Source organism: Paenibacillus pinisoli (assembly GCF_003605435.1).
GTDB lineage: Bacteria > Bacillota > Bacilli > Paenibacillales > Paenibacillaceae > Pristimantibacillus > Pristimantibacillus pinisoli.
Map to the genome: position 1 here is coordinate 345,315 of NZ_QXQB01000004.1, position 115,343 is coordinate 460,657.

A 115,343-nucleotide genomic window follows, 5' to 3' on the forward strand; every position below is an offset into this window, starting at 1 on the left:
TTGGATGCGCGAAGGTCCGTTCCGGCGATGTCTATGAATTTCATGCCTTGATTCCTCCCGAAATTGAGTATAATAGGGTACATCACTACGATAACCGCTAGAGTGGACTCTATGTCAACAGCCTTTTATTAGAATGCCTCAATGGCCTGCAGGAATACCATCGCCGTATGTTGACAAGCAACATTAATCTGCAATGAAGAAACGGAGACGACGGGCATGTATTATACAATCTCGCAAGTCGCACAAAAAACGGATTTATCGATTCATACGATACGTTACTACGACAAGGAAGGGCTGCTTCCCTTTGTAGACCGCCAGAACGGAACCAGAGTGTTCAGCGAGCAGGATATCGACTGGCTCGATCTGCTTTGCTGCTTGAAGAATACAGGCATGCCGATCAAGGATATCCGCACTCTTATTCAGCACTGCATGGACAATGACGCGGTGCTTCAGAAGGGAGTCGACATTCTCGTCGAGCACCGGAAGAAGGTCGTAGACCAGCTGGGGGAGGTGCAGCGCAGTCTGGATACGCTGGATTACAAAATTCAGCATCTGCCCCGCATGTTCCGCGAGAGGTTCTCTTCAGAAGCGGCAGCGCCACGCAGCTAAGCGGCCATTATCGGGTATGGAGGAGAATTTATGGAGGTTAAACGAATCGTAGCCAATATCGCTGTCGCTGCTGCAGATCCGGCAGCCGCCAAGCGCTTTTATGGGGAGGTGCTGGGCCTTGATAGGCTGATGGACCACGGATGGATCACGACTTACGGACAGGACGGGCACATGCAGGTTCAGATCAGCGTAGCTTCCGAAGGGGGGAACGGCACGCCGGTCCCCGACCTGTCCATTGAGGTGGATGATGTCGATGAAGCCTATTCGCGCTGTGTTCAGGCAGGAATTAGCATCGAATATGGCCCGGCAGACGAGCCGTGGGGCGTAAGACGCTTCTATGTGCGGGATCCCTTCGGCAAGCTGGTCAACATCCTTGCGCACTTATGAGCCGAACTTGTTCTTATAATGGGACAGCGCCACGAGCGGCCAGATATACCGGTAGCTGTGGTAGTGGATATAGAAGTATCCCGGCAATCCCGCGCCCGTCGGATAATCCGTCTTCCAGTTGCGTTCATGCAAAAATGCGATCAGCCGCTCGACGCCGCGATTGATGGCGGGAGTCGCCTCAGGCGATACGGCGATCAGCGCATCAAGCGCCCAAGCGGTCTGGGACGGCGTGCTGGCGCCGATGGAGATATAATGCGGACTAGAGTCGCTGCGGCAGGATTCGCCCCAGCCTCCATCCCCTTGTTGCATTCGGAGGAGCCATTCGGCTCCATTTTTTAAAGCGTCATGGGTGGGCGGCAGACCGGCGGCAGCGAGTCCTGTGAGCGCCGCCCATGTGCCGTACAGATAGCAAACGCCCCATCTGCCGTACCACGAGCCGTTTTTCCCCTGATTCCGAATGAGCCAATCGACGCCTCTTTTCACAAACCTTTCATTAGATTGAATTCCTGCAAAATTTCCTAAAAACTCCAGCGTCCGTCCGGTCAAATCCGCTTCGGAAGGATCGATTGCCGCCGACTTGGCCCCCTCGATGGCAAGCCAGGTCAGCATCTGATTGTTGGTCTCCTTCTCGAAGGCCGGCCAGCCGCCGTCCCTGTTCTGCATGGAGAGAGCCCATCGAAAGCCGCGATGCCATGCTTCGGCATATACGGGTTCATCCACCGCTAGCCGGTGGATGGCACGGAGCGCGGCAGACGTATCGTCAACATCCGGATTCATCGTATTTGTCTCGGAGAACCCCCAGCCGCCGGGAGGCGTATTCGGATTATGCTTGCTCCAATCTCCTTTGCGCGTATGCTGTCTCGACAGCAGGAAGGCGCTGGCGCTCAGGATGGAATCATGGCGGTGGGAGACGCCTGCCTCCTGAAGCGCGTAGCTGATCAATGCGGTATCCCATACGTCGGAGGGGGAATTTTGTATCGTTGTTATGCCCTCCGTATGGAAGCGCATATCGGCCAGTCCCTGGCAAGCTTTCCGGACAACAGGATGCTCCTTGCCGTAATCCAGAGCCAGCAGGGCAAAGATCATAAAGATCGTGCTGGTGGCATAGCTGTACAGGGTGCCGTCGCCTTCAATCCTCTCCAGCATGAACGCCTCCGCCTTGCTAGTGGCGGCATCGGCGAGAGAGCGGGGCGAGCCGATCAATCTCGCCATGCCTGCCCGGATATGCTTTTGCATCTCGATATAGGAAGGAAAAGAGGATTCATCCTCGGCGTCCCGATTGGCATAGAGCGGCGACAGATCAGGCGTCCGTTCAGTGCGAAGCGAGTACTTGCGGGAGCCCATGACCAGCATCGGCACAAGATGCACGCGCGCATAGCCGGAGAAAGAGAATAAGCTAAGCGGCAGCTCGCTTGGCACAAGCATAATCTCCATCGGGATGGCAGCTATCGAGCGCGGCCATTCCCGCTGCCCCGTCGCCGCAAGGATCGTCTTGGTCAAGGTGCTGCGGACCATGCCGATGCCGCCGCGCGACAATATGTAGGCCTTGGCCCGCTGCATATGCTCGTCGCCAGCCGAGCTGTAGCCGGAAATAAGCAGGGCGTAATAGGCCTCGATCGAAGCGGATAAGCTGCCTTTCTCTTCATCATGGTACAGCCGCCAGCAGCCGTCGGGCTGCTGGCTTGCGGCGATCCGGTCATGCAGCTGGCGCAGCAGCTCCTCGTCTTCATGCTCCAGCAGCCGAAAGAGGATCAGGACATAGGCATCGATAATCGTGCCATTCTCAAAGCAAAAGCGCCAGGAGCCGTCCTCCTTCTGTTCACCGATCAGCCAATCGGCAAGCTGGCCGATGCTTTGATCGACCCGGTTGTGCAATTCATTCACAGTCCGTACCTCCAGCCGTTTTTCTACATTCTATGAGCGGCGAAGGACGGAAATGTGAGCAACCCTTACCGCGAACGGGCAGGATGGCTGCGGATCAAGTCGAGGAACCGGGCGGCAGCTGCCGATAACGGCTCGTTCTTGCGCGTGCATACGGCGATGGAATTGATGGGCTGCACGCCATCGACATAAACCCGGCTCAGCTCGCCGCGCTCTACCTTGTCCCGGACGGCAAGGGAGGATACGAAGTTCGCCCCGTAGCCCGCAATGACAGCCGTAATGGCTTCATGAAGGCCGTTGAATTGCAGCGCAACTCTTGGCGCTGGCGCATTGCAGGTCCGGCACAGGGCAAATAGCCGCTCCCGGGTCGAGCTTCCGGTCTCGCGCATAACGAACGGTTCCTTCATCATCTCCGTTAACGTCACATGGCGGCTGGCATACCGATGCCCCGGCGCCACAACGAACCACAGCTCGTCCTCGAACAGCTGCTCTGTGGCGATCGAATCGGGATATTCCTCCGGGATGCCGCCGTAGATGGCGATATCGGCTTCCATTTGCTGCAGCTTATGCAGCGCCCCGCTGGAATCGGTCGTGTGGATTGTCATCTCGACCCCTTCGTATGCCTGCTTGTACTTGGCTATCCAGGCCGGAAGAAGGAAGTGTGCAGGCAGATAGGTGGCTGCGACCCGGATTTGCCCGATAGCGCCTTCTCTGTAATCCCGGGCAAACTGCTCGATCTGGGATTCCACTGCAAACAGTCTGCTTGCCAGTACAGCCAGTTGTTCTCCGGCCTCGGTTAAGGCGATGCCCCGTCCCTCCGGGCGCAGCAGCCGCAGCGCCAGATCCTTCTCGAAGCGTTTGATCTGCGATGTAATCGCAGGCTGGCTTATATTTAACAGCTCCGAAGCGCGAGTGACGCTGCCGGTAGAGGCTATGGTATGGAAAAGGCGCAGCGCGTGCAGATTCATGGTTCATTCCCCTTTCAATTCATATACCGAATATATAGGTTAGACAGAAACATATATTATATTTATGATAATAAACCTTTTACAATATAGCTAGAAGTTCATTCTTGTAAAAGGGAGCTGGGAGCATGAGCAATCAACAGGAGTTATGGACGAGAGTCGACGGGTATGTGGAGGAGAAGCTGATTCCAGCTGACGCTGCGCTTGCTGCGGCGCTTGAGGCCAACCGCGAAGCGGGTTTGCCGCCTATCGACGTGTCGCCGGCGCAGGGGAAGTTGCTGCAATTGCTGGCAAGAATTCAAGGGGCAAAGCGCATTCTGGAGATCGGGACGCTTGGCGGCTACAGCACGATCTGGCTGGCTGGAGCGCTGCCTGCGGGAGGAAAGCTGGTTACCCTGGAATATGAACCGCTTCATGCCCGGGTAGCGGAGCAAAATATTGAGCGGGCGGGATTCGGAGACGTTGTGGAGATTCGAGTGGGTCTTGCGCTGGATCAGTTGGAGGCGCTGGCGGAGGAAGGAGCGGAGCCATTCGATCTGATCTTCATCGATGCGGATAAGCCGAATAACCCGCATTATCTCGACTGGGCGCTTCGCTTGTCCCGTCCCGGCACAGTCATAATTGGAGACAATGTGGTAAGGAACGGCGCGGTGATTGACGGCCAGGACGAGGATGCGCGGGTGATTGGCACACGCCAATTTTTTGATAAGCTGGCGTCCGCGCCGCGAGTGGCTTGCACCGCTATTCAGACGGTAGGAAGCAAAGGTTATGACGGCTTTATGATTGGAATTGTAGAAGCTTGAAAGTTTGGGCTTGCAAATTGCGGAAAGCAGAAGTAGAATATCGTTAAATGAAAGTGATCACTTGCATTTCATTACTGCGGGAAGGAGGGGTCTTATCGTTAACGGCAAGCTTGGCACCGCCGAGAAGCTGATGAGAGCGATCATTGATCTTGTGGCGGAGCAAGGCTACAACGGTGTGTCAACGAAGGAAATCGCAGCTTATGCCGGCGTGAATGAGGTGACGCTGTTCCGTCATTTTGGCAGCAAGCTGAATTTACTTGAGAAGGCGTTTCATCGTAATCACTATGCGGAAGAGATGGAGAAGCTGTTCCAGCAGAAGCTGACGTATAGCCTGCACGATGATCTGCTGGCGATCAGCAGGCGTTATCATGAGCTGATGAACCGCAACCGGAAGATTATGCAGATTGCCTTCAAGGAGAAACCGATCATTAAACAGTTCGAGGATTCGACGCACAGGCACCCGCAGAAGCTGCAGGAGCTGCTGATCGAATACTTCAATGAGATGAAGAGGCGCGGGAAGCTCTCGGAATGCAATTCCGAGCTGCAGGCCAAAGCGTTCATGTGGATGAATCACGGGGCGTTCATGAGCCTGCTGCAAGGGGAAGACTCCTCCCTCGGCTTGTCATCGGTAGATGAGTTTATCGATGAAAGCGTCAATACCTTTACTAGGGCTTTAACTCCCTAGTTTTTTTATGAAAGTAATGTAAGTAAGTACTTGCATTCAATATTCTTGAGTGCAAAATGATGATTCCAATGAGGAGAGATGTATAATGAGTGCGGAAGTTCAATCCGCCCATACGGCAAAGCTGCTTCGGGTGATACTGGTAACGCTGATGCTGTCGTCTATGAGCGCTATGATGTTTAATATCGTGCTGCCCCAGTTAAGTCTTGAATTTAACCTGAGCCTGGCGCAGGTTAGCTGGATGTCGGCGGCTTATTCGCTGATTTACGCTGTCGGCACTGTGACGTACGGCAAGTTGTCGGACCGCTTCAAGTTGAAAGATATATTGACGTTCGGCCTTCTGGTATTTGCGGCAGGCTCGATCGTCGGCCTTTTCTCTCAAAGCTTCGGCATGGCCCTGCTGGCCAGATGCCTGCAATCGGTCGGCGCGGCATCCATTCCGGCTGTCGCCATGCTTATTCCGATTCGGTATATCTCACAGGAGAGAAGAGGCGCAGCGCTAGGGATGGCTGCGGCCGGACTGGCGCTGGGCAGCGCGCTCGGTCCGGTCTTGTCGGCGCTGATGACGAGCTTTGCGGATTGGAGATGGCTGTTCAGCTTCCCGATCGCCCTGCTTGCGCTGATTCCATTCTATCGTGCTTATTTGCCCGATGATCGCGGCGCGAAGACAGCGTTCGACTGGCTGGGCGGCATCTTGCTGGGTGCGGCCGCTGGACTGGTGCTTTTTGGTTTCACGAATGCCTCCTGGCTCGCTCTGGGACTGGGACTAATCTTCCTTGTTTTGTTCATCTGGCGCATTCGCAGCGCCGCAGAGCCGTTCATTAGACCGGAGCTGTTCCGCAACCGCAAGTATTCATTTATGATATTCATTGCTGTAATGGTGAACGGCATTGGCGTGTCGTTCTACTTCCTGACGCCGGTGCTGCTGTCCCGCGTTCAGGAGCTTCCTCCGTATTGGATCGGGATGGTCATGGTGCCGGCGGCAATCGTATCCGCAATACTGGGCCGAAAGGCTGGCAAGCTGGCTGACCGCAAGGGCAATGCTTTCTTGTACACAATCGCTTCCAGTCTCATCATGGTTTGCTTTGTCCTGCTGTCGTCCTTCGCTGCTGCTCCGGGCTGGTGGATTGCCGCCATACTTATATTGGGCAACGTCGGACAGTCCTTTATGATGATTACGATGTCGAACACGGTATCCAGAACGCTGCCGAAGGAGCAGGCCGGGGTAGGGATGGGCCTGTTCTCCATGTGCGGCTTTATTACGCACGGCATGGCTTCCGGTCTGTATGGAATTATTGCCGAATGGAAGGCCGCGGCGTCCGTCAATCCCATCCATCAGGATAGCGGCAGCGCGGTATTCAGCAATCTCTACCTTGTGCTGGCCTTGCTTCATGCGGGCGTACTCATCTTTTATCTCGCTCAATTCGGATCACGCCGCAAGCTTTCGACCATGGCAGCCAGCCCGGGCAGCGGCGCGAAGCCTTGATGCAGCGGAGAAAGCGCGCAATGCGGTGACTTCAATGGCAGCGGGAACATGCCCGTAGTTGCATTGACATCTGATGACAGTGTGAGCATGCTCACATCTCATTGACGCCAAGAGGCCGTTGGTATAATGTGGGGCTTAGAGTATGACAATCACATGAACCATGGCCGGGAGAGTATTCTGGGAATGACGGGGATAAGAAATAAACGAAAAAAACGCTGGGCATGGGCGGCGCTTGCAGCCATTATAGCTGCAGCCGTCTTGTTCCATCCCACTTGGACGCCTGCCATTAAAAGCGATAACAGCATAAGTGTCTTGGAGAGCATCGACATCAATGGAGCCAGGCATACGGTGATGATTCGCGGCGAGAATCGAAACAATCCGATCCTTTTATTTGTACATGGCGGACCCGGCAGCTCGGAAATTCCGTATGTGCGGAAGTATCAGAATATGCTGGAGAAACAATTTACAATTGTTCATTATGACCAGCGGGGCAGCGGCAAATCTTATCATTTTTTTGAGGATTATTCGGTTTTGACAGCCGATCAGCTTGTGGACGATCTACTGGCTCTGACGGAGCAAATGAAAACGCGGCTGAAGCAAGATACGGTTATTTTGGCCGGGCATTCCTTCGGCACTTACATCGGAATGAAGGCGGCTGCCAAGTCGCCGGAGTCCTTCTCTGCCTATATCGGCATTGGCCAGGTCGGAGACCATCATGCCAGCGAGCAGGACAGCTTTGCCTATGTGCTGAAGGAGGCGAAGGCTGCACGAGCAGAAGCCGATATCCGCCAGCTGGAGCGGCTTCGGCCGCTTATAGAGAGCGGGGAGGAGATGACTCCGCGCAGCTTGATTCGCAAATACGGGGGTGCGTCAAGGCAAATCGACGACAACCGTGATTATTATGAGGGATTCTTGCTGAATCCGGAGTACAACGGGCTTGACGTGCTTCGTTATGTGCGAGGCGTTGCCGAGACGCAAGCAGGTTTGCTGGCGGAGGAGTCGGCGCGGCCTTTGCCGGAAATCGTAAGGGAACTCGCTATTCCTTGTTATTTTGTGATGGGCGCGCACGATTATATGACTTCCGTAAAAGCGGCTCAGGCTTACTTCGAGCTTCTGGAGGCTCCGAAGAAGGAATTCATCGTGTTCGAGCATTCCGCGCATTACCCGCAATTTGAGGAGAAAGAGCGGTTTGCCGAGTGGATGGCGGCTACTTTTGGGAGAACAGAGCGAACTAAAGGTTGATGGAAAGTGGGGGATGACAAGGATGGACAAGGAGCGCCGCGTTCGGCTGTTCGATAAGCAAGCGGATATGTATGACAGACGAAGGGGGGATTCGAGCCAGGAGCGGTTCCGGCGCGGGCTGCTGAGCCATGCGGAAGGAGATGTGCTGGAGCTTGCAGTCGGTGCCGGGGCGAATTTTCCTTATTATCCTTCCGGGGTACGGGTGACGGCTGCCGACTTTAGCGGCATGATGCTGGAGAAAGCCAAGGCTGCCGCGGGACGATATAACATCGATGTTTCTTTCCTGCAAGCGGATATCGATGAGCTCCAGTTTCCCGAGCATGGCTTCGATACGGTAATATCGACGTTGTCGCTATGCAGCTATGTGAATCCTCAACAGGTTGTTGCAAAAATGAAACGGTGGTGCAAGCCGGGCGGACAAATCCTGTTGATGGAACTTGGGATCAGCAGCAACGGTGTCCTTGCAGCGCTTCAAAAAACGCTGAATCCGCTATTGTACCGGTTGCACGGCTGCCATCATACACGCAATATGGAGGAACTGGTCAAGGGGGCGGGCCTGCATATCGTCCATATGGAGAGGCATTGGCTGAAGATGCTGTATCTGATCCATGCACGACCATCTGGGTAATTATGTCATAATATTTTGGGCAAAATAGAAGAAATCATGAACTTTTCGTTGTGCTAGACTTGGACATATGAAATGCAGCCCATTCATGAGGAGGAGCTCCCAGTGCAAAAGATTACGACGTTTCTGTGGTACAACCAAGAGGCGGAGGAAGCGATGAACTTCTATACGTCGATATTCGCGAATTCGGGCATTGTATCTGTGATGCGCAATGGGGAAAAGGTCGTCTCCGGCACGTTCCAGTTGGAAGGCCAGACATTTATAGCGCTGAACGGAGGCCCGCACTACACCTTTACACCGGCCATCTCTTTGTATGTCAGCTGTGAGACGCAGGAAGAGGTGGACGAGCTGTGGGAGAAGCTGGTGGAAGGCGGCGAGGAATCCCGCTGCGGCTGGCTGAAGGACCGTTTCGGATTATCGTGGCAAATCATCCCGAAGGCGCTGGAGAAATACCTGCATGGCGGCGGCGATGCAGCCCGCGCGCAGCGGGTCATGAATGCAATGCTGGGCATGAACCGGATCATCATCGAGGATTTGAAGCGTGCGTATGAAGGGGAAGGATAGCGGCTCCGGAGCGCGTTGTTTTTTGGCAAAAGGGTATGGAGAGGATCTACGGTAGCGTGGTACCTGCTAAGATGTACGGAAATGATCGGGTCCATGTCAGACTAGACAATTTATATTTTGAGTCGAAAAGACCAGCAGGGGCATGCGGCGCCCTGCTGGTCTTTGTTTGGGTTGCCCTTTCGGGTTCTTTTTACATCATAATCGTTATAGGCGGGCTTGCTTAAGGAATGACCTTCCAGACATCCGATGTTGCGCTTGGCGTCTGGCCTAATGTCCACCATTTTGCTTCGTAATTGACGCCGTTATGCGTTACCTTGTCGCCGCCCCAGTAGACCGTTGTCGAGCTCCATGCCGGATAAGTGGTTGGAGCGGACGGCGTTGTGACGGATACTGCATTGCTGGCAGCTGAGACATTGCCGGCGGCATCGATAGCTTTGACGGTAAAGGTATAGGCGGTGTTAGCGCTTAAGCCGGTTACCGTATATTCCAGTGTCGAGCCGGATACTGTCGCTACCAGCGTCGAGCCGCGGAAAATTTGATAACCCGTTACGCCATAGTTATCCGTGGAAGCGCTCCACATGAGAGGCACGGTCGTGGAAGTAGCGCTGCCCATGACATGAAGTCCCGAAGGCGCTGTCGGCGCCTGCGTATCGGGGCCTGTATTCGTATTGGTCGTCACGCCCACGGCATTGCTGGCAGCTGATTCATTGCCTGCCGCATCGACGGCTTTGACGGTAAAGGTATAAGCGGTATTCGCCGTTAAGCCGGTGACATTGTAGCTCAAGGTTGAGCCGGATACTGTACCGGCCAGCGTGGAGCCGCGGTAGATGCGATAGCCTGTAACGCCGACATTATCGGTCGATGCGCTCCAGGATAGGGATACGCTTGTTGCTGTTTTGGATGGAGAAGTCAGATTAGCTGGCGCAGTAGGAGCTTGCGTGTCGGATGGGCCGCTGAAGTTGGCGTCAATGACGTTGTAGAAGGCGTTGCCTGTGTCAGCAATTTCCCATACGGCGAGGATAACATGATAGCCGGAGCGGGCTGGAACGTTACAAGTGTTGGAGTAAGAATACGGAGGCTGGCCGCTGTACGGAACGTTGCAGAATGGCGTGAGGTCGAATTGATCGCGGGTCAGAGCCGCATTCGGATTCCAGTTTGTTTTTGTAATATAGTACTTCCAGCTGCTCGTGGAGTGAGCTGCAGTCAGCGTCCAGTGGAAGGTGACGGAGCCGGAGCTCATGTTGACCTTCGACCAGCGGGTGGCAGACTGCTCATCAAGCTTAGGGAAAGCGCCGCCTGCACTGGCTATTTTGCCGTCAGCAGGTCCGGCTGCCGGGAAGCCTTTGGGCGCTTCGAGGCTTTGCGGCTCGTACACGATTGCGCCGCAGTCGGTGTTCTGCCCTGTTTTGCAAAGGTAGCCGCGGCTTGCGGGTCCGTCGATATACCCGTGTGCGGATACTTGCTGGGAGAACAGGATAAAGCTTAGCACTGCCGCCAGCATCATGCCGCCAGCCAAAATCAGGCCTTTCATAGTGAAGCTGTTCAATCTTAACGTTTTGATCAAATCGAACTACCTCCTTTAGATGGGTGGGCTTCTTTCTTTTTGATAGGGCCTCCTTTCGTCTGAATCATTCTATTGAGGAATTTTAAAGAATATGAGGGCCATTTGAATAAATAAGTCAAAAGCTTGAACCCAAAATGCAATGAACCGTCACATATGTGCATGAAAACTAAATATCCACACAGAAATGGTTCTTATTTGTCTAAAATTATTAATTATGTATGAAATGTAATTTAATAGTTAATCTGTGGTGACGGGCGTAGGCGGCGCGAATTGTGCGGCATGGCGGCAGAGGGCGTGTGTTGGGGGGAATGTGCATTGTGAGCCGATAGGCTCGGCTTGCAGGGCGCGGATCGCGCGGAAACGGAACTGTAAGCCGAGAAACTCGGCCAGCAGGGCGCGATCGCGCGGAAGTGGAGCTGCAAGCCGAGAAACTCGGCTAGCAGGGCGCGATCGCGCGGAAACGGAACTGTAAGCCGAGAAACTCGGCCAGCAGAGCGCGGATCGCGCGGAAGTGGAGCTGCAAGCCGAGAAACTCGGCTAGCATGGCGCGGATCGCGCGGAAGTGGAACTGCAAGCCGAGAAACTCGGCTAGCAGGGCGCGGATCGCGCGGAAGTGGAGCTGTAAGCCGAGAAACTCGGCGAGCAGGGCGCGATCGCGCGGAAGTGGAACTGTAAGCCGAGAAACTCGGCTAGCAGGGCGCGGATCGCGCGGAAACGGAACTGTAAGCCGCGAAACTCGGCTAGCAGGGCGCGGATCGCGTGGAAGTGGAGCTGCAAGCCGCGAAACTCGGCTTAGCGAGCCCGCGCCGCGCGAACGGCGCCGCCGCAGCCATCGGCTTGCAGTCCCTCCTTAAGCTGCGAGCTTCTGAGCAGCTTTCTTCCGGCTGTACGAGAAGCTCAGCAGTGCGGATGCCAGGCCGAGCAGGATGAAGGAGGAGGCGAGCCATGGATGGTAGCGGAACGTAGCGGATTCGCTGGCCAGCAAGCCGCCGGCGCTGGCACCGCCAGCCAGGCCGAGATGGACGATCGAGGTGTTCAGGCTGAGCACGAGGTTGGCAGAGCCCGGCGCAAGCCGGATCATGTGGCTTTGGATCGCCGGTCCAGAGGCGAACAGCGTAATGATGAAGATGCCAATCAGGAGGAACGCCGGAACGGGACGATGCCCAGCAAGCGGAAGCAGAGCAAGTGCGGCTGCATTCGCCGCTAGTACTAGCCTCAGCACAGCCTGCGTCCCCCATCGGTCAACCGCGCTTCCGCTCATACGGGAGCCGATGGCGCCAAGGATGCCCAGCACCAGCATGACGATAGCGATATCGCCCATACGCAGCCCAAGCAATTGTTGCAGGTAAGGCGTCATATAGCTCATCCAGACGGAGCCTCCAAACTCCCGAAACAGGGAGATCAGAAACGCCGTTGCAATCACGGCGCTTCCCAGCAGCTTGAGCTGCTGCTTGAACGGAATTGCGGCGTCACCTTCGATTTCGGGGAGCAGCCGCAAGATGATTATTCCAACCAGCAGGCTGAGCAGTCCGAGCATAACGAAGATCATCTGCCAGCCCCGCCAATCCGCAATCGCAATACCGATCGGCACGCCCAATATCATAGCGCTGCTGAAGCCGAGAATGATCGTGCCCACCGCACGGCCGATCCGCTCAGGAGCAACAAGCTTGGAGACCGCGCCGAGCGCAACAACCAGATAGACGCCTGAGCTGGCGCCAAGCAATATGCGGGCAGCCATAATTGCAATAATGCTGGTGCTTATAGCGGATAGGAGCGAACCTGCGATAAACGAAGCAAGCGAGACAGCTATGACGGTTCTGCGATTCATCCGCGCCGTGAGTGCAATCAAGATCGGCGTACTAATAGCAAAAGAAAGCGAGTAAACGGTGATCAACTGGCCCGCCATGGCGAGCGACACTCCTGTATCCGCGGCGATACGGGGCAGGATGCCCGAGATGACCAGCTCGGAGGTAGCGGTTAGAAACACGCCCAAGGCCAGCACAGTAATGATAAGCGTTTGTTTATTCATGGAATGTCATCCTTTCATATCTCATTGCATGTAGTATAATAAGGCAACTTTAAAAATGTAAGAACGCAAATGAAATGGACATTATCCAAATAAATAGACTTACTTATAAAAAGTAAGTATAGGGAGATGCGAATAATGGATGATAAGAAGCATGAGGAGAGCTACCCGAGCATTTGCTCCGTGCTTGAAATTCTGGGGGCCAAATGGTCATTTCTAGTCATCGCGGCGCTTTCCAAAGGGACCATGAGATTTCAGCAGCTGCATCGCGAGGTGGCGGTGGTTCGCACCCAATCGCTTACGAATGTGCTGCGCCACTTGGAGCAAAGCGGCATCGTCCATCGCGAGGTGATCCCGACGGTGCCGGTATCGGTGCATTATTCCTTGACGGAGAAAGGAAGAGACTTTCAGGATGCTCTGAAGGAGATGGAGCGCTGGGCAGAGCGTTGGGGGAACAAGGAGGGAGGACAATGATTCCATTATCTGCATAAGCGAAGCTTGATTAGGAAAATATACCAAGTGCTACTCATGATGCCGGAGGTGTGTACACTTGGACGTTTCCTTCTCTAGAACGCAAATCATATTTATGATGATACTGACAGTCGGCATCTCCAACCATGTGCTCATCATTCCGCATTTGCTGCAAAATGTAGGGCGCGACGCCTGGGTCAGCGTAACGCTGGGCTATGTTGTGCTTATCCTCTGGGGCTTGATGCTGCTGCGGATATTAAAGTCCATGAAGAGTCTTTCCTTCGCGGAGTGGCTGAAGCAGCAGGCCGGGGCATGGGGCTATGCCATTATCGGGGGAAGCATGCTGCTGTATTTCCTGGTGGCCGGAATGATGATTATTTATGACACGACCAAAAATGTCAGTATTTACTTTTTGCCGGGAACGCCGTATTTGATTGTTATTGCCTTCTTTGCCTACATTGCGTTCAGCTCGGCGCGGACGGGCCTGAAGCCGCTTGTGTATATGTCCGCAGTGCTTCTGCCCCTGGTGTGGCTGCTTGGGATGGGCGTATCGTGGATGACGATGGACAGCAAGGATTACGGTATGCTTTTTCCGCTTATGACAGAAGGGGTGGACTCCTACTTGAACGGAGGGAGCATCGTTGTAGGCGGCAGCGTTGATCTGCTGATTCTGTTGCTGGTTCAATATAAGATGAACAAGCCCGTCAATTTTCTGACGATGTTCATATTGCTGACGATTTTGCTTGGTTTAATACTAGGCCCTACTATCGGCTCCATTACAGCTTTCGGCCCGTATGAAGCAAGCAATTTGCGATTCCCCGCATTCGAGCAGTGGCGGCTGGTCAGCCTTGGGGAATATATATCGCATGTCGACTTTTTGGCCGCATTCCAGCTGTTGGCCGGAAGCCTGGTCAGAACCGGCGTATGCATCTATGTGCTCTCCGAAATAGTCGTGATAAAAAAGCCCAAGCCCAGGCAGTGGGCGCTGCTCTTCGGCACGTTCATTATGGCGATGCCTGCATTGCTTAATATAAGCGATATATGGGTGCAGGATATCATCCATAAATATTTCTACAACGCGGCGATGATCTGGGGATTTTCGGTCACGCTTATGCTGTTTGCGCTAACGTATGTGACCCGCAAGAAAGCGGGTGAAGCAGCATGATAAAGGCGGATCAGGAAAAGAATTTTTTTGCGGAATATGAAGATGCGCTGAAGGAAGGCAAGCTAAGCGAGGAGCTGCTGAAGCAGGCGTTCTCCCGGCACATGGATATCGCGTTCCCGTCCGTTCCGGGTAATGAGGGCGAAGGCCCGAAGCTGGTCGCGCTGTTCTGCGAAGGGATGATCGACAAGACGCAGCTTAATGATTTTTTCATCCCCGTCTGCCGCTTCGCGAGGGAAGCGACTGCCGATACGGTTACCGGCACGAATACGACAATGGAATTGCCGATTATGAATACGGCCAGCAAGATGGTTCCGATGGTGGAGGCGCTGCTTACGGGCAGTCTGGTCATCTATCGGGAAGGAGAAAAGCATTTCTGGGTGATCCATCTCGGCAGCGTGCCGCATCGCCAGCTTCAGGAATCCAATACGGAAATATCGATCAAAGGCCCGAAGGATGCCTTCACGGAAGAGATCTTTACGAATATGTCGCTGATCCGCAAGCGCATGCATACCGGTCTGCTGCTTACAGAAGAATTTACGCTCGGCAGCTTGAGCAAAACAAAAACCGCGCTTGTTTATTTGGAGGACAGAATCAACCCTGCGATCCTGGCGGAGGTGCGCAAACGGCTGTCGACCTTGCGTACGGAAAGCATCGTCAGCAGCGGTCAATTGGAGCAATGGCTGACGGACCGCAGCTTTTCGCTTATACCGCTTATCGATTACATTGGTCGACCGGACTTTGTTATTGAGGCACTGCTGCGGGGAAGGTTTGCCGTTATAGTAGACGGATCGCCTATGGTGCTGATTGGACCGGCCAACTTTTTTGAGCTGCTGAAAACGCCGGAGGATGTACATTTTCCATTCTACAACGTCGTAGTCCAGCGGTTTCTGCGTATCGTCGGTATAGCTTTAAGCATTTGTCTTCCAGGCTTCTGGATAGCGATTGCATCGGTCAATGTAGATCAAATGCCATATTCTCTTGTGGCGACGGTCGTTGTTTCGCGCGAGGGTGTGCCACTGCCGATGTTTTTGGAAACCTTCCTGCTGCTGTTTCTGTTCGAGCTGCTGAGGGAAGCCGGCGTGCGCTTGCCGAGGGCGGTCGGACAGACTATCGGCATCGTAGGCGGCCTTATTATCGGGGATTCCCTTATCCGTGCAGGCTTGTCCTCGCCAACTCTTCTTGTGGTTATAGCAATCTCATCCGTCGCGACGTATTCACTCGTCAATCAATCCCTTTCCGGAAGCGTCAGCCTCTTCCGTGCAGCAATACTGGTGGTGTCGTCCTACCTCGGCATCTACGGCTTCTTTATGTCGGTGTTCGCGATACTCATCTACTTCTGCCGCTTGGAATCGTTCGGCCTGTCGTTTATGGCGCCGATCTCAACCTTGAAGTTCAAGGAATGGCTGTCTGCGCTCACGATCAATCCATTCAAGAGGCGAGATTTCTCCGCCGGTATGCTTGAAGATGTCAAGCCAAAGGGGGAGCAGTGAATGCGTATCCGTACCAGAATGATTTGGCTGGGACTCGTTGCAATAATGGCGGCAGGCGGGTGCACTTCGGATGTGAAAAACATTGAGAGAATTAATTATGCCTCTGCCATCGGAATTGACTATAGAGACGGCAAGTATTACAGCTACGTCCAGTTTATCGACATGCATTCCGAAGCCAAAACCTCAGAGGGGACCAAGGAGAGAGCTAAAATTTGGCTGGGGCAAGCAAAAGGCGACAATTTCGAGGATGCTGTTTTTCAACTATACCGGAGTGCTCAGGAACGAATATATTGGGGTCATACCACTGCGATCGTTTTCAGCGAATCGGTGCTTAAGGATGGATTCAAAAGCATCTACGACAGCATTACGAGGTATTATGAGTTCCGCTTTACGCCGTGGGTATATATTGCCAGGGGTTCGGTGAAGGATATTTTGCAGACTGGCGCTTTCTACGACCAGTCTCCGCTTAACACGATACTTCACGAACCGATGGGGATTTACTCGCAAACATCACTGATTGCTTCGGTGAAGCTGCACCGGATGATTAGGGAGATGCGGGAGCCGGGCTATACATCCCATATCCCTACTATCTCTTTAGAAAAGGAGAGCTGGTCGCAAAACGGCAAGAAAAAAACGATGATGATTATCGACGGAGCCGTATTTGTGAAAGACGGCCTAGTCAAGGGATATATTCCGGCTAAGCAATTGTCCGGCCTGCGCTGGCTGGAGCATACGACGATTCGTGCCGGAGTATCCGTACCCAGGGAGGATCACCCTGCTGTACAGATGGTGGTGGATAAGCCGAAAGCAAAAATTGTGCAGGTTGAAGGCGGAACATACCCCAAATTCGATATTCGCGTAAAGGGAGACGCCTATGTCGTCAATGAATCGAATAATAGCCTCTCGAATTTGGGTAAGCTGACGCATGCTACCGAAGATACGATCAGGAGGGAGATTGAAGAGCTGTACGAAACGGGGGTAAAAAAGAATCTCGATATTTTGAACCTGGAATACAATTTGTTCAGGCATCACTATCGGGAATGGCATGCGTCCGATCATTGGGACAAACGCCTGCTGACTGGTGAGGCGCTGCGCAATGTGGATGTGCGCATCGATGTGACACATGCCAGCGCGGCGAAAAACCGGAAGCGAGGGTAGCCATTCTCCAGCTGCGGATTAGTTGACAAAGAAATGGCGGTGCCAGGATTTCACATCCTGAGCACCGCCATTTTGACGTATACAGATTACAAGCTGTCTCCTAAGCGGGACGCTAATGTAACGATTATTTACTATGCGTTATCTTGATCTTGGTCCAGCCAAGCCAGAAGCAGCACAACAGCCTCCGCACGGGTAGTCATATCATTCGGAGCAAAGCGGTTGCTGCCTTTGCCCTGCATAAGGCCGGCTTCTACAGCTGCAGCGATGTAGCCGCGCGCCCAATCCTGGATGCTGTCGCTGTCGGAGAACGACAGGTTCGCGTCTTGAATTGGCTCAAGACCCGCGATGCGGACGATTAGCGCTGTCATCTCGGAGCGGGAGATCGCTTTGCCCGGACGGAAGGTGCCGTCGTCATAGCCAGTAATAAGGCCTGCGGCAACCGCCTTCTTCACGGAATCCATCGCCCAGTCCGGAATAGCGCTGCTGTCCTTGAAGGCTGGAGCGGCAGAGCCGGCAGCCTCTCCTTCGAATGCGCGCATCAGAAGCGTAATGAATTGCGCTCTTGTGACTTGCGCTTGCGGACGGAAGGTGCCGTCCTCGTAGCCCATAACGATTCCGCGCTTTACAGCCTCTTCGATGGAAGCCTTAGCCCAATGGCTGCCGATATCGCTGAAGTCGATGCCTGGCTCCGGCTTAGGCTCCGGATCTGTGCCACCTCCGTCGCCATCGCCGTCGCCGCCAGGCTGGCCTGGGTTGCCCGGGCTGCCCGGATCAACCGAACCGCGATAGGCTTGAACCTTCACGGCAGTCGACAATGCGCCTACGGTAATCGTAATGGTTGCTTCGCCAGCCTTCAGCGCCTTCATATTGCCGCTCGGGTCCACCGACACGATGGAGCTGTCGCTGCTTTGATAGTCAATGCCTGCGGTCAGCGCGGACTTGTCTCCGTTGCTGAACAGTCCGTTAACCGTGAGCTTGCCTTTTGCGCCAATGCTCAGTCTGGCCGGATGAATCGCTTCCAGACTTGTAATCAGCGGAGCGTTCAGCGAGACGATGTTCATATTCGCATAATATGCGTTCAATATTTGCGAATACGTCCAGCCTTCCTTGCCCAGCATCTGCGCGCCGTATTGGCTCATGCCGACGCCATGTCCGTTGCCGCCGCCGTAGAAGGTGACGGTTTCGATATCTCCGCTTTCTGCGGCTTTGATATCAAAGGTGAAGAAAGCGGAATACAGAATGCTTGGGTTTTTGACCGTCCCGGCAGCGTCATAGTCCGCCGAGCCGCCTTTTGCCCTGAAGGCCAGAATGTCTTCCGCGCTGCCTGTATCGGCTTTGGTCGGCCTGATAGTAAAGCGGATGTTGTATTCCTTAATAATTTTATAAGTGCCGGTTGTGCCTTCAATGATCAGTTCTGTAATATTGCCGCCAGCGCCGCGTTTCGCGACCGACATGCCGAGCAATTCGCCAATGCCGTCCTCAGGGATCGGCAGGCTTGCGAAGCTGCCGTTTGCCGTCTTCGTCAGGATGAAGAGGGGGTCGCCTGCATAGCGAAGCTTGATGTTTTTGTTGATCGTTGCCGCCAGCTCATCAGCAGTGAGAGCTACTTTCCAGCGGAAGAACAGCGACTCCGAGTCGTAGCCAGTGAGCGACAAGTCCTTATAGAACGCATTAACCGCTGCTTCGTCCGATGTATCGATATTCAGCATTTCATTGCTGTTCGGGCCAAACGTATAGCTTCTGGCAGTCAGGTAAGGAATGGCTGTGCCAGGGAACTTATTCGTACCGGTATCTGCCCATACTTCATGCTTCGATGCGCCGTAGCCGCCGGAAGTAGAGTAGAAGCGGGCATCGACCAGCATGCCGTCGCTCAGCATGATCAGGCCGGCTGTAGCGTCAACAGCTTGGCGCGTCAGCTCGTTCTCGGCGCTGTTGTTGAATACTTGGCTCAGCGTGCTGTCGTCGATATGGAAGCCCTGATCGGCAAAACGGCTTACCATATAGTCTGTAAGGGCGTACGTTCTGGCGGCGATGGATTGCGCCTTGAGCGCCTCCAGTCCGAATGTTGCCGGCATCTCGCTTGGCACGACCTGATACAAGTATTGCTCTATATTCAACTCGTTCACAATTCTCAGCTTATCTCCTTCAGGAGAGCGGAACACTTCCAGCACGCCGCGGTACTTCGGCTTGCCTTGCGCTCTCGTCAAGGACGAGATTTCAACCAGGGAACTGTCAGCCGGCGGCAAAATGTAAATGCGGTTTTCGGTTGACAGCAGAACCTTACCGCTTTGTTCCACGACGGTTTTGCCGTCTGCGATAGTGAACACGATAGGGGCGTTCGCTGCTGCTGTTACGTTTTTGCCTCCGATTTTGTCCGTGATGGAGACAGGCGCTGTCGCCAGCATCTCAATCCGGTTATGATTCAGCTGCGTCATATCCGTAATGTCAGCGATGCTGTTGCGGATGCCGACGCGCATCGTATCCCGCGGCGTCTCGCCGTTCAATGTGATTTTGCTGATCTCGCCTTTGCCGTTCAGGGAGAACATTACATTCTCGGCGCCGACCAATACCTCGCTCAGCAAGCGGGTAACCGTGCGCGCCGGGAACTTTTGTTCAATGACGACATTGCTCGCGAGCTTCAGTACGCCGGAGCGCTCCAGCTCGATGGTGCCATTCTTCGAATCCTTGGCCATGACTTTCTCTATCAATGTGTCGTCAGGCACATTAGCTAATGTCATTGCGTTGCTGACCGGACTTTCATTATGCAGCCGGTCTAGCGCAGTAATGGCATAAGTATAAGTCTGGCCTTCATGGATGCTGCTGTCGATATAAATCTGCTCGGTTGCTCCAGCTTGCTTACGGTGCGTTCCTATCAATTGGGCTGGATCATTGGTATCCGGTGCGATCGTGCCTTCCAATCTGTAGATCGCATAATACGTTGTATCCTGGCTGCCCACGGGATCCGTGAAGCGAAGCTCGGCAGCTCCTTCATTAGACAGCTTGGCAGTACTCAGCTTCGGCGCTTCCGGAGCGGCACCATTCAACCAAGGCATGATCGGCGGCAGGGCAGGGTAGCGGTACAGGTCATTGATCATGGCGTCCTGCATGCCTAAGTGATTGGCAATGACATCCTTCGCGCTGAAGAACATGCTGCCATGAACATCTTCCGCAAAGCTGCGGTTGAACTTGATCTGGTTGACCATTTCCATCGGATCATCCCAAGTCGGCACGCGGTAGATCGCATGGCCGATGTAGAGATGCGCGTCGGCATCAGCCGTAACGCCGCGCCACCATTCTACGACTTTCTCATAGGCGGCAGGACCGTTGCCGAAGTGCCAGTAATCCTGAGGTGCGATGTAATCGAGCCAGCCTTTGTCTACCCAGCCCTTCGTATCGGCATAAAGCGCGTCATAGCTCTGCAGGCCGTTCGTATCGGAGCCGGCAGGGTCAGTAGACTTGTTGCGCCAGATCCCGAACGGGCTAATGCCGAATTGGACGTAAGGCTTGCTCTCTTTAATGGCTGTCGCAAGGCCTTGGATCAACGTATCGACATTGTTTCTGCGCCATGCGGCTTTGTCCGCGAAGCCTTGGCCGTAAGCTGCATACTGGGCGGCATCCGGGAAGTCAACTCCCGTTACCGGGTAAGGGTAGAAGTAGTCGTCGAAGTGCACCGCGTCAATATCGTAGCTGTCGACGACTTCCATGACGCTGTCGATGACGAATTGCTTCGCTTCAGGCACGCCCGGGTTGAAGTACAGCTTGCCGCCGTACGATACGACCCAATCCGGATTTTTCTTCGCAGGATGATCGTCTACCAGCTTGTTGATATCGTCATGCATGCTAATCCGATACGGATTGAACCATGCATGGAACTCCATGTTCCGCTTATGCGCTTCTTCCAGCATGAAGGCCAGCGGATCATAGCCGGGGTCTTTGCCTTGCTGGCCAGTGAGCCATTCAGACCATGGCGCGTACTTCGAAGGATAGAAGGCATCCGCTGTCGGCTTGATCTGTACAATCACGGCATTGATGCCGGTCGCCGCAAGCTCATCCAGCAGCGCGATGAAGTCGCTCTTCTGCTTAGCTTCTGTCGTCACGCCTTTGCTCGGCCAGTCGATGTTCTCCACAGAAGCGATCCAAGCTGCGCGCAGCTCGCGCTTGTGCAATTGCTGAGGGGAGTTGACGATAAGCAGATGCTCGGTCACCTTATCCTCGAAAGTAGCGCGAATGCGGGTCGTGCCGGCTTTCTTGGCAGTGACCTTGCCGCTCGCGTCCACAGAAGCAATTGAAGTATTGCTGCTTGTGAAGACGGCGTTCTCCGTGACGTTCACTTCCTCATCCAGCAAGGTGTAAGTTGCCCATACATTCGCTTGTGCTTGATTTCCTTCAGTAAGAGGAATGAGTCCTGCAATGCGGATGCTTTGAAGCACAGGCACAGGCTTTGTAATGACGACATTGATGGATGCCGTATGGCCTTCAAGCACTGCCGTAATAGTGACAGCGCCTTCATTTTTGGCAGTGAGCAAGCCTGTGCCCGATACTTCTGCTATGTTAGCGTCACTGCTTGCATACGTGATATTTTCGGATACGCGCACAGGCTCTGTCTGACTGCCGTAGAATGCAAAAGCGCGCAATTGCTCCCTCTCACCCGTGTTCAGGGTTGTGCGGCCTTCCAGTTCAAGGCTTGACAGTACGGCGCCGCTGTCTGATACGGTCAGCTCGTATGTAGCTATGTTCGAACCGTTGGTTGCTGTGATGGTCGTGGTTCCTTTGGCAGCCGCCTGAACAAGCCCCGCTGCGGTCACGCTCGCCACCTCTGGGGAGCTGCTGTGGAATGCCGCGCTGCTTGTAACATCAGCACGCGTACTGCTTCCGTTCGAAGTGGCTAGAACGGCGGCCTGCAAGCTGTCGCCAGGCTTCATTTCGGCAAGTCCCGCAATCTCGATAAAGGCAGGGTTGCCGCTAGTGTAGATAGCGGAGACTTGGTCGATGTAGACGGTGCCTTTGTTTTTGTTCAAGTTGCTCGTCTCTGCAATATAGATTTGCCTGAAACTGATTGGCTGGCTAAGCCCTTGCGGCACGGAAGCGGTTACATATCGCCACCCGGTCCAGTTAAAACCGCCAGTTGATGTAAAGTCTGACGTATAAGTCTTGCCGTCGTTGTCTGCAAATTGCGCGCGGAGCCAATGCTTGCCCGCATCGCCGTATACCCAGGCGCCGATTCTCGCGGGATATCCGTCCAGCACCCGCTCTCCGTTTTTGTTGAAATTCAGATATGCGGCAGACGTGCCATCTGTTCCTGTGAAATCGTATTCAAGTTTCCCGGAAGCTTGCCCGTACATTACAGGCCCGGGACGGACACTTAGCTCCAGCTTGGTGGAGCCTGGCACCGTGCGTATTTCCGTGACACGCAAATCGGATATATCTTCAAAATCTTCAATCACGATGTGATCAGCGGCAGCTGCTGCAAGCGGGAGCATGGCCGCCGGCCCGGAAGCCTCATTTCCTTCATCTGGTGCAAGTTCGGATGTGATGTCCGGATCGGCAGGCGTTTGCTCCTCGGCGGCATAAGCCAGGCCGGAGAACAAGGCTCCCCAAAGCATCATCATGACAATCAGAATGGCTACGTTTCGGTTGGTTTTCCTGTGAAGGTACAAGCCAACACTTCCTTTCTCTCAATGTGGATAACGTCAAGCTGTTCATGAAGCCACTTTCCCAAATCGCTAGATTCATATTTTTTCCAAAGCAAAACCAGGATGAATCGCTGCCCCCTTTCCAGATAATAGAATACATCTTTCGAAATAAAATTTCAAAATATATTTTAATTTTAGTATAAAATTTCTGATTTTAAATGTACATCATGCAAAAAGGCCTGTTTTATCGGGCTGTTCGTATGTCGAATCCACAAAATCCTACAAAAATTTCTGAGAGTTTTGAACTAGAAGCGGTGCGGGATTGGAGAGGGCGGAGGGGAGTGCGCAGTCTAAAATGAAAAAAACCTCCAAAGTCCGCAATCAGCGGCTTTGAAGGTTGGAATTTAGAAAAACGGTTAGTTTGCCAATAAGTCATGGTTTTTTCAGCAGCAAATAAGCGAAGTATGGCACGCCGATCAGCGAGACGACGACGCCGGCCGGAATACCGTCGGGGTCGATCAGATTGCGGCCAATGGTGTCGGCGATAAGCAGCAGCAGGCCGCCCATCAGGATGGAGATCGGGATGAACAATTGGTTGCGCGGCCCGACAAGCGCTTTCGCGATATGCGGCGCCATGAGCCCGACGAAGGCGATGCCGCCTGTCACGGAGACGGCGGATGCCGCAAGCGCTACGGCAGCCAGCAGCAGCAGAATGCGTTCCTTCTCCACGTTAAGCCCTACGCCGATTGAGACCGGTTCGCTTAAGCTGAGCAGGTTCAGACGGTACGCCTTGTACAGCGTAAACGGAATAAGCACGATGAGCCAAGGGAGCAGCGCCCAGATGAACGGCCAGTCAGCACCCCATATATTGCCCGCGATCCACTTGGCGATGAAATCAACCTTCTCCCGTTCAGCGGAGGAGATAAGCACGATCATCACGCCGGACAACGCCATCGAGAAGCCGACGCCGACGAGAATGAGCCGGATTGGATTGAGGCCCTCCGATCTGCGGAACGAGAATAGATAGATGAGCGTTGCGGTTAGGAGCGCTCCTGCGAACGCAGCGATCGGCAGCATGTAGACGAAATTGCCCGGATCAATGGGAACGAACAGGAAGAATAGCGCTACCGCTACACCTGCGCCGGAGTTGATGCCAATAATGCCGGGATCGGCGAGATCGTTTCTGGTTATGGATTGCAGTATCGAGCCGGACAGCGCCAGCGCCATGCCTGCAAGCACCGTAATGATGATCCTTGGCATTCTGATATCGAGCAGGACGAATTTCTCCTTGAATGAGCCGTCGCCAAGCAGAGTCGGTATAATCCGGTCATACGAGACGGAAGAGTAACCGAGTCCGAGTCCAATAAAGCCTACTGCTAAAATAAGGGCGAACGTAATAGCGATGATGATGATGGTTTTGCGAATAACTGCTTGCTGGATCATGAGATCGATTTCCCTCCTTTATGTACAACGAACAGGAAGAAGGGCAGTCCGAGCACAGCGACGATGGCAACTACAGGCGTCTCATACGGAGCATTGATCAGCCTTCCGATCGTATCGGCCAGCATCATGAATGAAGCGCCGAAAATCGCCGACATCGGCACAATATAGCGGTAGTCGGTTCCGACAACACGGCGGACAATATGAGGGATCATAAGGCCAATGAACGCAACATTGCCGACCAATGCGACCGAAGCTCCAGTAAGCAAAATGACGACAAAGAACATCAGCGCTCTAACTTGCGTCAGCTTCTGGCCCAAGCCGACAGCGACTTCCTCGCTCAAGCTCAGAATCGTAAGCTGCTTGGATAATATGATGGCGATCAGGATGCCAACCAGAACAACGGGACTAACCAGCATGAGCTGCTTCCAGTTCGTGCCGATCAAGCCGCCGGCTGTCCACATGGATACGTTTTTGGATAGCTTGAACGTAAGCGAGACGCCTTCGGTCAATGCGATCAGAAAGGTCGAGATCGCTGCGCCGGCAAGCACGACGCGAAGCGGCGACAGCTTGCCCTTGCCGGAGGCGCTCAGCACAATGACAAGGATGGAGCCGATGGCCGAGCCGATAAAGCAGGCGATCATCATGCCCATGTAGCTCAGATTCGGCATGAAGGCCAGCGTAATGGCGAGCGCCGCCGTCGCGCCCGAGGTCAGGCCGAGCAGGCCGGGATCGGCGAGCGGATTGCGCGTAACGCCTTGCATGACGGCACCGGATACTCCGAAGGCAGCGCCGACAAGCGCCGCTCCGACTTCCCGGGGCAAGCGGATTTCCTGAATGATCAGGATATCCTTGTTGAGATCCGTAAAGGTGATGGCTCGCCATATATCAGCGATACTAATATTAGCGGCACCGAGTGTGATGGAAAGAACAAACATGCCGGCAAGTAGAACAATGCCGGCAAGCCATTTATATACCATTGGAAGTGCTGTTTTTTTAGTCATGGGTATACGCTCTCTATCTGTGGTTTATTCGCCAAGAAACTTCTGCTTGAAGAAGGTCAGCTGATCTTCAAGGGTGAGCGGGTCATTGAAGTAGAATTGATTGCCGTCTACCTCGAACACTTGATTGTTTTTGACAGCAGGGATGTTCTTGTACGATTCCGTTGACTGGAACGAGGTGTCTGCGTCAGCGAATTTGCTGAAGATGACGTAATCGCCCATATAATCCGGCAATACTTCGGTGGAGATGGCATAGTAGCCGTCCTTCAGCGCGTCTTGTGTGACCTTCTCAGGCATTGCAAGCTTCATTTCCTGATACAGGATCTCGGTTCCGCGGCCCCAATTGTCGCCGTATACATACAGCTGCTTGTCGAAGCTCTCAACAACGGATACTGTTGCATTTTCGCCGATCTTCGCTTTAATGTCAACGCCGGCTTGGCCTGCGCGGGCTTTGAAGTCGTCAATCCATTCCTTAGCTTCTTTCTCTTTGTTCAGAAGCTTGCCGATCTCCAGATGCTGGGTCAGGTAATCGACCTTGCCATACGTGTAAGTAACGGTCGGGGCGATTTCCTTCAGCTTGTCTACGTTCTTGATGTTGGACAGGCCAATAATCAGGTCCGGCTCAAGCTCGATAATTTTCTCCAGGCTTTCGTCGGATACTTCCGCTGCATCCTTAATGTATTCGTCATAACGCGGGTTCAGCTTTGACCAAGAATCGACGCCTACCAGATTGACGCCTAGCGCCATGACATTGCCGGCAAAGGAAGAAAGAACGACTACGCGCTGCGGGTTCGCCGGAACTTCCACTTCACCGTTCTCGGATTGATATTTAATGGTGCCTGTTGCACTGCCTGCGTTCTCGCCTGCATCAGCTGCAGGAGACGGGGAAGGCTGCGAGCCGGCATTGCCTGAATTGCCAGGTGCGTTATTGTTCCCTCCGCAAGCGCTGATGAGCAGCATCAGTATAATAGCGATGGGCAATAAAGTCTTTTTCATGGTGATTCTCTCCCTTTTCAATCGATAATGATTATCAACGTCACTTGCACATTTTACGTCTTGTTGATCGTGATTGTCAATTCATTTTTTCATTCATTTTCGTTCCGCTAAGGATATGGAAAATGCTGTGCGCGTTTGATACAATAGAAATCTATTGTTAACTTAAAATTATATAATTATAGTTAACAATTGGTTTGGCAATCATTTAGTTTCAGAAGGAGAATGAACTGCGCATGCTGAAAAAAACATGGGACGAGCTGGCTGACAAGGCACTGGCGGGGAGCTGTTTAACAACGGAAGAGGCACTGTCGGTGCTGCAATCGGACGATGAGGAGCTGCTGCCGCTCATGCAAGCGGCCTTTAAGGTGAGGAAGCATTATTATGGCAAAAAAGTGAAGCTGAACATGATCATGAATGCGAAAAGCGGACTGTGCCCGGAGGATTGCGGCTATTGCTCGCAATCTATTGTATCGACTGCGCCGATCCCCAAATATGTCATGCTGGATAAGGAGACGCTGCTGGCGGGAGCGCGCGAGGCTTTGGCCAGGCAAGCCGGCACTTATTGCATTGTTGCGTCGGGACGCGGGCCTACGGAGCGCGAGCTTGAGCAGGTGATTGCGGCTGTAGAGGAGATTCGTGCGACGATGCCGCTCAAGATTTGCGCTTGCCTTGGCCTGCTGAAGACGAGCCAGGGGGAGCGGCTGGCGCAAGCGGGCGTCCATCGTTATAACCATAATCTGAATACAAGCAGCGGCCATTATGCATCTATTACGACAACACATACTTACGAGGATCGGATCGGCACTGTTCAAAAAGCGAAGGAAAGCGGCATGTCTCCATGCTCGGGCGTCATCATCGGAATGGGCGAGTCAGATGAAGATATTGTGGAGATGGCCATGACGCTTCGCAGCCTCGATGTGGATTCTATACCCGTCAACTTTTTGAATGCGATACCCGGCACTCCACTCCAGCATGCAGTACCGATTGATCCGCTTAAAGCGCTGAAGACGCTTGCCCTGTTCCGATTGCTCTGCCCTTCGAAGGAACTCAGGGCGGCAGGAGGCCGGGAGATCAGACTGCGGTCGCTGCAGCCGCTGGCGTTGTATGCGGTCAATTCCTTGTTCGTTGGCGATTACTTGACGACCGAAGGCCAGGATGTAACGGTCGATCACCAGATGATTGCGGATATGGGCTTCGAGATTGAGCGCTACGCAGTTCCGGTATAAAATCGACTCGTGATTGCAGCCTTGATAAGGGTATGCCAAAAAGCATGGCGAATGTCGCCATGCTTTTTTTGGTAGGATCCGATTCTAACCTGTCTAACTCTCTATGTCTATTGGTAATGGCCTTATTTTTCTTCTGCTTGCAGCTGTTTGATTTCTTCTTTATATTGCTTGAGCAATTCGGCTAACGCCTCGCGGATTGCGGCCGCATCCTTGTCTTCCACTGCTTTCGCGAGCTTGCCGTGGGCTTCGAAGATTGGCGATGGCTTTGCGGCGGCAGTCGTGGCAGCTGTAATCGTCAGCTCACTTGCATCCAGTTCCTTTACGACTTCGAACTGGATGTCCTGAACAGCAGTGCCGCTCACGGTCAAAGCAGGTTTAGTGCTAGTTCCTGTTTCCTTGAACTGAACAGCGCTTGCCTCTTTTATTTCAAATGTGCCTTCTTTGATGCTCGCTGGAGCAACGGCCTTCGCAGCCGATAGCATTGCGACTGCAGAAATGCCAGCTTTCCCTTCTGAAAGCTCAACGCCATCAGCCTCAACGAAGGAAATGCTGAATTTATCTTTCAACAGCTCGTGATACAACTTCATAGCAGCTTCCCAGTCCTCAGCGGTATCCGGCGCATATTGCCTCGCAAGCTCGATCGGGTCAGGCAGCATGATCGCCTGCACCGCTTGAAGCGCTTCTCCTTCGATAAGCTTGCCTTCTATTTTGGCGGCAGGTCCAGTCGATAGCAGTTCCGCTGTTTTCGGATTTGCAAATACGGACGTGCTCGCGAATGCGGACAGCAGCAGGGTGGATGCGGCAACGCTCTTGAATAGTTTCATTTTGTTCATGGTCACACTCTCCTTGGATGTATGTTTGTTTGCCTTACATGTCCAAGTGTATAAGCCAGGAGTGGCAGTTCATTGGTGGAATTGTGGAAAAACAATGGCAAGCCCCCGGCATCGGAGCAGCCTTGCTATAATGATGGAAGATGAGTCAGGGAGGCAATAGCAATGAATGCATACCGAATCGCGGTCGTTGATGACGATCTTCATATAAGAAATCTGGTGGAAGCCTATTTGGTTCGTGAAAATTATGAAACGATCGGACTGGGAACCGCCGAGGAAGCCCTAGAGCTGTGGCGGAGCGATCCGCCGGATATGTGGGTGCTCGATATTATGCTGCCTGGGATGGACGGCTACGAGTTTTGCCGCACAATCCGGCGTGAAGCCGAGGTGCCGATTATTATGATTTCCGCCCGCGACAATGAGGTCGACAAGATTATGGGCCTTGAGCTTGGCGGCGACGATTATATGGTGAAGCCATTCAGTCCTAGAGAGCTGGTCGCGAGGGTGAAGAGACAGCTGCAGCGCTGGTACAAGCTGAAAGCCGAAGATGAGGCTGCAAGCCATGACCACGCTTCCGCCGATATCGTCGTAGGCGAGCTGCGCTTGTCTATAGAGGAGAGGCGGGTATTTTGGGAAGGGGCAGAGGTGGAGATAACGCTCAAGGAATTTGCTTTGCTCCAAACGCTGAGCCAGCATCCCAACCGCGCGTTCTCCCGTGATGATCTGCTCGCGATTGTATGGGGAGATGATTATTTCGGCAGCGACAGAGCGGTCGATCATTTGGTGAAGCGTGTCCGCAAGAAGATCATGCAGCTGCCGGTCGAAGCGGTATGGGGCCATGGCTACAGGCTCAGACATGAAGGGGGAGAGCGGGGATGAAGCTGATTCACCAGATCAATCTGGCTTTCGGCGCGCTGCTGCTTATTGTGCTGTCGTTAACGGGAGTGATCATTCATTATGTGTTGATGGATCATTTTGTAGGCAAGCAGAAGGATGACATGCAGGCGCTTGGCGTTGCTCTGCAAAAAACAATAAGCGCTGATTCCCCCGCCATGATTCCAAGCGCCGTTGCTGCCGCATCCGGCGTCCCGCTCTCTGTAAGCGGAGTGGCAGCGGTCATTACCGATGCCGAAGGCAATGTATTGCCGGGTTACGAGACGAGCTTCACGGCGACGGCTCCGAGCACATTAGTAGAGGCAGGAAGCATTACAAGCGCGACATCCATGCAAAACATATTGGACGGCAAAGACAGCCGGTATCTGGTCGATATCCAGCCGCTTCCTCAAGGCAAGCTGACGCTTATTACTCCAATGAGCCAAATCAAGGAGATCGAGCGCGCGCTGCTTGAGCGGTTTCTCATTGTCTTATGCGCCGCCGGCTTATTGGTATATGCGGCAAGCTTATTCATTACGAAGAAGCTGATTGAGCCATTGATGAAGCTGAAGGGCGAGCTGAAGAAGGTGAAGAGCCGTCAATTCTCCGAGGTCAGGCTGATCCAAGCCGGAGGAGAGATCGGAGCGGTGGCGGAGACTGTCCATGATCTTGCAGTCGAGCTTGACCGCTACAATCGCGTGCAGAAGCAATTCATTCAGAACGCGTCCCATGAGCTTAAGACGCCTCTTATGTCCATCGCAGGTTATGCAGAGGGGATTAAGGATGGCGTGTTCGAGGGAGAAGGTGCGCGCAAAGGACTGGAAATTATAATGAGCGAAAGCGGCAGGCTGTCGAAGCTCGTAACGGAGATGACGCTGCTTGCTAAGCTCGATAGCGAAGAGGATATATTCAAGGCCGAACCCGTAACGGTGCAGGAGATGGTGAAGGAGACGATTGAACGCATCAATCCGCTGCTGATGGCAAGGGATATGAAGCTTGAGGTTGATTATATAGGAGAGAGCATTAAAGAAAAGCGAATTGTGGCAGATAAGGATAAGCTGCTGCAAGCGTTATTGAATGTGGTGTCTAATGCCGTACGGCATGCCAAGTCAATCATTCGGGTCCAAGTTAGCGCTGAGGCGGATCAAATCCGGATAAGCATCGAGGATGACGGCGGTGGCATAGCGGAATCCTTGATTCCGCAGCTCTTCCATCGATTCGTAAGAGGGAAGGACGGAGATACCGGCCTCGGGCTTGCGATATCGCGAGCGATTGTGGAGCGCTGCGGAGGGGTAATATCGGCAGGAAACGCCGGGACGGGCGGAGCGATAATCTCCATTCGATTGCCGTCAGCAGCATAAGCGAAAATCTCCACTCGATAGCCCTCCACGGTATTCTTGAAACAAATAAGAAATATAGGCCTAAAGTATTGACAGATGCTTCTATCATTTTTATGGTGAAAGTAACAAATTCGACATAAGAAGTGATCCCATGCAAAAAAGACCAGCCCGAACGATGACCGAATATTCGCAAGCCGCTTCCCATGTACCGATGACGAACATTGTCGTTCCGCCTGTGTCCCCGGGCGATACGCTTCGGGAGCGGCTGCTTGAACGACTGGATGAAAGCGTTAGCCGCAAGCTGACGCTTATTTCTGCTCCGGCAGGTTATGGCAAGTCTACGCTTGTCCGTACCTGGATTCATGCCCGCAGCGTGAAAGCGGCATGGGTATCGCTCGATTCAGGAGATATGAGCGCCAGCCGCTTCTGGAGATCCGTTGCGGCCGCTTTGCTTATCGTGTATCCGGATATGCGACAAGCGCTGAATGACCGAATGCCCGAGGAGGATTCGGTCATTGATTCTTTGCTTACGGCTATCCTGGAGCTTATGTCCCTGCTTTCCGAGCCGTGCATTCTTGTGCTGGACGATTACCATTCCATCGCGAATCCCCTTATCCATAACAGCATGTCAGCCTTTCTGGAGCATATCCCTTCTTCCATTCGATTGATTATGATTAGCCGCACGATGCCTCCGCTTCCTATGTCGCGATTGCGCGTAAGCAAGCAGCTGTCCCAGCTGAACATCGAAGATTTGCGCTTTACCACTGGCGAAGCGAAGGCGCTTGGGCGTCTGACGCTTGCCGAGCCGTTAACCTCAGAGGAGCTTGCCTTGCTGGAGAAGAAGACGGAGGGCTGGGCTGCAGGGCTTCTGCTTGCCTTCATGTCGCTGCAGAACCGCCAGGACGCATCAGTCTTTATACAAGCCTTCTCCGGCAGCCAGCGGTACATCTTCGATTATTTGGCGGATGAGGTTTTAAGCCGCTTGGATGACCGCTTGCTGCGGTTTTTGCTGCTCACCTCCATTGTTGACCGCTTCTCAGCCGAATTGGCGAATGCGATTACAGAAGAACAGGACGCCCATGCCCTGTTGGATGCGCTGGAGCAGAGCCATCTCTTTTTAATCCCGCTTGACGACAACCGTATATGGTATAGATATCATCATTTATTTATGGAAGCATTAAGAAGCCGCCTGCGGCTGAAGCAAGATGCAGGAACGATAGGTCTTCTCCATCGCCGCGCATCTCGCTGGCTTGACAGCAATCAGTCCTATGAGGATGCGATTCGCCATGCCCTGCTGGCTGGAGATTTCGATTGGGCGGCAGAGCGGATAGAGCGCCATCTTCCGCTGCTCCTTAAGAACGGACAGGAGTTGGAAATGATGGCATGGCTGTCGCAAATTCCGCTTGCGTCCATCGTCGCGCGTCCCGATCTGTTTTACTATCAGGCAGGGACGCTGGCTCTGACCGGAAGGGTACAAGAGGCGGATTCACTTCTGAATGGCGCTTTGGCGGCGCTCGGTGAGCAACTGAAGTCTCTGACTGATGAGGCATCGCGCGAGATGGCGATGCGCATGGGGATGTACCGGGCGTCGATTGCTTTCTACAAAGGCGATATCGATGCTTTTCTAGAGCTGCTTGACCGCCATCGTGAAGGGCTCCGCAAGTTTGCTTCAATTGTAAAAGTGGTCAATCTCGGAGAAGCGCTGCTTTATCGGGGCCCGATCGGTTTCGGAGGCAGGCTGGACAAGATGGCGGCGCTTTCCGCTAAAGTGTCGGGTTCTGATGAGCGAAGAGAAGCCATCCATTATGCGCTGCAAGGCCATGGCTTCGTCTTTCTCGCCGATCTGTATTATGAGCGCAATGAGCTTGATAAGGTTCAGCCGCCACTTGAGATGGCATTATCCATGCAGGTAACGCCATCTGGTCTTGGCGTATGGGTTCCGGCCATTATACTGCTGTCTAAGCTGATGGAAGCCAGAGGAGACTGGAATGGGGCAGAGAGCTGTCTGCTGGATGCGATGAGGGAGCTTGATCAGCTGCATACGCCGCATTGGCTCATGCTCCTTGAGGCGCGGCTGGTACGGTTGAAGCTGTCGCAGGGCAATACGGAGGAAGGTGCTGGCTGGATCGAACGCTATCCCGTTCTTTCCCATGAGACCGCTTCGGTAGACCGGGAATATGTTCATATTACGCTCGCTCGAACATGGCTGCTTCAAGGTCTTGCGGATATGGCCGTCCGCAAGCTGAAGCAAGCGGAGAAGGCCGCGTTCCAAGCTGACCGGCTAGGAAGCAGGATTGAGATCGGCTTGCTGCTGGCCATTGCTTACGATCTACAAGGCATGCAGCCCAGCTCAGTCGAAGCGCTGGACCAAGCGATCCGGCTAGCGGAGCCTGAAGGCTATGTTCGTCTTTTCTTGGATGAGGGACCCGCGATACGGCAATTGCTGCTGGAGCGCTTATCGGCGAACCTGTCCAGCGGCACTTGCCAATATATTGAGAAGCTGCTGGAAGCATTTGAAGGAGAGAGGGGAGCGCGGCTTGCTCCCCCTCGTGTCGAAGCCCGATTAGTAATCGAACCTCTGACCCCGAGAGAACTGGATGTTCTGAAATGTTTGGCAGACGGACTTTCCAATTCGGAGATTGCGGCAAGCTTGTTTTTGTCGCCAGGGACAGTCAAGCGCTATACCCACAATATTTATCAGAAGCTGAATGTGAAAAACAGAGTCCAGGCCATCACAAGAGGAAAAGAGATGCGATGGATCTTTTGAACGAGTCTCGTGTGAAACCTTAAAGCACCATGATAGGGTGCATGCTTATATATACAGTGTAATTTTGCTCAACCTTTAGACTTGCATCAATGTTGTAGAATGGAGGGGATTGATTAGAAGATAGCTTGGAGAGGGGTAATGCAATGAACGGAACGATTCAAATTCGAGGCGCCAGGGAGAACAATCTGAAGAACATCTCGCTCGACATCCCGAAGCATAAGCTGGTTGTGGTCACGGGGCCGTCCGGCTCCGGAAAGTCAACGCTTGCGATGGATACGCTGCAGCGGGAATGCCAGCGGCAATATATGGAGTCAATGGGCATGGTGTCGGATAGCGTAAGCAAGCCCAAAGTGGATTCCATTCAAGGATTGTCTCCCTCGATTAGCGTCGGGCAGCATCTGACGAACCGCAACCCCCGCTCCACGATCGGAACGGTAACCGATATTTATACGCTGATGCGTATCCTGTACGCCAAGCTGGGCGAGCGGCCTTGCCCGGCATGCGGCGCGCAAGTCGCTCCTGCTGTAGGTGAAGAGCCAGCTAAGCTAGTGTCGGATGAGGAAGATACAGGGTATAACGAGAAGGTCGCATGTTCATCATGCGGACATCAGCTCGATAAGCTGACCATGTCCCACTTTTCTTTCAATAAGCCCGAAGGCGCTTGCGAGGAGTGCAGCGGGCTTGGCCATGTGGCGACGCTGAACACGGATAGGGTGTTCGACAGCGAGAAGAGCGTACGGGACGGCGGGGTACGCTTCTGGTCGGGCATGTATATTGATTACAATGTTAGCATTCTGAAGGCTGCAGCCTCTCATTACCGCCTGCCATTTGATGAGAACGCCCCTCTTGCAAGCTATGATCCTGCGATGCTGGACCTGCTCTACTATGGTGCGGAAAGCGAGGCATTCACCAGCCGTATGCCGGACATGAAACCTCCGAAGTCGGTTACGCAAGGCAAATTCGAAGGCGTAGTCACCGGCATATGGAGACGTTACAACGAGAAGGGCGGCGAATCCGGCGAAGCAGCCCTCTTCCGACAGAATAGTTGCGGCAGCTGCGGCGGCGCAAAGCTGAAGAAGGAAAGCCGGCAAGTAACCGTGAACGGAAAGGCCATTCATGAAGTGTCTGCGCAGGCGCTGGGCGATTCGCTGGACTGGCTGGAATCTGTGAAGGCTGGCCTATCGGAGGATGAGGAGCAGCTGGTCGGTCCGCTTGTCTACGATATGTCTATTCGCTTGAAACGGATTATCGACACGGGACTTACTTACATGTCGCTGGACCGTCCAATTGTAACATTGTCGGGTGGAGAAGCGCAGCGGCTGCGTCTAGCTTCCATCCTAGGCTCGGGCCTGACGGGCGTGCTCTACATTCTGGACGAGCCTACCGTCGGCCTTCATGCCCGGGATACAAGCGGCTTGATCGAGGTGATGAAGCAGCTGCGCGATCTTGGCAATACAGTGCTTGTCATTGAGCATGACGAGGATGTCATGAGGGCCGCCGATCATATTGTCGATATTGGTCCAGGCGCGGGCACGCAGGGCGGAGAGGTCGTCGGACAAGGCAGCTTGCAACAATTGATCGGACAGCCGGAGTCCATCACTGGCGCTATCTTCCGGGATCGGAACGCACGGGCTCCGCGGCATAATAGACGCAGCGGCAATGGCCATCACTTGACGATACACGAAGCTCATTTGCGCAATTTGAAAGGATTTACGGCTGCATTCCCGCTGGGCTGTCTCATATCCGTAACTGGCGTCTCCGGCTCCGGCAAATCCACTCTTCTCTTCGATTTGCTTGCCGCCTCGGGACCGGATCAGCCGACGCCGGAGGGCTGCGGCCGGATTACGGGCTGGGAAGAAGCAGGTTCACTCATTATGGTCGATCAGACTCCGCTGTCCCGGATGCAGCGCTCCAATATTGCGACGTATACGGATGTCTACACACATCTGCGCAATTGGTACGCAAGCTTCCCGGAGGCGAAGGCAGCGGGCCTGACGGCGAAGCACTTCTCCTTCAACACGGCCGGCGGCCGCTGCGAGGAATGCCAGGGGCTTGGCGTGGTGCCGATCCATATGCATTTCTTGCCTGAGATCGAGGTTCGCTGTCCGGCATGCCGCGGCAGACGATTCAAGGATGAGGTGCTGGCGGTCACATACGAGGGCTACAGTATCTCAGACTTGTTGGATATGTCGATTGAAGAGAGCGTATCCCTGCTCGGCAGCCAGAAAAAAATGAAAGAGACGCTGCAGCTCCTAACCGAGGTAGGGCTTGGCTACTTGCAATGGGGCCAGTCTCTCAGCACCCTGTCCGGCGGGGAAGGACAACGCATCAAGCTGGCGAAGCAGTTGAGCAAGAAAACATCGCAGCATACCGTCTATTTGCTGGATGAGCCGTCTACCGGACTGCACCCAGGCGATGTCGAGCAGCTGAAAGTATTGCTGAACAAGCTGGTGGATGCAGGAAACACCGTAATTGTTGTCGAGCATAATCTGGAGCTTATCAGCGACTCCGATTGGATCATTGATATCGGGCCGGAAGGCGGAGAGGGCGGCGGAGAGCTTGTTGCCGAAGGTACACCGGAACAGGTAGCCGCATGCAGCCGCTCCCATACCGGTCGTTACTTGAAGGAGCTTTTGTAACAGCCATGCTGCGTTTAATCGCATTCGTCTTTTGCCGAAGAAACTTGTTTAGGTCTAGAAGAAGCTCGACGCCATAAGTTAAGCGGCAATATACAAGCCCCAAACCCTCAAAATCTGTTTGGCATCATCAATGCCACAGTGTCCTGAGAGGCTTGGGGCTTTTTGTTGTTTGCATCCAACCATTCACATCTAATGTTCTGTGCATCAGATCTAACGTGCATGCATGACATTTCATCAGTGTTTTCATTTCCATTGCGAATTAATAGTTGTTTAATATATAATTGTTTATGCAACTATATGATTCGGCTTGATCAATGAGACAGTCATGGATGGAGGTGTATGGATATGGAACGTAATAAGGAAAAAGGGAAGTTTGAACAACAGCAAGATCAAGAATTGCCTCTTGGTTCTGTCGGCTTCATGATGGGCGTGACGTACCGCAAGCTTACCGCGTTGCTACAGCAGAGGCTGAAAGATTATGAAATTACCCCTGAGCAATGGTCGGTACTGTATACAATTGTCCGTTCGCAAGGGCTGATTCAGAAGGAAATTGCTGACCGCACGCATAAGGACAAACCAGCGACTACGCGCATTCTTGATCATTTGGAGTCCAAGGGGCTGATCTTCAAGGAAGTCGGCAAGCAGGATCGACGTTCCTTCCTTGTGTATTGCACAGATAAGGGGCGTAAGGTGATCGAGGCGACAATTCCGATCGAGGCGGGCATGACGGATGTCGTGAAGGCAGTCCTTTCCGAGAACGAGCTTGTCCATTTGATGGATATGCTGATGAGGATTCAAGCGCATGCCAGCGAGATGCTGGAGCAGGAGTCGCGCGAATAAAATAAACATCTATAACTGATAAATAAGGAATGGAGTTTTAACATGCAGCAAGAGTCACAACATGAACCGTTATGGACCAAGTCCTTTATTTCGATTACCGTTTGTTCTTTTTTATTGTTTCTGAATCTGCAAATGCTTCTGTCATCCTTTCCCGCCTACGTGCAAAATGATCTTCATGCCGGCAATGTCGCCGTCAGTCTGGTGACTAGCGTATTTGCGCTTACTGCGATCGCAGCCCGTTTTATGACCGCGGCACTTATGAGGCGTATGTCCAAGGATTATTTATTGCTGGCAGGGTTGCTGCTTGCAGCCGTCACAACGCTTCTGTACCCGTCGGCTCATGCGGTGAGCTCGCTGCTCGTGATGCGAATTGGCTATGGGGTTGGCTTTGGCATGGCCAGCACGATACTTCCAACTTTGGTGTCGCAGCTTATTCCTCCCCGCAGAATGGGTGAAGGAATTGGCTATTTTGGCTTGTCAACAAGCCTGGCCATGTCGGTAGGACCGATGGTTGGCATGAATCTCATGTCGGGCTTCGGCTTTGGAACGCTTGCTTCTGTCGGGACTGCTGTTGTGCTGCTTGTTCTTCCGATCTTGCTTATTTCCGGAATCGTAAGAATGAGGAGAGACGGTCGCTATGTAAAGAATGCTGCAGCAAAGGTAAGCGCGGATGGGGGCAGCAAAACAGGCTTTAACCATAAGCTCTGGATGCCGGCTTTGCTGAACGTCTTGTTGTCGATTACGTACAGCGGGCTGCTGAGTTTTATCGTATTATTCGGGGAGTTTGCAGGCTTGAAGCAGGTCGGTTTGTTCTTTTTGTTCAACGCGATTACGATTGTCATTATTCGCCCTATATCGGGACGCCTGTTCGACCGTAAAGGTCCCGCAGCGGTGCTCATTCCGGCTGGCCTATCCGTTGCCATAAGCATGCTGCTGCTGTCTTATACTCATTCGATGAGTATGCTCATTATAGCTGCCTTGTTGTATGGGCTTGGCTTCGGGGCGATCCAGCCGACATTGCAGGCTTGGATGCTTCGCACCTCATCGAAAGACCAGTACGGCGCGGCGAACAGTATGTTTTACAATTCGACGGATTTTGGTGTAGCAATTGGAGCTTTGCTCTTGGGCGCCATAGCGACTATGACCGACTACGCTTCAATGTACCGTTATTCGGCTGGAGTTATGCTTCTATTCGTTGTTTTATTTTTGGTGATTTATGCGGGCTCAAAAACAACCATGCTTCGTAACAACCAAACATCAGTTTAAGTTATATATAGGGGTTTGCCTAAAGGGCTCACTATCCCTTCTGCTCAGGAAGCACCGGAATTACTTGATGTTGCTGATATCCTAATTTATCCATTTATCTCATATACCCAAATACCTAACTGATTCAGCTGTTGTGCCAGATGTCTGATACACTCGATATAACCGATATAAAAGATTAAACTGATTCGGTTGATGCTTGATTTCCCTGATGTAACTGATTCAGCTAATGCTTGATACTTGTATATCAGATGTAACTGTTGTGCCTGATAGTCCTGATTTAAATGACATACCGATAAGCCATCCTTAAAAGGTTTTACCCGATGGATGCTTACCTCATCATATTTGTATTAAAGGCTTGTACTCTCTTGTGAAAGAGAGTATGAGCCTTTTATCATCGCCGAACATGCCTTTGGAGCAACAATTATGAATCATTGATTCGTAAATTTTTGAATCGTTTGAATCTGGATTTTTGATTTTAGTTCACCTCATTTGGAAGTTATAAGCTTGACCCGTATTCTTATTTCCTAATCTTGTGATCCTGGATACCTGAGCAGAGGGGATAGTGAGCCCTTGTACAGAAAAAGATTATTGATTCAATATTTACATACATACTGTATGTATGTTAAATTACAGATAGAAGTTAGCGACTACAATCATAGAGGAGAGTGCCAATTATGCGTGTTAACAGTCTATATGCTGTGATCCAAACTGAAAAGCTTCAGGAGAGTATCCGTTTTTACAGTGATTATTTTGAATTTCAAATTGTGTTTGAGTCTGACTGGTACGCCAGCCTGAAGCTGGAGGAGGGAGGCTTGCCGTTCGAGCTTGCCCTCTTGGATTATTCCCATGAAACGATTCCTGCCGGGTTCCGGCGTCCGGCTGGCGGCATGATTCTGAATTTTGAGGTAGATGATGTTGATAGCGAATATGAACGTCTTGTCGTTGCGGGAAAGCTGCCCCTGGAGCGCGAGCTTCGGGATGAGGATTTTGGTCAAAGGCATTTTATCATTAGCGATCCGAATGGTATTCTTATAGATATCATTAAGATAATCCCGCCATCCGAGGAGCAAAGCGGTTTGTATCAGGAGCAGGTGTGGTAAGGAAAGGGTTTGGAACCGGTTATGAGAAGGACAAAGGAGGATGCGAACGAAACGCTGCGGACACTGATTGACGTTGCGAAGAAGCACTTTGCCGAGCACGGGTACGCGAATGCGGCACTCGAGTCTATCGCGGCTGAAGCGGATGTGACACGCGGCGCGTTGTATCACCATTTTCGAAACAAACATGGGCTGTTTCTTGCCGTATTGGAATCGGTCCAACAAGAGGTAGGGGAGCGGGTAGAGCAAGAAGCTTCCCGCAGCGAAGACCTTAGAGAGCAGTTGCTGCTTGGCTGCCATGCTTTTCTGGCTGCGGCGGTTGAGCCGGATAACAAGCGTATCATGTTGATTGACGGCCCTTCCGTGTTAGGCTGGGATACGTGGCGAATGCTGGATGGGAAAAATTCGATGAGCCATCTGCGCGAGCAGCTCACTCTTATGCAGGAGCAAGGCATGTTTGCGGAGGCATCCGTGGATGCGCTGGCGTCCTTTATCTCCGGCGGATTGAACGAATCGGCGCTTCGAATGGCGGAGATGCCGGATACTGCCGCTGCGATGGAGCAGACGATGAAGCTTATGGCCCAATTGGTGGGTGCCTGGCCCGGCACTTAATAAATCATAGCAATCGATAAGAAACGGCAATCCATATTTCGGGTTATAATGATATTAGTGAAATGGAAGTCCCACTAATATATGAGGTGATTGCAAATGGCGTTGGTGTCCAAGCAAATTTTCGTTAATTTACCGGTGAAAAATCTGGATGCGTCGAAAGCGTTTTTTGGCAGAATAGGTTTCGATTTTAACCTCAACTTTACAGATGACAAAGCTGCCTGCATGGTTGTAGGAGAAAATATTTTTGTTATGCTTCTTCAAGAGGAGTTTTTCAAGGGCTTCACCACTAAGGACGTTGCGAATGCGGCGGCTACCACAGAGGTACTGGTCGGAATTTCTGCCGATAGCAAGGAAGAGGTACAAGCTATTGTGGATCGTGCTTTTGCCGCAGGAGCTAATCCGAGCATCGATCCTGTGGATCACGGCTTTATGTACCAAGCGGGGTTCCAAGACTTGGACGGACACATGTGGGAAGTTATATACATGGATCCAAGCGCTTTGGAGCAGCCGGCTGAGTAAGCCCTTGAAGCGAACGGCATAAGATCCGCACGGATGAAGGCCGCTGCATGAGACCAGGAAACTGGCTCTTGCAGCGGTTCTTTTTAGGTTTTGGCGGCGGCATTTTGAATCGTCGCTCTCAGCACAGTCTCGACTTTAGTCAGATGCTCGCCGATAAGCCGGTTGGCGAGCTCGGCGTTGCCTCCCTTAATCGCTTCAAAGATAGAGCGGTGCTCGTCAAGCAGCCGTTCAGCCGTTGATTTCTCTTGGTAGAACCACAGCTCCCGCGTCTTGCCGATCGTCTCGCTCAGCCGCTGCGTCAGCGACTCCATAAGCTGAATGAGCAGGGAGTTGCGTGAAGCGGCCGCAATGGCGGTATGAAACTCTACGTCGGCTCTTTCTCCTTCTACGGTGTCGCCTTGAAGAAGAGCATGCTCCATCTTGTCCAATATCGCTTGCAGTTTGGCCAGATCCTCGTCAGTGCGGCGTTCGGCCGCGTAGGAGGAAGTGCCGGCTTCCAGCAGCTTGCGTACTTCGAGTATTTCCAGAATGGAGCTGGCTTCCTGGAATAGTGAGCTGCCCTGGGCGTTTTCGCTCGGCAGTACTTTTTTCACAAACGTTCCGCCGCCATGGCGAATGTCAAGCCAGCCGGTAGCTTTGAGCGCGCTTAATGCTTCGCGAAGCGTGGAGCGGCCAACTCCGAACTGCTGAGACAGCTCCACAACCGACGGCAGCTTAGCGCCCGGCTCCCATTCGCCGCTCGAGATTCTCTCCAGGATGAGACGGCTGACGATTTCGTGCCCCTTCTCCGTTTCTATCTTCATATTGCGCATTCCCGAATCCTCCATGAAATATTGACTATATTTCTATCTAAGCATAAGCTATAATGAAAGGAAAGTCATCAGATGACCTGATCAATTATATCGTTGACCATGAATTTGGAGGTTTATATGCTAAAAGCCGAAATTACAGCCAAGCTTCGCGCTATCGTAGGAGAGAAGCATTATCGAGACGACCAGGAAGCGCTGGTCGCCCATTCGTATGACGGAACGCCAATGCTGCAATCGCTGCCGGACGGCGTTATTTATCCATCCTCTACTGAAGAAATATCTCAAATTATGAAGGTGCTGAGCGAATACCGGGTTCCGGTGGTGAGCAGAGGCTCGGGCTCGAACCTGTGCGGCGGCACAGTTCCGTCCGAAGGCGGAGTCGTCATGGTTATGCACAGAATGAACCGTATTCTTGAAGTCGACATGGAGAATTTGACGGCTACTGTGCAGCCAGGCCTCATTACGGCAGAGATGATTGCCCATATTGAAGAGCTCGGCTTGTTCTATCCGCCGGATCCGAGCAGCATGAAGATCAGTACAATCGGCGGCAATATTGCCGAATGCTCAGGAGGCCTTCGCGGCTTGAAGTACGGCACGACCAAAGATTATGTCATTGGTTTGGAAGCTGTACTTGCGAATGGCAGTATTATTCGTACGGGCGGCAAGCTTATGAAGGATGTGGCTGGTTATGATCTGACCAAGCTGCTTGTCGGCTCGGAGGGAACGTTGGCAATTATTACGGAAGCGACCTTGAAGCTCATTCCGCCGCCGAAGGCAAAGAAAACGATGCTAGCCATGTACAAGGACATTTACGGAGCTGCCCGTACGGTATCGAAAATAATCGAGTCCAAGATTATACCGGCTACGCTTGAATTTATGGACAACCCGACCATACGCGTGGTGGATGACTTTGCGAAGCTGGGACTTCCGCTTGATATGGAAGCGGTATTGCTGATTGAGCAGGATGGCGATCCGGAGACAGTAGAGCGCGATATTGCGCGCATCCGGGAAATATGCGAGCTGGAGAAGGCGGACCGTCTTGAAGTAGCGGAGAGCCGCGAGGAGGCGGACCGTCTGCTTACTGCGAGACGCAGCGCGTTCACGGCACTGGCGCGTCTTCGTCCGACTACGATGCTGGAGGATGCGACCGTGCCGCGTTCGAAGATTGCCGATATGGTGCTTCGCATTAACGAGATCGCGAAGAAATATAACGTCACTATCGCAACGTTCGGCCACGCGGGAGACGGGAATTTGCATCCGACGGCGACGACAGATGCCAGAGATAAGGAAGAGGTGCATCGCGTCGAAGAAGCGTTTGCGGAAATCTTCGAAGCTTCGATTGAACTGGGCGGTACGATTACAGGCGAACATGGCGTAGGTATTGTCAAGGCTCCGTATCTGGAATGGAAGGTAGGCGCTCCTGGCATTGAAGTCATGCGCGGCATTAAAGCGGCCTTCGATCCGCATAACTTGCTCAATCCAGGCAAAGTATTCGCGAAAGAATCAAGAAAAAGGGTGGTCCTGCAGCATGGGTGAGACTAACATGATGAATAAACCGGACATCAAGCATACAAATCCGCTGGCGCAAACGCTGCTCAACAAGCTGGATTACGACCAGCTTACGAATTGCATGCGCTGCGGCTTCTGTCTGCCGGCTTGTCCTACGTTCCGCGAGACAGGCGTAGAGCCGGAATCGCCGCGCGGCCGGATTGCTCTGATGAAGGCGGTAGCGGACGGGCTCATGGATCCGGACCAGGTGTTCCAGGATCAGATGAACCATTGTCTCGGCTGCAGAGCTTGCGAGCCAGTCTGTCCTGCGGATGTGAAATACGGTCAATTGATCGAGCAGGCAAGAGATGCGATCGAGGATCATGCGACGCACAGCGTTCCGGTCACAGGACTAAGAAAGCTAATGTTCAAAGGCGTCTTCCCGAAAAGAGGAAGCTTGAAGCTGCTGGGCGGCTCGCTTGCCTTCTATCAGAAGTCGGGCCTGCGCAAGCTGGCTAGAGGAACGGGCATGATGCGTCTGTTCCCCGATCATCTGCGCGAGATGGAATCCATTCTGCCGGACTCGACTTCGCGAGGCGTTATCGAGCAGGTCGGGACATTCTATCCTGCCAAGGGCACGCCGCTTGCCCGCGTCGCCCTGTTCCGCGGATGCATTATGGATGTGATGTTCGCCGGCACGAATGTGAATACCGTCGAGCTGCTGTCGGAAGCTGGCTTCGAGGTTGTCATTCCGAAGGAGCAGGTCTGCTGCGGAGCGCTGCATGCGCATAGCGGCGAGATGGATCAAGCGAGATCGCTGGCGAAAATCAACATTGACGTATTCAAAGACGCGGGAATCGATTACGTTGTATCCAATGCTGGAGGCTGTGGAGCGCTGCTGGTCGAATATGACCATTTGATGCATGAGGACAGCGATCCTGAAGTTCGCGAGAATGCCAAGTGGTTCGCCAAGCGCGTCATTGATGTAAGCAAGCTGGTCGTGGAGAAAGGCCGCATCCCTCGGTTTGCCGAGAAAATGAGCGAACAAGCCGATGTTACGGTTACGTATCAGGATTCCTGCCATCTTCGCAATGTCATGAAAAGCTCGGGAGCGCCGCGTCAACTGATGCGCAGCGTGGAAGGCGCATGCTACGTCGAGATGAAGGAATCGGACCGCTGCTGCGGCTCCGCTGGCATCTACAATGTAACGCAGCCCGAGATGGCCGGACAGCTGCTGGAGCACAAGATGGAGCATGCAGCTACGACGAACGCGCGATATATGCTGACAAGCAACCCAGGCTGCTTGCTGCAGATGAAGCTGGGTATCGAGAAGCACAAGCCTCCATTCCAGATGGAAGCCATGCATATTGTAGATTATCTGCATGAAAGACTGGTTCCGGCAGAAGACCGCAATCACAACAAGTCATAATTAAATAATTGATACGTTCGATGAAGAAGCCGCCAGCAATAGGCGGCTTCTTTTTTATGAGTGAACGAAACCCTATAAAGGATAATGCTGGTATGGATCGGGCGAAAATGGCGAATAGTATGATCATCCATTCCGGAAGGAGCGAGAAGATCATGAACCGCAATGAATCTGATGAGCAGCAGCAGGATCAGTCGGAGCTATCCTCGCCCCCAACCTTGCAGCATGTCCTGGCCAACTTTTCGGACTGCTTCGATTTGACTCATCGGGTTTTTCCGAAGATTGGTGTAGATCTGGTATACTTCAGCCATCTATTGGGGAGTGAGGAGTTTACCAGAGATGTCATTATACCGCTCGACAAAGTGGATCCTGTCGATGTTGGCGTGCTGTTAGAACGCTCGCAGTTCTATTCCTCGACCGATTCCAAAACCGTCATTATAGGAATTCTGGAGGGAAAAGTAGCCCTGTTTCATGAAGGACAGGTTTATCTTGTTGATGTTTATAAACCGGATGCGAGAGCCATCTCCCAGTCAGAGACGGAGACGGTGATCAACGGTCCGCATGATTCCTTCGTAGAGGCGGCGAAACAAAATCTATCTCTTATCCGCAGAAGGGTAAAGAGTCCTCATCTGAAGGTTATAAAGCTGGAGGTCGGGGAAGTGACCAAAAACGATGTATATATCCTATACATCGATGGCATTGCCAATCTGAACTATGTACATGAGCTGGTCGGGCGGATACAGAACATCGAAATTGATGCCGTCCATGACGGCAATATGCTCATTCAATATATAGACGATTTCCCCAATTCGATATTTCCGCTTTTTCCAACGACAGAGCGTACGGATGCGGCTGTATCCAGGCTGGTTGGCGGCAGAATAATCGGGATTTTGGACGGAAGTCCGTCTGTCTTTTCGGCCCCGGCTTCCTTCTTTGAATTTTTTTCATCGCCGGACGATTATTATCAGCGCTGGGCACTGGGCTCTGCCATTCGTATTTTAAGGCTGGTCGCTTTTCTTATTACGGTTACTTTTACCGCCATGTATGTATCAGTGACCACTTTTCATTATGAAATGATTCCGGAGGATCTGCTATTAACCCTTACGGAATCCCGGGCACGAGTGCCATTTCCGCCGTTGTATGAGGCTTTGCTAATGGAGGTAACGATCGAGCTGCTTCGGGAGGCTGGGGCCAGATTGCCTACGAAGATCGGGCAGACCATCGGTATCGTAGGCGGTATTGTCATCGGGCAGGCAGCCGTCCAAGCAGGCTTGACCAGCAATATATTAATTATCGCAGTCGCTTCTTCAGCGATTGCGTCATTTGTTATACCGAGCTACGTGATGAGCGCATCCATTCGTCTTATCCGCTTCGGCTTAATTATTTTGGCCGGCATGATGGGGAATCTGGGGCTTATGATGGGTTTTGCCTTGATTGTTATTCATCTATCGGGGCTGACAAGCCTCAATACGTCGTATCTAACCCCGCTTGCTCCGTTTAAGCCGCAGGATTGGCGGGACGTATTTATTCGCGCACCCTTCTGGGCGATTAAGGAAAGACCTACGCAATCGGGTACACCTAACAAGTTGAAAAATAGAATGAGAAAGTAAGTGAGGGAACAAAGTGAAGGAGAAACTGAATCCTTTTCATATCGCGCTGCTCATCTATATGATTCAATCCGGTGTTGTCATATTCAGCTTCCCGCGATTGATGGCGCGGAGCTTCGGTTATAATGGCTGGGCTGCTGTATTGATTTTTACAGCCATTTCCTCGTTTGTGATTTTTCTGATCTCGTTGGTATATCGATTGGGCGAAGGGAAATCCATATTCGATATTCTTGAGCAAGCGATCCCTAAGTTTATGTTATACCCGATCTATGTCTTCTTATTATCGTTATGGGCGATTTTGGGGTGTATGGTTGCCAAGCAATATGTCATTATCTTTCAAATGATTGCGTTCCCCTCGACCCACCCCATGTTTTTCAAAGCTTTGATTGATGTTTTATCATTCATATTGGTGATAGGCGGCGTCTATACGATATCCAAGGCTTCGACAACCTTTTTTTGGATGATAGCATGGATGCTCTTTCTGCTGTTCTTTTATTTCCAGGATTTTGAATGGGCAAGGCTTACTCCATTTTTCTTTCGGGGCGGTACCGATATGATGTGGGGCAGTCTCGATATTTACGCTGCTTTTCTTGGCTTCGAGCTGGCCTTGCTGTTATTTCCGTATGTTGAAAAAAAGGGGAAGTTCATGAAGGCAGTCTATATAGGCAACCTAATTACATCCTTGACCTACCTCACGTTCACCTTCATTTGTTTTGGGTTTTACAGCTTCGGACAATTGACTAGAATGAAATATCCGCTCTTGGAATTGCTTTCTTTTATCAGACTGCCATTCGTTGAACGGATTGAGAATTTGTTGTTCAGCTTCTTTCTATTTCCCGCCTTGATTACCATTGTGATGTACATATGGGCCGCCGTAGAGGTAGCGAAACGAATGGTACCGAAGGCAAATGCAAAATGGCATGCGGCCGTCCTATTCGTCCTTTCTTTTGCCGTGTCTTGGATACCTGACGTAATTGGTGAAGTAGAGCAATGGCTGCAATATCTAGGCTATGTAGAAGCTTCGGTTTCACTCGCTTTGCCGCTCTTGTTGATTATCGTTTTGTGGGTGAAAAAGGGAGCGATGAGACGTGAATAAGAGAACCGGGTTTTTCACTATACTCATTTTGGCGGTTCTGCTTAGCGGCTGCGGCGATCAACGCATCATAGAGAGACTGGGCTTTCTTCATACGGCAAGCTTTGATCTGATGCCAGCGGAGAATGAGCATTCAGAAGATCAATTAATGGTTTCGCTTACGTATCCGATTATTGATGCACAGTTAAGAAAGGTGAGATACGAGGTATTTACTGAAATTGCAAAAACAAGCAAAGAAGCTAAAATGAAAATTTCTAGAAAAAGTGAATTGAGATTGGTAAGCGGTCAGATGCGCAGCACGTTATATGGATTAAGCTTGTCGCGGAAAGGGTTATGGGATCATCTTGATACGCTGGTCAGAGACCCTGCCATCTCTCAGCGAATCAAGATCTCTGTCGTGAACGGCAATGCCAATGAGCTATTAAAAAAGAAGTATCCCTCTCATCCTGCAACAGGACAGTATATCGATCGGCTGCTGGATAAGGAAGCACGCACCAATAATGTGCCGGAAATTACGTTGTACGAATTTGCAAGGGATTATTTTGACGATGGAATTGACGCCATTGCTCCAATCATTAAGGATATAGGGGAGGATGTAGCGATCGATGGCATTGCATTATTTGACGGGGATCAGTATAAAACCAAGCTTGATGTTGATCAATCGATCTACTTTGCTTTTTTAAGGGACTCTTTTAAACGCGGAGATTTAAGCATTGATCTGGGGGATGTCGGATTAAGCGGGGAATATGTATTTAGTACATTAAGCAATAAAAGAAAAGTGAAAGTATCACGCGACAGTTCAGGTTCGTTCATAGTGGACATCGCAATGGAGATCAGAGGCTCGGTTTTGGAGTATACAGGTGCGTTTAAGCTTAGTGATCAGATCGAACGAGGAAAGCTTGAAAAATTGGTGTCGCAGCACATTAGCCGCAAGCTTGATACGATCATCAAAAAGCTGCAAAAAAACAATGTGGACTGCATCGGAGTCGGAAAATATGTGCGCAACAGCATGAGTTATTCCAATTGGTCGAAGCTGGACTGGAAAAGTTTATATCCCCAGGTGGTCATCCGTCCTGCCGTTCAAGTTACGATAAAGGACTATGGGAAATTTGAGAGATGAATGGAAAGTAGGCAGTATGAACTAAAAATTGTTCATAAATTTGTGTCGAATTATTTATTATTTTGTCGAAAATCTCCGATGAATGAATTATGTATGGCATCATTGGGGGGGACTACTATGAAAATTGCGGGTTGGAAATGGTTGAAAAGTTTAAGGGGTTCTGTTCGGTTCAAATTTATTGCCTTGCTGCTATGCTTAACCGTGATTCCGGTTTTGATTGTGGCCTGGATATTAACAAGCTTATTTTCCGACATCATAGAGAAGGATCTTAAGCAGCAGCAAATGATTGTAGCGACATCGAATGCAACAGCGCTTAGCGATTTGTTGGAGGGCAAAGTATCTGCTGTGGAAAGCATGGTGGATACCTATAAAGAGCAGTTTCTGAAGGGCAACGAGGAAAGCGTGGTGCCCTTGCTTCAGTCCATGAAGGCGATGAATCCTGACGTTAATTCCTATACGTATGCTTCGGCTTCGGGAATGTCCATCAGCGACAAGAAGGAAGCATTGGATTTATCGAAATTCGACAACTTTAACCGGATCAAAGAAGAGAAGACCGTGGGCATATCGGACATTCTCCATGACGGGATTTCTGACGAAAACATCATTATTATCGATGTGCCTATCGTTGATGATGGGCAGCAATTCCGCGGTCTGGTTCAAATGATCGTTAATCCGAGCCACATTCTGGATAATCTTAACCGGAATAAAATGAGCGAATCCAGCTATGCGTATCTGCTGGCTAAGAACGGCACTTATTTGGCCCACCCATCCGAAGATAAAATCGGCGAAGACTTCAGGGAGTATGCCGACGAGGCCAAAATCAAGGTTTACACCGAGCAGGTTTTCACTCGGGAATCCGGCACGGTTACCTATAGAGAGCTTGACGGTTTGAATAAGCTGGCTTCTTATGCTTCGGTTGAGATGACGGGGTGGCGAGTCATCGTATCAGGCGATGAACAGGAGCTTCTGACGAGCGCAATAGATGCAACGAACACAGGAATTATCGTAATTATAATTTGTTCGCTGGCTGTAGCGGTTATTTCGTATATCATAGCGGGACTTATTCTGCGGCCGATTTTTGCAATGTCCAAGCTTATGACGAAAGCAGCTTCGGGTGATCTGACCGAGAGGCTGCAGGTGAAAGGTGAAGATGAGCTTGCCCAGCTAAGAATCAATATGAACGGGATGCTGGATTCGTTCAAGATGACATTAATGAAGCTGACAGAAGCGATAGAGCATACAGCGGTATCCTCCGAAGAGCTGACGGCGACATCGGTTAATTCGGCCGCTGCAGCAGAGAAGACAGCAGCTGCAGTTGCGAGTGTGACCACTGGCGCGAAGTCGCAGCATCAGGGATCGGAGCAATCCTCTGTGGCGATGGAGGAGATGGCGATCGGCATTCAGAAGATTGCCGAGTCTTCCGGGCTTGTCAGCGAGCATGCTCAAATGATGCATGCCGACGTAATCGAAGGCGATCGCATTGTCCAGCTTGCCGTCGGTCAAATTACGCAAGCGAGCGGCGCAGTAGGCCGGTCGGCTGAGATGGTGCGGGAGCTGGAGGCGAAGACGGCGGAGATTAACGGCATTGTAGCCTATATTTCAGAAATCGCCGGCCAGACGAGTTTACTCGCGCTTAATGCATCGATCGAAGCGGCACGCGCAGGCGAGCATGGCAGAGGTTTTGCTGTCGTTGCTGAAGAAGTGAAGAAGCTTGCGGTGCAGACGACGGAGGCGACGGTTACCATCGGCTCGATTCTGCATGAGATTCAGAAGTCGACAGCTTCTACTTCAACAGCTATTGCGGGAGGCATCAGTGAGGTTCATAAGAGCGTGTTGATGTTTGATCAGGTTGGCCAGGCGTTTGACAGCATTATGAAAACTGTAAATGGCGTTTCCGCTCAAATACAAGAAGTATCCGCAGCGACGGAAGAGCTGTCCGCCAGCACCGAAGAAGTGTCGGCTTCTATGCAGGAGATTGTCGGCATATCCGAGCACGCTCTGCAAGAGCTGAACCGGATCACGGAGGATACGAATCAGCAGCGCGACTCCATGAAGGATATATCCGCTTCATCAGAATCGCTAAGCCGCATGGCTGCCGATCTGCAGGAGCTTGTAGCCCTATTCAAATTAAAGTCATAACATAGCTTGCTCATAAAAAAGGACCTCGCCCGGTCATCAAACTTGGGTGAGGTCCTTTCGTATGCCGTTAGGCATTAAGCTTTACAGGCTGGCCTTCTTGAATGGATTGATATCCCGCAAGCGCAACTGCTGCGGACCGCAATCCGTCCAAACCTGTTATCGGCACAGGAGTGCCGCTGCGGATTGCTTCCACGAAGGATCGTATAAGGTGCAGGTCCATATTGTCGCCCCAGTAATTCCATTGACCGAGTCCGTCCTGCTGGCTGTAGACTTCGTTAACCTGGGCCAGGGAATCGACCGACAATACGCCTTTCGTGCCAATAATCTCCATAGTGACGTCCCCCCAAGTCGGGAACGGGGGCTTGCGTGACCAGCTGGTATCCACGACTCCAAAAGTGCCGTTTTCGAATTTCACATGGATCATGCCGGCATCGTCAACCTTAAGCTGATCGTTGAACAAGGTAGAGGCATATGCGTACACTTGAGCAGGCTCAGAACCCGTGAACCAACGCATAAGGTCCATGACATGGACTGTATGATCCAGCAGTGCGCCGCCTCCGGACAGACTGCGGTCAACGAACCAGCCGGAAGGGGCTGTGCCGCGGTTCGTACCCTTGATCGCGACAATCTCTCCGATCTCGCCGCGGTCTACAGTTTGCTTGGCCTGCACGACCGCCGCCAGATAGCGGCAAGGGAATGCCGTCATAAGCTGGACTTTATTGCGCTCGCAGGCTTCAACCATTTGGTTCATCTCATCGATAGAAATGCCGAGCGGCTTCTCGCAAAGCACATGAATGCCTTTGCTCGCGGCTGCAATAGTGATCTCTGCATGCAGCGCATTTTCGGAGCAAATCACAACAGCATCCATAGGCTGCTCCAGCAGTACGTGATAGTCGTTATAGTAAGCAATATTATGCTTGCCCGTTGCTTCCGCCACTCTTGCGGGTACAGGATCTGCGATTCCAACAATAGTAACTTCCGGGATAGACAACAAAGCATCCAGATAGGAAAAGGCATGCTCATGGGCGAAGCTGATCATGCCGACTTTCAGTTGGCTCATTGCGCGTTGCCTCCTTTCAAGTAAACAGCTTTGCCGGTAACGGCGCTTTCCCTTGCATACAGGGCTAGTTCAAGCGCTTTATAGGCATCTTCTGCCGTAACAAGGGCTTCGCTTCCGTCCTCAATACAGCGAATGAAGTGCTCTAGCTGCAGCTCGTAAGGACTTCTGTATCCGGGGCTGCCCGGAATGACGACAGTACCGGTCGTATCGCTGTTTGTCCCTTGCTTGACGAGCTGGAGGGAGCTGCTTTTCAGGCTATTGGCTCGGATAATACCGGCGCTTCCGGCAATCTCTGCCTTAGTATGGAACGGGCCGGGGTAACCCCAGTTCGCTTCCACATTGGCAATGGCGCCGTTTTCAAAACGCAGGGTAACCAGCGCGTAGTCAAGTCCTTCCTTGGCAGCGCTTAAAGCATATAAGCTTTCAACTTCGCCGAAGCAAGAGCGGAGGAAGTCCAGATCATGGATCATCAGGTCGACGATGACTCCGCCGCTTAAGCTCTCGTCCGCAAACCAGCTTCCCGGATGCCCGCCAATCCGGCTTGCATGCGCGACCCCGGGACGGCCCAGCTTGCCGCTGTCCAGCGTTTGCTTGAGATGGTTGTAATCGGGGAAGAAACGGACAACATGTCCCACAAACAGGCGCACGCCGTTCTCTTCACAGATTGCCATCATCTCTTGAGCGTCTTCCAGCGTCAAAGCGATAGGCTTCTCGCAAATAATATGCTTTCTTGCTTTTGCTGCTTGAAGTGTATATTCTTTGTGTAAATAGGTAGGCAGCGCGATGCTGATCGCATCAAATTCCGCATTGTTCAGCATATCGCTGAATGAATAATATGGTATGGCTCCTGTTTGGGCGGCCATTGCATCAGCCAGCTGACTGTTTGCATCGCAAACGGCAGTTAATTGAGCGTTCGCAAGGCTGGCGTATACGCTGGCATGAATAGCGCCCATGCCTCCGCAACCTAGGACTGCAACTTTCATCGGGGGTCACCTTCCTTTATTAGTGGTTAGCTATGTCCTAATCATATAGGGGAGCAGCGGTCTGCGTATATGCGATTATTTAATGTTTTTATATCCATTTTCAACATTTCAAAGATTTGGGAGCGAGATAGACTTGGATATCATAAAAGAGCCGATCCATTATCAGAACCAGCAGCTTTGTCTGAAAGTATGGACGTTTTTGGTGGAAAGCCTTGCGGGCGCAGAGATGCCTAGCTGGCACTACCATAAGGAAGTGGAGTTTATACTGGTGCTGGCAGGTGTGCATGAGATGGATACGTTAAGCCGAACCTATCGTTTGGAGCCGGGTGATGTCATCGTAATTGGAACCAATCAGCTTCATCGCGCCGTTGGCCATCCTGGACATGAAGTAGAATATATCGTGCTGCATGTGGATTTGGAGCCGTACTTCGACCCTGCGACGATCAATTATTTGAGCTGCTTTATGGAGATTCTCCAGCCGCTTGACGGACTGAATGAGTTGTTTAGATCCAACAAGGAGGCCAGGGAGGCGGTAGGCAAGGCAATCTCATGTATTCATGAAGAAGTTATGGCAAGACGTCATGGCTACGAGGTAGCGGTCAGCATGCACATCAAGGCGTTGATGCTAGCCATGTTGAGACATGATGTGAATGGCATATTGACTCCGGGCGGGAAGCTGGATGCCCATGTTCTAAAGCCGGTCATTGCCTATATAGACGAGCATCTTGGCGGCAAAATAAGTATGCAGGAGTTAAGCTCGTTAGCCGGGATGAGTTATGTTTATTTTTCAAAATATTTCAAATCGCATATGGGCTTGGCGTTTACCGAATATGTCAATCGCAGGCGAATTGCGAAAGCTACGCGCCTTTTAGCCTTGACCAACCGAAAAATAACGGACATCGCACATTCTGTCGGGCTCGAAAATATGGCGCATTTCTACGAAATGTTCAAACGGTTCAATGGCTGTACGCCAAAACAATTCAAAGGGAAAATGACGTTGCCTGCTGAAGCAGAATAGCGGAGCTTCCCCTTATTTCCAGCTTGTTCGCAATAGGATAATCGCTAGTTGAGAAAAGCATCAATAAACGTAAATAATTCACGATCCGCTGATAATGCAATGCATGTAAACGCTTCTATCGGGCTTTTTAGGCTTTTTCCGCCGAAACATGTCTGGAATGCGCTTTTACAAAACATAAAGAAAGGAGTAGCATAATGCTCATAAATGAATAAGCGTAACGCTTAATGGACCGTAAGGTCCGGCGGGGGAACCAAAGCGATCATAATGGATCGCAGGGGTGAATCCATAGTTATGGTAGGGGGCTCTCGACTCCCGAATCCGTCAGCTAACCTCGTAAGCGTTGATCGGGAGATAAGTGCGCGCGCTTGTGTTCGTCATGACCACAGAGAGCCTGTTTCTCTGTGGTTTTTTGCTGTGTCCAGCTCCAATCAACAATGAACAGAAGAAGAGAGGCTCATCAGATGGGAAAACAGTATGTAGTCATAGGGTTAGGAAGATTCGGGGGCAGTGTGACGCGAACATTGCTATCGCTTGGCTACGATGTTATGGGTATCGACAAGGATGAGAAGAGAGTGCAGGAATACGCGCCGATCCTATCTCATGTCTATCAAGCGGATTCAACCGACGAAGGGGTAATGCGGGAGCTGGGCGTACGCAATATGGACCATGCCATAGTGGCGATTGGCGAAAACCTGCAAGCCAGCATATTGACTACCCTTATTTTGAAGGATATCGGGGTCAAATTTGTAACGGCCAAGGCGACCAACGATTATCATCAACGGGTGCTTGAAGGCGTCGGAGCCGATCACATCGTCCATCCGGAGCGTGACACGGGAGTGCGTGTTGCCCATCAGGTAACCTCCAAAAACATGATTGAATATTTGGAGCTGTCCCCTCAGCACAGTCTCGTCGAAATGATTGCGCCGCCAATCTTCTGCGGAAAAACATTAAAATCATTGGATTTCAGAGCCAAATACGGCTGCAGCGTCATGGCGATACGCAGGAGAGACAATGATCTGGTCGTATCCCCCCATGCGGACGACCATATTTTCGAAGGCGACATGCTTGTCATCATCGGCAAAAACAGCGATATCACCCGCTTCGAGCGCACGTTCGCAGACTGAGCGTCAATTCGACCTAAGTCCCGTAACTTTTTGTGATGAACTGAAGCAGATAAATTGCAGTACATTTCATCCGATCAAATTCTAAAGGGGCATAGCGGGCATAGTAGTCACAATTGTAATCCCAATAGCAGAATCATGGGGGTACCACTATTCAAAAGGGCTCCATTCTCCCTTCAGCTCAGGAACATGTAATAGCAACAATTACTACTCAACGCTTGTAAAAGGTTGGGTATTTTGTTACAATGAAATAAGAACATATGTTCTTTTTTTGGAGGGTGTTATGGGATATTCAGTTTTATGGCAAGAGTTTAATTCACTTTATCGGAGAGATGAGGACCTGCTGCCGCTTATTGAACGTTTGAAGTGGCCGTGTGGCTTCAACTGTTATAGTTGTGGGCATCGTACTGCCTATAGGATAGCCACGAGAAACCTGCCCCTTTATGAATGTGCGAAATGCAAATATCAACAGTCGCTAACGGCACATACCATTATGCATAAGAGCCGAACCTCTATTAGGAAGTGGCTATTTGTCATGTATTTAGTTGGCAAGTACGAGCGCAGCATCAATGCTGTGCAATTATCGGGGCTGCTGGATCTGTCATATAAGACAGCTTGGCGTATGCTGAACAAAATTCGTTCTGTCTTATCCGTTGAGTCAGCGCAATTATGGGGCGAGAATGTGGAGATTAAACATGAGGTTTTTAATTTGCAAACTATTCTAACCGATGATAGATTGCAGAAGGAGCGGTCTGTGGCCATTGTCCAATCGATAACACGTGACGAGAGAGACTGCGACAGCAGCTTCATTGCATTTCGATTACTGGACAGAAGCAAACAAGCGAGAGAGAACCTCGAATATACTGAACAAGCTAATTTGTTGCTGCAATTGAACTTGAGCTGCCATAACAGTGTTGAGGTGAATCCAAGATTTCAGCAGTTTCAAAGAAAACCCGCGGAAGAGTCATCAATTCCCAAGCGCACTTGCCACCCGCTATCATCAATTGCCATAACCGCTTTTAGTTGGATGAAGGACATGTTTCATGGAATAGGGATTAAGTATGCTCAGCAGTATATGGACGAATATTGCCTAAGACTGAACGCTTCCACAGGCGCTATTAAATGTGCATTTGAACATACTCTCCGTCTATCTCTCCAACGGCATCATTAATTTGTTTTACAATTCTCAGGGCTTAATTTTTTGTGGAATAAATTCCCTAGCCCAATTATGACCAGCATTCTTAAACTGCTATAAGATATGCAGCATTCTAATTCTCTCGTTTACCCATAAAACGCAACCCGTCCACCGGAAGCCCTGTAACCCCGCCTACCGTAAACAGTCGGCCGCAAGCCACGTACCTCATCAATCCCCAAATTGTCCGTCGCAATCCCCATATTCCCATCACCCAGCAAATTGTCCATCGCAAGCCCCGTATTCCCATCACCCAGCAAATTGTCCATCGCAAGCCCCGTATTCCCATCACCCAGCAAATTGTCCATCGCAAGCCCTGTAACCCCGTATACCAGCAAACTATCTACTGATAGCCTTATAATCTTATCTACCTACAAAGCGTTCACCGCAAGCCCCGTAACCATCTCCCCGTAAACTATCCACCTAAAGCTCCGTAAAAGCCATCTCCCCGTAGACTGTCACCTAAAGCTCCGTAAAACCTGGCTACCTGCGAGCTGTTACTGATTAGATCTGTAACCCGGTTTACCCGCAAATGTCCACCACCAGCCCGTATCCCCATCTAACCGTAAATTGATCACAGAAAGCGCTGTAACCACGTCGCACTAGTACTTTTTTAAATTGTTTATCCCTACCTAAAGTCGTCCATCCCCTTATTAATGCAGCTCTATCAACCGTGGCCCTGAAAGTTCAACTATCCTTGTCACAACATCCGTGTCATTAAGTCATTCGTGTTTTTATATGCACATCACCCTGAAAATCGAAAAAAACGAAAGTCCACGAAATCAGATATTGATCTTTCAGATACTTTTCAATTTCCCGCTGAGTCATAGGTTTTCTCCTTCCAGTTCCTGAGTTGATGGGATAGTGAGCAGGTTTGGATAGGGGGAAGGTGTCAGGAGAGTTTGGGGGAGCGTAGAGAGATTGGAGAGGGTAGAGAAGTTTGGGGGGCGTGGAGAGCTTGAAAGGGCGAGAGAGTTTTGAGGGAGCGTGAAGAGTTTGGATAGGGGCGAGAGAGTTTTGAGGGAGCATGGAGAGCTTATGCAGGGTGGAGAGTTAGTTTTGGATGGAGTGTTAAGGTGCTAGAGAATGATTTATTTATAAGGAAAAAAAAAGCCCGGGCCGTTATGGCCGGGCTTTTAGGGCGTTGTTGATGACTTCGTTGACGGCTGAGACGTCGATGTCTGGGGTTTGGGTGTCGGCAAGCTTGTATTTTTGCTTGAGGCTGAGGACACGGTAGACGCTTTCGTTCAAGCGTTCTTCGCTGATCTGGCCGGAATGGACTGCTTGTCTTAAAGCGTCCAGCGCTTCGATACGCAACTTTTCTTCATGGCTTACAAGTACAATGTCTGCGCCCGCATTGACGGCGGTTACGGATGCGTCCCCGATTTTGTTGCCGTTCAGCAGGCCGCCCATCGTCATATCGTCGGTAATGACTACCCCATCGTAACCAAGCTTCTCGCGCAGCAGGTCATTGATGACAGCATCGGATATCGAAGCGGGGTGCTTAGTGTCTAAGTCCATCATGAGCAGATGCGCCACCATTATGGCGTCAACGTCATGCTCAATTGCTTCTTTGAATGGAATAAGCTCGAATTTCTCCAGCTCTTCCAGCGACTTATGAACAAGAGGCAAGTCGTAATGGGAATCGACTGACGTATCGCCGTGGCCTGGGAAATGCTTGACGACAGCAGCAACGCCTTCCGATGTAATGCCGTCCAATGCTTCCAGCCCGTGAGCCGTTACCTTGTCAGGCGTTGAGCCGTAAGAACGGTCGCCGATGACAGGGTTCTTAGGATTGCTGTTAATGTCAAGGACAGGTGCAAAGTCCAGGTTGAAGCCAAGCGCCTTCAACTCCGTGCCCAATGCCTTGCCGATTCCGTTCGTATACGTCAAGCTGTTGGCTGATGCGACCTGGCCCGCTGCCGGGATTTTCACGAACTCGGAGGACATGCGGCTTACTCTGCCGCCTTCCTGGTCAACGCTCAGCCATAATGGTATGTCATTGCTGGCATTGGTTTGCTTCAATTCATTCAGAAGCGCTAGCGTCTGCTGCGCGTTGTTGATGTTGTCTTTGAATAGGATGAATCCGCCGACTTTATAGTCTTGGATCATTTTTTTGGCAAAACCGTTCATTTCGGTTCCATCGAGACCGACGATTACGAGCTGGCCGATTTTTTCATCTAAACTCATCTGGTTGATCTGCTCTTGTATCGCATCTGGCTGATCGGGAGTTGGTGTTGCTGTCGTCTCGCCGGAAGGATCAGGATTTGGACTGTTTGTCTCAGCTGGTGTACTTGAGCTTGTCTGCTCCGGAGAAGGATTTATAGGGTTCGAACCTTGGTTGGATGAACCGCAGCCAGCTAGCAGCAAGGCTGGGAGCAACATAAGAACGAACCATTTGTAAGCTGATTTTCGCATTTGTTACGTCACCTCATTTTGCAGGAATACCCCTTATTGTACGTGCTGGAGAGGGGGAAGGTCAAACCGCATGCTTTCTTCGGTCTCCTTGCTGCGTGCAGACGCAGATGAATGATATATTCGGCTTTGCCTTGAATGTATACACTATAGTATGGACGATCGGGGACTCTGTGTTTTCGACAAATCATACCTACATGGATATTAAACAGCTTGTCCAGTATGCAAGCATACTTTGTAGAAATCATTAAGATTAAAGGATAAATGAATTTTTTTTTGCATGAATGATATGTATTGTTATTGTCCGAGTGTACTTCTGTAAGCCGATAGTTGATGATCGTGATGCATTACTCATATACGGTTGGATTATAATGTGGCTTCCTTGATGCTGTATATATTTATGTGTGGACATGAATGCAGCCTGTATATATGCAAGTTCCCAAAAGTTTTGTAAATCAGCCCTGTTAAACGCCGTTTCGCTTGAACTCTTCCGTGCACATGATACTGTACAGTTAAGGTTGCGAAGAAAGGATGCAGCTTCATGAACATTGGAATTATCGGTGCCGGGTATGTCGGGCTGACTACGGCAGCCGTGCTAGCGGAGCTAGGGCATGTAGTCTATTGTGTAGATCGCGACATCGGTAAGGTTGAGCGTCTGAATAATGGCATCATTCCGATCTACGAGCCGGGATTAGAAGAAATGGTGGATCGTCACCGTGCTGGCAATCGCTTGTTCTTCCGCCATGATGTTGAGGAAACGGTGAAGCAGAACGAGGTTATTATGATTGCAGTAGGGACGCCGTCCGCTGAAGACGGCTCAGCGGATCTGGTGTATGTCAGAAGCGTGCTGAATGACATTGCCGGCGCGCTTGTCGATTCCAAGGTTATTATTATGAAAAGCACGGTTCCGCCAGGGACTGGCGAGTGGGCAGAGTCTTTCCTGCTCGAAAAAGGCGTGCCGAGAGAACGGTTTGAGATGGTATCGAATCCGGAGTTTCTGCGCGAAGGAACAGCCATCTATGATACGTTTCATCCGGACCGGATTGTCATCGGCACACATAATAAATCGGCAGCTGAAATTGTTCAATCTCTGTATGCCGGAATTGAAGGCAAAATCATTGTAACGGGAAGAACGGAGGCCGAGCTGATCAAGTACGGCTCCAATGCATTTCTAGCTACGAAATTGTCCTTTATTAATGAACTGGCGCGCGTTTGTGACGTTTATGGCGCCGATATTATGGACGTCGCCATGGGCATCGGCAAGGATAACCGAATCGGAGAGAGATTCCTGCAAGCGGGTATAGGGTATGGCGGTTCATGCCTCCCGAAGGATGTGCAAGCGCTAATGGCGGCGGCCGCCTCTAAAAACGAGCCGCTCAAGCTGCTGCAAGCCGTTACGGAAGTGAATGATACACAGCTCGAGGCTTATGTACGCAAGCTGGAGAAGGTTCTGGGCGGACTGGACGAGACGAAGCATGTTGCGATATGGGGTGCGACATTTAAAGAGAATACGGATGATTTGCGTTATTCTAGGGCAGTCGCTCTGATGGAAGAGCTTGCGAAAAAGTCATGCGTACTTACCGCGTATGACCCGCTGGCAGCGCCGCCTATCGCCGGTGTAGCGTGGAAGAAAAGCGCACTGGAGGCGGTTGAAGGGGCGGACGCAGTCATTATTGCGACAGGCTGGGATGAGTTCAAAAGCGGGGACTGGGAGCAGGTCGCGTCCCGTATGAAGGGTTCTGTAGTGTTGGATGGACGCAATGTGTTGAACAGAATAGCCGTTGAGCAAGCCGGACTCCGTTATGTGGGGGTCGGGCGGCTATGAAGATAGTAGTGACGGGTGCAGCCGGTTTCATTGGGTCTCATCTATGCGAGAAGCTGCTGGAGCGGGAAGAGCATGAGGTGATCGGGATTGACGCTCTGCTGCGCGATGAGCTGAAGGTGATCGGAAGACGGAATTTGGAAGCGATTCTGGATCATCCGAGATTTGCGTTCCAAGAGGAGAACCTGCTGAATATGGATTGGGATGACGTACTGGCAGGTGTAGATGCAGTCTACCATCTGGCAGGCATTCCGGGTGTACGCAATAGCTGGGGAGCGGATTTTGACCATTATGTCACCAATAATATAAATGTGACGCAGCAGCTGCTAGAGGCTTGTAAAGGAAAGCCGCTGAAGAAGTTCGTCTATATCTCAACTTCGTCCGTCTATGGAGAGGTGACAGGCAAAGTATCCGAGGACGCTATGCCGTCACCGCTGTCTCCTTATGGTGTATCCAAATTAACAGGCGAACACTTATGCAGGGTATACTGGCGCAATGAAGGCGTGCCGGTTGTTATTTTACGGTATTTTACGGTATATGGGCCGCGGCAGCGATCGGATATGGCATTTCACCGCTTTATCCATCAATTTTTGACGAATCAGCCTATTACCTTATACGGCGACGGGACGCAGTCGCGCGATTTCACGTATGTGGGCGATTGTGCGGAAGCGACTGCCGCTGTTGCGGAAGCGGACGGTGTTATTGGCGAAACGATCAATATCGGGGGCAAAGAGCGGGCGTCTATCAACGATATTATCGAGATGCTGGAGTGGATGACGGGGAAGCCGGCGCAAGTCATTCATGCGGGCGGCCTTGTCGGCGAGCCGCTGCATACATGGGCGGATATTTCGAAGGCAGAGCGGCTGCTTGGCTATTCGCCGAAGATCGGCTTGGCAGAAGGGCTGCGCCGTGAAGTCGTATGTGCGAAAAAGCATCTTCAGTCAAGCTAGCAGGCTATTTGGCGCAGCTAATAAAAAGAACCTTCGTACCGCCACTTTCGTTCGGCGCGAAGGTTCTTTCGGTTATTCGGACTTGAACAGCGTGGCGATGGAGCCGCCCTCTGTAATGATGCGAATAGCGGTGCCTAGCAGCGGAGCCATCGGCAGGATAACGAAGTTGTCCGGACGTTCGCGATTCAGTGCGATCGTATCGGTAATGACGACTTCCTGAATGTTCGGATGGCTGAGCTTGTCGACGGCATTTTCGGAGAACAGGCCATGCGTCGCGCAGATGAATGCATCCTCGGCGCCGCGTTTTTTGAGCGCCTCAACCACGTTGACGATGGTGCTGCCCGTATCGATCAAGTCTTCGATAATGATCGGCGTCATGCCTTCGACTTCACCGATAATATGCGTAATTTCGGACTGGTTGTGCGCTGGTCGGTTTTTGATCATGATGGCGAACGGGCAATCGAGCAAGCCCGCGAGCTTCTCGGCCGTTGTCGCGCGTCCGGCGTCAGGGGAGACGACAACCGGGTTTTTGATCGATTTCTCGCGCAGGTAGTCGATGATCATATCCAGCGCGGTCAGATGGTCGACCGTAATCTTGAAGAAGCCTTGGATCGGATCGGCGTGCAGATCAACGGTGATGATCCGGTCAGCGCCTACAGTAGTCAGCACGTCGGCAACCATCTTCGCCGAGATCGGCTCGCGCGGAGCGGATTTACGCTCTTGGCGCGCATAGCCGTAATAAGGCATCACGATATTGATCGATTTGGCAGAGGCGCGCTTGGCGGCATCGATCATAACGAGCAGCTCGACGAGATTCTCGTTGACCGGATGCGACAGCGATTGAATCAGAAATACGTGATGGTTGCGCAGCGACTCCTCATAGGAGACATGAATTTCTCCGCTTTGCAGCCGGGAGATGGCGGATTTGCCAAGCGGCAGGTCCAATTGTTCACATACATTGCGGGCAAGCTCCGGGTTCGATGAACCTGAGAAAATTTTGATGTTTTTCAACGTTCTGTCCTCCAATTATTCAGTCAGATCAAAGCGCTGAGCGCGGTCCACAAGGATCCGCTCTCAGCGCCTTCGCTCTCTATGCGTCTTATCTCAAATTCTTGATGGCTACATCCGGATTGACATCCGCTTCGTAGTCAATGCCATCCGTCTCAAAGCCGAACAGCTGGAAGAACTCGCGGCGGTAGCCTTCAAGATCGGACAATTCATACACATTCTCGGTTGTCAGGTCGGTCCATAGTCTGGACACTTCCTGTTGGATCTCCGGACGCATCTCCCAATCGTCTACGCGAATGAGGCCTTTGTCGTCGACCAGCGTTTTGCCTTCGCCGTAGAGACGCTCGGAGAACAGGCGGTACATTTGCTCGATGCAGCCTTCGTGCAGCCCTTTTTCTTTCATTACCTTGTAAAGTGCGGAGATGTACAGCGGCACGACAGGGATCGCGGAGCTGGACTGCGTCACAAGCGCTTTGTTCACGGATACGAAAGCTCGTCCGCCGGACTCGCCAAGCTGCTTGTTCAAGTTATGCGCGGTTAGTTCCAGATCGTTTTTGGCAGCGCCGATTGTTCCTTCGCGATAGACGGCATGCGTAATTTCTGGGCCGATATAAGAGTAAGCGACCGTAGTGGCGCCTTCTGCCAGCGCGCCGGCAGCTTGAAGCTCATCGATCCACATCTGCCAGTCTTCGCCGCCCATTACGGCAATCGTCTGGCGAAGCTCATCTTCCGTAGCAGGCTCGATTGTCGCTTGGGACACATCGCCGCTATGGAAATTAACCGTTTTGTTCGTGTACGTCTCGCCGAGCGGCTTAATGACGGAGGAGAACACTTCTCCAGTCTTCGGATGCGTACGGCGCGGGGAAGCGACGCTGTAGACAACCAGATCGATCTGGCCCAGCTCCGTGCGGATCAGGTCAATCGTCTTCGCTTTGATCTCGTCGGAGAACGCGTCGCCTACGATGCTGTATGACTTGGTGCCGGCTTGGCTTGCGGCTTCTTCGAATGCCGCGGAGTTATACCAGCCTGCGGAAGCGGTACGAGCGCCCTCTGCGGCTTTGTCAAAGTATACGCCGATGGTATTCGCGCCGGAGCCGAAAGCGGCTACGATACGGGATGCCAGTCCATAGCCGGTGGATGCGCCAACGACCAGAACGTTGCGCGGGCCTTCAATGGATGGCTTGCTCTTTACATAATCGATTTGACGCTGAACTTGCGCTGCACAGCCTTGCGGATGCGCTGTTGTGCAAATAAAGCCGCGTGTTTTCGGTTGAATGATCATATTGGGATATTCCTTTCTCTAATAAAATAACAAGGATCATATGTAGCGAGGACAACTCTATCCCATTTTACCGATTTTTGCACGCAAAGGAAAGGAGAAATGAAAAAAGAGAGCGCAGCGGCGCTCTCTGTTCCTGGCAACTATAAGAGAGTATGCGGTTGATCGGATACTTGTCTTATATGTATACGCTCTGCCGGAGCCGATCTGCCCGGGGAGCGCGTGTGCCGCGGGGAACTCCCTGGCTAGTAGCGGCCTGCCAGCTGCTGCTCTGCAAGCTGCACGAGACGGCGTGTAATGTAGCCGCCGATAGAGCCCATGTCGCGAGTCGTCATATTGCCGTAGTAGCCGTCTTGCGGAAGCTGGATGCCCAGCTCTTGGGCTACCTCATATTTCATTTGCTCCAGCGCGGCGCGCGCTTGGGGAACGACCAGGTTGTTGCTGCTGCTTTGGTTTGCCATGTTTATTCAGCCTCCTACCATCGTGTGGCGAAGCAAACTGTCAAAGTAAGCCATCGCCTTGAGGCTATTATGCGACATCCAAAAAAGGATTATTCGCTAATCCCACCTGTATTTACCGAAGAATCGATGTATGGATTCATGCTAAGATGGGGAATACGGGAGGAAGAGGCTATGTTCATACAACCGATGCTGATGATGGAGAGGGAAGGCCCATTCGCGGATGACCAATATTGGTTCGAGCCCATGGTGGACGGTCAGCGGCTGCAGCTTCATATGACGGCGGGAAAAGTGGTGCTGCTGACCCGGCACGGCAACGATGCGACAGCTCAATACCCGGAGCTACATAACGTGCCGCTCAGCTGGCCGGCGGATGTCGTATTGGACGGCGAGGCCGCCTGTCTGGACCCCGAGACGGGACGCGCCGATTTCGCCAGGCTGCAGCAGCGATTCCGCATGAAAGGCGCTCCCCGGATCAGAGAAGCGCGCAAGACAATTCCGATTGTATATTTTGTCTTTGATATTCTCATGTACAATGGCGCCGATCTTCGCGGCTTGCCGCTCGTCAGCCGGAGAAAGCTGCTGGAGTCGGTGCTTGAGGACAATCATTATTATATAAAAATGAAGCACTGGGAGCGGGATGGCCATGCCGTATATGAAGCGGCTGGCAGGCTTGGGCTGAAAGGGATCGCCGGCAAGCACAAGTACAGCCGTTATGTCGAAGGGAGAAGCGACAGCTGGCTGCGCATCAGTCTTTAGAGCAATCATGCATGAATTATGAAAAAGAGCCTTCATCCGGCTGGTGCAAGCCGGGTGAAGGCTCTTTTCTGATATGCACTTATTTCAATACGCGTCTGGCTGTTACATATTTGTTTTTCCAGTAGCTAGTGTTCATGTCACTGACCGTGACGCCTTGGCTGCTGGAGCTATGGATGATTTTTTGGTTGCCCGCATAGATCGCGACGTGGCTAATCGATTTGCCGTTCGTTTTGTAGAAGACAAGATCGCCCATGCTGAGGGAGCCTTTGTCTACTTTGGTGCCCATGCTTGCTTGTGCGGCGGATGTGCGCGGCAGCCATACCTTAAAGGACTTGAATATGTATTGGGTAAAGGAGGAGCAGTCGAAGGAAGCGGTGCTTCCGGCTTTTGCCCCGAATTGATAAGGGGTGCCGATAAATTCTTTGCTGGTTGCGATGAGCTCGGTCGAAGTAGGTGTAGCTGCATGAGCTTTATCTCCGGCTGTTCCAAAGGTGAGGGCAGACCAGACGATCGCTCCGCATGTTCCGATTTTGACGATGGTTTTAAGCAGGTTGCTGTTTCTCATGTTGTTCAGATTATCCCTTCTCGTTTCGTGATGTACCCACACTATAACATAGTGAAACAGGGCCGATTTTCCTGTATGAGAATGATAATCCAGCGTGAGCCGGGGATTATGAGCGTTTATGAGAAAAACATGAAAAAATATTAATGATGTGTTACATTACGGATAGCTTGACTGATATCACTTCCGAGGGGGATACATATGGCTCTTCTAACTTGTCGATTTTATTCGGAAACACTAGGTATGAGCACGTCCATGACGGTTATTCTGCCCCAAGCTACAAGATCGCAAATCGGGATGGACAACGCTGCGGCTGCAGGGAAACACAAAACATTGTATTTGCTGCACGGCTTGTCGGATGACGATTCGATCTGGGTCCGGCGCACATCGGTCGAACGGTATGTGGCTGAGCTGGGACTTGCTGTTGTGATGCCTAATGTGCATCGCAGCTTCTATGCGGATATGGAGTACGGGGAGGCGTACTGGACATTCTTGACGGAGGAGCTTCCGGCCGTGGCGCGTTCCTTCTTCCCGTTGTCGGAAGCGAGAGAAGACAACTTTGTGGCGGGGCTGTCCATGGGCGGCTATGGCGCCTTTAAGTGGGCGCTGCGCCATCCGGACCGCTTCGCTGCGGCGGGCAGCTTCTCCGGGGCGCTCGACATTGCGGCTCGTGTGGGAGAGGTTGGGCAGTTCGACCGCATCTTCAAGCAGATATTTGGGGACAAGCAGATTCAAGGGTCTGACGATGATCTGCTCGCGCTGCTCGCCCGCTCTGCTTCTGGCCCGAACGGAGAGCGGCCGCTATTGTACCAGAGCTGCGGCACCGAAGATTTCTTGTACAACGGCAACAAGGCCTTCCGCGAAGCATGCGAGAAGACCGATTACAAATTGACGTATTCGGATGGCCCGGGCGGCCATAGCTGGGTTTACTGGGATGAGCATATCCAGAAATTTCTGAAATGGCTCCCCCTAGGCAAATAAAGCTGGGATGCAGCGATATTCGCCTAACGGTTGGATTTGCTGATGATTTCGCGATTGTCCCATAGCAGCGACCGCAGATTGGACTTGGACCCCTGAATGATAAAGTGGGGGATGCCATACATCTTCGCGATGTCGATTCCGTCCCATGTCGCCCGGTGCGACGTGGAGGTAATGAGCAGGAACAGCGCTTGCGAACGGCGCAAATCCGCAGCGACACGCTCAGGATGGTCGCCGGTGTCATGGGCGAGCTCGGCGCCGCTTTCGTGAACGACATGCTCGAACCACTTGCGGACGCCGCCGACAATCGTAATCAGGCAATCCTGCAGGAACGGCGCAGGCTGCTCCTTGTACGTTTTGCGTTTTTCTTTGTTTTTCTTGTATATAGCTTGCTCAGCCTGTGCCGGGTGCACAGGCTTTGTTTTGCCCGCGTCGGCTGTCAGCACCTCGCCCTGCAGACGGTACAGCTTGGTCAAGCGAGCAATATGGCTGCCCTCCGCGACGTTGAAGGAGCAGGGATCGCCATGCGCGGGCTTCTGTATTTCGATATCTTTATAATGAATTTGATAACGGTTGGATGAATCGTTCATATCCACGCAGAACCAGAGATGGCCTTCGCCCGACTCGATATAACCGTCGTATTGATGAATCGGCGAGAATGCGTCGTCTCCCTGGAAGAGCAGCTGCAAGTCGTAATAGAGCGACTTGCCGTCCTGCTTGACCGGCGTGCAGAGCAGCTCTGCCTCATGCTGAAGCTCATGCTGCTGGACAAGCGATTCGGTTATGTTGAACGATTCGCCGTTCTCCAGCCGAACGAACCCTCCATGATCGCGGCGGAAGAAGGTGCCGTACAGCGAGTTCGGAGACGGCTGCACTTGCAAGAGCGGATGGGCGTCCGGCTCCTGCTCTTCCTGCGCCTGCTCCTCGCATTCAATCGGCTCCGCGGCACTCTTCGCGCGGCTGCGCTCCGCATTCTCCAGCGGCAAGTCGTTCAGCTGCAAGTACTGGTCCAGCGCATCCAGCAAATCCAGTGCCTTGCGCATCCGGTTGCGGGAGGCGAGGGCGGCATGTCGCGAATCGTCATTGCGGGACGACGGGATTGTCTGCGCGACGGAGGCCAGCTCAAGCTCAAGGCTCTGGGACAGCAGTCTGGCGATCGATTCCGGACTGTTCAGCTGATTGCGCACATCGGATATCGCCTGCCGTAAATTCGCCTTGTCCTTCTCCTGATAGTCGAGATCCTTCTTCTGCTCTTCGATTGTACGCTCCAGCCGCTTGTGCTGCTGGTTGAGCGAGCGGATCTGCTCCATGAAATGATGGCGCTCCTCCAGCCAATCGGCTTGCTCTTGCTTCCAGTGGCGGTCGCGCTCCGTCTGAGTATTCTGCTGCTGGCTTATCATCGCGGCCGCCTGATCCGCCTCTTCCCGCAGACGTTCGATCTCTTCCTCAAGCAGCTCCATTTCCTTCGACTTCATTCTCAGCAGCTTATTCTTCTGGACAAGATCATGCTCCAGCCTTTGCCGTGTCGAGCTTTCTTTTTTGTACAAGTCGCCGAGTATTTTAATTTTCTTATCAAGCTTTCCGTTGTCGGACTGTTCATCTTCCGGCGGCTCTTCATGCTCAGGGAGCTCGCTCTTCAGATTGGCTTCGCCGCTTTGCATCCAGCGCTCCTCCAGCTTCTTCATCTCCAGCAGCCAGAGGTCATGGTCGCCGGATTTGGCGGGGTGGAAGTAGATCGTCCAGTAATGAGGCCAGAATCCCTCCGCCTCCAGTCTCTCCTCTTGCTCGTCCAGCAGGGAGGCAAGCGGCGGAAAGTCTTCATCGTTCTTGTAAGGAAGCCGCTGGATGACAGTCAACATCAGCCTGCGCTTCAAGGCGATATTGCCCGGAGCCTGCTGCACATAGGACCGGAGCAGCTTCACGAACAGCATATCCGGCCATTTGCGCAATTCGCGTCTGGCAAATGGGAACTCTAGCGTCAGCGCCATCGCCAGCTTCTCCTTATCGGAGAGCTGCTTGGCATAATCGAGGAACATTTCGTTCGGCAGGGGCTGATGGGTCTCGCGCTCCAATATCGTACGATAGGCCTCCATCTCTTTTGTCCATTCGGGGGATTCCAACAGGCCCGAGATACGGGCTTTTGACTTCATATCCACCAGCGCTCCTCCTTCGCGAATTGCTCTAGCAAACATTCGACAAACGTTTGCACTTTTCCTTTGACCAGCAGGGACATTCTGTGAATTATTTACAGGACAATTGTTTCTTTGATCATAAAAAATTGCGACTTGCGGAATGGTCGGGGACTTTAGCACTATTTGGAAATTGTGGAGCGAGATTTCTTGTCGTTTTCGCCTTGTTATGAAATCGCGCACCCGGCAATAGAATAAGAGAATTACATCTCCTTCTATATGATATCTATTCCTACTAGGTTACTATATTCATCCATGGTTGTGCAAAGCCGGAAATTTGGACCAAAAACTTAAGAGGTAGTCCTTCCGGCATTCCTGTACGGATACAGCAGCGGCGCCGAAGCAATATTGCTTCGGCGCCGCTTGGAAACGAAGTGAATTAGAAATTGAAATTGTCAGGGTCCGGACCAAAACGCTGATTGCGGTTCAGTGCCGAGATTTGCGCAACTTCCTCTTCTGTCAATGTGAAGTCGAAGATATCCGCATTCTCGACCAGGCGGGATGGAGTCGTTGTTTTTGGAATCGTAACAACGCCTTGATGAAGATCCCAGCGGAGTACAACCTGTGCCGGAGACTTGCCGTATTTCGCTCCGATTTCGGCGAGCAGCGGAATATCCAGATTGCCCTGCATAAGCGGGCTCCAAGCCGTCAGGCGGATGTTATGCTCCTGGCAGAACGCTTGCAGCTCGGCTTGCGTCAGCAGCGGGTGGTACTCCACCTGGTTGACCATTGGAACGATCTCGCTCGATTCGATCAGATCCTGCAAGTGATGGATTTGGAAGTTGCTGACGCCGATCGCGCGGGCTTTGCCCTCGCTGTATATTTTCTCGAGCGCTCTCCATGTATCTTTGTATTTGCCTTTGACCGGCCAGTGAATGAGGATCAAATCCACATAGTCCATCTGCAGCTTGTCAAGACTCGCTTGGAACGCCGCAAGCGTCGTGTCGTAGCCTTGCTCGGCGTTCCAGATCTTCGTCGTAATGAACAATTGGTCGCGGGCTACGCCGCTTGCGCGGACTCCTGCGCCTGTGCCGACTTCGTTCTGGTAGGCCGCCGCCGTATCGATGCTGCGGTAGCCCGCTTCGACCGCCGCTTGCACGGTAGAAGCGGCTACGTCGTCCGCCACTTTCCATACGCCAAGGCCGAACTTCGGCATCTCAACGCCATTGCTTAGGGTATAGCTTTCTGTCAACGCTTTTGTCATGATGGATAGCTCCTCTCGTTAATCGTGATTTATTACAGGGACATGCGCAAAATTTCGCGTACATCATCTTTTCCGAGACGCTTGAACGAGCCGATGTCGCCATAGCGCACAGCTTCCTCGGCCATCCGGTCGAGCTGATCCTCGCCGATGCCGAAGTCCGCCAGCCTGGATTCAGCGCCGATGCGCGAGAAGAAGTCGCGGGTAGCCTGAATGCCGGCAAGAGCAATCTCATCGTCTGACTTGCCTGCCGGATCAATGCCCCATACCCGGACCGCGTACTGGACGAAGCGGTCTATCCGTTCCTGGTACACATAGCGCATCCAGTTCGGGAAGATGATGGCCAGGCCTGCGCCATGCGGGATATCGTAGATAGCGCTCACTTCATGCTCGATGCCGTGGGAAGCCCAGTCATTGGCCATGCCAAGGCTGATCTGCCCGCCGTTCAGCGCCATGGTGCCGCACCACATGAGGTTCGCTCTTGCGGCCGCGTCCGCCGGATCCGCGAGGGCGGGCTCTACATTCTCGATGACCGTCTGCAGGATAGACTCACAGAATCTTTCCTGGAGCGGGGTACCTTGCGTTTTGCTGAAATACTGCTCGAATACATGCGACATGATATCGACGGAGCCGTATACGGTATGATTGCGCGGTACGGAATACGTCAGCGTCGGATCAAGGATTGAGAACTTGGGATATAGATGGGGGCTGCCGGCTCCGCGCTTCAGCTTCTCTTCCCAGTTGGAAATAACGGTATTCCCGTTCATCTCTGAGCCGGTAGCGGCAAGCGTCAGCACTGTGCCGAGCGGGAGCGCCTGGCTGACCGAGGCTTTGTGCGTGAAGAAGTCCCATACGTCGCCCTCATACAGCGCGCCTGCCGCAATCGCCTTGGATGCGTCGATGACGCTGCCGCCGCCAATTGCGAGGATAATGTCGATGCCGTGCTCCCGGCATATATGTATGCCTTTCTTCACCGTTGACAGCCGCGGGTTCGGCTCGATGCCGGCAAGCTCGAAGATCGCCACGCCGGCGTCCTTCAATTGCTTGACTGCGCGCTCGTACAAGCCGGTGCTCTTGATGCTGCCCCCGCCGTAGACGAGAAGGGCTTTCTTGCCGTAGGATGAGGTCAGCTTGCCGATCTGCTCGGCGGCCCCTTCACCGAATATGATGCGGGTGGGGTTGTGAAATTGAAACGGGTTCATATGCGCGCCTCCTCTAAACGTTAACTTTGCGGGTAACTATATCGATAAAAACGGGCTTTCGGGTTTCATTTTATTGAATAGAATGTGGACTGTCAAGTTGGACATGGCCTGTTGTTAGATTAACTTTTAAGTTATATAATGGAGCTGAAAACGGAGTAACGACGACAGAAAGGGTTGTCAGGATGGACATTGAAGTCAGCAGCAGCAACATGGGATTTTTGGAATGCTTTTCTTCACCTACGCGCGTCCGGATTATTGAGCTGCTCGGCGAGCGGCCTATGAACATCAAGAGCTTATCGGAAGCGCTAGACATAAAGTCTCCGATCGTCACCCGGCATATACATATGCTGGAGGAAGCGGGCATCGTCCGCAGTGAAAGCGTAGCAGGCAAGCGGGGGATGCAGAAGCTGTGCTATCTGCACCTCAGTCAAGCTACCCTGCTATTCAAGGGCGCGCCGAGGCAGGAGGACCGCAGCCGCTATTTCGTCTCCTTGCCGGTCGGCACCTATGCTTCCTGCGAGGTCAAGCCGACCTGCGGACTTGCCTCGGCGCACGGGATGATCGGCATGTGCGACGATCCCCGGTATTTCGCTGACCCGGAGCATGTGCATGCACGGGTGATCTGGTTCGGCTCGGGGTATGTGGAATACCGCATTCCGAATTATATGGTCAACAACGAAAAGCCGGACTCGCTGGAAATATCGCTGGAGATCTGCTCAGAGACGCCGTGCAACGTTAACCATCTGCCCTCGGATATCGTATTTTCGGTGAATGGGACGGAGGTGGGCACCTGGACGTATCCGGGCGACTTCGGAGGCGCTCGCGGCATCTATACGCCGGCCTGGTGGTACAAAAACATCCATTACGGCCTCATGAAGACGATTCGCATAACGCGCCAAGGCTCATTCATCGACGGAGTGAAGGTGTCCGATGTAACGATCGACGGCCTGTCGCTGTCCTATGACAAGGAAATCCTGTTCCGGATCGCGTGCAGCGCTACAGCCAAAAACTGCGGCGGCGTTACGCTCTTCGGCAAAAACTTCGGCAATTACAATCAAGATATCGAAGTTACGTTAAGATGCTTGTAGCTCCTCACTGGTTAATTGGCCAGAGGATAGAAGAAGGGCAAGTCCCGGCGCAGCGCAGCTGCTGCCTTGGACTTGCCCTTTGTAATATCCCTTACGGCGAGGGAATCGTCTTCGCGTAATGCTCAATAAATTTGATGGCGTTGTCAGGACGCTTGGCGTTGGCGCGTACGCCCGCAATCAGCTCGACCTTCATCATCTTCAATTCCTTGAACAAATCCGATTTGCTCAGATCGATGCCGTAGACGGAGCCCTCCGGATTTTTCTCCGGCTTCAGCTCCAGCGCAGCCGGTCCGTCCGCATACTCGGCCAGCTCCGGACGTTCGTCAAGCGGCAGGAGCGCCTCTTGAAGCCCAATCCACTCGAACATATACTTATCCATCAAATAAAGATCGGGAATTTCGGACATGACCGTAACAAGCGCCTTTTGCAAATACGCGTACCGGTTCATGTCGTCCTGCGGGATGAAGATCGTGGAATACTCCAGTCGCTTCCATTCTGGAAACGGCTTCATCAGCGCGTTCGTGACAAGATCCTTTTCCTGTCCGCTTTCCTCCATGAAGGTGCCCATGAAGGTGACCTGCAGGTCCATTGGCGGCAGGCTGGCCAAATATCGTTGATGCTCCTTATGATCGATATAGCTCATAATGCCATAGATGATAACGCCTACCAGCGCGATGGCTCCGATCGTATGCCACTTGTAATACCGCCAGAAGTGATCCACCTTTTGCGCTTTGCCCGCCATGCCTTTGTATTTGCCGTATTCCTTTTCATTGAACTCCTGCGCGAATTTCTCGTCATCGCGGGCTAGAATGAGCCGGTACGCGGCCGTTACCTGCCGGAATTCTTCGTCTCCCGCGGGGTCTCCCGACTTGGAGCGCGCCTTCTCGCGCCTGACCAGCGTCGAATAGCGCTTCTCCACTTCTTCCTTGGGCGCGTTCTCCTTAAGACCCAATGTCTTGTAGGCTTGCTTCAAATCGTCCACTCTGTCACCTCTATTGAATTTGGAGATCTAGCAATCTGCTATATACAAGTATACGGAAAAAGGGAAGTGCAAAGCAAACCGGAATGCCGTTATTTTTTGCGGCATGATACAATAGAAGGAAGCGCCAAATTGGAATGGGCGCGCTAGCGTGGAATCAAGGTTTGATATAAAGGGGGAGAGGGGCATGTTCGACCCGACTGTATTTGATAATTTGAAGGTTGCCTTCGAGAACGAATTGTACGATCTGGACAATCTGGACCGGATCATTGCGATTACCGGCCGCAAGGATGTGCTCGACATGGCGGTCATGTCCCGCGAGTTCTCGCTGTCCTTCCGGCTTGCGGGGGGCGGCGACGGCGTGAGCGCCGAAGTGGTGCTGGATACGTCGCTGCGCGACTTGTCTGCCGAGATATTGGAGCTGCAAGGGGAGAAAGCGGCCTGCGGCCTCGCAATCCGGTTCCATACCGAAGTGGAGACGGAGGAGCTGGATGTCCGCTGCAGGGAGATAGAGCGCTGCATCGCCGATATTTGGCTGCCGGAGGAGCCGCCCGTTCAGACGTTAAGCCGGGTATTCGGCGATGCTGGCGGACGCTACCGCAATCAGGTAGAGCTCCGCTTCCGCCGACGGATCGGCGAGGAGCAGATGGAGGATATTCCGGAGCTGATCGACCATGCCGTCCGCACGCTGGAGGCGCTGGCGTAAATAATTGCTATTTGCATCCCTTTGCGGCTATGCTATAGTACGAATGAACAATTGAAGAGAAAATCCGGTTCAGCCGCAGGCCAGCAGGTCTCGGCGGCGCCGGGAGAGGTTCGCGAACTCCCTCTATAAAAAACTAAAACGAAAAGCGGTAGCCCTCTGTTTGGGCATCGTCGTTTTTGTGTTCGGCGCATTCGCGCTTCCGCAAGGGGGCCCGGGGCGCCGTTTCTTATTTCTATCCGCCGGTTCCCCAGCGGAATCGGCGCGGAGTTCCGCCTTCTCTATCTTGGGAGGAGACATTATGTTGAAGAATGAAAAGGCCGTTGTCGTATTCAGCGGCGGGCAAGACAGCACGACATGCCTGTTCTGGGCACTGGAGAGGTTCGCCGAAGTAGAGGCGGTCACTTTTAACTACGGTCAGCGCCATAAGCTGGAGCTCGACTGCGCGGCGGAGATCGCGGCCGAGCTAGGGGTCAAGCATCATGTGCTGGATATGTCGCTGCTGAACCAGCTTGCGCCGAATGCGCTGACGCGGGACGACATTGACATTGAGCAGAAGGATGGCGAGCTGCCGACGACGTTCGTCGACGGTCGCAACTTGCTGTTCCTGTCGTTCGCCGCGGTGCTCGCAAAGGGCATTGGCGCCCGGCATATCGTCACCGGCGTATGCGAGACGGACTTCAGCGGCTATCCCGATTGCCGCGACGTCTTTGTCAAGTCGCTTAATGTGACGCTTAACTTATCGATGGACTACAACTTTGTCATCGACACGCCGCTGATGTGGCTGAACAAGGCGGAGACATGGGCGCTTGCCGACGAGCTGGGCGCATTCGCCTTTGTCAGAGAGCGGACGCTGACCTGCTACAACGGCATTAAAGCCGATGGCTGCGGAGAATGCCCGGCATGCGTGCTGCGCCGCAGAGGGCTTGAAGAATATATCGCGTCGCGAGGGGCGGAGGGAGCGGCATTATGATGCTTCAGCAGATCTACCCTTCCGCGCCGCATGACTACTCCTATGAGCTGAACAAAGATTTTCAATTTGACGCCGCCCACTTCGTGCCGTCCGAGGCGGCAGGCAAGTGCCAGCGGATTCATGGCCATACGTATTATGCAAATGTGACCGTTGCCGGAGACGAGCTGGATGAGTCCGGCTTTCTCGTTAACTTTGCCCTAATCAAAGAGCTGATTCACGGCCGGTTCGACCATACGCTGCTTAATGACGATTCAGCGAGCTTTGACGGGGAGAATCCGGACCGCTTCCCGACGACGGAGGTGGTCGCCAGGACGGTCTGGGAGCTGGTGCAGGCCTATCTGGACGGCATGCCGAACAAGCCGGTGTGCCTCCAGGTCTACTTGCGCGAGACGCCGACCAGCTACTGCATCTACCGCCCGAAGCGGAAGGCGGCTTCCCATGAATAGCCCGAGACGCATTCCGGTGATGGAGGTGTTCGGTCCGACCGTGCAGGGAGAGGGCATGGTGATCGGGCGCAAAACGATGTTCGTCCGCACGGCGGGCTGCGATTATCAATGCGCCTGGTGCGACTCCGCGTTCACATGGGACGGCACCGGCAAGGACGAGATTCGGCTGCTGGCCGCAAGCGAAGTGATGGAGGAGCTGGAGCGGACGGGAGGCTCTTCGTTCGACCATGTGACGATTTCCGGCGGCAACCCCGCTTTGCTGCCCCAGCTCGGAGAGCTGATCGCGCGCTTGCATGAACGGGGCATCAAAACCGCGCTGGAGACGCAGGGCAGCCGCTGGCAGCCTTGGTTCGCAGATATCGACGACCTGACGCTGTCGCCGAAGCCGCCAAGCTCCGGCATGGCGACCGACTGGGCGCTGCTGGATGATATCGTCGCGAAGCTGATAGAGCAGGGGAGCGCCTTCTGCCTGAAGGTCGTGGTATTCGACGAAGCGGACCTGGCCTACGCGAAAACGGTGCATAAGCGCTATGCGGATGTGCCGTTCTATCTCCAGGCTGGCAATGGCAATTTGACGGAGACCGAGCCTCGTCTGATGCTGCCGTATCTCGTAGAGCGGTATGAATGGCTGATCGGGCTTGCGATGGCGGATAGTGAATTACGGGGCGTGCATGTGCTGCCTCAGCTTCATACCTGGGTATGGGGCAACAAAAAAGGCGTATAGCATCTATTATAGAAGAGGAAGTGAACATCCTATGGCAGGCAGAAACCAGGAAGAGCTGATACAGGGCGGCATTACGCAGCTGGGGAATCAGGGTACGAAGTATCCGTTCAATTACGCGCCGGAGGTGCTGGAATCGTTCGACAACAAGCATCCGGGCCGCGATTATTTCGTCAAATTCAATTGTCCCGAATTTACAAGCCTGTGCCCGATTACGGGCCAGCCGGACTTCGCGACGATCTATATCTCCTATATACCTGATGTGAAAATGGTAGAGAGCAAGTCGCTGAAGCTGTATCTGTTCAGCTTCCGCAACCATGGCGACTTTCACGAGGATTGCATGAACATTATCATGAACGATCTGATCGGGCTGATGAACCCGCGGTACATCGAGGTATGGGGCAAATTCACGCCGCGCGGCGGCATCTCGATCGATCCGTATTGCAACTGGGGCCGTCCCGGCACGAAGTACGAGGCAATGGCCGAGCATCGCCTGATGAATCATGACATGTATCCCGAAAAGGTAGACAACCGGTAATCGGCCGCAGCCCGCGGCAGGCTGCCGCCCATGCAGACGTCCCGTCCGCTTGGAGAGCCATGAGGCTTTCCGCGGACGGGACGTTTTTTGATGCGGCAATAGCAGGTGAGGGCGCCAGACCGGTAGCATCTGATCATGGCTGAAGCTTATTTGGAAAGAAGTGCCGCATGACACAGCCTATTTGTGCTACCATGTAATAGTTGTCCGCGCCGCTGTCCGCATCCCGGGCTAAGCGCTGCTGCTCTATAAAACGATAAAGGCGTTGTTCTCGATGAAAAATGTGCTCATCACCGGCTACCGCGCGCATGAGCTGAACATATTCAGCCAGAAGCATAAAGGCATCAAGTATATCCAGAAGGCGATTGCCGGCAAGCTGCGTCCGCTGCTGGAGGAAGGCCTCGAATGGGTCATTACGCCGGGCCAGTATGGCGTGGACCTGTGGGCTTGCGAGGAGGTAATCAAGCTGAAGCGCCAGTACCCGCAGCTTAAGCTGTCCATCATAACAGCCTATGCGAACCCGGAGGAAGGCTGGAAGGACGACAAAAAAACGTATTACCAGAGCCTGCTTCCGCGCGTCGATTACTGCGCTTCGATCTCGAAGGGGCCTTATGAAGGCGTCTGGCAGTTTACGGCGAGGGACGAGCTTTTGCTGCGCAAGACCGACGGCATCATTCTGGTCTATGACGAGGAAGCGGGCGAAGGAAGTCCGCGCTTCATCAAGGAGAAGGCGCTGAAGAAAGCGCATGCCGAAGGCTACCGCTACATTACCATTGCATCGGACGATATCCAGAGCATTGCGGACGAGGACAGCTACCGCGAGATGGAGGAGCCTTTTTACGAAGAATAGGGTTGACAGTTTCCTTGGGAGGTTGCTATAATTCACCAATGACATTAATTCCGATAGGTTATATAGGAATTATAAACATCTTTTATAAGGAGGCACTACCCATGACTACAACAAGAGTAAGATTCGGCCAGTGGACGGTCGCGCTTCTGGCGGCGTTCGCTATTCTGTTCGCGGCAACGGCTGCGCATGCCGCTCCATCGACGGCATCCCAGCATGCCTTGGACGGGGCTGCCGAATACAGGCTGTTCCTGGAGGACAAATTCGACGTCCGCCTGGAGGGCAAGCTGAGCAAAGGAAACTTCATCGAGGCCGTGGCCGGCGTTCTGAAGCTCGATGCGCCGAAAGAGCAAGCCGTCTTCGCCGATCTGTCCCCTTCAGACGATCTGTATCCAGCGGCTTCCGCGCTATATAACAAAGGAATTCTGCAAGGGCCTGCCATCGGCGGCGAACTGCAATTGACGAATGCCGTAGCCGTATCCATCGCAATCAGAGCTGCGGACTTGAAGGAGCTCGCTTATACATATCCGCCCGCGAAAGTGGACAAAGCGCTTGCCGAGCTGGGCATCTCTGCTGCTGGCCTTGGCAAGCATGTGGCTCAGGAGCTGGCGGCAGCGGTCGACACAGGCTTCATTCCTGCGGAGTACCGCCAAGGCTTCTCTCCTAAAGCGGCAGCCGGCGAGGCTTTCGCGAACGTGCTGCTCGGCAAAGTGCTGGAGACGAAAGGCCTCTACAAAAACTACATCGGCTACATCAGCGATGCCGATATTATCGCCAAGCTGAACCAGGCTTACGCGACTTCGGACATCATCCAGGCGCCTAAGCTGCAGAAGCTGGTCAATACCGCGCTGGAGCAAGAGCTGATTACGGGCTACAACCTGAAGGACTCCCGTTTTGAAGCCAATTTCGTTGACGAGCTTGCTCTTACGTACGGGCATTCCGACCTCAAGCATGCGATTCAGCTGATCGGCTTGCTGCGCAGCGAAGGGCTGGATGCAAAGGTGCAATTCGAGCCGAAGACATCGGCCTTCGTCCACCTGCTGGAGTGGGGCGATCCGGGCCCGAACGTCGTGAAGATTGCGAACGGCAATTATATCGCTTATGCCAAGGAATACGATTTGAAATTTGAATTCGCTACGAAGAAGGACAAGGAAGCATTCCAAGCGGTTATTCTGGCCTACGCCAAGAAGAATGAAGCCGATCAGACGGGCCTGATCGCGAGCTCGTGGTGGCAGCCGCTGTATTATTCCGCAACGGAGCTTGCCGATTACGAAGTGATCACGAACAACCTGATCACTGATCCGGACAGCCCGTATACGGTGCATCCGTTCTCCCTCAACGAGAACTCCGAGGCCGTGGTGAAAGGCTTCAAGGAGATTGATCCGGACGCTGTCATCACGCCATACAAGTTCTGGGTTGACGTGCCTTTCTTCAACTACCTGCATGGTGAATCGACCTAGGTCTAAGGTTATTTAGAATCAAGAGCTATGACGTCGCAGAGACGTTCGTAGCTCTTTTTTTATTTTTTCCCGATATAGGAAAAAATGGCCGTGCGCGGTCCATGCCCCTCATGCGCCTGATTCTTAACGATAGGGACAAGTCAACGGACAAGCGGAAGGAATGCCGCATATAGTATTTCATCTTAGATAGGAAAAGAGGTGCAGGACATGCCGTTAATCTGGACTTGTTCCCTGACGGGCATCATTGGATCTATTATTACATTTGCATTCGGCAGTTGGGTGGAATCCCTGACCGTTCTTATTGTGGCGATGGGAATGGATTATGTAAGCGGAGTTGCCGCATCGATCAAGGAAGGCAAAGGATTAAGCAGTACGTTCGGAGCTTTGGGGCTTGCCCGCAAAGGATTGATGCTGCTTGTCATTCTGCTTGCCCACCGGGTGGATATATTGCTTGACACAAGCAACGTGACGATGGGAGCCGCGATTTATTTTTATATTGCGAACGAGCTGATCTCGGTTACGGAAAATTACGGAAGAATGGGATTGCCGCTGCCGGAGAAAATCCGCAAATTAATTGCGGTGTTGAAAGAAAAGTAAGGGACGGCGCGGCAAATGGCACTTTCCAAAAACCTCCAGGGGCATGCGGCGGAGGTTTATTTCCGCTTGCATGGAATTGCTCGATTCGCATATAATAGGAACAGATGTTCTTATTTGTTGAAAGCGATGCGATGGAGGGGTGGCTATGGCCGCTAACGGAATAGAGGCTCGCGGGGGAACTGCGCCTGCGGCGACGCCGCCGATTCAGACGGAAGACGAGCTGACGCTCGTGAAGCGCTGCGTGCTGCTGGGGATTGTAACGCGCGTACTGGATCATGATATACGGGTTGTGGATTCGTCTGGCATGAAGCTGCCGCGCTTCTACGAATCGCTCCTTCGCGGCATTCAGGATCGGGTGCTGCTGGATTTGGCAGACCTGCGCAGGCAGTTCCGCAGCCGCGGAATCAAGATTTATGAAGAGAACCAGGAGAAGGACGGACTCCTTGCCAAGTACGTTTGCCGCGGTTATCATCATGAGTTTTACATGTTATGGGGGTTCGTCAAGGCGGAGTCGGAGCGTATATTGAAGCAATATTTGTCTAAATGATGGCTAAATGATGTCCAAATTGTTCAATGTTTTGTCAAAAAGGAAAAAAACTTTTCCACTTTGCGCAGTTTAAGGTTGAGAACTTCGGACGATCTTATGTAATATAAGAGGTAGACATTATGATCGCAAAGGGGAGCACGTAGCAATGCACAAATGGATTATGTTCGTCGTCTTCACAGCGGCAGCAGTACTGGGCATTTATTTGCTTACTTTCAACCTGCCTGAGAAACCGGTGGAAGAAGAACTGCCTGAAGGCGTAACGCGTATGACAATCGAGGCATACAGCGACTTTACGTTCAACAAGGAAGTATTTACGGCGAAAGTCGGAGACAAGGTTATTATGAAGCTCACGAACAAGAGCGGCGTTCACGGTGTTCATATTGACGAACTTCAAGTAGCATTGGATAACGATACTCCGGAGACAGAGCTGGAATTCACTGAGCCGGGCGAGTATGAAATATATTGTTCGGTTCCTTGCGGCGCCGGACATACAACGATGAAAGCGAAGCTTGTCGTCGAAGCAGCGTAAAGCATGAAGAAAAGGAGCCGAGAGGCTCCTTTTCCATTACGCTTTTGTTCCGTCCCTTAAGCGGCCGATCGTCTTCTTCTGCGGTCGCGCGCGATGAAGACGTCAACGATGTAGCCGATAACGGCCCAGCTGACAATCGTGAGCGCGTACATAAGCAGGACGCTCACCTCATGAATGTCGACAAAAAAGTCGGCGAACCATGCCGGAATGCTAAGCATGAAAAAAACCATGTTATGCGGGTCGTAGCCCGTATAGTTGAAAGCGCAGATCGCAACCGCGATCAGGGTGGCGATAATCGTAACCGTATAGCGCATAGGAATTGATCTCCTTTAACTAAAGATTGCCGTAATACGATTCCATAGGTTATTATGTGACAAAAGGACGAAACTCATGCCGAAGGCGCAGGTAGCTCACATAAACGATGATTCCAGGAGGCTTTGATTATGATTACACATATCGTTTTTTTCAAACTAAAGGATAACAGCGCAGAGAGCGTGGAGCGCACGGCACAGGTGCTTCGCGATATGGAGGGCAAGATCGACGAGCTGAAGTATATTGAAGTCGGCATCGACGTGCTTCATTCGGAGCGTTCGTATGATATTGCACTTATTACGAAATTTGATTCCATGGCTGCTCTGGAGGCCTATCAAGTGCATCCGGTGCACAAAAAAGTAATTGAACATATGACGCAAGTACGCGAAGCATCCGCAAGCGTCGACTTTGAAAGCTAAGGGGTATACGAAGACATGGAGGATATGCGGGACGTATACGAAATGCTGACTTATTTATTGGTCATCATTTTCAGCAGCATTATTATGGTCGCTTGGCTCAAGCGGAGAGCAAAACGCAAAAATAGAAGCTAACCGAAAGCAGGGAATGCAATGTATTACGTGAATCAGGAGCAGATCGCCGTCCGGCTGAACGCGATACCGGAGCTGGCGGAAGCGCTTAGCGCGCTGGCCTCCGACTGGAGAGGCGATTTGCTGCAAGGACTGGCCCAAGAGCGCGCGCTTCATCTTGCCATTGAGACCGTAACGGATGTAGGCAGCTATCTGATCGACGGTTTCATTATGAGGGATGCAAGCAGCTATGAGGATATTATTGAAATTGTAGGAGGAGAAGGCGTATATCCCGCCGAGCTCCAAGACGTGCTGACAGAGCTTGTGAAGCTGCGCAAGCCGCTCGTTCAAGACTATTATGCATGGCAGCGCAGCGAGCTGCACCCGTTTACAGCACAGCTGCCGGCGCAGCTGACGGCGTTTCGGGATTCCGTCGAGCGTTACTTAAAGCAGGAACTGAACGTATAATTCCAAGCTTCCGAATGTTTGATTACGGGGCTGAACGGCAGAACGTATGGGCGGAGGTGGAGTCGTGAAGCGAATGGATAACGGCAAGCATGGCGGGCGCGAGCCGAAGCCCGCTTCTTCGACCCGGGAACGCATTCTTCTGCTGATGAAGACGCGGGGAAGGATGAGCGCGAACGAGCTTGCAGCGGAACTGAATTTGACCGAGATGGCCATCAGGCGCCATATGTACGAGCTGGAGCACGCGGGCAGCGTGCAGACGGTAGCTATCCGCCGGCAGGTGGGACGGCCGCTGCATAAGTTCGAGCTGACGGCTGGCGCTGATGAATTGTTTCCGAAGAATTACCATGCATTGGCGCTGGATTTGCTGACAGAGCTGGATGAGGATCCTGAGACGGCAGGACTCATCGACCGCATGTTCGAGGGCCGCATGCGCAAGCTCCGCGACCGGTATTTGCCCCGGATGAAGGGGCTCGGCCTAAAGGAGCGCGTAGAAGCGCTGGCCGCGATTCAGAATGAAGGCGGCTATATGGCGCAGATCGAGAAGGACGGCGAGGGCCGGTATACGCTGCATGAATACAATTGTCCCATTACGGGTGTCGCGGGCAAGTATGAGCAGGCATGCGGCTGCGAGCTGGCGTTGTTCCGCAGCTTGCTGGAGGTGCCTGTGGAGCGTACGGAATGCCTGTCCAAGGGCGGAAGCCGCTGCAGCTACACCATTGACGGCAAGGAAAATCCGTAATCCGCGAAATATCAATCATTACGAAAGCCTGGCTAAGCAGCCGGGCTTTTTTTTGTTGTGCGCAGCGCCCGCAGGGGATGCGGGGAGAGGGGGAATATGCTGCATCCTCCAATTGTTCGCACAATTGCGAATCGCATTGTGTCAAGACGAGCCCATGCTGCTTATACTGTCATTACGAAGTAGGCATTCGTCTAGCCGCTGGGCTCTGGCAAGTGAGTGGAGCTGCAGCGCGGCTGCTTCAGAGGAGGCGTTCGGCATGGCGGAATGGAGCGCGGCGGTAGCTGCGGCGGCATTTGTCGCTTTGGTAGCGGGATTATTAATCGGGCTTCGCATCATGCTTCGCAGGCTGGGGCAAGCGCAAGCATCGGTAGAAGCGATGCAGGCAGATCTGCACCGGCTGTCTGCAGAGATTGGGGCGGTGCTTCAGCCTGTAGAGCAGACAGCAAAAGGCGTGCAGCAGAGTCTGGAGGCGGCAGGAGGATTGGTGCAGGCGGTACGTCAAGTGAGCGGTACGGTCGAGAGAACGTCATCGGCTGTCGAGCGTGTCGCAACAACCCTGTCCGCGTCAGCCGTCAAGCATGCGGAGCGCATTGCGGCCGGCCGTCAGCTGGATGAGGCGGCGCAATGGGCGCAGCTGGGCCTGACGGCGTGGCATTTGTGGCAGTCTAGAGGCAAAGCGGAGCCTCCTCGCGATTCCCGTGCGAATGATTGAATCAATAAGCCGAGACGAAGGGTACTCTAATGACGAAAGGAGCGATTATCGATGTCAACACGTAAAGACACAAAAGGATTTTTGCTGGGCGCAATAGCGGGAGGGATTATCGGCTCCGTTACAGCTTTGCTATTCGCGCCGAAAGCAGGCAAGGAGCTGCGCCAGGATATTTCCACTGGGGCTCAGAAGGTAGGAGAAGGCACGATTAAAGCGGCCAACAAGGTTGGCGAGACAACCGGACGTATTGTAAGGGAAATCGGCGATCAGGCTTCCACGATTGCGGGCAATGTCGTCAGCAGCGTGAAGGGCCTGCGCAAGCCGGCGGATGCGGCGGCAATTGCGACCATATCAGGCATCACTTCCGAGGAATTTGCCGAAGAAGCCATCGAAGCGGCTGTAGAAGCGGCAGAGGAAGAAGTGTCCTCCAAGCAGCTGTAAGAGGGTGGATATGGCTAAAGCAAAGAGCCGGCGCGGGCAGCAAGCGCTTGGCTCTTTTCCATGCCTGGAGCTTCTTGAACCTTGTCCATATTTGCGTTAAGATGTAGGTACGTTTTCGATGCCGAATACATATGCTATTCTGTCTCGAAATCGGATTCCATCATCTTGTTTAAGAAAGCGGTGTGTTTGTGCAGCAACCGATAGCGATACTAGATTCCGGCGTGGGCGGCCTTACGGTTGTTAGGGAAGTGATGCGCCAACTGCCGCGCGAAAAAATTATTTATTTCGGAGATACGGCGCGTACTCCATATGGACCGAGAACCCCTGAAGAAGTGACACGCTTTACTAGAGAAATCGTCGATTATTTGATACAGTTTCATCCGAAGATGATAGTCATTGCCTGCAATACCGCTACAGCGGTGGCGCTTGCCGATATTCGCGCAAGAGTTGCGATTCCGGTCGTAGGCGTCATTAACCCTGGCGCACGTGCCGCTATCGGGAGAACCAAGACGGGCTGCGTAGGCGTCATCGGCACGGAAGGCACCATCAAGAGCGGCGCGTATGAACAAGCGCTGCGCGAGCTGTCGCCTCATGTGCAGGTCGTCAGCGAGGCGTGTCCGAAGTTTGTGCCTCTGGTCGAGCAGGGCAACTTCCGCTCGATTGAGACGTATGACGTCGTAAGAGACTCAATCTCCCACATGCGCACGTATCCCATTGATACACTCATTCTGGGATGTACGCATTATCCGTTCCTGACGGAAACGATCTCCGAAGTCATGGGAAGCGAAGTCAATCTGATCAGCTCCGCCGACGAGACAGCGAGAGAGATCAGTACGATTCTGCAAGACAAGCGCAAGCTGGCGCGGAATGACCAAGTTCCTGTGCATCAGTTTTTCTGCAGCGGAGATCCCGAAATGTTCAAGCTGATTGCTCAGCAGTGGCTTGGCGAGCAGATTGAGCTGACGCCTGTCGTCTGGCAAATTCCGAATATCGTATAGGCAGATTTGTGCAGCCCCAATAATGAAGCGGACAGCCGTCTCCGGAAGGAGCCGGCTTTTTCATTGAAGCGGACATTGATAGGACAGGCTCCCCCGAGCATAGGATGAATAAAACATCATGGCGAGAGCGGGGGAGAAGTTCGTGAACCAAGATTACGGTTTTGGCGATATGATGCGGGAAATTCAAGACTTGAAGGCCAAGAACCCGTTTGTTGGCGTATTCCAATACGGACAAAGCGTGTTCGGCCGCCCGCTCGTGGCGTTGTGCTGCGGCCGCGGCCAGCGGCGGATGCATGTGAATGCTTCCTGCCATGCGAATGAATGGATCACATCGGCGCTGCTGATGAGGTTCATGACGGAGCTGTCCGGGGCTTATGCGGCAGGAGAGCGTCTGGGCGGCGAAGATGCAGGCGCACTCCTCGATACAGTGACGTTATGGGCGGCGCCAATGGTGAACCCGGACGGGGTAGAGCTCGTCCAGGGCCGGTTCGATCACTCCCACCCTCATTATCGGACGCTGATGGAGTGGAACGGAGGGCTTGAGGATTTCAGCGGGTGGAAGGCCAATATCCGCGGCGTGGATTTGAATGACCAATTCCCTGCCTTCTGGGAAGAGGAATGCAAGCGCAGGGCGGTCGTATCCCCTGGTCCGCGGGATTACCCGGGAGCCCATCCGCTCTGCGAGCCGGAAGCGTCGGCGCTGGCGGAGCTGACGGATCGACTCGGCTTCCATGCGGTTGTAGCGCTTCATACCCAAGGCCGGGAGATCTACTGGAACTACCGGGACTTCGAGCCTCCTCATGCCGAGACGCTTGCTGCCAGGTTAGGCGCGGCCAGCGGCTATGCGCCGGTTAAGCTGAGCGGCAGCGATGCAGGCTACAAGGACTGGTTCATCCATCGTTACCGCAGGCCCGGCTTTACGGTAGAAGCCGGCTACGGGGAGAATCCGCTGCCAGCCAGCGCATTCGATTCGATCTATGGAGAGCTTCGCCCGCTGCTGCTGGAATCGCTGAAGCTGTGAGCGCGGAGAGGCGGGGGGCGCAAGCGGCCGTTCCATGAGATGGCAGCACGCATGGAGCGGCCGGATAGGAGAATCGGGGAAGGCTATGTTATAATGCTGTAAAATCGGGGTTTAAGAGGGGTGGACGAACATGCGCAAGCTGCTGTCGCTGAAGCATTGGCAGAGAACCTTTGCCCTTATATTCCGGCTGCTGAAATCAAGGGATGTGCTGATCAGGGACAAGCTGCTGTTCCTTGTGCCTGTTATTGTCTATTGGGTCGTGCCGGATGTGATGCCCTTTGTGCCGATTGACGATATCGCTTTTACGATGATTATTGCGGAATGGTTTGCCCGAAGAATGGGGACGAAGTATAATATACAATAATGAATGAAGAACTTGTTGCCAAGCAGGCAACTTAAGAGGGAGCTGGATAAGCATGAAGTGCAAAATTTCCCGCAACGCGGCGAAGATGATAAAGCTTGAGCTGGAGAAGGAAGAGCATACAGGCAAGCTGCTGCGCGTCTATGTGACGCATGCGCACGGCGACCATGCCCATTACGGAATGGGGATCGACTCGCCGACCGACAAGGACGTTGTGGTATCAACGGATAAGGATATCGACGTTATTTTGGAGAAGGACAATGATTTTCTCGACGGTATCCGCATAGATTACTTCTACGTGCCGGAAGAGGGCTTCGCGATTACGAACCCGTCCAAGGGCAACCACGGAGATCATTAAGCACCGCTTTGCAGGCGATGGGGAATGGATTGATAGAAAATGGCTACAAACGAAATTAAAGTGTGCGAGAAATGCAAGCATATGAAGATGAAGACTTCGCTTGCCAAGCTGCAGAAGCTTGCGCCCGAGGCGGAGATCAGCCAGGTGACTTGCAAATCCTACTGCGGGCCTTGCGCCCGCTATGCCTTCGTGTTCATTAACGGCCGGTATGTGAAGGGCGCGACAGAGGATGAAGCGATAGAGAAGGCGCTGACTTATTTGAAGTCATAAGGTATAGTTTATAAGAGCGAGCAACCACTGAACCCAACAACCTAGATGCTGTTGGGTTTTTTACTTATTGCATTAAGCGGGGAAGGAGCATAGGATGGATATAAAAACACCGCAGCTGCTGTATCACGGAACGACGAGCGCAACCGTTGAATCCTTCCGCAGCAAGCTGCTTCAATCGCCTTACTGGCGGCCGGGCAAGGACTTTGGGGAAGGCTTCTATACGACGATTTCCATCGCCCAGGCGCGAAGGTGGGCGCACAAGACGGCGAAGGAAGCGTGGGACGGCGGCAAGCCTTGCGTGCTGGTCGTCGAGCTGTCCAGCATACCCTCCGATATCGAGCCAATGCTGTTCCTGTCGGATTCGCCTGCCTGGGCTTCATTCATCTACAGCCACAGAAAGCAGAACGTGAAGGGCGAAGATCCGTGCGCCGTACATCCTGATATCATTATTGGTCCCATGGCTGACAATGACACTGGAAAAATCGTACATAAAGGCGTACAATTGAAGAAAGACGATCAGTGGTTCTACGATCAGATCACCCGGTCCCAGAAGGGACGCAAGCTGGACGCCTTGAAGCTGGGCAACCAGGTTGTATTCGGTTCCGAGCGATGGGAGTCACATCTTGTCTTATTGGGTTATTATATATATACGAGAGGAAGGTGGTTGTATGGCGACGCCGGGGACGAGAGTGAGATTAAGCGCGTATGAGCGCGGCATAGCCGAGGCGCTGGTGCAAGGGTGGAATTATGAACCGTTAGCCGCCCGCGAGCTGGTGGTCGAATACATCAAGGTTATTCGCAGATTAGGCGGATATGAGCCGTGCACCCATTATGCGGCGCTTATCGATCGGGCCAAGCGCGCCGGACACACGCCTTCCATGTGGATTCAACGCATCGTGGACATCGAGCAAGGCGAAGCGATGGACCGCGGCATCGGAGAGGAGCAAAGCCGCCATTACGTGCAGACCAAGTAAGGGGCTTCGCTGGCTGCTGACGTTGCGCGGGCAGTAACATACAGGGAGACAAGGGGACATGCGGCAGCTGACTTAAGCATCCGCTTGTCTTTTTTTGTGAGGAAGAGGAGAAGGAGAGACCATTGTAACTGGGAGGCTTCATGGTGGACAACGGATATCGTGCAGGAAGACGGTTTTATTACGCCGGTTTTATAATGGCAATCTGCAGCTTGATTGCGGCAGAGCTGATATGGATTCCAGCCCCGCTTCGAACGGGCGGAGGCGTGCTTTGGATTGAAATGATCGACTGGATCTATTATGTACTGGCGCTTATTCCGCTGAGCTGGGCGGCCGGTGCAGGGAGGATGCTGCTATTATCTTCCAGGGCTGCAACTCGCGGCCTGAGAGGCGCAATTATTATCATCAACTTGGTGCTTACGGGACTGCTTATCGCTGAGGCATCAATGACCGCTATGCTGGCTGTATTGATCGCAGCAGCAGTGCTAGTCCTGGCAGATCTGCTGGCCAGCGGCAGCATGGGGCAGCCTCGCAGATCTTGGCGTACGGTCGTCTCAATCTCCGCAATGGCAGTTATCTTTGGGGTGCTGCTCATTCCGACCGGCTATAGCGTCACTTATCCCGGCATGACGCTGAACATGAACCGTTACGCGCATGTGCAAGGCGGGGCGGAAGGCGGCAGCATTGAAGGCGTGCTTGTATTCGACCGGCCTTCCGTCCTTGCAGACCGGCTGTACGGGTGGATGTTCCCGCAATATGATTTCCTGCCGATTCCGAAGGACGAGCCCCCTCTGTCGGAGACGTATGCGCAAGTGGTTGCGATGAAGACCGATGCCAATCGGGTAGCGGCGGCAATTGCTATGCAGAAGGCCGGCATCGGCAAAGGCATTGTTCCGGATGGGGTGCGAATTGTCGCTATCCTGAAGGACAGCCCGGCAGACGGCGTGCTGCATGCGGGCGATATCGTGGATGCGGTGAACGGGCAAGAGGTGCGCAAGGTTGAGGATATGATCAACTATATGATAGAAAACGTAAAGCCTGGGGATCAAGTGAAGCTCGCTGTCAGAAGAGCCGGAAAGCCGGCAGAGATTACAGTCCGCACCGTTCCGGCGGATCAGGACGCATCGCGTGCGGTATTCGGGGTATCCGTACAGACGGAGCCGAAGCTGGATACGCCTAGAGCGATTGCTTTTCATGAGTATATGGCGCATGTCGGCGGACCTTCGCATGGTGCGATGCTTACGCTTGCCTTTATCGACCAGCTGGTAGAGGGCGGCGTGACGGGCGGCCTGCATGTAGCTGGGACAGGCACGATTGAGGCGGACGGCTCGGTCGGCATGGTCGGCGGCATCCCGCAGAAGGCGTATGCGGTCAGCCGGACCGATGCCGATGTGTTTTTTGTGCCCAAGGAGGGAGAGCAGGACGCTAGAAGCGCCGCGCCGGACCTGCGGATCGTTCCGGTGGACAACATTGACGATGTGCTGGCGTGGCTGCGCGAGCATAGCAATGAAGCCCAAGGGAAATGAACCTTCCCGGTGCCGAATGCCCGACTTGTTGAACACGCGCGATAAGGGGAATATTCGTCTGATATAGTTGACATCCCATGTGAAATAGTTGACAATGAATCTGATGTCTATGTTTGAACAAATAGGAGAATTATACATGAGTCATAAATTAGAACGAGCATCCTTTCAGGAGCGGCTGGATCATTTCGTTAATGTCATTCGCACGGAAATTGTGAACGGAATTCGGGAAGAAGGCACCTATCTGCCCGCCGAGAGCGCGCTGGCGAAGCAATTCGAGCTGAGCAACAAGTCGATACGGAAAGGGCTGGAGCAGCTCGTCGAGGAAGGGCTTATCGTCAAGATTGACCGTGTCGGCAGCATGGTTACGCCAAGGGCGAAGGAGACGATTACGATCAACTTCGGCTGTCCGATCAGCTTGACGACAGACTTTATGATGGACGATCTGATCGCGGCGTTCTCTAAGCGCAATCCGGGCATTCATGTCCGCCGCATTTCACTTAACCATATCAGCTACTCGCAATCCGCCGAAGAGATGATTGCGAACGGCTTGCTTGATGTTGTTGCGTTCAACAGCCCGCAATTCCAGGAATGGACGGAGGAAGGGCTCACCTCGCTGCTGGAGCCGCAGCTGTCCGACGAGCGGCTGTACCGCATTGCGGAGGAAGCCTTCGTGCATGACGGAGCGCTGTTTGCGAAGCCGGTCTCCTTCTCTCCGGTCGTCTTGTGCTATAACAAGGAGCACTTCGCGAGGGCGGGCATAGACGCCCCCGACAGCTACTGGACCTGGCAGGATCTGATTGATGCAGCGGCGAAGCTGTCGGAATCGCGCGGGAAGCCGGGCATCTACTTCCTGCCGACCTCCGAGAACCGCTATTCCGTCTTCCTGCTGCAAGGCGCAGGAAGCTATCGGGGAGGCGATCGGCCTGAGGGGCTGCTGGACGGCTTGTCGACGCTTAACAGCCTGATTGAGAACCGTTCCATCTTCCCGAATTATTGGGCGCACGGCAATGACGAGACGATTCAGCTGTTCGTCGAGGGCCAGGTGTCTATCATCCTGTGCACGTACTTTAATCTGAATGAATTTGCCCATACGACGATCGATTACGACATCTGTCCGCTGCCTGTCCTGCACAGAGGCGATCCGCAGCGCACGCTGCTGCTGTCGATCGGAATGTCGGTTGTGAAGCAGTCCAGAGTGAAGGAGGCGGCTCGCCGCTTCGTCGACTTCCTCTCGTCGGAGGAAGCGCAGGGCATGATCAGAGACAAGACGATGAGTATTCCGGCCCGCAAGGAGTCTGCCAGCCGCAGCGCGGGCGGCGCGCTCAGACTGCCGTCCAGGTATGCCATGTTCAGGGAGCTTCAACCTTCCTTCGCCTACCATAGCGATCTTGGCTTTCAGATGAAGGATCTGAGGAAGATTACAAAGTGGCTGAAGGAATATTGGTCTAATATGATCGATGAGAACGAACTGAGCAGCAAGCTGATGGAGCTGAGCTCAGACGACCGCAAGAGCGGGCAGCCGGCAGGCATGCCCTAAAGCGGCAATACAGCACTAGAACCGTCCAAGCCTATAGGCTTGGACGGTTTTTTTTCCACAATCGAATTTGTAAGTTAGGCCTCGGGTAGAGGTTTTTTTATTTGCTATCCCTTGTACGCGCTTTCAACTTCTAGAGAATTCAGAAAAATAGTTGTTGACGTCTTTGTAAAAGCGGGCTTATAATCAATACATCAGAAGTACATCAGTGATGTATATCACTATGAAATTATTGGTAATTATCAATCAATAGTAAATCAGAATGGAGCGGAATGCATCATGCGAGCGATTAAGAGCCGGAATGGCGCTGCGGTAGTCGTCGATCTTCCGGAACCGGAGATCAAGCCGCAGTATGTCAAAGTAAAAATTCATTATTCCTCCGTCAGCATCGGCACAGAGCTCCTGATGATCCGGACGAATCCGGAAGCGGCGCTGGGCTACAGCGCAGCCGGGGTCGTCATTCAAGTAGGAGAAGGCGTCACTCATATCAAGCCGGGAGACCGGGTAGCTTGCTATGGTACGCCGGCCCACCGGGAAATTATGCTTTCACCCAAGCATCTCGCCGTCAAAATTCCGGATGGCGTATCGATGCAGGAGGCGGCGTTCTCCGGTATTGGAGCGATTGCGATCCACGCGCTGCGGCAAGCGGATTTGACCTTCGGCGAATCCGTAGTAGTGCAGGGCGTAGGCATATTAGGCCAAATTATTGCAGCGATTGCCCATGCGTCCAACTTCCGCGTAATCGGCCTGGACCCCATTGCCGAGCGCAGAGAGAAGCTGCTGGAAGCCGGGATCCGATACGCGTATGGCAGCGCGGATGAGATTGGCACAGCGCTTAAGACGGCTACGATCGGCGGGAAAGGCGCGGATGCCGTGCTGGTGTGCGCCAGCAACCGCAGCCACAGCCACATCGATACGGCGATCGGCTGGCTTCGGGATAGAGGCAAAATCGTCGTTGTCGGCGATACGGGCTGCGACTTCAACCGGGACCTGCTATTCGCGAAGGAAGCAAGCGTTCACATTTCGCGGGCGGGCGGCCCGGGGCGCTATGAAGCCGATTATGAGCAGCTCGGATTCGATTATCCGATCGGCTACATCAGATGGACAGAAGGCCGCAACATAGGAGATTTCCTGCGGATGATCGATGAGAGAAGAATCGATATCGCTTCCTTGATTACGGACGAAGTTTCCTTCGAAGCTCTCCCAGAGCTATATGAGCGTTACGAGCGCGAGCCGAACAAGATGCTGGGAATCGTCGTTCGATTCCATGACTAACGGGAGGAGTGAAAGCGCTTATGCAAGAGATCGCTAGGGGCGCCAAGGCGGCTAAGCGGCCGGAAGGATCGCGTCCGAAATGGGTCAAGACATTCCTTCGTTACCGGTGGCTCTATCTGTTCATGGTGCCGGGACTGCTGTACTACATCATCTTCCACTACGTGCCGATGTTCGGGCTGGTCGTCGCTTTCCAGGACTACAACCTGATGAAGGGCGTCTGGGGAAGCCCCTGGGTAGGCTTTGACAATTTCAGAACGGTCTTCTCATCGCCGGACTTTCTGGTCCTGATGAAGAACACCATTATCCTTAGCGTCTATCGGATCGTGTTCAATATGTTCCCCGACTTGATTCTGGCGCTTATGCTGAACGAGATACGGGTGCGCTGGTTCAAAAAGTGGATCCAGACGCTCACCTACGGTCCTCACTTTCTGTCTTGGATTATCGTATATGGCATTGTGTTTTCCTTCTTTGCGCCGGGCTCCGGCCTCATCACGAACTTCATCCGCGACTTGGGCTGGACGCCGATCGACGTCCTTACCAGCTCGGAGTGGTTCCGGACGCTGCTCCTGAGCACGGATATATGGAAGAGCACAGGCTACGGAGCGATTATTTATTTGGCCGCGCTGGCGGGCATCAACAATGAGCTTTATGAATCCGCTGCCATTGACGGAGCGGGGCGCTGGCGGCAGATGTGGCATATTACGCTGCCGGGCGTGCGGGATGTATTCATCCTTCTGATCATCCTGAGACTGGGGAATATTCTCGACGCGGGCTTCGAGCAGGTTTACATTTTCTTGAATGTACGCGTTTACGATGTCGGAGATATATTGGATACCTGGATATTCAGAAGAGGTATCGAGCAGCTTGATTTCAGCGTTCCTGCGGCGGTCGGCGTCTTCAAATCCATTATCGGATTTGTGCTCGTCATACTTGCGAACAAGCTGGCCAAGCGCTTCGGAGGTTCGGGAATATGGTAATGAAATGGCTGGAGGTGGTGGAGCATGCCGTTCCTGTTCAAAAAATCGCTGTCTGACCGTGTGGCGGACGGAATTATCTACCTGGTGCTTGCACTATTCGGTATTGCGACCTTGTTCCCGATTTACTACGTATTTGTCGTCTCCATTACGCCTTATACGGAAGTGCTCAAAAACGGCGGGTTCCTGCTTATACCGAAATCAATCACATTCGACGCTTTCCAAGCGATATTCAGCAGTGGAGTTGTCCCTCGCGCCTTGCAAATTACCGTACTCATTACGGTTTGCGGCACAGCGCTGAACTTGCTGGTTACGACGCTACTTGCGTATCCGCTTTCTAAGAAGTTTTTGCCGGGGAGAAATCCCGTCTTGCTGGCGCTGATCTTTACGATGCTGTTCTCGGGCGGTCTCATTCCGACCTTCCTGACCGTCAAGGCGGTCGGCCTGATGAATACGCTGTGGGCGCTTATTATTCCGGGGCTGGTCTCGACCTTCAACCTGCTAATTATGAAAACTTACTTCGAATCGCTGCCTCCGGAGATTGAAGAGGCGGCGAAGGTAGACGGCTGCGGCGACGCGCGGACCTTGATGTCCATCGTGCTTCCGCTGTCGATGCCAATCATGGCGACGCTGGGCTTGTTCTACGGCGTCAATCATTGGAACGCTTATTTCGGCGGCATTATGTACCTGAACGACCGGGATCTGTATCCGCTGCAGGTCGTGCTGCGCAACATGATCATTACGCCGAGCGTAAGCCAGGAGCTGGCCGTGCCGCAGACGCAGCTGAGCGCGCTGCCTCCCGAATCGATCAAGATGGCGACGGTTGTCGTCGCGATTGTTCCGGTTCTTATCGTGTATCCTTTTCTACAAAAATATTTCATTAAAGGGATGCTGCTTGGAGCAGTAAAGGGGTAATCACAGGCAAGACAGCCAGCAGACGGAGGGGGAATGTCCGGGCGCCTAAGCGCGAACTTCTATTAGAGAGAGACAAGAGCAATGCCGCATGAAGGAAAGAGCAGAAACCTTGAAACCTATCTCATACTTTAGGAGGTCATGCAACATGAAAGGAACCAAATCGCTATTATTGGTGCTTATGGCAATCATCCTTACACTGACAGCATGCAGCGGCAACAACAAGTCGAACCAGAAGCCGTCCTCGCAGCCGTCGTCAAGCTCGAATACGGGCGGAGAGACGTCGGAGCCGGCGCGGGAGAAGATCAAACTGAACTGGTTCGTGACGGCTTCGGCGGATGCGATTCTTCCGAAGGGCGACCAGGACTTTGTGAAAGCCGCAATCGATGAGAAGTTCAACGTCGATCTGAAAATCAACTACATGCCGTTTGGCCAGGACTATCAGAACAAGCTGAATTCCATGGTAGCTTCAAGCGACATTCCGGATGTATTTTTTATCGACGGCATTTCCTCCAACCAGTACATCAAGGACGGCATTGCCCGCGATATGACGGGAATCGTCACGCCTGAGAATATGCCGAATTACTTCAAGTATTGGGTAAGCGAAGACGCGCTTCCGAAGTATCAGGTGCAAGGCCAGTTCGCCAGAGCGCCGATTCCGTACGAGAAGTACTTCTACCGCTCCTATTATATCCGCCAAGACTGGCTGGATAAGCTCGGACTGCCGATGCCGAAGTCTTACGACGAGATGGTCAGCGTGATGCAAGCCTTCACGAACGACGATCCGGACGGCAACGGCAAAAAAGATACTTACGGCTTCACCGCTTTCGGCAACGGCACCAACATGTCGCTTGAATTCCCGACCTACGTCAAAAACGGCTTGTTCGGCGACTTCAACATTGTAGGCGACGAATTCATCGATACCCGTACCGATCTGAAGATGCAGCAGGTGCTGGAAGATACCAAAGCGCTGATCGGCTCCGGCGTAGTCGATCCGGACTGGCTGCTGAACAAAAACGGCCAGCAAATCGAAAAAGCGGTTCAAGGCAAAGTCGGCATCATTCTCGGCTTCGGCAAAAACCTGGCCTTCGACAAAAACCCGGAAGGGCTGCAGATGAAAACAAAAGAAGTAACAGGCAACCAGGATGCCAACTGGATGCCGTTCGATCCATTCGCTGAAACTGGCACGTATATTGATCCGGTACCGGGCAACCCATTCCTGCTGAGCTCCAAGTCGTCCGAAGAGGCGATCAATCGCTCTGTGGAAATTCTGGATTGGCTCGCGGGCGAAGAAGGCTTCCTGCTTACGCACTACGGCCGCGAAGGCACAGAGTATACGCGTGACGGCACAACCATCACGCTAAACCAAGATGCCATCAAGTCCAATATTACCGATAACGGCAACTTCCTGTCCGTCTACAACTGGTTCACGCCGATCTCCGGTCCGGAGGAATTCGGCATCGTCGTAGCCGATCCGAACGTGACAGACCGCGACCGCGCGATCGTAGAGACGATCACTTCCTATAAGATCGTTCCTTCCGTAGGCACGAGCATGGTTGTTAAGGAAGGCATGGACCTCGGCGCGCTGCGCGCCAGAATGAACGAGCTACAAGTCAAAATTATTTATGACGAGAAGGATGCGTCCAACTGGCCAAAATACCGCGAAGAGCTCATGACCAAATACGGCGGCAAAGAAATTTTCGAATTCTATGCCGAGCAAGTAACAGAGGCAAGAGGACAGTCCGTTACGTTCAAGGGCGACAACAACTAATCGAATAGAAGGGGATGGAGAGTCGCATGATGCCGGCTCTCCTCTCTCTATCCGCACAAGAACGAAGGAGGCTTCATCATGGACTACAATGCCGGAGCACCAATGATTCGGGTACAGACGGTCAAGGCGCTGAAGGCGTTGCCGGAGGAGTGCCGGATACCGGGAGGCTCCGTCTGGGTGGAAGGCTATAAGGAAGCGGGAGATGCGGGGGCGAAGCTGGTGTACTGGTCGCAATTATGCATGTCCCCGGATAACGGCGGAACCGTCCATGCGCCTGAGGATGGCGGAGAGGGTCGCTGGCTGGTCAGGCATGACGGCGTAGGGCGCTTCAGCTGGTTCGGACATTTTGGTGCCGACCATGCGGCGGATGACGCCTTGGACGCCATGGTGAACGATCCATCCGTCCGCCGGATCGAAGCAGGCGCGGATCTGCGCTTTATCCGGCGCCATCAGTATAGCCGGAGCCGTATTGAGCTTGATTTTGGCGGCTTCGCGGTCTATACGGAAGGGATGGAGGATGCGCCGGACAATGATCCCTTCGCGGCGCTGCTTTTATTCCGGGGCAAGCTGGCTGACAGGGAGCAGACCATTGAGCTGATGGAGCCGCTTGCGGAGATGGATGAGAGATTCCCCGTTGCTGAAGCGGAAGCGTTCCTGCCCGGCGACTGGTGGATCGTCCGCAGCGACAAGCTGAGGGGCGGGGCGGAGCGCGAGCTGGAGAAGATGCTGCGGGTAACCGAGGTGCTGGACGACGGTCGCGTGCGCTTCGATTACAAGAACGGCTGGAGGCTGGAAGCCGGCCGGAAGATCAGCTACCGCAAGGTAGAGCCGGTCGTCGGCGCCAACGTCCGCAACATGAAATTCCACGGGGCGGGAACAACGATGGCTGCGGGCTCTCATCCGGTGGCTTATGAGTTCGCGTCGGAATGCCATGTGTCCGATATCGATGCCTATCGCACGTTTTGGCCGGTCGTCATGCGGCGCTACTGCTCCCACTACATAACGGAGCGATGCAAGCTGACCAATCCCGTCGAGGTGCTGATCGGGGGCACCGGCTACCTGACTCAGCAAATCTACTGTCTGTACGGCGTGGTGCGGGACTGCCTGACAAGCAACGGCAGGCATTTGAATGATTTTACCGGCTCCGCTTACGGCTATGTAGAGAATTGCCATGCCGATGGCGACGACCTGGGCGCATTCGTGACACACGGCCAATATGAGCATGATTTGACGTATGTAGGCAATTCCGGCCTGATGTCCTTTGCCAACAGCGGTCCGACCTGGGGCGAGAGCGCCAAGCGGATTACGGTGAAGCAGCATGTCGGCTCCTGGTTCATCGCCCACCGGAAGGTGACGGATTTGACGCTGGAGGATGTGCATGTATTCAAGCGGGACGGAGTTGAGAACGCAGCCAATACCGGCTCGTTCTGGCTCAATGCGGACGGCGTGCAGATGAAGAACTGCACGGCGGAGGCGATGGTCCGTTTCGTGCAAGTATCGGACCGGTCAAGCAGGCCGAATGTGGCTGAGAACAGCTCCTTCACCGTGACGAAGGGACGAAGGCTGTCGCATGCGGGAGTGGACGGCAAGCTGCAATTCGTCCGCTGCCGCTTCCTCGGACTGGACGGGAACCGCTTCGAGGGCGGCGGCGAGCTGAGCTTCCGCGATTGCGAGTGGCAAGGGGCAAGCGAGCATTCGTCCGCAGTAAGCATAGCCGGCGCAAGCTTCAGCTTCACCGGCGGCAGTATGGCCAATACCGGCGTCGAGATGACCGGCGCGGGAGCCAAGCTAATTGAAATTGCTGGAGGCGCGCGGTTAAGCGGCACCAATGCCGGCAAGGCGCTGCTGAAGAGAGCGGCGTCACAAGAGACGCAAGGCAGAACAGAGTGGCGCCTCGCAGGATACATCAGCCGGGCAGCCGATAGCGAGACGGCACATGTGGAATTGAACGGCGCGCCGCATGCGTACCTGGCGAGCGGCGTCACGTTCGAGGGCGGCCGTTTTCACTGTCCGGAGGGCGCATTCGGAGAAGGCGGCTATATGCTGCACAAAGATAATATCGAGCTGAACGTCTGCCGCGAGGTGATGCCGGCTGAGCGAAGCGGCGTCCAGCATGCGCTTCATAATATGAACATCACTACTGGAGGGTATTGAACATGAACGATCAACAACTATTTGAGCTAATGGAATCGAAGCTGTATGCGGCAGTAATCTCAGATACATTGGATGAGCTGGGCCACCGCAATCAGGTGATGCGCGAAAACATTAATCCGATCGTGAAGGATTGGGTCGTAGCGGGCCGCGCGAAAACCATTCTGTCCGTGGATGTGCATTATGTGCCAGAGGATCCGTACGCGAAGGAGATTGAGGCGGTAGACAGCGTGAAGCCTAACGAAGTGGTTATCGGCTGTACGAATGAATCGAAGCAGAATGGTCTGTGGGGCGAGCTGTTGTCCACCGCCTCGAAGATGCGCGGCGCCAGAGGCGCGATCGTCGACGGCTTGATCCGCGATACCCAGAAGATCGAAGAGCTGGGCTTCCCGGTATTCGCAACCGGCACGAAGCCGGTCGATTCGCAGGGCAGAGGCCTCGTCATCGACTATGACATTCCGGTGCTGTGCGGCGGAGTGATGGTGCATCCGGGCGACGTCATCTTCGGCGACCGCGACGGCATTGTGGTTATCCCGCAAGCGCTGGTGGATGAAGTGTTCCAGCGCGCCATGGACAAGGTGACGCGCGAGAACCATACGCGCGACGAGCTGCTTCAGGGCCGCACGCTGCGCGAAGTGTATGACAAATACGGCGTACTGTAAGACGCGCTGGCGAAGGAGCGAACCGGCATGAGGCTGCTAGGGAAAAGAGCGGTAGTGACAGGCGCGGCGCGGGGCATTGGCCTCGCGATCGCCGAGCGCTTCCTGCAGGAGGGCGCAAGCGTCGTGCTGATCGACCGGGACGGCGCCGAGCTGGAGGCTGCGCTTCGGGTCTTGGCTCCATATGAAGAGCGGACAGCGGCAGAGGTCTGCGATCTTCGCAGCTTGCCTGAGCTGGAGCAAGCGGCGGCATCGGCCTTCGGCAAGTTCGGCGGCGTTGACATTCTGGTCAACAATGCCGGAATTGCCTTCCGCGAGCCATTCATGGCCATCTCGATGGAGAGGTGGGAAGCCGTATTTGACGTAAATGTAAGGGCCGTATTCCGACTGGGACAGCTGGCTGCCGATTGCATGGCAAGGCAAGGGAAGGGCGGCGTCATTCTGAACATGAGCTCCAAGAACGGCCTGACCGCCAGCGGAGAACTCGCCCATTACAATGCGTCGAAGGCGGCGGTTATCCTGCTCACGGAATCGATGGCGGTAGAGCTGGCGGGATTTGGAATCCGCGTCAATGCGGTGGCGCCGGGCTTCGTCGATACGCCCCTTGACCGCAAGCTGCGCGAAGAGAACGGACTGCCGGCGTATTCGGAGCATACGCCCATGAAGCGCGGAGGCACTGTGATGGAGGTTGCGAATGCCTTCCTGTTCCTTGCATCCGACGAAGCCTCCTATATTACGGGAACGACGCTGCGGGTGGATGGAGGACATTTGGCGAACGGCAGCGAATTGTGAGATAGCCGCTAAGCCGACTATCAGCCTTGTCCGGTTGGCCGGCAAGCAGCGGACAGCATGAACAAGGGAGATGGTCAGAATGGCAACGAGCTTGAAACTGGTATTGGATGCAAAAGCTTTATTAGGTGAAGGCCCCCACTGGGATAGCGAGTCGAATCAATTATATTTTGTGGATATTGATGGCAAAACGGTACATGTCTATCATACTCACTCGCATGCCCATGAGCTGCATCGTTTCGAGAAACGGGTAAGCTCTGTTATTCCGGTGAAGGACGGCGCGCTAATGGTAACGCTGGATGACGGAATATACAAGTATTGTCCGGATACTAGTGAGCTGGAGGCGATCGCGCATATCGAAGCGGATATGCCGGACAACCGGTTCAACGATGCCAAGTGCGATCCTGCCGGAAGGCTGTGGGCGGGAACGATGAGTACAGGCTACGCCAAGGATCAAGGCAGCCTCTACAGGCTGGAGGATGGCGGCGAGCCTGTACGCGTCGTTGCCGAGGTAGGCTGCTCCAACGGCCTCGCCTGGGATGAGAGCAAGGGCTGCATGTATTATATCGATACGCTGAAGCTTGCGGTTGACCGATTCCGTTATGATAGCGGCACCGGTGACATTAGCGCAAGAGAAACGATAATAGAATGGCCGTCTAGAGAGGGATATCCAGACGGGATGACGATAGACAGCGAGGGCATGCTCTGGATTGCGCATTGGGGCGGCGGCAAAGTGTCGCGCTTCGATCCCGGTACCGGCAAAAGGCTGGCGGAGATTGAGGTTCCGGCGCTTTATGTCACGTCTTGCGCATTCGGCGGGGAATGTCTTGATGAATTATACATTACAACGGCGAGAGTCGTCCTCTCGGAAGACGAGCATGCCGTATATCCCCATGCCGGCGGCGTATTTATGGCGAAGCCGGGCGTGAGGGGGATGCCTTCCAGGCGATTCGGGCGTTAACAACAAGGAGGTACTGGTTATGCGCTTAAGAGACAAGGTGGCCATTATTACCGGGGCGGGCTCCGGCATCGGCCGAAGCTCGGCAATGCTGTTCGCTTCGGAAGGAGCGGCTGTCGTCATTGCGGATCTTGACCAGGCAAGAGGGCAGCAAACGGCAGATGAGATAACGGCATCAGGCGGTAAGGCGCTTTATGTGACTTGCGATGTCACGGAACAGGAAGCGGCGAAAGCCTTGGCGGCCGAGACGATAGCGGCATATGGGCGAATCGACGTGCTGTTCAACAATGCAGGCATTAGCCATGTCGGCGCGCTGCATGAGGTAGAGCCGGAAGCATGGGACCGCGTAATTCGCGTGAACGTGCGCGGCGTATATATGACAGCCGCTGCCGTCCTGCCTTATATGATGGAGAGCCGCTCGGGCTCCATTATTAATATGTCGTCCAGCATCGCAGAGATGGGCGTATCCGCTAGAGCGGCATATACAGCCTCCAAAGGAGCGGTCCTCTCGCTGACCAAAGCGATGCAGGTCGACTATGCGCCATACGGCATACGCGTCAACGCGCTGCTGCCGGGCACGATTATGACGCCTTTCGTGGAGGGGTACTTGAGCCGTTCCGCCGATCCGGAGGCGGCGAAAGCTTCCATCAAGCGCAGGCAGCTTAGCGGCGATCTGGGCCGTCCGGAGGATGTCGCCCATGCGGCGCTGTTCCTTGCCTCCGACGAGTCCCGCTTCGTCATGGGTTCGCCGTTTTACGTCGATGGAGGACTTGTCTTCGGCAAAAACGCATAGCTTCGGCAGCTGTCGCCGGGCGCCGCTTCATTCTGCTCTAGCAGCCAAAGGGCGATACCGGGCGCAAGCGCCAAAAAGAATAGCGAAGTGAAGTATTTGGACATAACCACACCTCGATAGAAAAGGAGAGATACAACGATGAAACTGATGACTTTTATGAAGGATGGGGAGTACCGGACAGGAGTGAAGACAGAGGAGGGCGTTCTCGATTTGGCAGCAGCGGTGCAAGGCAGCGCCTCCGGCGAGCCGCTTCCGACTAGCGTCAAAGAAGTGATTGCAGGGGGAGAAGGCGCCCGTGAAGCGGTAGAGGCGTTTATCGAGAGATTGAAGTCGGAGAGCCCGGAGCAGTACCGCGCATATCTGAATCACGAGGATGAGCTCTCCATTGGTCCATGCGTCACCGACCCCGAGAAGCTGATCTGCATCGGGCTCAACTACCGCAAGCATGCGGAGGAGTCCAACATGCCGATTCCGGCCTACCCGATTCTGTTCAATAAATTCAATAATACGCTGAACGGACATGGCAGCGACGTCCCGCTGCCGAAGACGTCGGGCGAGGTCGATTACGAGGCGGAGCTTGGCATTGTGATCGGCCGCACGGCGAAGTATGTAAGCGAAGAGGAAGCGCTGAATTATGTATTCGGCTATTGCACCGCGAACGACCTGTCGGCGCGTGATTTGCAAATGCGCACCAGCCAGTGGCTGGCGGGCAAATCCTGCGACGGCTTCTCGCCGATCGGGCCATACCTCGTATCCGCAGACGAAGTGGGCGATCCCAACGCGCTTGCGATAAGCTGCACGGTGAACGGCGAGCTTCGCCAAAGCTCCAATACGTCGGACATGATTTTCAATTGCAAGCAAATCGTCAGCTATGTCTCCCAATGCATGACGCTGAAGCCGGGCGACATTATCTTGACTGGCACGCCGGAAGGCGTCGTGCTGGGTTATCCGCCGGAGAAGCGCGTCTATTTGAAAGATGGGGATGTCGTCACCGTATCCATCGAGAAGCTGGGTGCGATCACGAATCGCATGGTCAGCGAGTAAGGAGGGACCCGGCGATGATCTTCGACTGCCACACTCATCTGTTCGGCCCCGGCATGTGCAGCGGACCTACGGAAGCGGCGATCAAGCGCGCTTGGGGGCCGGATATGGAAATATTGGCGACGCCCGAGATGCACGAGGAAGCGACCGCCGGCTGCAGCGGCTCGATCGTGCTGGCCATGGCCGCCCACGCAACAGGCCTTGTCGTGCCGAATGAATACGTCGCGGAATATTGCGCCAAGGTCAGCTCTAGACGCTTCGGCTTCGCCAGCGTGGATCCAAGCGACCCTGACGCGGTCGTTAAGTTCGAGACGGCGATCAGAGAGCTGAACTTGAAAGGACTGAAACTCGGGCCGATCTACCAAAACTTTTATCCCGATGCGAAGGAGCATTTCCCCCTCTATGCGAAGGCTGAGGAGCTGGGCGTGCCGATACTATGGCATCAGGGCACCTCATTTGTGCCGGAAGGTTACTTGGACGCTTCAAGGCCGGCGATGCTGGACCCGATTGCAAGAGCATTCCCCAAGCTGAAAATGATTGTGGCGCATATGGGACATCCGTGGATTGACGAGTGCATCTCGCTTGTCCGCAAGCATCCGAATTTGTACATGGATGTGTCCGCGCTCGGCAGCAGGCCGTGGCAGTTCTACAACGCGCTTGTCTCGGCGCAGGAGTACGGCTCGGTGCATAAAATTTTGTTCGGCTCGGATTATCCGTTTTTTACGCCGGACCGGATGATCGAGGCGCTGCGCCATATTAATGATCTGGCGGAGGGCACGAAGCTGCCGCGCGTATCCGATGAGACGGTCGAATCGATTCTGCATCGCGATACGCCGGCCATTCTTGGGTTTTAACAGACGGAGCATACAGGAGGAGAATGGCAGTGAAGAGTGAGAGCTATTTTGGCGAAAAGGACTTGTGGGGATTCATCCATCGCTCGTTCACCAAATCAATGGGCTATACCGAAGACGATCTTCGCAAGCCGGTTATCGGCATCTGCAATACGTTCAGCGAGCTGAACAAATGCCATTCCCACTTTAATGAGCTGGTCGATTATGTGAAGCGGGGCGTCTGGCAGGCGGGCGGCATGCCGATGGAATTCCCGACGATCTCGATCGGCGAGCCGTATGTGAAGCCTACGACGATGCTGCTGCGCAATCTGATGGCCATGGATACGGAGGAGATGATGAAGGCTCATCCGATTGACGGCGTCGTGCTGCTCGGCGGCTGCGACAAGACGGTTCCCGCCCAGCTGATGGCTGCGGCGAGCGCGAACATTCCGGCCATCGTCCTGACGGGCGGGCCGATGCTGAACGGCCGCCTTCAAGGCCGGAGCCTCGGCGCATGCACGGACTGCTACGGCTTTACGCTGGAGCATAAGGCGGGCAACCTGAGCGATGAGGAGCTGGCTACGGCGGAGAATTCCGTCTGCCGCAGCGACGGCCACTGCATGGTGATGGGCACAGCCAGCACGATGGCGTCCATCGCCGAAGCGATCGGCATGGCGCTCCCGGGCTGCGCGGCCATTCCCGCGCCAGACAGCCGCCGCAGGCATATGTCCGAGGCGACCGGCAAGCAAATCGTGGAGCTGGTGCGCCGCAATATCCGCCCGCGCGACATTATGACGATGGATGCGCTGGAGAATGCGATCCGCATCACGATGGCAAGCGGTGGATCGACCAATGCGATTATTCATCTGGTCGCCATTGCGGGCCGGCTTGGCTTTAAGCTGCCGCTGGAGACGTTCGACCGGATCAGCGCGGAGACGCCGTTCCTGCTCAACCTTCGCCCATCGGGCAAATACCAGATGGAGGAATATTTCGAAGCGGGCGGCGTGCCGGCGTTAATGAAGGAGCTGGAGCCGCTCTTGCATGGCGATTGCCTGACGGTGACGGGCAAGACGATCAAGGAGAATCTGGCGTCTGAGCCTCGAACCTGGAATCCGGATGTCATTCGCCCGATGATCGATCCGCTGGATTCGCAGGGCGGCATCGCCGTGCTGAAGGGTAATCTGGCGCCGAACGGCGCATTGATCAAGCAGACTGCCGTCTCGCCGCATCTGAAGAAGCATAGAGGCAAAGCGGTTGTGTTCGAAAGTCCGGAGGACCTTGCTGCCCGCATCGACGATCCGGACCTGGAGGTAGACGCGAGCAGCGTGCTGGTGCTGAAGAACGCCGGTCCGAAGGGCGCTCCAGCGATGCCTGAGATCGGGCAGATTCCCATTCCGGCCAAGCTTCTGAGGCAAGGCGTCCGGGACATGGTCCGGATCTCGGATGCCCGCATTAGCGGCACCTCCTATGGGGCGCTGATCGTGCATGTCTCGCCGGAGGCGGCTGTCGGCGGCACGCTTGCGCTGGTAGAGACCGGCGATGAGATTGAGCTGGATATCGCGGCCAAGCGGCTGCAGCTTCATGTATCCGTTGAGGAGCTCGCTGACAGACGAAGCGGCTGGTCGGCGCCGAAGCCGCATTACGACCGCGGCTACGGCCTGCTGTTCCATGAGCGGGTGCTGCAGGCTCATCTGGGCTGCGACTTCGATTTCCTGCTGCCGCCTGACCTTCGCGAGGAGCTGCTGCGGGAGGAAGCGGAAGGGCCTGGCATCTCCAAGAGCTAGAGGTTGCTCTTCATGCCATGATAATTAGATTTTAGGGCTGTGCAATTGCCCGTCATTAAGCGACAAGACAAGCATCAAGACTATCCTTGCAGACGAAGGAGCTGATGATGTGGACATTCATGCGATGAACCAATACGATCTCAAGGAAGCGGCGGCGCTGGCCGATCGCGTATTCAGAGAACCGGGGCATTCGTCGATGGCTGACGCCTTCCCTTCGATATTCTCGGGAGCTTACCATAGCTCGTTAGGGTTATATTTGGACGGCAGGCTGGTTGCCTTTATGGGGCTGGTGCCTCATCTGCTGAGAATCGGCAAGGCCCATGTTCCGATGCTGGCGCTGGGATCGGTATGCACCGCCCCAGAGCATCAGGGAAAAGGTTATGCCGGCTTGCTGCTGGATCGCGTGTTCGCGCATATGGAGGCATCCGGGGCTTCCCTCTTATATGTATCAGGGGCGGGCAGGCTGTACGCCAGAAACGGCTGCAAGCCTTTTGGCTCCACAAGAAGGTATAGACTGCATGCAGGTATGGCGTTCATGGATGCGGTATCGTCAACGGATGAAGACATCCAAATTCGTGAAGGCGGGGAGAGCGACCGGTTCGCGATTCACAGCTTATATGAGGAGACTGCCGTCAGATATGAGCGCAGCCTCTTCGAGACAGGCGTGCTTATGCAAGCGGAAGCGATAGCAGGCATCTACAAGCTGGAGCATCGCGTGCTCGTGGCGGTTCGGGATGAGCGGATAATTGCTTATACAGTGCTGGCTGTAAAAGGAAGACTGAACACCGATGCGGTTCCATTCCTGGTCGAAGGAGCCGGCGACGCCGGCGCTGTGGAGCAATTGCTGCTCTATGCGCTTAGGACCGGCATGGCGGTTGAGCTGGATGTCACGGTCCCGTGGCAGGAGCACGCTCTTAGAGAGGTGCTGGACCGCTATCCGCATGCGGATGGAACCCAGAGTGGAACGATACGCATCGTGAACCCGGAGCGATTCTGGAGAAGCATGGCTCCATACTTGGAGGAGAAGGACCCGGCAGCGTTGATCGAGGTGTCCTTGCAAAATGTATTGGTTCCCTCCGGCGAGGAGGGCGCTGTCCGGTTGAAGGTTGGCCGGGCAGACCTGACGCTGAGCCAGAGCGAATGGATTTCGCTGTTATTTGATGCAGCCTGGGACCTTCCGTCCATCTCTGAAGAGCAGCGCGCTGTCCTGGAGCGGCTATTGCCGATTCCAATGCCTTATCCTTCGGGATTAAACTTTGTGTGAATCTGCGGTACAAGGGAAAGGGTCGAAGCAATTTCGCGATAGCTGGCAACGATAGCAGTTAATCCGAAAACAGCTGAAAAACAGCTAAAAAAGCAGATAAAAAGAGGTCAGCCGGATTACGGTTGACCTCTCTTTTATGTTCTTACTGCTGTGATGATTTCGCAATGACCTCGACCGCGCCATTGTTTTTGAATGTGCGCAGAAGATTGCCCATGACAACCCGATCCGACATAGTCAGCTCAAGCTGAGCGGATTCCGTCATCGGCGCGCATATTGCCGAGTCGACCAGCTCGCCGGTATCGACAGCATAGCATTGTCCGTTCGCGGACAAGCCGTCTGCCGATGGAATGTAGTAGCGGTGGCCGTCCGTCCATGAGCCGTTGCGCTGCGTCACAATCCGCGTCTCTTCCTTCTGATCGGTCAGGAGCGGCGATCCCAGCCATAACGGCTCGGATGTCGACAGGCCTAGCAGATGCATAAGAGTCGGCGTTATGTCGAGCTGTCCGCCGGCCTTCTCATAGGTATCCGCATGTGCGCCATCCGGAAGATGGATTAGCATAGGGACGCTTTTAAGCAGCTGCTCGCGCTCCATTTTATTCGATGTATCCTTCATAAATCTGGCATATAGGTCCCAATCTAGAATGGAGTTGTCGTGGTCCCCGTACAGGACGAAAATCGTTTTGTCCCACAGCCCTTCGGCCTTTAGGCGATCGATCAGCTCTCCCAGCGCCGCATCCGCATAATGGATGACCTGCAAGTAGTCGCCCATCATCGTATCGGTCAGCTCTTCTGTATCCAGCAGCTTCTCCGCAGCGGGAAGCTTGTAAGGGTGATGGCTGGTGAGGGAGATCAGGAAGGCGTGGAACGGCTGGGGCAGCTCCGTAATGACATCCATCGATTGCCGGTAAAACGATTTGTCTCCCAGCGACCAGCCGAGACGTTCATCCATTTCGTAATGCTTCATGCTGTAGAACTTGTCATATTTCATGTTGCTGTACATGACGTTGCGGTTCCAGAAGCCGCCCTGGTAAGGGTGGAACACATTGACGCTGTACCCTTCATTCTTCAGCTGCTTCGGCAAGCAGCCGTATTCATGCGAGGCGTACTGGATGAAGACGGAGCCGCTTTTCATCGGCTGCAAGGAGCAATTGACGGCGAAATCGGCGTCGGATGTGCGCCCTTGAGCGGTTTGATGATAAAAGTTCGAGAAATACGCGCTTTCTTGGATCAGCTCATTGAGGACGGGCGTAATTTCTTTCCCGCCAATGGATTTGCCGATCATGAAGTTCTGCAGCGATTCTACTTGAACCATCAGCACATTGCTGCCCGCATAAGCGCCGAACAGGCTGTCGCTGCGTCCCAGCTCGGATCTCGCTGCCGCCCGATCTTCCATGAATAGCTGCGTATCGGAGCGCTGCTCCGCGGTTACAGGCTCGGCATTGAACCAGTTCAGCTTGGCATACCGGTACACATCATAGCCATGGAATCCAAGCGCGCCGGTCACGTTGTAGATCGATAGATTCCACCAGTTTTTTTCGAAAAGCCCCTTGGCCCATGTGTCCGTCGCATGATTCAGGTTGGTGAAGAAAAGCGAGAATCCGAGCATAAAAGCAGCTGCGCTGCATGCGATGCGAATACCGATTCTCCGCCAGCGGACTGCAGGCGCAGCAGAGGAGGGACGGTTCGATAAGACCGAACGGCCCTTCCATAGCACAAACACCGCATAGGGGATGATAATCAGCAGATCTGCAAACAACCGGAAATCCTTTGTCTTCATGAGCGCGGTGATGCTGCCTCCAAGCGACTCCACTTGACCCATCTGAAGCAGCACGGGCACGGTAATCAGATCCTGAAAGTAGCGGTAATAGATAACGTCCGCATACAGGATGAAGGACAATATCAAATTAAGCAGAACCAGAGCAATGAGCCTTCCGCGCGTAGGCAGAAGCAGCGTCCAGAAGGAAGCGAGCAGAATCGCGCCAGTCTCGATGATCTTGTCTGTTCTCGTCATGTCCATATAAGGGACGGACAACAGCTTGTTGAACCAATACAGCTTCATTAATATAGCGGCTGCAAAAAGAAGCAAATCCAGCGCTACCAAGCGGTCTAGCATGCGCAGTGAGAAGCCGAGCGCACGGCGAATCCAAGATTTGTTGCTTTTTGGCCCTAAGCGTACGGCCGGTTGATCATTCATTGACGCTTCTCCCTTGGAGGAAGCGGGCCAAAGAATTGGTAGTAGTCGGTCTGAATCCGGCCGTTGAACAGCTTCCGCTTCTTATCGGCGGGGCGGCCCATATAATGCTCGACCTGCTTGGACGGACTGATCGCAAATACGGACCATGTCGGGTAATGCAGCGTCATAAGTCCGAATTGGCGCAGCGCCGCCTCGGCCTCAACGTCGTCGCCAAGTCTTTCGCCGTATGGCGGATTCGTGATGATGACGCCATAGTCGCCTTGCGGCTTGGCCTTCGCAACGGGGAGAACGCTGACTTTGATATCCTTTGCAAAGCCTGCGCGCTTGATCGCTTGCTCGGAAATTTCGATCGACCGGGGATCGATGTCGGAGCCGGCTATTTGCAGAGGAATATCGTCCTTGACCGCATCAAACGCTTCCTCGCGCGCAGCGTCCCACAGCTCTGCCGGAATGCGCTCCCATCTCTCGCTGTTGAAGCTGCGGCGCAGCCCCGGCGCGATGTTCCAGCCGATCATAGCAGCTTCCACCAGGAAAGTTCCAGATCCGCAGAACGGATCGTAGAACGGTCTTTCCGCACGCCAGCGGCTCAGCAGAATGAGCGCAGCGGCCATCGACTCGCGAATCGGCGCTTCGTTCGAGACGAGGCGGTAGCCCCGCTTGTGCAGACCTGCGCCGGATGTATCCAGCGTCAGCAGCGCCTCGTCATTGAGCAGGGATACCTCGATGACATAACGGGCGCCGTTCTCGTCGAACCATTCCGTGCCGTAGCGTTCTTTCATTTTTTCGACGACGGCCTTCTTCACAATGCTCTGGCAGGCAGGCACGCTGGACAGCTGCGATTTGTGCGAGCGTCCTTCGACCGGGAATTCCCCGTTGACCGGAATCCAGTCCGGCCAGTCGAGCGCTTTGGTTCCTTCGAACAGCTCCTCGAAGGTTGTGGCTTTGAATGTGCCCATATTAATAAGAATCCGGCCTGCGGTGCGCAGCCACAGATTCGTTCTGCATATGTCCTCAGGCCCGCCCTTGAAATTCACGCGGCCATTCTCGACCTGCAGGTCGTGGTAGCCAAGCTCCTTCAGCTCTCTGGCGACGATGGCCTCGAGTCCCATGGGGGAAGTGGCGATTAATTGTAGTTGTTCCATCTTGCACTCTCATTTCCGTCACGATAATAATGGTTCTATTCTTGCTACGTTTCCTATAAAAACATACAATTAAGTATAGGTCAAACGGCCGTACATTTACAAATCAAACATACGGGGAGCATGCGGCAATGTCGATAGAAGAACAATACGTAGATTCATTATATAAAAAAGACGATCAACTGGAGCGCGTAAAAGAAGGGATCGCGAGCCACGGCATGCCGGACATCTCAGTGGCGGACGGCTACGGCAGGCTGCTGACGATGCTGGTCGGCATGTCGGGAGCCAAGTCCATCTTGGAGATTGGCGCCTTGGGCGGCTACAGCGGCATCTGCCTCGCGAGAGGGCTTGGCGAAGGAGGAACACTGCTGTCTCTGGAGCTGCTGCCGCATTATGCGGATGTCGCGCGCGCCCATCTGGAGGAGGCGGGTTACGGTGACCGTGTGGATTACCGCATCGGCGATGCAAAAGAAAGTTTGGCCCGCCTGAAGGAAGAAGGCCGCACATTCGATTTCTTCTTTATCGACGCCGATAAGGAAGGCTACCCGATCTATCTCGATTACGCGATCGAACTGGCCAATCCGGGTGCCGTTATTGTAGCCGACAACATCCTGCTGCGCGGCAGAACGACTAACATGGACAAGCAAGGCCCGTCCGTGCTCGCGGTACGCAGCTTCAATGAAAGATTCGCAGCCGACCCGCGCCTGGAAAGCACAATCCTCCCAGGCTATGACGGCCTCGCTATCGCGCGGGTGAAGGGGTAATTATCAGGCCAGGCTGCGACGGTCTCGCCATCGGGCTAGTCGAGGGGGAATCTCCAAGTTGCGACTGCCTCGGGATCTCGTGAGCAATGGGATGATTTCCATGGTGCGGCGGGTTCGCGATTGTGCGAGTGCTGGACGGTTTCGCAATCGTGCGATCAGGTGGGGGATTTCCAAAGTAGACGGGTTAGCGATCGTGCGAGAGAAGGAATTCCAGCATAGAGGAACAGCCCAGAGAATTTCGATTCTCCGGGCTGTTTTTTTGTGCTTGGGTAAGGCACGCGGGATAGCGAGTTTGTGGGCTCGTGCTCTAAGCCGAGAAGTTCGGCTTAGGTCGTGCATGCGGGTGAGAAGTCAGCTGCAGGCCGAGAAACTCGGCATAGAGCGTGAACATCGCACGGAAAATGAGCTGCAAGCCGAGAAACTCGGCATAGAGCGTGTGCGCTGCGCGGAAAATAAGCTGTAGTCCGAGAATCTCGGCATAGAGCGTGCGCATCGCACGGAAAATGAACTGTAGTCCGAGAAACTCGGCTTAGAACGTGCGCGCTACGTGGAAAATGAGCTGTAGTCCGAGAAACTCGGCATAGAGAGTGCGAGCGGGTGGGAAATGAAGATGTAAGCCGAGAAACTCGGCATAGTGCGTGTGCGATGCGCGGAAAATGAGCTGTAGGCCGAGAAACTCGGCATAGAGCGTGTGCACCGCGCGAAAAGTGAGCTGCAAGCCCCCGCCACGACAGCAAAAAGCCGAGCCGTCCAGCAAAAGTTGCTGGATAGCTCGGCTCCCCGTGCGGCGCCAGCCGCTTGCAGCAAACCTCCATTTACTAAGAAGTCATGACGATGATGTTCCGTTGCCGCGTCTTGGCGAACGGTTGTGCAGCAGCGAGATCCAGACCCATACGCCGTTCAGCAGCATCAGGATGGCCGACATGACGAACAAGCCCTGAATGCCGATGTAGCCGGAGAGCGCGCCGCCCGTAATCGGGCCAATCATGTTGCCGAGGCTCATCGTGCTGCTGTTGAAGCTGTAAGCCCGGCTCTCCATGCCGTCGGGCGTATGGACGCGTATCAGCGAGTTGACAGCCGGGATGAGTCCGCCGAGGAACAAGCCAAGTCCGAAGCGGGCGAGCAGCAGCATCAGCACGGAGTCGGCCAGCGCCTGCGGAATGAATGCCAAAGCCGCGCCTACCAGCGAGACAGCAAGCACCCGCTCCGCGCCGATCCGGTCGCTCAGCTTGCCGAGCAGCGGCGATGCGAGCATGTTCGACAGTCCGGTCACCGAACCGACGAAGCCGGCCAGGAACGCGATGTTCTCCAGCGAGCCATGAAGCTCCTGCACGAATAGCGGAATAAGTGTCATCGGGCTCATCATCGCGAATTGGATGAGGAACGTCACGCCATAGAGAGACATGAGCTGGGGAATGCGGCTGATCCGCTTGAGCCCGTCTATGACGGAGGCTTGTACGCGGGTTGCGGCTTTTGCCAGGTCGAAAGATTCTTTTACGACAAAAAGAGCCAATAAGGACGCCAGAAATAGAAGAGCCCCCGTTATATAGAAGATAGGCCGGTAGCCTACAGCATCAACCAGAAGCCCGCCCATTAATGGGCCTAAGATCGTGCCCGCCATTGCGCCGGACTGGATCGTGCCCATGGCAAAGCCCATTCGTTCCTTCGGCGTTGTTGCCGAGATCAGCGCGATGGAAGCCGGATTAAAGCCGGAGATCGTGCCGTTCAGCATGCGGAGCAGCAGAAGATGCCAAGGATTTGTCGCAAAGCCCATCATGACCATGACGATGGCCATGCCGAAGCCTGAGCGAAGCAGCATCATTTTGCGCCCGTAACGGTCGGCAAGCTTGCCCCAAATCGGCTGAAAAATAAACGCCGTAACAAAGTTTCCTGCAAAAATAAAACCTGCCCATACCCCGATTTCATGAGGATCGGAGAGGCCAAGCTCGAATTGCAAATAGAGGGTGAGAAACGGAATGATCATCGTCATGCCGCCCATAACGAGAAACTGTCCGAACCACAGCACAATTAGATTCTTTTTCCACTGTTCCATAGCGTTAGTATATCATAATCGTTCTGTTCTAATCGTTGCATAGTTGCGAGGCATAGCTTGCTGAATTGAGATGGATTGGGCTGACAGTCCGGCCAGCCCTACGTGAAGCTTGGCTGGATGTCAGGATGATGGGCGAGCGCGCGCTGGTATGCTAGGAAAGACAAGAGATGCATCTCCCCCCATAAAAGCACGTTTTTTACATGAATAGCCGATGATATATAGAGGCAAACAAGCGGCTTAGGAGGGAACTTTCAAGCAATCTTCATGCAACTTTCCTTTGATTGTCATACTATTGTCATAGGAACCAAAGCTACAGCGGTTGTTAGGGTTCGGGAAAAAGGGCATAATGTTAAGCAGAAGAAACTACATAGAAATGGGGAACGGGAATGTCTTATAACGACCGTTTCATTCGGGCAAGCCGGAAGGAACTTGTGGATCGCGTACCGGTATGGTACATGAGGCAAGCCGGGAGATATGATCCCGACTATCGCAAAATCAAAGAGAAGTATTCCTTGCTTGAAATATGCAAGCAGCCCGAGCTGGCTGCCGAGGTAACGCTCATGCCGGTGCGCAAGCTTGGCGTGGATGCGGCTATTCTGTATTCGGATATTATGAATCCGGTTGCGTCTATCGGGATAGATTTCGATATTGTCGCGAACATCGGTCCGGTTATTCATAACCCGATCCGTTCCGCGGCTGACGTAGAACGTCTGAAGCCAATTGATGTAGAAGGCGATCTCGGGCATGTGCTGGAGACGATCCGCATTTTGGACCGCGAGCTGGAAGTGCCACTTATTACATTTGCGGGTGCGCCGTTTACGATTGCCAGCTATTTGATCGAAGGCCGCCCTTCGAAAAACTATCTTCGCACCAAAGAGCTGATGTATAGCGAGCCGGAAGTCTGGCATTCGCTTATGCATAAGCTTGGCGATATGGTCATCACTTATTTGCGTGCCCATATGGCTAACGGCGGCAAGGCATTCCAGCTGTTCGACAGCTGGGTCGGCGCGCTTTCGCCGGCGGACTTCCGCAAATTTGTGCTGCCAACGATCGAACGTATTTTTAGCGAGCTGAGCGATTTGCCGCAGCCGAAAATCTACTTCCCGGGCGTGAGCTCGGGCGAGCTGCTGCCGGAGCTGCATAAGGTGAAAGCCAATGTCATCGGCCTCGACTGGCGCGTATCGATTGAAGAAGGCCGCCGCAGACTGAATCATCAATATGCGGTTCAAGGCAATCTGGACCCTACGATTCTGACAGCGCCTATGAGCGTGATTGAATCCTATGCAGCAGAGATTATCGATCAAGGCATTCAGGAGCCGGGCTTTATTTTCAACCTGGGCCACGGCCTGTTCCCGGAAGCGTCGCTGGAGAAGCTTGCAGAACTGACGGCATTTATCCACTCGTATTCTGAAAAAGCAATTGCGGCACAGAACAAAGAGGAGGCTCGCAATGTCTAGCAACGAACATAAAATCGGCGTACTTGTTATGTCATATGGAACGCCGGAGTCGATGGACGACGTAGAAGCTTACTACACTCACATTCGCCGCGGACATCCGCCGACGGAGGAACAGCTGAAGGAGCTGACGGACCGCTACGAAGCGATTGTCGGCGGCGTATTCCCGCTCCGCGAGAATACGAACGGCCAAGTCGCCGGCCTGCAAGACAAGCTGGATACCTTGGCGCCGGGCCAATATGTATGTTACCAAGGACTGAAGCATGCCCGTCCTTATATCGAGGATGGCGTAGAAGAGATGGCCAAGGACGGCATTCGCCGCGCTGTAGGCATCGTGCTCGCTCCTCATTTTTCTACCATGAGCGTAGGAAGCTACATCAAGAGAGCAAAGGAGAAGGCGGAGGAGCTTGGGATCGCTATGTCCTTTGTCGAGCAGTACCACTTGCATCCGAAGCTCATTCAAGCCTTGACCGAGCGTGTGGTGAACGGCTTGGGCGTGGTCGCGGAGTCAGCTGGCGCTGAAGCGAAGACGAAGGTGTTGTTCAGCGCGCATAGCTTGCCTGAGAAGATCAGAGAGCTAGGCGATCCGTACGAGAAGCAATTGCTTGAGACTTCAGCTGCCGTAGCTGAAGCGGCGGGCGTGAAGGATTGGCAGTTCACATGGCAAAGCGCCGGCCGAACTCGCGATCCTTGGCTTGGTCCGGATATTTTGGAGACGTTGGAGACCATCGCGGGAGAAGGCGTAAAAGCGGTGCTTGTAGCGCCTGTCGGATTCGTCTCGGACCATCTTGAAGTGCTCTACGATCTGGATATTGAAGCAAAGGCGGAAGCGGAGAAAATCGGCATTACGCTGGAGCGTATTGCGATGCTGAACCGCGATCCGCTATATATGGAGACATTGGCCGAGTCGGTGCAAGCCGCTAGTGCCGGGAACGGAAAGGAATGAATAGAATGCGGAGTGCAGAAGCGATTGATCGAATTGTCATTATTGGCGGGGGGATCAGCGGACTGAGCTCCGCTTTTTATTTGCAGCGGGAAGCGGAGCGGCAAGGACGGAAGCTTCAGCTCACGATTGTGGACGAAGCTCCCGTGCTGGGCGGAAAAATCAATACGCTGCAACGTGACGGCTTTGTCATCGAGAAGGGACCGGATTCCTTCCTCGCGCGCAAGCAAGCCATCATCGATCTGGCGAAGGAGCTTGGTCTGGAGGATGAACTGACAGCAACCAATCCCGCCGCCAAAAAAACATATATTATGCATAACCGGAAGCTGCACGCGATGCCGCCGGGGCTAGTGCTCGGCATTCCGACGGAGATTGCCCCTTTCATGAAGACCAGCCTGCTGTCGCTCGGGGGCAAGCTGAGGGCGGTAATGGACTTGTTCATGCCGGCGAAACCGGCGGTTGGCGACGAATCGCTGGGCGGATTTTTGGAAAGACGCGTAGGCACACAAGTGATGCGGAGAATTGCCGAGCCGCTGCTTGCCGGGATCTATGCGGGAGACTTGAAGAAATTGAGCCTCAAAGCGACATTCCCGCAATTCGGCGATTCGGAACGGAAGCATGGAAGCCTGATTAAAGGAATGATGCATAACCGGAAGGCTACGGCTGCCGCCGCAAAAGGAAAGGCGCAAGGGACGACGTTCCTTACGTTCAAGAAAGGGTTGACCACACTTGTGCGTTCGCTGGATCAGGAGCTAGGCGGAGCGGAGCGCAGGCTTGGGGTGAAAGTAACCGAGATTAATAAAGCGGCTAGCGGCTATACATTGAAGCTTGCCGATGGCGAGACGCTGGAGGCGGATCGCATTGTCGTGACCGCGCCGGCTTTTGCCGCCGCCAAGCTGCTGGAGCCGCTCGTGGCATGTGAAGAGCTGAAGGAAATCCGGTATGTATCCGTAGCGAATGTTGTAATGGCTTTTGACAAAAAGACATTTGGACTCGATTTCGACGGTTCCGGCTTTGTGGTGCCGCGCTCTGAAGGGCTTCATATTACGGCCTGCACATGGACGTCGAACAAATGGCTGCATACGAGTCCGGATGATAAGGTGCTGCTGCGTTGTTATGTCGGCCATTCCGAGGATCAGGAAAGCGTGAAGCTTCCCGATGACCAACTGGTTGCGGCGGTGCGCAAGGATATCCGGGAGACGATGGGCATTACGGCGGAGCCGATTTTTACAGAAATTACGAGGCTCAACCATTCGATGCCGCAATATCCGGTCGGCCATATCGAGAAGATGCAGTCGCTGCGCAGCAGGCTCAAGACAGAACTGCCAGGCGTGTGGGTAACGGGAGCGGCTTTTGACGGGGTCGGCTTGCCAGACTGCATTCGCCAAGGCAAAGAAGCGGCTGCCGAGCTGTACAGCGTTTCGAACTAAAAAGCAGGACTTGAAGCTCTTTTTTGACAGATTCTCTTCGCTTCCTTACTAGTAACAGGTATAATGAGGAAATCTAGTATCTAGCTGAGAGATCTATCGAATAAGGAGCATTCTATGACATTATCCAGATCGGAATCGCGCCAAAGAGAGAAAGCGCAGCGCGAGAAACGGCGGCGGCGAACGCTCCGCATATCAATGGTATTAATAGGAACGCTTCTAGTTGCGGCAGCCTTGGGATTGACCTTGGGTACGAAGGCAGGCTTGCCGGAGTGGCTGTCTTGGCCGGGCGGCGGCAAGGAGCAGGTTGTTGTGAATGACCCTGACGGAGACAAAGACGGTGATGTCAGCCCGGCGCCTTCTGATCAGCCCGAGGCTACACCCGCTCCGGATGATCAAGAGATTGAGAATCCTGAAGCCAGTCCGCCGGCA

104 protein-coding genes, 1 pseudogene and 2 riboswitches (2 of these 107 cut by a window edge) are annotated in these 115,343 nt (G+C 53.4%); of the genes and pseudogenes, 79 read left to right on the forward strand and 26 right to left on the reverse strand.

From position 1 onward, the window contains the following. On the reverse strand, positions 1–44 hold the beginning of the coding sequence (locus D3P09_RS18695) for an aldo/keto reductase (RefSeq protein ID WP_120112916.1). 877 nt of this gene lie to the left of the window's left edge; only the first 44 of its 921 coding nucleotides appear in the window; it begins with the start codon at positions 42–44; its stop codon lies off the left edge, out of view. Positions 45–216: 172 nt separating this feature from the next. Here D3P09_RS18695 and D3P09_RS18700 point away from each other — a divergent pair, with 172 nt between their 5' ends. After that, a complete protein-coding gene (locus D3P09_RS18700; protein ID WP_120112917.1) occupies positions 217–609 on the forward strand; it encodes a MerR family transcriptional regulator in 393 nt (130 codons plus the stop codon). Between the two features lie 30 nt (positions 610–639). Then, entirely contained in the window at positions 640–996 is a 357-nt protein-coding gene (locus D3P09_RS18705) for a VOC family protein (RefSeq protein ID WP_120112918.1), read from the forward strand. Here D3P09_RS18705 and shc read toward each other — a convergent pair. After that, complete coding sequence (gene shc / locus D3P09_RS18710) at positions 991–2,880, reverse strand: squalene--hopene cyclase (protein ID WP_120112919.1); 1,890 nt, start codon at positions 2,878–2,880, stop codon at positions 991–993. The two genes, D3P09_RS18705 and shc, sit on opposite strands and share 6 nt — an antisense overlap. A gap of 65 nt (positions 2,881–2,945) precedes the next feature. Next, a complete protein-coding gene (locus D3P09_RS18715; protein ID WP_120112920.1) occupies positions 2,946–3,845 on the reverse strand; it encodes a LysR family transcriptional regulator in 900 nt (299 codons plus the stop codon). 125 nt (positions 3,846–3,970) lie between these two features. Between D3P09_RS18715 and D3P09_RS18720 the strand changes: the two genes are divergently transcribed. The 6 genes from D3P09_RS18720 (at position 3,971) to D3P09_RS18745 (ending at position 9,244) form a co-directional block, all read left to right on the forward strand. Continuing rightward, positions 3,971–4,645: an O-methyltransferase gene (locus D3P09_RS18720; RefSeq protein WP_120112921.1), complete on the forward strand. Its 675-nt coding sequence runs from the start codon at positions 3,971–3,973 to the stop codon at positions 4,643–4,645. A gap of 61 nt (positions 4,646–4,706) precedes the next feature. Then, entirely contained in the window at positions 4,707–5,330 is a 624-nt protein-coding gene (locus D3P09_RS18725) for a TetR/AcrR family transcriptional regulator (protein ID WP_243644302.1), read from the forward strand. Between the two features lie 85 nt (positions 5,331–5,415). After that, positions 5,416–6,813 (forward strand): MFS transporter, encoded by a 1,398-nt coding sequence (locus tag D3P09_RS18730; protein ID WP_120112922.1) that lies wholly within the window; start codon positions 5,416–5,418, stop codon positions 6,811–6,813. A gap of 183 nt (positions 6,814–6,996) precedes the next feature. Beyond that, positions 6,997–8,055 carry an alpha/beta fold hydrolase gene (locus D3P09_RS18735; protein WP_243644303.1) on the forward strand — a complete coding sequence of 353 codons (1,059 nt, stop codon included), beginning with the start codon at positions 6,997–6,999 and terminating at the stop codon, positions 8,053–8,055. Positions 8,056–8,077: 22 nt separating this feature from the next. After that, complete coding sequence (locus D3P09_RS18740; protein WP_120112923.1) at positions 8,078–8,683, forward strand: class I SAM-dependent methyltransferase; 606 nt, start codon at positions 8,078–8,080, stop codon at positions 8,681–8,683. 102 nt (positions 8,684–8,785) lie between these two features. After that, complete coding sequence (locus D3P09_RS18745) at positions 8,786–9,244, forward strand: VOC family protein (protein ID WP_120112924.1); 459 nt, start codon at positions 8,786–8,788, stop codon at positions 9,242–9,244. A gap of 220 nt (positions 9,245–9,464) precedes the next feature. On the opposite strand, the gene D3P09_RS18755 is transcribed toward D3P09_RS18745, so the two are convergent. Continuing rightward, on the reverse strand, positions 9,465–10,805 hold the full coding sequence (locus D3P09_RS18755; RefSeq protein WP_243644337.1) for a lytic polysaccharide monooxygenase: 1,341 nt from the start codon (positions 10,803–10,805) through the stop codon (positions 9,465–9,467). 853 nt (positions 10,806–11,658) lie between these two features. Then, positions 11,659–12,837 (reverse strand): MFS transporter, encoded by a 1,179-nt coding sequence (locus tag D3P09_RS18760; protein WP_120112926.1) that lies wholly within the window; start codon positions 12,835–12,837, stop codon positions 11,659–11,661. Between the two features lie 135 nt (positions 12,838–12,972). On the opposite strand from D3P09_RS18760, the gene D3P09_RS18765 reads away from it, so the two are divergent. The 4 genes from D3P09_RS18765 (at position 12,973) to D3P09_RS18780 (ending at position 17,118) form a co-directional block, all read left to right on the forward strand. Continuing rightward, a complete protein-coding gene (locus D3P09_RS18765; RefSeq protein WP_120112927.1) occupies positions 12,973–13,308 on the forward strand; it encodes a winged helix-turn-helix transcriptional regulator in 336 nt (111 codons plus the stop codon). Positions 13,309–13,384: 76 nt separating this feature from the next. Then, complete coding sequence (locus D3P09_RS18770) at positions 13,385–14,470, forward strand: endospore germination permease (protein ID WP_120112928.1); 1,086 nt, start codon at positions 13,385–13,387, stop codon at positions 14,468–14,470. Beyond that, a complete protein-coding gene (locus tag D3P09_RS18775) occupies positions 14,467–15,960 on the forward strand; it encodes a spore germination protein (RefSeq protein WP_120112929.1) in 1,494 nt (497 codons plus the stop codon). Before D3P09_RS18770 ends, D3P09_RS18775 begins: the two co-directional genes overlap by 4 nt. Further along, positions 15,961–17,118 carry a Ger(x)C family spore germination protein gene (locus D3P09_RS18780; RefSeq protein WP_120112930.1) on the forward strand — a complete coding sequence of 386 codons (1,158 nt, stop codon included), beginning with the start codon at positions 15,961–15,963 and terminating at the stop codon, positions 17,116–17,118. A gap of 131 nt (positions 17,119–17,249) precedes the next feature. On the opposite strand, the gene D3P09_RS18785 is transcribed toward D3P09_RS18780, so the two are convergent. The 4 genes from D3P09_RS18785 to D3P09_RS18800 all read right to left on the reverse strand — a co-directional run bounded on the left by D3P09_RS18785 (position 17,250) and on the right by D3P09_RS18800 (position 26,188). After that, complete coding sequence (locus D3P09_RS18785) at positions 17,250–22,775, reverse strand: family 10 glycosylhydrolase (protein WP_120112931.1); 5,526 nt, start codon at positions 22,773–22,775, stop codon at positions 17,250–17,252. 408 nt (positions 22,776–23,183) lie between these two features. Beyond that, on the reverse strand, positions 23,184–24,194 hold the full coding sequence (locus D3P09_RS18790) for a FecCD family ABC transporter permease (protein ID WP_120112932.1): 1,011 nt from the start codon (positions 24,192–24,194) through the stop codon (positions 23,184–23,186). Beyond that, positions 24,191–25,195, reverse strand: a complete 1,005-nt coding sequence (locus tag D3P09_RS18795; RefSeq protein WP_120112933.1) for a FecCD family ABC transporter permease — start codon at positions 25,193–25,195, stop codon at positions 24,191–24,193. The genes D3P09_RS18790 and D3P09_RS18795 overlap by 4 nt, the downstream gene beginning before the upstream one ends. 24 nt (positions 25,196–25,219) lie before the next feature. Beyond that, positions 25,220–26,188 (reverse strand): iron-hydroxamate ABC transporter substrate-binding protein, encoded by a 969-nt coding sequence (locus D3P09_RS18800; protein ID WP_120112934.1) that lies wholly within the window; start codon positions 26,186–26,188, stop codon positions 25,220–25,222. A gap of 233 nt (positions 26,189–26,421) precedes the next feature. Here D3P09_RS18800 and bioB point away from each other — a divergent pair, with 233 nt between their 5' ends. Continuing rightward, positions 26,422–27,414, forward strand: coding sequence for a biotin synthase BioB (gene bioB, locus D3P09_RS18805; protein WP_120112935.1), 993 nt, complete (start codon positions 26,422–26,424; stop codon positions 27,412–27,414). 122 nt (positions 27,415–27,536) lie between these two features. Here the strand turns inward: bioB and D3P09_RS18810 are convergent, their stop codons facing one another. Next, the gene (locus D3P09_RS18810) at positions 27,537–28,247 is read right to left on the reverse strand and encodes a hypothetical protein (protein ID WP_120112936.1); all 711 of its coding nucleotides are present in this window, start codon (positions 28,245–28,247) and stop codon (positions 27,537–27,539) included. Between the two features lie 162 nt (positions 28,248–28,409). On the opposite strand from D3P09_RS18810, the gene D3P09_RS18815 reads away from it, so the two are divergent. The 9 genes from D3P09_RS18815 to D3P09_RS18855 all read left to right on the forward strand — a co-directional run bounded on the left by D3P09_RS18815 (position 28,410) and on the right by D3P09_RS18855 (position 40,197). Further along, positions 28,410–29,123 carry a response regulator transcription factor gene (locus D3P09_RS18815; protein WP_120112937.1) on the forward strand — a complete coding sequence of 238 codons (714 nt, stop codon included), beginning with the start codon at positions 28,410–28,412 and terminating at the stop codon, positions 29,121–29,123. Beyond that, positions 29,120–30,478: a sensor histidine kinase gene (locus tag D3P09_RS18820; protein ID WP_120112938.1), complete on the forward strand. Its 1,359-nt coding sequence runs from the start codon at positions 29,120–29,122 to the stop codon at positions 30,476–30,478. Before D3P09_RS18815 ends, D3P09_RS18820 begins: the two co-directional genes overlap by 4 nt. 130 nt (positions 30,479–30,608) lie before the next feature. After that, positions 30,609–33,224 (forward strand): winged helix-turn-helix domain-containing protein, encoded by a 2,616-nt coding sequence (locus D3P09_RS18825; RefSeq protein WP_120112939.1) that lies wholly within the window; start codon positions 30,609–30,611, stop codon positions 33,222–33,224. A gap of 143 nt (positions 33,225–33,367) precedes the next feature. After that, positions 33,368–35,863 (forward strand): excinuclease ABC subunit UvrA, encoded by a 2,496-nt coding sequence (gene uvrA, locus D3P09_RS18830; protein WP_120112940.1) that lies wholly within the window; start codon positions 33,368–33,370, stop codon positions 35,861–35,863. 345 nt (positions 35,864–36,208) lie between these two features. After that, a complete protein-coding gene (locus tag D3P09_RS18835) occupies positions 36,209–36,703 on the forward strand; it encodes a MarR family winged helix-turn-helix transcriptional regulator (protein ID WP_120112941.1) in 495 nt (164 codons plus the stop codon). A 42-nt stretch (positions 36,704–36,745) separates the two neighbouring features. Beyond that, complete coding sequence (locus tag D3P09_RS18840; RefSeq protein ID WP_120112942.1) at positions 36,746–37,969, forward strand: MFS transporter; 1,224 nt, start codon at positions 36,746–36,748, stop codon at positions 37,967–37,969. Positions 37,970–38,643: 674 nt separating this feature from the next. After that, a complete protein-coding gene (locus D3P09_RS18845; protein WP_120112943.1) occupies positions 38,644–39,069 on the forward strand; it encodes a VOC family protein in 426 nt (141 codons plus the stop codon). A 21-nt stretch (positions 39,070–39,090) separates the two neighbouring features. Then, positions 39,091–39,678, forward strand: coding sequence for a TetR/AcrR family transcriptional regulator (locus D3P09_RS18850; protein ID WP_120112944.1), 588 nt, complete (start codon positions 39,091–39,093; stop codon positions 39,676–39,678). Between the two features lie 96 nt (positions 39,679–39,774). Next, complete coding sequence (locus D3P09_RS18855; protein WP_120112945.1) at positions 39,775–40,197, forward strand: VOC family protein; 423 nt, start codon at positions 39,775–39,777, stop codon at positions 40,195–40,197. An 83-nt stretch (positions 40,198–40,280) separates the two neighbouring features. Here the strand turns inward: D3P09_RS18855 and D3P09_RS18860 are convergent, their stop codons facing one another. Next, positions 40,281–41,009, reverse strand: a complete 729-nt coding sequence (locus tag D3P09_RS18860) for a FadR/GntR family transcriptional regulator (RefSeq protein WP_120112946.1) — start codon at positions 41,007–41,009, stop codon at positions 40,281–40,283. A 117-nt stretch (positions 41,010–41,126) separates the two neighbouring features. On the opposite strand from D3P09_RS18860, the gene D3P09_RS18865 reads away from it, so the two are divergent. From D3P09_RS18865 to D3P09_RS18890, 6 genes are all read left to right on the forward strand, one after another. Beyond that, on the forward strand, positions 41,127–42,542 hold the full coding sequence (locus tag D3P09_RS18865; RefSeq protein ID WP_120112947.1) for an FAD-binding oxidoreductase: 1,416 nt from the start codon (positions 41,127–41,129) through the stop codon (positions 42,540–42,542). Between the two features lie 7 nt (positions 42,543–42,549). Continuing rightward, on the forward strand, positions 42,550–43,923 hold the full coding sequence (locus D3P09_RS18870) for a (Fe-S)-binding protein (RefSeq protein ID WP_243644305.1): 1,374 nt from the start codon (positions 42,550–42,552) through the stop codon (positions 43,921–43,923). Positions 43,924–44,075: 152 nt separating this feature from the next. After that, positions 44,076–45,530, forward strand: coding sequence for a spore germination protein (locus D3P09_RS18875; RefSeq protein WP_243644307.1), 1,455 nt, complete (start codon positions 44,076–44,078; stop codon positions 45,528–45,530). A gap of 13 nt (positions 45,531–45,543) precedes the next feature. Next, the gene (locus D3P09_RS18880) at positions 45,544–46,623 is read left to right on the forward strand and encodes a GerAB/ArcD/ProY family transporter (RefSeq protein WP_120112950.1); all 1,080 of its coding nucleotides are present in this window, start codon (positions 45,544–45,546) and stop codon (positions 46,621–46,623) included. Then, positions 46,616–47,740 carry a Ger(x)C family spore germination protein gene (locus D3P09_RS18885; protein ID WP_120112951.1) on the forward strand — a complete coding sequence of 375 codons (1,125 nt, stop codon included), beginning with the start codon at positions 46,616–46,618 and terminating at the stop codon, positions 47,738–47,740. The genes D3P09_RS18880 and D3P09_RS18885 overlap by 8 nt, the downstream gene beginning before the upstream one ends. A 117-nt stretch (positions 47,741–47,857) precedes the next feature. Then, positions 47,858–49,879 (forward strand): methyl-accepting chemotaxis protein, encoded by a 2,022-nt coding sequence (locus tag D3P09_RS18890; RefSeq protein WP_165867502.1) that lies wholly within the window; start codon positions 47,858–47,860, stop codon positions 49,877–49,879. 67 nt (positions 49,880–49,946) lie between these two features. Here the strand turns inward: D3P09_RS18890 and D3P09_RS18895 are convergent, their stop codons facing one another. Together D3P09_RS18895 and D3P09_RS18900 are read right to left on the reverse strand one after the other, a co-directional pair. Next, the gene (locus tag D3P09_RS18895) at positions 49,947–50,939 is read right to left on the reverse strand and encodes a Gfo/Idh/MocA family protein (RefSeq protein ID WP_120112953.1); all 993 of its coding nucleotides are present in this window, start codon (positions 50,937–50,939) and stop codon (positions 49,947–49,949) included. Then, positions 50,936–51,922 carry a Gfo/Idh/MocA family protein gene (locus D3P09_RS18900; protein WP_120112954.1) on the reverse strand — a complete coding sequence of 329 codons (987 nt, stop codon included), beginning with the start codon at positions 51,920–51,922 and terminating at the stop codon, positions 50,936–50,938. The genes D3P09_RS18895 and D3P09_RS18900 overlap by 4 nt, the downstream gene beginning before the upstream one ends. Positions 51,923–52,055: 133 nt before the next feature. Between D3P09_RS18900 and D3P09_RS18905 the strand changes: the two genes are divergently transcribed. The 4 genes and pseudogenes from D3P09_RS18905 (at position 52,056) to D3P09_RS18915 (ending at position 55,232) form a co-directional block, all read left to right on the forward strand. Beyond that, positions 52,056–52,940, forward strand: a complete 885-nt coding sequence (locus D3P09_RS18905) for a helix-turn-helix domain-containing protein (RefSeq protein ID WP_120112955.1) — start codon at positions 52,056–52,058, stop codon at positions 52,938–52,940. 208 nt (positions 52,941–53,148) lie between these two features. Further along, positions 53,149–53,295: riboswitch (cyclic di-AMP (ydaO/yuaA leader) on the forward strand. Between the two features lie 106 nt (positions 53,296–53,401). Then, positions 53,402–54,064, forward strand: coding sequence for a potassium channel family protein (locus D3P09_RS18910; protein WP_120112956.1), 663 nt, complete (start codon positions 53,402–53,404; stop codon positions 54,062–54,064). A gap of 280 nt (positions 54,065–54,344) precedes the next feature. Beyond that, a pseudogene (locus D3P09_RS28505) lies at positions 54,345–54,518 on the forward strand (transposase); the annotation flags it as partial. A 78-nt stretch (positions 54,519–54,596) separates the two neighbouring features. Further along, on the forward strand, positions 54,597–55,232 hold the full coding sequence (locus D3P09_RS18915; protein ID WP_243644309.1) for a hypothetical protein: 636 nt from the start codon (positions 54,597–54,599) through the stop codon (positions 55,230–55,232). Between the two features lie 1,143 nt (positions 55,233–56,375). Here the strand turns inward: D3P09_RS18915 and nagZ are convergent. Next, the gene (gene nagZ, locus D3P09_RS18925) at positions 56,376–57,671 is read right to left on the reverse strand and encodes a beta-N-acetylhexosaminidase (protein WP_120112959.1); all 1,296 of its coding nucleotides are present in this window, start codon (positions 57,669–57,671) and stop codon (positions 56,376–56,378) included. A gap of 538 nt (positions 57,672–58,209) precedes the next feature. On the opposite strand from nagZ, the gene D3P09_RS18930 reads away from it, so the two are divergent. Beyond that, positions 58,210–59,493 (forward strand): UDP-glucose dehydrogenase family protein, encoded by a 1,284-nt coding sequence (locus D3P09_RS18930; RefSeq protein ID WP_120112960.1) that lies wholly within the window; start codon positions 58,210–58,212, stop codon positions 59,491–59,493. Next, positions 59,490–60,440, forward strand: coding sequence for an NAD-dependent epimerase/dehydratase family protein (locus D3P09_RS18935; RefSeq protein ID WP_120112961.1), 951 nt, complete (start codon positions 59,490–59,492; stop codon positions 60,438–60,440). The genes D3P09_RS18930 and D3P09_RS18935 overlap by 4 nt, the downstream gene beginning before the upstream one ends. A 72-nt stretch (positions 60,441–60,512) precedes the next feature. Here the strand turns inward: D3P09_RS18935 and D3P09_RS18940 are convergent, their stop codons facing one another. The 3 genes from D3P09_RS18940 to D3P09_RS18950 form a co-directional block, all read right to left on the reverse strand. Beyond that, positions 60,513–61,451 (reverse strand): ribose-phosphate diphosphokinase, encoded by a 939-nt coding sequence (locus D3P09_RS18940; RefSeq protein ID WP_120112962.1) that lies wholly within the window; start codon positions 61,449–61,451, stop codon positions 60,513–60,515. An 88-nt stretch (positions 61,452–61,539) separates the two neighbouring features. Further along, entirely contained in the window at positions 61,540–62,730 is a 1,191-nt protein-coding gene (fabV, locus tag D3P09_RS18945) for an enoyl-ACP reductase FabV (RefSeq protein ID WP_120112963.1), read from the reverse strand. A gap of 242 nt (positions 62,731–62,972) precedes the next feature. Then, positions 62,973–63,188 carry an alpha/beta-type small acid-soluble spore protein gene (locus tag D3P09_RS18950; protein WP_120112964.1) on the reverse strand — a complete coding sequence of 72 codons (216 nt, stop codon included), beginning with the start codon at positions 63,186–63,188 and terminating at the stop codon, positions 62,973–62,975. Positions 63,189–63,359: 171 nt separating this feature from the next. Here D3P09_RS18950 and D3P09_RS18955 point away from each other — a divergent pair, with 171 nt between their 5' ends. Next, positions 63,360–63,944 (forward strand): ATP-dependent DNA ligase, encoded by a 585-nt coding sequence (locus D3P09_RS18955; protein ID WP_165867503.1) that lies wholly within the window; start codon positions 63,360–63,362, stop codon positions 63,942–63,944. Between the two features lie 79 nt (positions 63,945–64,023). On the opposite strand, the gene D3P09_RS18960 is transcribed toward D3P09_RS18955, so the two are convergent. Next, complete coding sequence (locus D3P09_RS18960) at positions 64,024–64,509, reverse strand: C40 family peptidase (protein ID WP_120112966.1); 486 nt, start codon at positions 64,507–64,509, stop codon at positions 64,024–64,026. Between the two features lie 198 nt (positions 64,510–64,707). On the opposite strand from D3P09_RS18960, the gene D3P09_RS18965 reads away from it, so the two are divergent. Beyond that, positions 64,708–65,487, forward strand: coding sequence for an alpha/beta hydrolase (locus D3P09_RS18965; protein ID WP_120112967.1), 780 nt, complete (start codon positions 64,708–64,710; stop codon positions 65,485–65,487). Positions 65,488–65,510: 23 nt separating this feature from the next. Here the strand turns inward: D3P09_RS18965 and D3P09_RS18970 are convergent, their stop codons facing one another. The 3 genes from D3P09_RS18970 to D3P09_RS18980 form a co-directional block, all read right to left on the reverse strand. Next, entirely contained in the window at positions 65,511–67,640 is a 2,130-nt protein-coding gene (locus D3P09_RS18970) for a hypothetical protein (RefSeq protein ID WP_120112968.1), read from the reverse strand. A gap of 412 nt (positions 67,641–68,052) precedes the next feature. Then, a complete protein-coding gene (locus D3P09_RS18975) occupies positions 68,053–68,877 on the reverse strand; it encodes an aldo/keto reductase (RefSeq protein ID WP_120112969.1) in 825 nt (274 codons plus the stop codon). Positions 68,878–68,909: 32 nt separating this feature from the next. Then, entirely contained in the window at positions 68,910–70,076 is a 1,167-nt protein-coding gene (locus D3P09_RS18980) for an iron-containing alcohol dehydrogenase (RefSeq protein WP_120112970.1), read from the reverse strand. 182 nt (positions 70,077–70,258) lie between these two features. Here D3P09_RS18980 and D3P09_RS18985 point away from each other — a divergent pair, with 182 nt between their 5' ends. After that, positions 70,259–71,164 carry an ArsR/SmtB family transcription factor gene (locus tag D3P09_RS18985; protein WP_120112971.1) on the forward strand — a complete coding sequence of 302 codons (906 nt, stop codon included), beginning with the start codon at positions 70,259–70,261 and terminating at the stop codon, positions 71,162–71,164. 91 nt (positions 71,165–71,255) lie between these two features. Here the strand turns inward: D3P09_RS18985 and D3P09_RS18990 are convergent, their stop codons facing one another. Then, positions 71,256–72,146, reverse strand: a complete 891-nt coding sequence (locus D3P09_RS18990) for a J domain-containing protein (protein WP_120112972.1) — start codon at positions 72,144–72,146, stop codon at positions 71,256–71,258. Between the two features lie 184 nt (positions 72,147–72,330). Between D3P09_RS18990 and D3P09_RS18995 the strand changes: the two genes are divergently transcribed. The 10 genes from D3P09_RS18995 (at position 72,331) to D3P09_RS19040 (ending at position 79,501) form a co-directional block, all read left to right on the forward strand. Then, on the forward strand, positions 72,331–72,849 hold the full coding sequence (locus D3P09_RS18995; RefSeq protein WP_120112973.1) for a hypothetical protein: 519 nt from the start codon (positions 72,331–72,333) through the stop codon (positions 72,847–72,849). Positions 72,850–72,948: 99 nt separating this feature from the next. Beyond that, positions 72,949–72,992, forward strand: a riboswitch (PreQ1 riboswitch). A gap of 158 nt (positions 72,993–73,150) precedes the next feature. Then, on the forward strand, positions 73,151–73,819 hold the full coding sequence (queC, locus tag D3P09_RS19000; protein ID WP_120113347.1) for a 7-cyano-7-deazaguanine synthase QueC: 669 nt from the start codon (positions 73,151–73,153) through the stop codon (positions 73,817–73,819). Then, entirely contained in the window at positions 73,819–74,265 is a 447-nt protein-coding gene (gene queD, locus D3P09_RS19005; protein ID WP_120113348.1) for a 6-carboxytetrahydropterin synthase QueD, read from the forward strand. Before queC ends, queD begins: the two co-directional genes overlap by 1 nt. Then, positions 74,258–74,989 carry a 7-carboxy-7-deazaguanine synthase QueE gene (gene queE, locus D3P09_RS19010; protein ID WP_120112974.1) on the forward strand — a complete coding sequence of 244 codons (732 nt, stop codon included), beginning with the start codon at positions 74,258–74,260 and terminating at the stop codon, positions 74,987–74,989. Before queD ends, queE begins: the two co-directional genes overlap by 8 nt. A gap of 31 nt (positions 74,990–75,020) precedes the next feature. Next, a complete protein-coding gene (gene queF / locus D3P09_RS19015) occupies positions 75,021–75,524 on the forward strand; it encodes a preQ(1) synthase (RefSeq protein ID WP_120112975.1) in 504 nt (167 codons plus the stop codon). Between the two features lie 271 nt (positions 75,525–75,795). Further along, positions 75,796–76,371 (forward strand): SLOG family protein, encoded by a 576-nt coding sequence (locus D3P09_RS19020; RefSeq protein ID WP_120112976.1) that lies wholly within the window; start codon positions 75,796–75,798, stop codon positions 76,369–76,371. Between the two features lie 101 nt (positions 76,372–76,472). Further along, positions 76,473–77,828: a hypothetical protein gene (locus D3P09_RS19025; protein ID WP_120112977.1), complete on the forward strand. Its 1,356-nt coding sequence runs from the start codon at positions 76,473–76,475 to the stop codon at positions 77,826–77,828. Between the two features lie 207 nt (positions 77,829–78,035). Further along, on the forward strand, positions 78,036–78,425 hold the full coding sequence (locus D3P09_RS19030; RefSeq protein ID WP_120112978.1) for a phage holin family protein: 390 nt from the start codon (positions 78,036–78,038) through the stop codon (positions 78,423–78,425). A gap of 145 nt (positions 78,426–78,570) precedes the next feature. After that, on the forward strand, positions 78,571–78,972 hold the full coding sequence (locus tag D3P09_RS19035) for a YhjD family protein (protein ID WP_120112979.1): 402 nt from the start codon (positions 78,571–78,573) through the stop codon (positions 78,970–78,972). Between the two features lie 145 nt (positions 78,973–79,117). Then, positions 79,118–79,501, forward strand: a complete 384-nt coding sequence (locus D3P09_RS19040; protein WP_120112980.1) for a cupredoxin domain-containing protein — start codon at positions 79,118–79,120, stop codon at positions 79,499–79,501. Positions 79,502–79,557: 56 nt separating this feature from the next. On the opposite strand, the gene D3P09_RS19045 is transcribed toward D3P09_RS19040, so the two are convergent. After that, the gene (locus D3P09_RS19045; RefSeq protein ID WP_120112981.1) at positions 79,558–79,815 is read right to left on the reverse strand and encodes a hypothetical protein; all 258 of its coding nucleotides are present in this window, start codon (positions 79,813–79,815) and stop codon (positions 79,558–79,560) included. A gap of 129 nt (positions 79,816–79,944) precedes the next feature. On the opposite strand from D3P09_RS19045, the gene D3P09_RS19050 reads away from it, so the two are divergent. The 27 genes from D3P09_RS19050 to D3P09_RS19180 all read left to right on the forward strand — a co-directional run bounded on the left by D3P09_RS19050 (position 79,945) and on the right by D3P09_RS19180 (position 104,937). Then, the gene (locus tag D3P09_RS19050; protein ID WP_120112982.1) at positions 79,945–80,232 is read left to right on the forward strand and encodes a Dabb family protein; all 288 of its coding nucleotides are present in this window, start codon (positions 79,945–79,947) and stop codon (positions 80,230–80,232) included. Positions 80,233–80,382: 150 nt separating this feature from the next. Next, positions 80,383–80,808 (forward strand): DUF86 domain-containing protein, encoded by a 426-nt coding sequence (locus tag D3P09_RS19055; RefSeq protein ID WP_120112983.1) that lies wholly within the window; start codon positions 80,383–80,385, stop codon positions 80,806–80,808. Between the two features lie 73 nt (positions 80,809–80,881). Next, positions 80,882–81,547, forward strand: coding sequence for a helix-turn-helix transcriptional regulator (locus tag D3P09_RS19060; protein ID WP_120112984.1), 666 nt, complete (start codon positions 80,882–80,884; stop codon positions 81,545–81,547). Positions 81,548–81,803: 256 nt separating this feature from the next. Further along, the gene (locus tag D3P09_RS27765; protein WP_165867504.1) at positions 81,804–82,259 is read left to right on the forward strand and encodes a DUF948 domain-containing protein; all 456 of its coding nucleotides are present in this window, start codon (positions 81,804–81,806) and stop codon (positions 82,257–82,259) included. Positions 82,260–82,310: 51 nt separating this feature from the next. Then, a complete protein-coding gene (locus D3P09_RS19070) occupies positions 82,311–82,697 on the forward strand; it encodes a YtxH domain-containing protein (protein ID WP_120112986.1) in 387 nt (128 codons plus the stop codon). Between the two features lie 188 nt (positions 82,698–82,885). Continuing rightward, positions 82,886–83,695 (forward strand): glutamate racemase, encoded by an 810-nt coding sequence (gene racE, locus D3P09_RS19075; protein WP_120112987.1) that lies wholly within the window; start codon positions 82,886–82,888, stop codon positions 83,693–83,695. A 118-nt stretch (positions 83,696–83,813) separates the two neighbouring features. Beyond that, on the forward strand, positions 83,814–84,716 hold the full coding sequence (locus D3P09_RS19080; protein WP_120112988.1) for a M14 family metallopeptidase: 903 nt from the start codon (positions 83,814–83,816) through the stop codon (positions 84,714–84,716). 130 nt (positions 84,717–84,846) lie between these two features. Further along, on the forward strand, positions 84,847–85,080 hold the full coding sequence (locus tag D3P09_RS19085; RefSeq protein ID WP_120112989.1) for a hypothetical protein: 234 nt from the start codon (positions 84,847–84,849) through the stop codon (positions 85,078–85,080). Positions 85,081–85,132: 52 nt separating this feature from the next. Further along, a complete protein-coding gene (locus tag D3P09_RS19090; RefSeq protein WP_120112990.1) occupies positions 85,133–85,435 on the forward strand; it encodes an iron-sulfur cluster assembly accessory protein in 303 nt (100 codons plus the stop codon). A 39-nt stretch (positions 85,436–85,474) separates the two neighbouring features. Continuing rightward, positions 85,475–85,705, forward strand: coding sequence for a YuzB family protein (locus D3P09_RS19095; protein WP_120112991.1), 231 nt, complete (start codon positions 85,475–85,477; stop codon positions 85,703–85,705). Between the two features lie 94 nt (positions 85,706–85,799). Further along, the gene (locus D3P09_RS19100; RefSeq protein WP_120112992.1) at positions 85,800–86,414 is read left to right on the forward strand and encodes a DUF3990 domain-containing protein; all 615 of its coding nucleotides are present in this window, start codon (positions 85,800–85,802) and stop codon (positions 86,412–86,414) included. After that, entirely contained in the window at positions 86,374–86,679 is a 306-nt protein-coding gene (locus D3P09_RS19105) for a hypothetical protein (RefSeq protein ID WP_133305028.1), read from the forward strand. Before D3P09_RS19100 ends, D3P09_RS19105 begins: the two co-directional genes overlap by 41 nt. 140 nt (positions 86,680–86,819) lie before the next feature. Beyond that, the gene (locus D3P09_RS19110) at positions 86,820–88,202 is read left to right on the forward strand and encodes a PDZ domain-containing protein (RefSeq protein WP_120112994.1); all 1,383 of its coding nucleotides are present in this window, start codon (positions 86,820–86,822) and stop codon (positions 88,200–88,202) included. 136 nt (positions 88,203–88,338) lie between these two features. Then, positions 88,339–89,739 carry an extracellular solute-binding protein gene (locus tag D3P09_RS19115; RefSeq protein ID WP_120112995.1) on the forward strand — a complete coding sequence of 467 codons (1,401 nt, stop codon included), beginning with the start codon at positions 88,339–88,341 and terminating at the stop codon, positions 89,737–89,739. 276 nt (positions 89,740–90,015) lie between these two features. Further along, positions 90,016–91,011 (forward strand): zinc-dependent alcohol dehydrogenase, encoded by a 996-nt coding sequence (locus D3P09_RS19120; protein ID WP_120112996.1) that lies wholly within the window; start codon positions 90,016–90,018, stop codon positions 91,009–91,011. Between the two features lie 20 nt (positions 91,012–91,031). Beyond that, positions 91,032–91,988, forward strand: coding sequence for an ABC transporter permease (locus D3P09_RS19125; RefSeq protein WP_120112997.1), 957 nt, complete (start codon positions 91,032–91,034; stop codon positions 91,986–91,988). Positions 91,989–92,012: 24 nt separating this feature from the next. Further along, positions 92,013–92,900, forward strand: coding sequence for a carbohydrate ABC transporter permease (locus D3P09_RS19130; RefSeq protein ID WP_120112998.1), 888 nt, complete (start codon positions 92,013–92,015; stop codon positions 92,898–92,900). A 145-nt stretch (positions 92,901–93,045) separates the two neighbouring features. Next, positions 93,046–94,668, forward strand: coding sequence for an extracellular solute-binding protein (locus tag D3P09_RS19135; RefSeq protein ID WP_165867505.1), 1,623 nt, complete (start codon positions 93,046–93,048; stop codon positions 94,666–94,668). Positions 94,669–94,746: 78 nt separating this feature from the next. Further along, complete coding sequence (locus tag D3P09_RS19140) at positions 94,747–96,822, forward strand: peptidase C14 (protein WP_120113000.1); 2,076 nt, start codon at positions 94,747–94,749, stop codon at positions 96,820–96,822. A gap of 2 nt (positions 96,823–96,824) precedes the next feature. Then, positions 96,825–97,481 (forward strand): RraA family protein, encoded by a 657-nt coding sequence (locus D3P09_RS19145; RefSeq protein WP_120113001.1) that lies wholly within the window; start codon positions 96,825–96,827, stop codon positions 97,479–97,481. Between the two features lie 27 nt (positions 97,482–97,508). Beyond that, the gene (locus D3P09_RS19150; RefSeq protein ID WP_120113002.1) at positions 97,509–98,270 is read left to right on the forward strand and encodes an SDR family NAD(P)-dependent oxidoreductase; all 762 of its coding nucleotides are present in this window, start codon (positions 97,509–97,511) and stop codon (positions 98,268–98,270) included. Between the two features lie 79 nt (positions 98,271–98,349). Further along, complete coding sequence (locus D3P09_RS19155) at positions 98,350–99,228, forward strand: SMP-30/gluconolactonase/LRE family protein (RefSeq protein WP_165867506.1); 879 nt, start codon at positions 98,350–98,352, stop codon at positions 99,226–99,228. Positions 99,229–99,247: 19 nt separating this feature from the next. Beyond that, the gene (locus D3P09_RS19160; RefSeq protein ID WP_120113004.1) at positions 99,248–100,018 is read left to right on the forward strand and encodes an SDR family NAD(P)-dependent oxidoreductase; all 771 of its coding nucleotides are present in this window, start codon (positions 99,248–99,250) and stop codon (positions 100,016–100,018) included. A 138-nt stretch (positions 100,019–100,156) separates the two neighbouring features. Then, a complete protein-coding gene (locus D3P09_RS19165; RefSeq protein ID WP_120113005.1) occupies positions 100,157–101,062 on the forward strand; it encodes a fumarylacetoacetate hydrolase family protein in 906 nt (301 codons plus the stop codon). A gap of 14 nt (positions 101,063–101,076) precedes the next feature. Beyond that, a complete protein-coding gene (locus tag D3P09_RS19170; protein WP_120113006.1) occupies positions 101,077–101,913 on the forward strand; it encodes an amidohydrolase family protein in 837 nt (278 codons plus the stop codon). Between the two features lie 29 nt (positions 101,914–101,942). Next, positions 101,943–103,673, forward strand: coding sequence for an IlvD/Edd family dehydratase (locus tag D3P09_RS19175; protein WP_243644312.1), 1,731 nt, complete (start codon positions 101,943–101,945; stop codon positions 103,671–103,673). A gap of 109 nt (positions 103,674–103,782) precedes the next feature. Then, positions 103,783–104,937, forward strand: coding sequence for a GNAT family N-acetyltransferase (locus D3P09_RS19180; protein WP_120113008.1), 1,155 nt, complete (start codon positions 103,783–103,785; stop codon positions 104,935–104,937). Positions 104,938–105,079: 142 nt separating this feature from the next. Here the strand turns inward: D3P09_RS19180 and D3P09_RS19185 are convergent, their stop codons facing one another. Together D3P09_RS19185 and D3P09_RS19190 are read right to left on the reverse strand one after the other, a co-directional pair. Then, on the reverse strand, positions 105,080–107,131 hold the full coding sequence (locus D3P09_RS19185; protein WP_120113009.1) for an LTA synthase family protein: 2,052 nt from the start codon (positions 107,129–107,131) through the stop codon (positions 105,080–105,082). Further along, the gene (locus D3P09_RS19190) at positions 107,128–108,273 is read right to left on the reverse strand and encodes a THUMP domain-containing class I SAM-dependent RNA methyltransferase (protein ID WP_120113010.1); all 1,146 of its coding nucleotides are present in this window, start codon (positions 108,271–108,273) and stop codon (positions 107,128–107,130) included. The genes D3P09_RS19185 and D3P09_RS19190 overlap by 4 nt, the downstream gene beginning before the upstream one ends. 128 nt (positions 108,274–108,401) lie before the next feature. On the opposite strand from D3P09_RS19190, the gene D3P09_RS19195 reads away from it, so the two are divergent. Further along, entirely contained in the window at positions 108,402–109,034 is a 633-nt protein-coding gene (locus D3P09_RS19195; protein WP_120113011.1) for an O-methyltransferase, read from the forward strand. A gap of 826 nt (positions 109,035–109,860) precedes the next feature. On the opposite strand, the gene D3P09_RS19205 is transcribed toward D3P09_RS19195, so the two are convergent. Further along, a complete protein-coding gene (locus D3P09_RS19205; protein WP_120113013.1) occupies positions 109,861–111,087 on the reverse strand; it encodes an MFS transporter in 1,227 nt (408 codons plus the stop codon). A gap of 386 nt (positions 111,088–111,473) precedes the next feature. Between D3P09_RS19205 and hemE the strand changes: the two genes are divergently transcribed. The 4 genes from hemE to D3P09_RS19225 all read left to right on the forward strand — a co-directional run. Continuing rightward, on the forward strand, positions 111,474–112,544 hold the full coding sequence (hemE, locus tag D3P09_RS19210; protein WP_120113014.1) for a uroporphyrinogen decarboxylase: 1,071 nt from the start codon (positions 111,474–111,476) through the stop codon (positions 112,542–112,544). Beyond that, the gene (hemH, locus tag D3P09_RS19215) at positions 112,537–113,487 is read left to right on the forward strand and encodes a ferrochelatase (RefSeq protein ID WP_120113015.1); all 951 of its coding nucleotides are present in this window, start codon (positions 112,537–112,539) and stop codon (positions 113,485–113,487) included. Before hemE ends, hemH begins: the two co-directional genes overlap by 8 nt. A 5-nt stretch (positions 113,488–113,492) precedes the next feature. Next, positions 113,493–114,914 carry a protoporphyrinogen oxidase gene (gene hemY, locus D3P09_RS19220; protein ID WP_120113016.1) on the forward strand — a complete coding sequence of 474 codons (1,422 nt, stop codon included), beginning with the start codon at positions 113,493–113,495 and terminating at the stop codon, positions 114,912–114,914. A gap of 114 nt (positions 114,915–115,028) precedes the next feature. Continuing rightward, on the forward strand, positions 115,029–115,343 hold the beginning of the coding sequence (locus D3P09_RS19225) for a CapA family protein (protein ID WP_120113017.1). Its footprint extends 987 nt past the window's final position; the window shows 315 of its 1,302 coding nt (coding positions 1–315); the start codon lies at positions 115,029–115,031; its stop codon lies beyond the right edge, outside the window.

Bases quoted from the DNA above. Each gene is read 5' to 3' on its own strand.
- D3P09_RS27765 (WP_165867504.1), top strand. From the start codon at position 81,804: ATGGCGGAATGGAGCGCGGCGGTAGCTGCGGCGGCATTTGTCGCTTTG.
- uvrA (WP_120112940.1), top strand. From the start codon at position 33,368: ATGAACGGAACGATTCAAATTCGAGGCGCCAGGGAGAACAATCTGAAG.
- queD (WP_120113348.1), top strand. From the start codon at position 73,819: ATGCTTCAGCAGATCTACCCTTCCGCGCCGCATGACTACTCCTATGAG.
- D3P09_RS18865 (WP_120112947.1), top strand. From the start codon at position 41,127: ATGCTAAAAGCCGAAATTACAGCCAAGCTTCGCGCTATCGTAGGAGAG.
- D3P09_RS19085 (WP_120112989.1), top strand. From the start codon at position 84,847: ATGCGCAAGCTGCTGTCGCTGAAGCATTGGCAGAGAACCTTTGCCCTT.
- D3P09_RS18700 (WP_120112917.1), top strand. From the start codon at position 217: ATGTATTATACAATCTCGCAAGTCGCACAAAAAACGGATTTATCGATT.
- D3P09_RS19040 (WP_120112980.1), top strand. From the start codon at position 79,118: ATGCACAAATGGATTATGTTCGTCGTCTTCACAGCGGCAGCAGTACTG.
- D3P09_RS19145 (WP_120113001.1), top strand. From the start codon at position 96,825: ATGAACGATCAACAACTATTTGAGCTAATGGAATCGAAGCTGTATGCG.
- D3P09_RS19080 (WP_120112988.1), top strand. From the start codon at position 83,814: ATGGCGAGAGCGGGGGAGAAGTTCGTGAACCAAGATTACGGTTTTGGC.
- D3P09_RS19100 (WP_120112992.1), top strand. From the start codon at position 85,800: ATGGATATAAAAACACCGCAGCTGCTGTATCACGGAACGACGAGCGCA.
- D3P09_RS19050 (WP_120112982.1), top strand. From the start codon at position 79,945: ATGATTACACATATCGTTTTTTTCAAACTAAAGGATAACAGCGCAGAG.
- D3P09_RS18780 (WP_120112930.1), top strand. From the start codon at position 15,961: ATGCGTATCCGTACCAGAATGATTTGGCTGGGACTCGTTGCAATAATG.
- D3P09_RS18900 (WP_120112954.1), bottom strand. From the start codon at position 51,922: ATGAAAGTTGCAGTCCTAGGTTGCGGAGGCATGGGCGCTATTCATGCC.
- D3P09_RS18835 (WP_120112941.1), top strand. From the start codon at position 36,209: ATGGAACGTAATAAGGAAAAAGGGAAGTTTGAACAACAGCAAGATCAA.
- hemY (WP_120113016.1), top strand. From the start codon at position 113,493: ATGCGGAGTGCAGAAGCGATTGATCGAATTGTCATTATTGGCGGGGGG.
- D3P09_RS18765 (WP_120112927.1), top strand. From the start codon at position 12,973: ATGGATGATAAGAAGCATGAGGAGAGCTACCCGAGCATTTGCTCCGTG.
- D3P09_RS18895 (WP_120112953.1), bottom strand. From the start codon at position 50,939: ATGAGCCAACTGAAAGTCGGCATGATCAGCTTCGCCCATGAGCATGCC.
- D3P09_RS19030 (WP_120112978.1), top strand. From the start codon at position 78,036: ATGCCGTTAATCTGGACTTGTTCCCTGACGGGCATCATTGGATCTATT.
- D3P09_RS18995 (WP_120112973.1), top strand. From the start codon at position 72,331: ATGTTCGACCCGACTGTATTTGATAATTTGAAGGTTGCCTTCGAGAAC.
- D3P09_RS19055 (WP_120112983.1), top strand. From the start codon at position 80,383: ATGTATTACGTGAATCAGGAGCAGATCGCCGTCCGGCTGAACGCGATA.
- D3P09_RS18850 (WP_120112944.1), top strand. From the start codon at position 39,091: ATGAGAAGGACAAAGGAGGATGCGAACGAAACGCTGCGGACACTGATT.
- D3P09_RS18800 (WP_120112934.1), bottom strand. From the start codon at position 26,188: ATGAAAAAGACTTTATTGCCCATCGCTATTATACTGATGCTGCTCATC.
- D3P09_RS18815 (WP_120112937.1), top strand. From the start codon at position 28,410: ATGAATGCATACCGAATCGCGGTCGTTGATGACGATCTTCATATAAGA.
- D3P09_RS19105 (WP_133305028.1), top strand. From the start codon at position 86,374: ATGGCGACGCCGGGGACGAGAGTGAGATTAAGCGCGTATGAGCGCGGC.
- D3P09_RS18795 (WP_120112933.1), bottom strand. From the start codon at position 25,195: ATGACTAAAAAAACAGCACTTCCAATGGTATATAAATGGCTTGCCGGC.
- D3P09_RS18985 (WP_120112971.1), top strand. From the start codon at position 70,259: ATGGACATTGAAGTCAGCAGCAGCAACATGGGATTTTTGGAATGCTTT.
- D3P09_RS19205 (WP_120113013.1), bottom strand. From the start codon at position 111,087: ATGGAACAGTGGAAAAAGAATCTAATTGTGCTGTGGTTCGGACAGTTT.
- queF (WP_120112975.1), top strand. From the start codon at position 75,021: ATGGCAGGCAGAAACCAGGAAGAGCTGATACAGGGCGGCATTACGCAG.
- queE (WP_120112974.1), top strand. From the start codon at position 74,258: ATGAATAGCCCGAGACGCATTCCGGTGATGGAGGTGTTCGGTCCGACC.
- D3P09_RS18915 (WP_243644309.1), top strand. From the start codon at position 54,597: ATGTATTTAGTTGGCAAGTACGAGCGCAGCATCAATGCTGTGCAATTA.
- hemE (WP_120113014.1), top strand. From the start codon at position 111,474: ATGTCTTATAACGACCGTTTCATTCGGGCAAGCCGGAAGGAACTTGTG.
- D3P09_RS18955 (WP_165867503.1), top strand. From the start codon at position 63,360: ATGTTCATACAACCGATGCTGATGATGGAGAGGGAAGGCCCATTCGCG.
- D3P09_RS19170 (WP_120113006.1), top strand. From the start codon at position 101,077: ATGATCTTCGACTGCCACACTCATCTGTTCGGCCCCGGCATGTGCAGC.
- D3P09_RS19020 (WP_120112976.1), top strand. From the start codon at position 75,796: ATGAAAAATGTGCTCATCACCGGCTACCGCGCGCATGAGCTGAACATA.
- D3P09_RS18735 (WP_243644303.1), top strand. From the start codon at position 6,997: ATGACGGGGATAAGAAATAAACGAAAAAAACGCTGGGCATGGGCGGCG.
- D3P09_RS19035 (WP_120112979.1), top strand. From the start codon at position 78,571: ATGGCCGCTAACGGAATAGAGGCTCGCGGGGGAACTGCGCCTGCGGCG.
- D3P09_RS18935 (WP_120112961.1), top strand. From the start codon at position 59,490: ATGAAGATAGTAGTGACGGGTGCAGCCGGTTTCATTGGGTCTCATCTA.
- D3P09_RS18730 (WP_120112922.1), top strand. From the start codon at position 5,416: ATGAGTGCGGAAGTTCAATCCGCCCATACGGCAAAGCTGCTTCGGGTG.
- D3P09_RS18910 (WP_120112956.1), top strand. From the start codon at position 53,402: ATGGGAAAACAGTATGTAGTCATAGGGTTAGGAAGATTCGGGGGCAGT.
- D3P09_RS18790 (WP_120112932.1), bottom strand. From the start codon at position 24,194: ATGATCCAGCAAGCAGTTATTCGCAAAACCATCATCATCATCGCTATT.
- D3P09_RS18875 (WP_243644307.1), top strand. From the start codon at position 44,076: ATGAACCGCAATGAATCTGATGAGCAGCAGCAGGATCAGTCGGAGCTA.
- D3P09_RS18965 (WP_120112967.1), top strand. From the start codon at position 64,708: ATGGCTCTTCTAACTTGTCGATTTTATTCGGAAACACTAGGTATGAGC.
- D3P09_RS19045 (WP_120112981.1), bottom strand. From the start codon at position 79,815: ATGCGCTATACGGTTACGATTATCGCCACCCTGATCGCGGTTGCGATC.
- D3P09_RS19150 (WP_120113002.1), top strand. From the start codon at position 97,509: ATGAGGCTGCTAGGGAAAAGAGCGGTAGTGACAGGCGCGGCGCGGGGC.
- D3P09_RS19125 (WP_120112997.1), top strand. From the start codon at position 91,032: ATGCAAGAGATCGCTAGGGGCGCCAAGGCGGCTAAGCGGCCGGAAGGA.
- D3P09_RS18810 (WP_120112936.1), bottom strand. From the start codon at position 28,247: ATGAACAAAATGAAACTATTCAAGAGCGTTGCCGCATCCACCCTGCTG.
- D3P09_RS18820 (WP_120112938.1), top strand. From the start codon at position 29,120: ATGAAGCTGATTCACCAGATCAATCTGGCTTTCGGCGCGCTGCTGCTT.
- D3P09_RS19165 (WP_120113005.1), top strand. From the start codon at position 100,157: ATGAAACTGATGACTTTTATGAAGGATGGGGAGTACCGGACAGGAGTG.
- D3P09_RS18960 (WP_120112966.1), bottom strand. From the start codon at position 64,509: ATGAGAAACAGCAACCTGCTTAAAACCATCGTCAAAATCGGAACATGC.
- D3P09_RS19120 (WP_120112996.1), top strand. From the start codon at position 90,016: ATGCGAGCGATTAAGAGCCGGAATGGCGCTGCGGTAGTCGTCGATCTT.
- D3P09_RS18740 (WP_120112923.1), top strand. From the start codon at position 8,078: ATGGACAAGGAGCGCCGCGTTCGGCTGTTCGATAAGCAAGCGGATATG.
- D3P09_RS18840 (WP_120112942.1), top strand. From the start codon at position 36,746: ATGCAGCAAGAGTCACAACATGAACCGTTATGGACCAAGTCCTTTATT.
- nagZ (WP_120112959.1), bottom strand. From the start codon at position 57,671: ATGCGAAAATCAGCTTACAAATGGTTCGTTCTTATGTTGCTCCCAGCC.
- D3P09_RS18950 (WP_120112964.1), bottom strand. From the start codon at position 63,188: ATGGCAAACCAAAGCAGCAGCAACAACCTGGTCGTTCCCCAAGCGCGC.
- D3P09_RS19115 (WP_120112995.1), top strand. From the start codon at position 88,339: ATGAGTCATAAATTAGAACGAGCATCCTTTCAGGAGCGGCTGGATCAT.
- D3P09_RS19185 (WP_120113009.1), bottom strand. From the start codon at position 107,131: ATGAATGATCAACCGGCCGTACGCTTAGGGCCAAAAAGCAACAAATCT.
- D3P09_RS19135 (WP_165867505.1), top strand. From the start codon at position 93,046: ATGAAAGGAACCAAATCGCTATTATTGGTGCTTATGGCAATCATCCTT.
- D3P09_RS19190 (WP_120113010.1), bottom strand. From the start codon at position 108,273: ATGGAACAACTACAATTAATCGCCACTTCCCCCATGGGACTCGAGGCC.
- D3P09_RS18860 (WP_120112946.1), bottom strand. From the start codon at position 41,009: ATGCGCAATATGAAGATAGAAACGGAGAAGGGGCACGAAATCGTCAGC.
- D3P09_RS18980 (WP_120112970.1), bottom strand. From the start codon at position 70,076: ATGAACCCGTTTCAATTTCACAACCCCACCCGCATCATATTCGGTGAA.
- D3P09_RS19025 (WP_120112977.1), top strand. From the start codon at position 76,473: ATGACTACAACAAGAGTAAGATTCGGCCAGTGGACGGTCGCGCTTCTG.
- D3P09_RS18870 (WP_243644305.1), top strand. From the start codon at position 42,550: ATGATGAATAAACCGGACATCAAGCATACAAATCCGCTGGCGCAAACG.
- D3P09_RS19195 (WP_120113011.1), top strand. From the start codon at position 108,402: ATGTCGATAGAAGAACAATACGTAGATTCATTATATAAAAAAGACGAT.
- D3P09_RS19110 (WP_120112994.1), top strand. From the start codon at position 86,820: ATGGTGGACAACGGATATCGTGCAGGAAGACGGTTTTATTACGCCGGT.
- D3P09_RS18825 (WP_120112939.1), top strand. From the start codon at position 30,609: ATGCAAAAAAGACCAGCCCGAACGATGACCGAATATTCGCAAGCCGCT.
- D3P09_RS18930 (WP_120112960.1), top strand. From the start codon at position 58,210: ATGAACATTGGAATTATCGGTGCCGGGTATGTCGGGCTGACTACGGCA.
- D3P09_RS19130 (WP_120112998.1), top strand. From the start codon at position 92,013: ATGCCGTTCCTGTTCAAAAAATCGCTGTCTGACCGTGTGGCGGACGGA.
- D3P09_RS18720 (WP_120112921.1), top strand. From the start codon at position 3,971: ATGAGCAATCAACAGGAGTTATGGACGAGAGTCGACGGGTATGTGGAG.
- D3P09_RS18890 (WP_165867502.1), top strand. From the start codon at position 47,858: ATGAAAATTGCGGGTTGGAAATGGTTGAAAAGTTTAAGGGGTTCTGTT.
- D3P09_RS18845 (WP_120112943.1), top strand. From the start codon at position 38,644: ATGCGTGTTAACAGTCTATATGCTGTGATCCAAACTGAAAAGCTTCAG.
- D3P09_RS19160 (WP_120113004.1), top strand. From the start codon at position 99,248: ATGCGCTTAAGAGACAAGGTGGCCATTATTACCGGGGCGGGCTCCGGC.
- D3P09_RS19070 (WP_120112986.1), top strand. From the start codon at position 82,311: ATGTCAACACGTAAAGACACAAAAGGATTTTTGCTGGGCGCAATAGCG.
- D3P09_RS18715 (WP_120112920.1), bottom strand. From the start codon at position 3,845: ATGAATCTGCACGCGCTGCGCCTTTTCCATACCATAGCCTCTACCGGC.
- D3P09_RS18775 (WP_120112929.1), top strand. From the start codon at position 14,467: ATGATAAAGGCGGATCAGGAAAAGAATTTTTTTGCGGAATATGAAGAT.
- fabV (WP_120112963.1), bottom strand. From the start codon at position 62,730: ATGATCATTCAACCGAAAACACGCGGCTTTATTTGCACAACAGCGCAT.
- D3P09_RS19060 (WP_120112984.1), top strand. From the start codon at position 80,882: ATGGATAACGGCAAGCATGGCGGGCGCGAGCCGAAGCCCGCTTCTTCG.
- D3P09_RS19140 (WP_120113000.1), top strand. From the start codon at position 94,747: ATGGACTACAATGCCGGAGCACCAATGATTCGGGTACAGACGGTCAAG.
- D3P09_RS18975 (WP_120112969.1), bottom strand. From the start codon at position 68,877: ATGACAAAAGCGTTGACAGAAAGCTATACCCTAAGCAATGGCGTTGAG.
- D3P09_RS18705 (WP_120112918.1), top strand. From the start codon at position 640: ATGGAGGTTAAACGAATCGTAGCCAATATCGCTGTCGCTGCTGCAGAT.
- D3P09_RS19155 (WP_165867506.1), top strand. From the start codon at position 98,350: ATGGCAACGAGCTTGAAACTGGTATTGGATGCAAAAGCTTTATTAGGT.
- D3P09_RS18855 (WP_120112945.1), top strand. From the start codon at position 39,775: ATGGCGTTGGTGTCCAAGCAAATTTTCGTTAATTTACCGGTGAAAAAT.
- D3P09_RS19090 (WP_120112990.1), top strand. From the start codon at position 85,133: ATGAAGTGCAAAATTTCCCGCAACGCGGCGAAGATGATAAAGCTTGAG.
- hemH (WP_120113015.1), top strand. From the start codon at position 112,537: ATGTCTAGCAACGAACATAAAATCGGCGTACTTGTTATGTCATATGGA.
- D3P09_RS19095 (WP_120112991.1), top strand. From the start codon at position 85,475: ATGGCTACAAACGAAATTAAAGTGTGCGAGAAATGCAAGCATATGAAG.
- bioB (WP_120112935.1), top strand. From the start codon at position 26,422: ATGCTGAAAAAAACATGGGACGAGCTGGCTGACAAGGCACTGGCGGGG.
- D3P09_RS18760 (WP_120112926.1), bottom strand. From the start codon at position 12,837: ATGAATAAACAAACGCTTATCATTACTGTGCTGGCCTTGGGCGTGTTT.